The 91,713-nt window shown below is 60.1% G+C and carries 74 protein-coding genes (1 of these 74 cut by a window edge); 32 read left to right on the top strand and 42 right to left on the bottom strand.

The genetic code is table 11. The features are described 5' to 3' along the window. Nucleotides 1–118 precede the first annotated feature (118 nt). The 5 genes from GIV26_RS13945 to GIV26_RS13925 form a co-directional block, all read right to left on the bottom strand. The gene (locus GIV26_RS13945; protein ID WP_236281136.1) at nucleotides 119–1,543 is read right to left on the bottom strand and encodes a pyridoxal phosphate-dependent decarboxylase family protein; all 1,425 of its coding nucleotides are present in this window, start codon (nucleotides 1,541–1,543) and stop codon (nucleotides 119–121) included. 34 nt (nucleotides 1,544–1,577) lie between these two features. Further along, nucleotides 1,578–2,423, bottom strand: coding sequence for a 2OG-Fe(II) oxygenase (locus tag GIV26_RS13940; protein ID WP_236281134.1), 846 nt, complete (start codon nucleotides 2,421–2,423; stop codon nucleotides 1,578–1,580). A gap of 166 nt (nucleotides 2,424–2,589) precedes the next feature. Further along, entirely contained in the window at nucleotides 2,590–5,007 is a 2,418-nt protein-coding gene (locus GIV26_RS13935) for a glucose/quinate/shikimate family membrane-bound PQQ-dependent dehydrogenase (protein ID WP_034127999.1), read from the bottom strand. 224 nt (nucleotides 5,008–5,231) lie between these two features. Continuing rightward, nucleotides 5,232–5,447, bottom strand: coding sequence for a hypothetical protein (locus tag GIV26_RS13930; RefSeq protein ID WP_236281131.1), 216 nt, complete (start codon nucleotides 5,445–5,447; stop codon nucleotides 5,232–5,234). A gap of 31 nt (nucleotides 5,448–5,478) precedes the next feature. Continuing rightward, nucleotides 5,479–7,497: a TonB-dependent receptor gene (locus GIV26_RS13925; RefSeq protein WP_236281128.1), complete on the bottom strand. Its 2,019-nt coding sequence runs from the start codon at nucleotides 7,495–7,497 to the stop codon at nucleotides 5,479–5,481. Between the two features lie 169 nt (nucleotides 7,498–7,666). On the opposite strand from GIV26_RS13925, the gene GIV26_RS13920 reads away from it, so the two are divergent. Together GIV26_RS13920 and GIV26_RS13915 are read left to right on the top strand one after the other, a co-directional pair. Beyond that, the gene (locus GIV26_RS13920) at nucleotides 7,667–7,900 is read left to right on the top strand and encodes a VF530 family DNA-binding protein (protein WP_003188882.1); all 234 of its coding nucleotides are present in this window, start codon (nucleotides 7,667–7,669) and stop codon (nucleotides 7,898–7,900) included. A gap of 4 nt (nucleotides 7,901–7,904) precedes the next feature. Further along, complete coding sequence (locus GIV26_RS13915) at nucleotides 7,905–8,531, top strand: Pr6Pr family membrane protein (protein WP_054897682.1); 627 nt, start codon at nucleotides 7,905–7,907, stop codon at nucleotides 8,529–8,531. A gap of 47 nt (nucleotides 8,532–8,578) precedes the next feature. Here the strand turns inward: GIV26_RS13915 and GIV26_RS13910 are convergent, their stop codons facing one another. Together GIV26_RS13910 and GIV26_RS13905 are read right to left on the bottom strand one after the other, a co-directional pair. Continuing rightward, on the bottom strand, nucleotides 8,579–9,346 hold the full coding sequence (locus tag GIV26_RS13910) for a siderophore-interacting protein (protein ID WP_236281126.1): 768 nt from the start codon (nucleotides 9,344–9,346) through the stop codon (nucleotides 8,579–8,581). Further along, a complete protein-coding gene (locus tag GIV26_RS13905; RefSeq protein ID WP_034127994.1) occupies nucleotides 9,343–9,852 on the bottom strand; it encodes a PadR family transcriptional regulator in 510 nt (169 codons plus the stop codon). The genes GIV26_RS13910 and GIV26_RS13905 overlap by 4 nt, the downstream gene beginning before the upstream one ends. A gap of 462 nt (nucleotides 9,853–10,314) precedes the next feature. On the opposite strand from GIV26_RS13905, the gene GIV26_RS13900 reads away from it, so the two are divergent. From GIV26_RS13900 to GIV26_RS13880, 5 genes are all read left to right on the top strand, one after another. Further along, nucleotides 10,315–10,815, top strand: a complete 501-nt coding sequence (locus tag GIV26_RS13900) for a CS1 type fimbrial major subunit (RefSeq protein WP_054897684.1) — start codon at nucleotides 10,315–10,317, stop codon at nucleotides 10,813–10,815. A 112-nt stretch (nucleotides 10,816–10,927) separates the two neighbouring features. Next, complete coding sequence (locus tag GIV26_RS13895; protein ID WP_236281123.1) at nucleotides 10,928–13,450, top strand: CS1-pili formation C-terminal domain-containing protein; 2,523 nt, start codon at nucleotides 10,928–10,930, stop codon at nucleotides 13,448–13,450. A 21-nt stretch (nucleotides 13,451–13,471) separates the two neighbouring features. Further along, nucleotides 13,472–14,719, top strand: coding sequence for a hypothetical protein (locus GIV26_RS13890; protein ID WP_054922508.1), 1,248 nt, complete (start codon nucleotides 13,472–13,474; stop codon nucleotides 14,717–14,719). A gap of 66 nt (nucleotides 14,720–14,785) precedes the next feature. Further along, a complete protein-coding gene (locus tag GIV26_RS13885; RefSeq protein WP_054922506.1) occupies nucleotides 14,786–15,544 on the top strand; it encodes a hypothetical protein in 759 nt (252 codons plus the stop codon). 5 nt (nucleotides 15,545–15,549) lie between these two features. Further along, entirely contained in the window at nucleotides 15,550–16,032 is a 483-nt protein-coding gene (locus GIV26_RS13880; protein WP_034127990.1) for a CS1 type fimbrial major subunit, read from the top strand. An 814-nt stretch (nucleotides 16,033–16,846) separates the two neighbouring features. Here the strand turns inward: GIV26_RS13880 and GIV26_RS13875 are convergent. Then, on the bottom strand, nucleotides 16,847–19,945 hold the full coding sequence (locus tag GIV26_RS13875; RefSeq protein ID WP_236281121.1) for a transglycosylase domain-containing protein: 3,099 nt from the start codon (nucleotides 19,943–19,945) through the stop codon (nucleotides 16,847–16,849). Nucleotides 19,946–20,128: 183 nt separating this feature from the next. On the opposite strand from GIV26_RS13875, the gene GIV26_RS13870 reads away from it, so the two are divergent. Continuing rightward, a complete protein-coding gene (locus GIV26_RS13870; RefSeq protein WP_236281118.1) occupies nucleotides 20,129–24,709 on the top strand; it encodes a hypothetical protein in 4,581 nt (1,526 codons plus the stop codon). Between the two features lie 376 nt (nucleotides 24,710–25,085). Continuing rightward, complete coding sequence (locus GIV26_RS13865) at nucleotides 25,086–26,504, top strand: amino acid permease (protein WP_054897689.1); 1,419 nt, start codon at nucleotides 25,086–25,088, stop codon at nucleotides 26,502–26,504. A gap of 200 nt (nucleotides 26,505–26,704) precedes the next feature. On the opposite strand, the gene GIV26_RS13860 is transcribed toward GIV26_RS13865, so the two are convergent. The 4 genes from GIV26_RS13860 to GIV26_RS13845 form a co-directional block, all read right to left on the bottom strand. Next, nucleotides 26,705–27,835 (bottom strand): OpgC family protein, encoded by a 1,131-nt coding sequence (locus tag GIV26_RS13860; RefSeq protein ID WP_034126436.1) that lies wholly within the window; start codon nucleotides 27,833–27,835, stop codon nucleotides 26,705–26,707. 125 nt (nucleotides 27,836–27,960) lie between these two features. Next, nucleotides 27,961–28,257, bottom strand: coding sequence for a cupin domain-containing protein (locus GIV26_RS13855; RefSeq protein WP_057976091.1), 297 nt, complete (start codon nucleotides 28,255–28,257; stop codon nucleotides 27,961–27,963). A 61-nt stretch (nucleotides 28,258–28,318) separates the two neighbouring features. Then, nucleotides 28,319–28,603, bottom strand: coding sequence for a putative quinol monooxygenase (locus GIV26_RS13850; protein WP_236281116.1), 285 nt, complete (start codon nucleotides 28,601–28,603; stop codon nucleotides 28,319–28,321). 12 nt (nucleotides 28,604–28,615) lie between these two features. Then, nucleotides 28,616–30,235, bottom strand: a complete 1,620-nt coding sequence (locus tag GIV26_RS13845; RefSeq protein ID WP_034126439.1) for an FMN-binding glutamate synthase family protein — start codon at nucleotides 30,233–30,235, stop codon at nucleotides 28,616–28,618. Between the two features lie 302 nt (nucleotides 30,236–30,537). Between GIV26_RS13845 and GIV26_RS13840 the strand changes: the two genes are divergently transcribed. Continuing rightward, the gene (locus GIV26_RS13840) at nucleotides 30,538–30,810 is read left to right on the top strand and encodes a type B 50S ribosomal protein L31 (RefSeq protein ID WP_034126440.1); all 273 of its coding nucleotides are present in this window, start codon (nucleotides 30,538–30,540) and stop codon (nucleotides 30,808–30,810) included. Between the two features lie 19 nt (nucleotides 30,811–30,829). Here the strand turns inward: GIV26_RS13840 and GIV26_RS13835 are convergent, their stop codons facing one another. From GIV26_RS13835 to GIV26_RS13820, 4 genes are all read right to left on the bottom strand, one after another. Further along, nucleotides 30,830–32,209 (bottom strand): ATP-binding protein, encoded by a 1,380-nt coding sequence (locus tag GIV26_RS13835; protein WP_057976086.1) that lies wholly within the window; start codon nucleotides 32,207–32,209, stop codon nucleotides 30,830–30,832. Next, on the bottom strand, nucleotides 32,206–34,023 hold the full coding sequence (locus GIV26_RS13830; protein WP_236281111.1) for a DAHL domain-containing protein: 1,818 nt from the start codon (nucleotides 34,021–34,023) through the stop codon (nucleotides 32,206–32,208). Before GIV26_RS13830 ends, GIV26_RS13835 begins: the two co-directional genes overlap by 4 nt. Further along, complete coding sequence (locus tag GIV26_RS13825; RefSeq protein WP_419177651.1) at nucleotides 34,020–34,952, bottom strand: cytochrome-c peroxidase; 933 nt, start codon at nucleotides 34,950–34,952, stop codon at nucleotides 34,020–34,022. Before GIV26_RS13825 ends, GIV26_RS13830 begins: the two co-directional genes overlap by 4 nt. A 67-nt stretch (nucleotides 34,953–35,019) precedes the next feature. Continuing rightward, nucleotides 35,020–36,894 (bottom strand): putative bifunctional diguanylate cyclase/phosphodiesterase, encoded by a 1,875-nt coding sequence (locus GIV26_RS13820; RefSeq protein ID WP_236281108.1) that lies wholly within the window; start codon nucleotides 36,892–36,894, stop codon nucleotides 35,020–35,022. A 199-nt stretch (nucleotides 36,895–37,093) separates the two neighbouring features. Between GIV26_RS13820 and GIV26_RS13815 the strand changes: the two genes are divergently transcribed. Beyond that, on the top strand, nucleotides 37,094–38,407 hold the full coding sequence (locus tag GIV26_RS13815; protein WP_054897699.1) for an HD domain-containing phosphohydrolase: 1,314 nt from the start codon (nucleotides 37,094–37,096) through the stop codon (nucleotides 38,405–38,407). Here GIV26_RS13815 and GIV26_RS13810 read toward each other — a convergent pair whose 3' ends face one another. Then, nucleotides 38,408–42,589 (bottom strand): hypothetical protein, encoded by a 4,182-nt coding sequence (locus GIV26_RS13810; protein ID WP_236281105.1) that lies wholly within the window; start codon nucleotides 42,587–42,589, stop codon nucleotides 38,408–38,410. Between the two features lie 197 nt (nucleotides 42,590–42,786). Between GIV26_RS13810 and GIV26_RS13805 the strand changes: the two genes are divergently transcribed. Together GIV26_RS13805 and GIV26_RS13800 are read left to right on the top strand one after the other, a co-directional pair. Further along, entirely contained in the window at nucleotides 42,787–43,197 is a 411-nt protein-coding gene (locus GIV26_RS13805) for an NUDIX hydrolase (RefSeq protein WP_034126447.1), read from the top strand. Then, nucleotides 43,194–43,694: a GNAT family N-acetyltransferase gene (locus GIV26_RS13800; RefSeq protein ID WP_054897702.1), complete on the top strand. Its 501-nt coding sequence runs from the start codon at nucleotides 43,194–43,196 to the stop codon at nucleotides 43,692–43,694. Before GIV26_RS13805 ends, GIV26_RS13800 begins: the two co-directional genes overlap by 4 nt. 132 nt (nucleotides 43,695–43,826) lie before the next feature. Here GIV26_RS13800 and metR read toward each other — a convergent pair whose 3' ends face one another. After that, the gene (metR, locus tag GIV26_RS13795; protein ID WP_003188924.1) at nucleotides 43,827–44,744 is read right to left on the bottom strand and encodes a transcriptional regulator MetR; all 918 of its coding nucleotides are present in this window, start codon (nucleotides 44,742–44,744) and stop codon (nucleotides 43,827–43,829) included. A 182-nt stretch (nucleotides 44,745–44,926) separates the two neighbouring features. On the opposite strand from metR, the gene GIV26_RS13790 reads away from it, so the two are divergent. The 5 genes from GIV26_RS13790 to GIV26_RS13770 all read left to right on the top strand — a co-directional run bounded on the left by GIV26_RS13790 (nucleotide 44,927) and on the right by GIV26_RS13770 (nucleotide 49,158). Continuing rightward, nucleotides 44,927–45,946 carry an alpha/beta fold hydrolase gene (locus tag GIV26_RS13790; protein ID WP_034126527.1) on the top strand — a complete coding sequence of 340 codons (1,020 nt, stop codon included), beginning with the start codon at nucleotides 44,927–44,929 and terminating at the stop codon, nucleotides 45,944–45,946. A gap of 58 nt (nucleotides 45,947–46,004) precedes the next feature. Then, nucleotides 46,005–46,658, top strand: coding sequence for a DsbA family oxidoreductase (locus GIV26_RS13785; protein ID WP_236281103.1), 654 nt, complete (start codon nucleotides 46,005–46,007; stop codon nucleotides 46,656–46,658). A gap of 801 nt (nucleotides 46,659–47,459) precedes the next feature. After that, nucleotides 47,460–48,380 carry an arginase gene (locus GIV26_RS13780; RefSeq protein WP_096144226.1) on the top strand — a complete coding sequence of 307 codons (921 nt, stop codon included), beginning with the start codon at nucleotides 47,460–47,462 and terminating at the stop codon, nucleotides 48,378–48,380. Then, nucleotides 48,377–48,757: an EamA family transporter gene (locus tag GIV26_RS13775; protein ID WP_003188930.1), complete on the top strand. Its 381-nt coding sequence runs from the start codon at nucleotides 48,377–48,379 to the stop codon at nucleotides 48,755–48,757. Before GIV26_RS13780 ends, GIV26_RS13775 begins: the two co-directional genes overlap by 4 nt. Next, nucleotides 48,754–49,158, top strand: coding sequence for an EamA family transporter (locus tag GIV26_RS13770; RefSeq protein ID WP_034126452.1), 405 nt, complete (start codon nucleotides 48,754–48,756; stop codon nucleotides 49,156–49,158). Before GIV26_RS13775 ends, GIV26_RS13770 begins: the two co-directional genes overlap by 4 nt. 133 nt (nucleotides 49,159–49,291) lie before the next feature. Here GIV26_RS13770 and GIV26_RS13765 read toward each other — a convergent pair whose 3' ends face one another. Further along, complete coding sequence (locus GIV26_RS13765) at nucleotides 49,292–50,062, bottom strand: MipA/OmpV family protein (protein ID WP_034126453.1); 771 nt, start codon at nucleotides 50,060–50,062, stop codon at nucleotides 49,292–49,294. A gap of 241 nt (nucleotides 50,063–50,303) precedes the next feature. Between GIV26_RS13765 and GIV26_RS13760 the strand changes: the two genes are divergently transcribed. From GIV26_RS13760 to GIV26_RS13735, 6 genes are all read left to right on the top strand, one after another. Further along, nucleotides 50,304–51,008 carry an MtnX-like HAD-IB family phosphatase gene (locus tag GIV26_RS13760; RefSeq protein WP_054897708.1) on the top strand — a complete coding sequence of 235 codons (705 nt, stop codon included), beginning with the start codon at nucleotides 50,304–50,306 and terminating at the stop codon, nucleotides 51,006–51,008. Beyond that, a complete protein-coding gene (locus GIV26_RS13755; protein ID WP_236281100.1) occupies nucleotides 51,001–52,395 on the top strand; it encodes an aspartate aminotransferase family protein in 1,395 nt (464 codons plus the stop codon). Before GIV26_RS13760 ends, GIV26_RS13755 begins: the two co-directional genes overlap by 8 nt. After that, nucleotides 52,392–53,240, top strand: coding sequence for an alpha/beta hydrolase (locus GIV26_RS13750; RefSeq protein WP_236281097.1), 849 nt, complete (start codon nucleotides 52,392–52,394; stop codon nucleotides 53,238–53,240). Before GIV26_RS13755 ends, GIV26_RS13750 begins: the two co-directional genes overlap by 4 nt. 165 nt (nucleotides 53,241–53,405) lie before the next feature. Continuing rightward, a complete protein-coding gene (locus GIV26_RS13745) occupies nucleotides 53,406–54,530 on the top strand; it encodes a GNAT family N-acetyltransferase (RefSeq protein WP_054897710.1) in 1,125 nt (374 codons plus the stop codon). Next, nucleotides 54,530–56,308 carry a sensor histidine kinase gene (locus GIV26_RS13740; RefSeq protein WP_032893334.1) on the top strand — a complete coding sequence of 593 codons (1,779 nt, stop codon included), beginning with the start codon at nucleotides 54,530–54,532 and terminating at the stop codon, nucleotides 56,306–56,308. The genes GIV26_RS13745 and GIV26_RS13740 overlap by 1 nt, the downstream gene beginning before the upstream one ends. Further along, nucleotides 56,298–57,695 (top strand): sigma-54-dependent transcriptional regulator, encoded by a 1,398-nt coding sequence (locus GIV26_RS13735; RefSeq protein WP_034126458.1) that lies wholly within the window; start codon nucleotides 56,298–56,300, stop codon nucleotides 57,693–57,695. The genes GIV26_RS13740 and GIV26_RS13735 overlap by 11 nt, the downstream gene beginning before the upstream one ends. A gap of 139 nt (nucleotides 57,696–57,834) precedes the next feature. Here GIV26_RS13735 and GIV26_RS13730 read toward each other — a convergent pair whose 3' ends face one another. From GIV26_RS13730 to GIV26_RS13680, 11 genes are all read right to left on the bottom strand, one after another. Further along, the gene (locus tag GIV26_RS13730) at nucleotides 57,835–58,173 is read right to left on the bottom strand and encodes a GlpM family protein (RefSeq protein ID WP_014717129.1); all 339 of its coding nucleotides are present in this window, start codon (nucleotides 58,171–58,173) and stop codon (nucleotides 57,835–57,837) included. Then, nucleotides 58,173–59,510 carry a sigma-54-dependent transcriptional regulator gene (locus GIV26_RS13725; protein WP_034126459.1) on the bottom strand — a complete coding sequence of 446 codons (1,338 nt, stop codon included), beginning with the start codon at nucleotides 59,508–59,510 and terminating at the stop codon, nucleotides 58,173–58,175. Before GIV26_RS13725 ends, GIV26_RS13730 begins: the two co-directional genes overlap by 1 nt. Beyond that, on the bottom strand, nucleotides 59,507–61,408 hold the full coding sequence (locus GIV26_RS13720) for a sensor histidine kinase (protein WP_014717131.1): 1,902 nt from the start codon (nucleotides 61,406–61,408) through the stop codon (nucleotides 59,507–59,509). The genes GIV26_RS13725 and GIV26_RS13720 overlap by 4 nt, the downstream gene beginning before the upstream one ends. 172 nt (nucleotides 61,409–61,580) lie before the next feature. After that, entirely contained in the window at nucleotides 61,581–62,315 is a 735-nt protein-coding gene (locus tag GIV26_RS13715) for an amino acid ABC transporter ATP-binding protein (RefSeq protein ID WP_003188952.1), read from the bottom strand. Continuing rightward, on the bottom strand, nucleotides 62,312–62,983 hold the full coding sequence (locus GIV26_RS13710; protein ID WP_003188954.1) for an amino acid ABC transporter permease: 672 nt from the start codon (nucleotides 62,981–62,983) through the stop codon (nucleotides 62,312–62,314). Before GIV26_RS13710 ends, GIV26_RS13715 begins: the two co-directional genes overlap by 4 nt. Then, the gene (locus tag GIV26_RS13705; protein WP_014717132.1) at nucleotides 62,983–63,729 is read right to left on the bottom strand and encodes an amino acid ABC transporter permease; all 747 of its coding nucleotides are present in this window, start codon (nucleotides 63,727–63,729) and stop codon (nucleotides 62,983–62,985) included. The genes GIV26_RS13710 and GIV26_RS13705 overlap by 1 nt, the downstream gene beginning before the upstream one ends. A 194-nt stretch (nucleotides 63,730–63,923) precedes the next feature. After that, entirely contained in the window at nucleotides 63,924–64,850 is a 927-nt protein-coding gene (locus GIV26_RS13700) for a glutamate/aspartate ABC transporter substrate-binding protein (protein ID WP_003188957.1), read from the bottom strand. Nucleotides 64,851–65,212: 362 nt separating this feature from the next. Then, nucleotides 65,213–66,751 (bottom strand): glycerol-3-phosphate dehydrogenase, encoded by a 1,539-nt coding sequence (gene glpD, locus GIV26_RS13695; RefSeq protein ID WP_034126461.1) that lies wholly within the window; start codon nucleotides 66,749–66,751, stop codon nucleotides 65,213–65,215. A 259-nt stretch (nucleotides 66,752–67,010) separates the two neighbouring features. Further along, complete coding sequence (locus GIV26_RS13690; RefSeq protein ID WP_003188962.1) at nucleotides 67,011–67,766, bottom strand: DeoR/GlpR family transcriptional regulator; 756 nt, start codon at nucleotides 67,764–67,766, stop codon at nucleotides 67,011–67,013. Nucleotides 67,767–67,859: 93 nt separating this feature from the next. Further along, nucleotides 67,860–69,365 (bottom strand): glycerol kinase GlpK, encoded by a 1,506-nt coding sequence (glpK, locus tag GIV26_RS13685; protein WP_032893327.1) that lies wholly within the window; start codon nucleotides 69,363–69,365, stop codon nucleotides 67,860–67,862. A gap of 76 nt (nucleotides 69,366–69,441) precedes the next feature. Then, nucleotides 69,442–70,299 (bottom strand): MIP/aquaporin family protein, encoded by an 858-nt coding sequence (locus GIV26_RS13680; protein ID WP_014717136.1) that lies wholly within the window; start codon nucleotides 70,297–70,299, stop codon nucleotides 69,442–69,444. 325 nt (nucleotides 70,300–70,624) lie between these two features. Here GIV26_RS13680 and ybaK point away from each other — a divergent pair, with 325 nt between their 5' ends. Continuing rightward, nucleotides 70,625–71,095 carry a Cys-tRNA(Pro) deacylase gene (ybaK, locus tag GIV26_RS13675; protein WP_014717137.1) on the top strand — a complete coding sequence of 157 codons (471 nt, stop codon included), beginning with the start codon at nucleotides 70,625–70,627 and terminating at the stop codon, nucleotides 71,093–71,095. 134 nt (nucleotides 71,096–71,229) lie between these two features. Here the strand turns inward: ybaK and GIV26_RS13670 are convergent, their stop codons facing one another. Both GIV26_RS13670 and argF read right to left on the bottom strand, forming a co-directional pair. Continuing rightward, nucleotides 71,230–72,339: an ABC transporter ATP-binding protein gene (locus tag GIV26_RS13670; protein WP_034126462.1), complete on the bottom strand. Its 1,110-nt coding sequence runs from the start codon at nucleotides 72,337–72,339 to the stop codon at nucleotides 71,230–71,232. Next, complete coding sequence (gene argF, locus GIV26_RS13665) at nucleotides 72,336–73,256, bottom strand: ornithine carbamoyltransferase (RefSeq protein WP_034126463.1); 921 nt, start codon at nucleotides 73,254–73,256, stop codon at nucleotides 72,336–72,338. The genes GIV26_RS13670 and argF overlap by 4 nt, the downstream gene beginning before the upstream one ends. 433 nt (nucleotides 73,257–73,689) lie before the next feature. Between argF and GIV26_RS13660 the strand changes: the two genes are divergently transcribed. Beyond that, on the top strand, nucleotides 73,690–75,798 hold the full coding sequence (locus GIV26_RS13660; protein WP_236281094.1) for a molybdopterin oxidoreductase family protein: 2,109 nt from the start codon (nucleotides 73,690–73,692) through the stop codon (nucleotides 75,796–75,798). 77 nt (nucleotides 75,799–75,875) lie between these two features. Continuing rightward, complete coding sequence (gene grxD / locus GIV26_RS13655; protein WP_054898038.1) at nucleotides 75,876–76,214, top strand: Grx4 family monothiol glutaredoxin; 339 nt, start codon at nucleotides 75,876–75,878, stop codon at nucleotides 76,212–76,214. Between the two features lie 176 nt (nucleotides 76,215–76,390). On the opposite strand, the gene bfr is transcribed toward grxD, so the two are convergent. After that, nucleotides 76,391–76,861 (bottom strand): bacterioferritin, encoded by a 471-nt coding sequence (gene bfr / locus GIV26_RS13650; protein ID WP_054898039.1) that lies wholly within the window; start codon nucleotides 76,859–76,861, stop codon nucleotides 76,391–76,393. Between the two features lie 200 nt (nucleotides 76,862–77,061). Then, nucleotides 77,062–77,280 carry a bacterioferritin-associated ferredoxin gene (locus GIV26_RS13645; protein WP_017526354.1) on the bottom strand — a complete coding sequence of 73 codons (219 nt, stop codon included), beginning with the start codon at nucleotides 77,278–77,280 and terminating at the stop codon, nucleotides 77,062–77,064. A gap of 243 nt (nucleotides 77,281–77,523) precedes the next feature. Here GIV26_RS13645 and GIV26_RS13640 point away from each other — a divergent pair, with 243 nt between their 5' ends. Then, the gene (locus tag GIV26_RS13640) at nucleotides 77,524–78,126 is read left to right on the top strand and encodes a peroxiredoxin (protein WP_003172097.1); all 603 of its coding nucleotides are present in this window, start codon (nucleotides 77,524–77,526) and stop codon (nucleotides 78,124–78,126) included. A gap of 65 nt (nucleotides 78,127–78,191) precedes the next feature. Here GIV26_RS13640 and rnt read toward each other — a convergent pair whose 3' ends face one another. Both rnt and pyrC read right to left on the bottom strand, forming a co-directional pair. After that, the gene (rnt, locus tag GIV26_RS13635) at nucleotides 78,192–78,863 is read right to left on the bottom strand and encodes a ribonuclease T (RefSeq protein WP_003188980.1); all 672 of its coding nucleotides are present in this window, start codon (nucleotides 78,861–78,863) and stop codon (nucleotides 78,192–78,194) included. Then, on the bottom strand, nucleotides 78,860–79,906 hold the full coding sequence (pyrC, locus tag GIV26_RS13630; protein WP_032893318.1) for a dihydroorotase: 1,047 nt from the start codon (nucleotides 79,904–79,906) through the stop codon (nucleotides 78,860–78,862). The genes rnt and pyrC overlap by 4 nt, the downstream gene beginning before the upstream one ends. A 156-nt stretch (nucleotides 79,907–80,062) precedes the next feature. Between pyrC and GIV26_RS13625 the strand changes: the two genes are divergently transcribed. The 3 genes from GIV26_RS13625 (at nucleotide 80,063) to GIV26_RS13615 (ending at nucleotide 83,565) form a co-directional block, all read left to right on the top strand. Then, a complete protein-coding gene (locus GIV26_RS13625; RefSeq protein WP_236281091.1) occupies nucleotides 80,063–80,971 on the top strand; it encodes a flagellar protein MotY in 909 nt (302 codons plus the stop codon). A gap of 129 nt (nucleotides 80,972–81,100) precedes the next feature. Beyond that, nucleotides 81,101–82,318, top strand: coding sequence for an argininosuccinate synthase (locus GIV26_RS13620; protein ID WP_003188984.1), 1,218 nt, complete (start codon nucleotides 81,101–81,103; stop codon nucleotides 82,316–82,318). Between the two features lie 614 nt (nucleotides 82,319–82,932). Next, complete coding sequence (locus tag GIV26_RS13615) at nucleotides 82,933–83,565, top strand: response regulator transcription factor (protein WP_003188986.1); 633 nt, start codon at nucleotides 82,933–82,935, stop codon at nucleotides 83,563–83,565. Between the two features lie 83 nt (nucleotides 83,566–83,648). Here GIV26_RS13615 and GIV26_RS13610 read toward each other — a convergent pair whose 3' ends face one another. The 4 genes from GIV26_RS13610 to metG all read right to left on the bottom strand — a co-directional run bounded on the left by GIV26_RS13610 (nucleotide 83,649) and on the right by metG (nucleotide 87,746). Further along, nucleotides 83,649–83,831, bottom strand: coding sequence for a PA3496 family putative envelope integrity protein (locus GIV26_RS13610; RefSeq protein WP_014717144.1), 183 nt, complete (start codon nucleotides 83,829–83,831; stop codon nucleotides 83,649–83,651). 107 nt (nucleotides 83,832–83,938) lie between these two features. Then, nucleotides 83,939–84,577, bottom strand: a complete 639-nt coding sequence (gene nth, locus GIV26_RS13605) for an endonuclease III (RefSeq protein ID WP_003188989.1) — start codon at nucleotides 84,575–84,577, stop codon at nucleotides 83,939–83,941. A gap of 60 nt (nucleotides 84,578–84,637) precedes the next feature. After that, nucleotides 84,638–85,606, bottom strand: coding sequence for an electron transport complex subunit RsxB (gene rsxB / locus GIV26_RS13600; protein ID WP_197880427.1), 969 nt, complete (start codon nucleotides 85,604–85,606; stop codon nucleotides 84,638–84,640). An 88-nt stretch (nucleotides 85,607–85,694) separates the two neighbouring features. Continuing rightward, nucleotides 85,695–87,746 (bottom strand): methionine--tRNA ligase, encoded by a 2,052-nt coding sequence (gene metG, locus GIV26_RS13595; RefSeq protein ID WP_236281089.1) that lies wholly within the window; start codon nucleotides 87,744–87,746, stop codon nucleotides 85,695–85,697. A 172-nt stretch (nucleotides 87,747–87,918) separates the two neighbouring features. On the opposite strand from metG, the gene apbC reads away from it, so the two are divergent. Then, nucleotides 87,919–89,013, top strand: a complete 1,095-nt coding sequence (gene apbC, locus GIV26_RS13590) for an iron-sulfur cluster carrier protein ApbC (protein WP_236281086.1) — start codon at nucleotides 87,919–87,921, stop codon at nucleotides 89,011–89,013. Nucleotides 89,014–89,537: 524 nt separating this feature from the next. On the opposite strand, the gene fdxA is transcribed toward apbC, so the two are convergent. After that, on the bottom strand, nucleotides 89,538–89,861 hold the full coding sequence (gene fdxA / locus GIV26_RS13585; protein ID WP_003172109.1) for a ferredoxin FdxA: 324 nt from the start codon (nucleotides 89,859–89,861) through the stop codon (nucleotides 89,538–89,540). 142 nt (nucleotides 89,862–90,003) lie between these two features. Continuing rightward, nucleotides 90,004–91,713, bottom strand: the 3' portion of a protein-coding gene (gene mutS / locus GIV26_RS13580) for a DNA mismatch repair protein MutS (RefSeq protein ID WP_236281138.1). 870 nt of this gene lie beyond the right edge of the window; 1,710 of the gene's 2,580 nt are visible here — the last part of the coding sequence; its start codon lies off the right edge, out of view; the stop codon is at nucleotides 90,004–90,006.

Here is a 91,713-nt window from a genome sequence, read left to right as displayed (position 1 = left end):
CGCGAGCGAGGTGGACTTGGGCAGCGGGGCCGTGCACCCCCGGGGGCGCGGCGCCGTCCGCGGTTTGGCGGGTCGCTTCGCGCCCCAACGGGAGCAAGCTCCCTCGCCACAGGGGGGGCTACTTCGGCCGCGTTTCAGCGACCAGGGTTTGCAATCGCACCCACAACCTTTGGACATGCTGATGCTCGGTGCCCAGCGCGCCGATGGACACCCTCACCATCCAGCGCTCATCGAGGATGGCGGGGGTGACGTAGGCATCGCCTGACTGGTTGAGTTTTTCTGCCCAGGCTCGCGTGTGATGGTCCAGTGCCTGGCCTTCCAAACCCGGCGGTTCATGGCGAATGCACAGGGTTTGCAAGGCGGGCGTGGCCACCAGTGTCCAGTGCTCAGTGGCTTCGATCTGCTCTGCCAGCCAGCGCGCATTGGCCAGGTCTCGCCGCAACCGCGCTTGCAGGCCGCTGACGCCTTGCTCGCGTATCAGGAACCACAACTTCAAGGCGCGGAAACGGCTGCCCAGGGAGATCCGCCAGTCACGGTAGTTTCGCACTTGGCCGTCTGCGCTGGACTGCAGGTAACTCGGGTTGGTGGTCATGATGCGAATCAAATGCTCGGGGTCGCGCACGAAGTACACCGAGCAGTCGAAGGCCGCGCCCAGCCATTTGTGCGGGTTGAGCACTAGGGAGTCAGCCTTTTCGATGCCATCCCACAAGGCCCGGCATTCTGGCAGGATCATTGCGGCGCCGGCCATGGCCGAGTCCACATGCAGCCACAGGCCGTGACGTTGGGTCAGTTCGCCAATTGCATCCAGGGGGTCGATCGCCATGGCGGCCGTGGTGCCGGTGGTGGCAATCACCACGCAGGGCGTGTTACCGGCGGCCAGGTCCTGTTCGATGGCGTGCGCCAGTGCCTGGGGCGACATTGCATGGTGTGCGTCGGTGGCGATGGTGCGGATATGGTTCTGGCCGAACCCGGCCAGGATCGCCGCCTTGTTGACCGAGCTGTGGGCATGGGCTGAGGTGTAGACGATCAGGGGCGCGCTGCTGTTTTGCAGGCCGTTGTGCATCAGCGCGTAATCGGAGCTGCGTTCCCGGGCGCTGATAAGCGCCACCAGCGTGGAGGTGGACGCAGAGTCCTGGATCACACCGCTCCACGTGTTGCCCAAGCCGAGCATGTCGCGCAGCCAGTCGGTGGTGACTTCCTCTATTTCGGTGAGAGCCGGACTGGATTGCCAGGACAACCCAATCACACCCAGGCCGGTGCTCAGGCAATCGCCCAGCACTGAGGACAGTTCCACATTGGAAGGGAAGAACCCGAAGAAACTGGGATGCTGCCAATGCAGCAAGCCGGGCATGATCAGTTTTTCGACGTCGCCCATGATCTGTTCGAACGGTTCGGCGGTGTCAGGCGGGCTGGTCGGCAGGGCAGCTTTGATCTCGCCAGGTCGGGTGGTGGGCTGCACGCCGCGTTGTTCGATGTTCTGTCGGTAGTCTGCAATCAGGTCGATCATGGCATAGCCATGTTGGCGGAATTCTTCGGGGGTCATAGATAAACGTCCATGTGCACGAGCAATAAAAGTATTAGCACCAGAAGTAAAACGGTTCGCCGGGGGTATAGCCGATAAACGACTGCATGCTGACGCGTTTTCCCGAATCGAACCCGCAGATGGCGTGGGGGCGGCGGGTATTGATGAGCACCAGTTCGTTCTTGCGTGGGCGGATGCGCAGCGGTTTTTGTAAACACTGTTCGGGCAGTTGGGCACCTTCGAAGCGCTTGACCTCATCATAGCTAAAGGCTTGGGTATCCCAGATGATCAACTCGCCCCCCGAAGGCGGTGTTTGCAGGTAGATATTGGCGCTGAATTGATGCTGCAGTTCAGCGATTGTGCGGGGCAGGCAATCCACATGGGGCACCGTTTCCGAGAGGTGCGCCGTCTCCGGGAACATGACGCGGATGATCCCGCAAAACATCGGTCGGCCCTGGAACGAAGCGGCTGTTGCACCTTGCGGCCAGAGCGCCTGGAACTGTTCCATCAGCTGTTGAATGGGCGGTTTTTGCGGCGCACAGAGGCTGTCGATAAGGCCGCGCATACGGGCCGCGTCTGCATAATATTTTTCTTGTGCGTCACCGCCGGCGGCCTTGCCGTACGTGGAGTTGAACGGGGTGCCCCAGCGATGCACACCATAGAAGTGCTGAACGACGCGCCCCTCTTCATAGGTTTCATGACCATAGTGTTCCAGGGTGGCGGTATCGTCGATGGCCTGAATCAACCGTGCGCTGGTGGTTGCGTTGGCAAATTCAGGTACTCGAATGGCAAGCACTTGGCCACTGATGAGTTTTTTCAAACTTGCAGTATTGAGGTGTTCAAGTTCCAGGATTTTTGTGGGGGTGGAAAGAATCGGTTTTGTAGCGACATGGTCCGTCATGCAGTGAAGCTCCCTTTAAAGTTTTATCCGTACGCCTTTTGTATTACGCAGGGCGTGCGCACTAAATTAGTTTTAAAGGGTTGAGGGGAAACGCTGGGGCATTATCAGCAGGCAAAAAAAAAGCGGCTGCCCGTTCGGGCCGCCGCTTTTTTACCGCCAGCGCTACTTAATCCGGCAGTTTGAACGCCATTACATAATCACCCTGCTTGGTCCCCAGGGAACCGTGACCGCCCGCCATGACCAGCACGTATTGCTTGCCGTCCTTGCCGGTATAGGTCATCGGGGTGGTTTGCGCGCCTGCAGGCAGGCGGCCTTCCCACAGTTGCTTGCCGTTTTTCACGTCATAGGCACGCAGGTACTGGTCCAGGGTGCCGCTGAGGAACGCGACGCCACCGGCGGTGGTGAACGTACCACCCAGGCTAGGCACGCCCATGGTCAGTGGGATTGGAACCGGCGAGCTGTCACGCACGGTGCCGTTCTTGTGCATCCAGATGGTCTGGTGGGTGGTCAGGTCAACCGCCGCCACGTAGCCCCAGGCCGGTGCCTGGCACGGCAGGCCCATCGGCGACAGCAGTGCTTCAAGGATCACACCATACGGGGCGCCTTTGTTCGGCTGCACGCCTTCGGTTTCGCTGACGCGTGGGCCTTGCTTGGCAATGTCGGCAGCCGGGATCAGCTTCGATTTGAACGCCATGTAGCTTGGGTTCACGAAGGCGATCTGGCGCACCGGGTCAACCGAGATACCGCCCCAGTCGAACACGCCGAAGTTGCCTGGGTACACGATCGAACCTTGCAGGGACGGCGGGGTGAACGGGCCGTCGTAGCGCATGGATTTGAAATCGATCCGGCACAGCATCTGGTCGAACGGTGTCACGCCCCACATGTCGCGTTCTTTCAACGGCGGCGGCATGAAGTTCAGGTCGGACTTGGGTTGGGTAGGGGAGGTGCGGTCGCCCGCCACTGCGCCCTGTGGCACCGGGATTTCATTGACGGGCACCACTGGCTGGCCAGTGGCGCGGTCCAGCACGTAGATGCTGCCTTGCTTGGTCGACGCCATCACCGCTTGCTTCACGCCCGCAGCGGTCTTGATGTCGATCAGCGAAGGCTGGCCGCCCACGTCCATGTCCCACAGGTCGTGGTGGGTGAACTGGAAGGTCCACTTCACGTGGCCGGTGTCGATGTCCAGGGCGGTCAGGCCCGCGGCGTACTTCTCGGACTCATCGGTACGGTCGCCGCCGTACTGGTCGGGCATCTGGTTGCCCATCGGCAGGTAGAGCATGCCGAGTTTTTCATCCACGGCGAACATGGACCACATGTTCGGCGAGTTGCGGGTGTAGGTCTTGCCCTCGGCCAACGGGGTGGTGTCGTCCGGGTTGCCGCTGTCCCAGTTCCACACCAGCTTGCCGGTGTGCACGTCGAACGCGCGGATCACGCCGCTTGGCTCGTCGATGGAAACGTTGTCGGTCACGTGACCGCCGATCACGACCAGGTTCTTGGTCACGGCCGGTGGCGACGTGGAGTAGTAACCGCCTGGGGCGAAGCTACCGATGTTGGCACGCAGGTCGACCTGGCCTTTGTCACCGAAGTCTTCGCACATCTTGCCGGTGTCGGCGTTCAGGGCGATCAGACGGGTGTCGGCGGTCGGCACGAAGATGCGTTTCGGGCAGGCATTCGGAGCGGCGGCCGGGCTGGCAGTGCCAGTCGGGCTCTGCTCGGAAGCGTAGGCGGCGTCATCGTGGTACGACACGCCACGGCAGGTCATGTGCGCCCAACCTTTGAAGCTCTCAGCACCCTGGGTGGTGATTTTCGGGTCGAAACGCCAGATTTCCTTGCCGGTATCCGGGTCCAGGGCAATCACTTGGCTGTGCGGTGTGCACACGTAGAGCATGCCATTGACTTTCAGCGGGGTATTTTCGGCGGTGGTTTCACCGGGATCGCCTGGGCCAGGGATGTCGCCAGTGCGATAAGTCCACGCCGGCACCAGCTTATGGGCATTCTCCGGGGTGATCTGTGCCAGTGGCGAGTAACGGTCACCGAAGGCCGAGCGGCCATAGGAGTTCCAGTCGCCATCGGCCTGGGTTGGCGCAGCGCTGGCCATACCCGGCACCGCGTCGCGGTCCAGTTGGCCGGTCTTGACCATTTCACCTGGGTTGGTGAATTGGCTGGCCAGGGCGGTCGCGCCCGCCAGCACCACGGCAACGCTCAGCGCGCCAGTGCCCAGCGGTGCGGCTTGGCCACGCAGCAATGGCCGACGAAACCACGGCAGCAGCATGACGATGCCGAGGGCGAACAGCAGGGCCAGACGCGGCACCAGTTGCCACCAGTCCAGGCCCACTTCCCACAGGGCCCACACGGTGCTGGCAAACAACACCAGTGCATACAGGCCCAGCGCGGCGCGGCGAGTGGCCAGCAGCAATACGCCGGTCACGGCAATGCCGATACCGGCCAGCAGGTAGTACAGCGACCCGCCGAGCATACTCAGCTTGACGCCACCGGCCAGCAAGGCCAGCCCCATGATCAGCAGCAAGACCCCCAGCAGCCTGGGCAACAGGCGGCTTGGGCTTGAGGCACCATCAGTGCTCATAGTGTGTTTCTCCGTTACGTTGGAATTATGTAACCCCGTGCTTCACTCACTGTAGATGACGATTCGGCTCGGGCTTGGTTCATCGTTATTTTTGGTTTTTTCTGTGGATAACCGGGTTATCCACAGGCGGGCAATCAATCCCCTGGCGCAGGTCGATTCAAGACAGCGCTGTCTTTGTGCAGGAAGAAATTCGGCAAAGGGAGTCGACCGGGAGGTGAAGCGTTTCAGATTATTGCGAAGGATAATGCGGCGGGGCGTTTTGAGAAAGGGTGAATCGCAAGATGCATCATTTCAGTTTTGGTAACAGTGACAGATAGTCGCTGCAAAAATAGCCTGATGGCAGGCTCTATCTCTGTAGGAGCGAGCTTGCTCGCGAAAAACTCACAGGCGCCGCGTTTATTCAGGAAGCGCGCGTTATCGTTGGCGTTTTTCGCGAGCAAGCTCGCTCCTACAGGGGGGGTGAGGTGACGGTTAGAAAGTGGTGCGGATGCCGAACTGCACACTGCGCCCCGGCGCCGGTGCGATGTCGCGCAGGATCGAGCTGGCATAGCGCACGGTCTGGTTGGTCAGGTTCTCGCCATTGACGAACGCCAGCCACTGGCTGCCGCCCACATTGAAGCGATACCCCGCGCTGGCGCCGAGGGTGGTGTAGCCATCGGTGCCGCTTTCGTTATCCGGCACACGCCCTTGGCCTGCGGCATGTTCCACGTCGATACGCGCTTGCCAGCGATCCAGTTCCCACAGCAAGCCGCTGTTCAAACGCAATGGCGCAATGCGCGGCAAGGCTTCGCCGGTGTCCAGGTTGGTGGCGCGGGTGTAGTCGCCCGACAGTTCCAGCGCAAACTTACCGTAGGCGCCTTCGCCGAGCTTCCAGTGATCCTGGGCTTCAAAGCCGGCGAAACGTGCGCGCACACCAGAATATTCGTACTCGGGAATACCTCCCGCGTCCTCTTCGCCTTCATCGTTCAGGGTACGACCCGTGCCCAACAAGCCGATGTAATTGGAGAAGTGGCTATAGAACACGCCGAAGCTGCCCTTGTGGGTGCCGTTGTCAAAGCGCAGGGCCAGGTCGCTGGACACGGCCTTTTCCTTCTTCAGGTTGGCATCGCCCAACTCATAGGTGCCGGTGGCGACGTGGGCGCCGTTGGCATACAGCTCGTAAAAGGTCGGCGCGCGTTCGGTGTAGCCGAGGGTGGCGGCCAGGGACCAGATCGGCGTGAGGGTGTACACCGCACCTGACGACAGGCTACCGGCGGTGAAGTCACTGCTCTTGTCGGCATTGGCAAAACGCTCGTTGCCTTTGGCGTTCGGGTCGACGCTGGTGTGTTCCAGGCGTGCGCCGAGGCTGAGTTTCAGGCGTTCGGTGGCTTGCATTTCTTCGAGGATAAACAGCGCGCCGGCGTTGGTGTCGGTCTGCGGCACGAAGGCTTCTTCGCCCAGGGCCGAGAACTCGTTGCGGGTCACTTGGGCGCCGACCACGCCATCGAATGGGCCAATCGGCTGGTGACGAGCTTCCACCCGCGCTTCATAGCCTTTGTTCTTGAAGGTGGTGCCGGTTTCACCGCCTTCGATTTCGCGGTGTTCGTAGTCGGTGTACCCGGCGTCGATTTTCACCGAGGTAAACGGCCCTTGCAGGTTGCGGATCTCGGAGGCAAAGGCGTAGTGGTCCTGTTTCATGCGGATGCGCACATCCTGCTCGGCGGGTGAGCCGTAGTTACTGTCGTAATTACTGTAGGACAGCCCGGCATAACCATCGTCCCAGGTGTAGGAACCGCCCACCGCGCCGCCGTCCTGGCGCCCATTGCTGTTACCCAGGCGCCCGTTTTTGCCGGGTCCGTTTTCGCTTTCCGGCGCGTGGCGGCTGCGGGCATAGCCTGGGATTTTAAGGTCGTTGAACTCGCGCGCATTGGCATCCAGGTGCAAGGCGAAGGTGCCGTTGCCGGCTTCCAGCTTGCCGGCGCTGCTGCGGGTGGTGTCGGCGCCGCCGTAGCGCAACTCGCCAGCGCCATGGATGCCTTCGATGGCTTCGGTGGGGATGCGATTGTCGAAGGTGTTGACCACCCCACCGATGGCGCTGCCGCCGTACAGCAGGGCTGCCGGGCCCCGCACGATTTCGATGCGGTCAACGTTGATCGGGTCCAGTGGCACCGCGTGGTCGTAGGACAGCGACGAGGCATCCAGCGCCCCCACGCCGTTACGCAGGATGCGAATGCGGTCGCCATCCTGGCCGCGAATGATTGGGCGGCTGGCCCCCGGGCCAAAGTACGAAGACGACACGCCCGGCTGCTTGTTCAGGGTTTCACCGAGGCTGCCTTTTTGTTGCAGGGTCAGGTAATCGCCTTCCAGCACGGTAGTGGGCGAGGCGAGTTGTGTGCTGCCCAGCGGGTTGCCGGTGACTACTTGGGGTGGCAGTTCCAGGGCATGTGCCTGGGAGCCAATCAACAGGGCGGCGGCTAGGGGCGACAAGCGCCAGAGAGAAGGCAGCGACATCGGATATTCCTGGGCAAAATGACTGATAATTTAAGTTACAATATAACATCTCTTTTCTGTGAAAAAGGGGAACTTTTCCTGGCGGGCTATATTCAATGCGATGCTTCCACCTGCTCGCCCCGTCGGCTAAGGTGCGCGGCTGTGTTCCTCTTTTTGCAAAAGGCCCGGCATGACCGCGACAAGCAACGACCCGCTCCACGGTGTGACCCTGCAACACGTGCTCACCACCTTGGTGGAGCATTACGAGTGGAGCGGCTTGGCCGAGCGCATTGATATCCGCTGCTTCAAGAGTGACCCGAGCATCAAGTCGAGCCTGACTTTCCTGCGCAAAACCCCGTGGGCGCGGGAAAAGGTCGAAGGTTTGTACGTCAAGCTGATGCGTACCAAGCGCCCCCTGGATTGAAAGCATGAAGCGCTTTGTCGCGACGGCAGCCTTGGCCGGTTGGGTGGGGTTGGCTATCCAGCAATACCTGATTCTCTATTCGCGCTGGGCCAGTGGCGCGAGCTTGCTGGGCGGCCTGATCAGTTTCTTCAGCTTCTTCACCGTTCTGACCAATACCCTGGTGGTCGTGGTGCTCAGCTACTCACTGGTCAAGCGCGACTCAGCCGCCAAGCGGTTCTTCCTCGCGCCTCGCATCAGTAGCGCGATTGCCGCGAGCATCGTGGTGGTGAGCCTGGCCTACAACCTGCTGCTGCGGCATCTGTGGAGCCCGCAAGGCTTTCAATTTATCGCCGATGAATTGCTGCACGACGTCATGCCGTTGTTGTTTGTGGTGTATTGGTGGCGGTGCGTGCCCAAGGGTACGTTGCGGCTCAAACACATTGCCGGCTGGGTGATCTACCCATTGGTGTACTTCGGTTATGTGCTGCTGCGGGGGCATATGCTCGGGCAGTATCAGTACCCGTTCATGGATGTGGACAGCCTCGGTTATCCACAAGTGTTTGTGAATGCCGGAGGGATTTTGGCAGGGTTTATCGTCATTGGGCTGGTGATCGTTGGCCTGGACAAGCGCCTCAAATCACCCTCGATTTAAAGTGAGCACCATTAAGGTGGGAGCAGGCAAGCCAGCTCCCACCTTATTCATTCTTCTCCGCTGCCCTCAGCACGCCAGTAACCCACGGCCTTGAGGTATTCCTCGTTGACCTTGTGCGCATCCAGCAGCACCCGCCGTACCTGGCGTGACAACTTGGTTTCGGTGGCGACAAAGCTGTACAGCGTGCCGCTGGGCAGCGTCAGGTTGCGCACCACGTCGAGCAGGTCATCCTGGCCGCGCATCACCCAAATAATCTCGACGTCCGCCGCGCTTTGCAGCGCTTGTTGCTCCGTCGCATCCGCGATTTCAATCACCGCCAGCACCTTGCGCCCGGCCGGCAGTTCTTCCAGGCGTCGACCGATGGCGGGCAGGGCGGTTTCGTCGCCGATCAGCAGGTAGCTGTCGAAAATGTCCGGCACGATCATCGAGCCTCGTGGCCCGCCGATATACAGGTGCTGACCGACCTGCGCCTGCTCGGCCCAGGTAGACGCAGGGCCATCGCCATGTAGCACGAAGTCGATATCCAGCTCGCCGATTTTCAGGTCGTAGCGTCGTGGCGTGTAGTCGCGCATGGCCGGTTGCGGGCCGTCGCCCTTGATGGCGAACGTCGGGCTTTCCAGCGCCGCTTGCTCGGCGGCGTTCTGCGGGAACAGCAGCTTGATGTGATCGTCGCTGCCCAGGCTGACAAAGCCCGCCAGCTCAGGCCCGCCCAGTGTGATGCGGCGCATGCGCGGGGTGATGTCCACCACCCGCAGCACTTCCAGGCGGCGGCGTTTTATTTCATGGGTTACGCGGTGAATAGCTTGTGTGTTCATTGGTCTGTCCCGTCGGCAATGGCTTGGGCGGTGCGATTGAGTAGCGCCGCAACACGAACGATTTCCTGCGGGCTCCAGTGCCCGTTGTGCGAATGCAAGGCGTGGCGCAGGTTATGCACCGCTTCGTGGATTTCAGGTGGGCGGTCGTGGCCGCGCAGTGAGCGTTTGCTGACGTCGATGCGCATGCGCACGCCGTCCAGAGCAACGGCCTGCTCACTTAGAAAGAGACGACCGGCGTCGGTGATTGTGTAGTGCTTTTTCCCGCCTTCGGCATTGCCGCTGATCAGCTCGCTCTCTTCGAGGAAGGTCAAGGTCGGGTAGATCACGCCGGGGCTGGGACTGTAGGCGCCGTCGAACAGGCTTTCGATGCGGCGGATCAGGTCGTAGCCGTGGCATGGTTGTTCGGCGATCAGCGCCAGCAGCAGTAATTTCAGATCACCCGGTGCGAAGACGCGAGGACCGCGACCGCCACGTTTTTCGAATTCACCGCGAGGTTCGTTTCTCATGCAGTCTCTCCAGACAGGTTTAGATATAACTTAAGATGTATCTTAATGTGACGATAGGGCTTGGCGACCAACGGTCATCGGCGCCTTTTCCGGCAGAGGACCTTGGAATACGTGGAATACGATTAATTTTAGAGTCATAACTTTAATTAGAGTTTAAACTCAGTTAAGTTTATGTCCGGCAGCTTGTTTGTGGTATTTTTCTGAGCGAAAGTTCTTTTGGTTGGCCCTGTTTTTTGTGTTGTAGTCTTGTTCTTACAGCTACTTTGAAAGTTTTGGCAAAGTGCCATGTTTTTCTCTCAATCCCTGATTAATAGGGCTACGCAGGCGTGAGAGGTTGCCTGCATACCTACTGTTGTTTTGAGTTGATCATTGTTTGGCGTTGCAACTAACGGCGGCGCGTTCGTTGTTAAGGCGGTTACTTGGCGACGAATCACTCAATGTTGATAACTACAGGTATTGACCATGTTCAAGAAGTTCGCGATTGCTGTTCCCCTGGCTGTTATGGCGCTGTCCTCCTCGGTAACAGCTTTTGCTGCCGGTGAAGCCAGCCACACCGTCAACATGAAGGCCACCATCCCGACTACCGTGTTCCACGCCCAGCCGCGTGACCCGAACTGGGGTCGCGATGAAACCATGACCTATAACCTGGTCAGCGGTGAGCTGGCGCCGTTGAGCGCCATCTACGACATCAAGAACACCAATGGTTCGGTTCACGCCTACATCGAAGGCGGCCCGGCCGTGCTGTTCAACGGTGACCCAAGCCAGAACATCCCGCTCACCACCACCCTCAATGGTGTGACCCTGACCGGCACCCCACAGGAAGTGGTCAACGAAGCCGACTCCACCCCAGGCGTAGGTGCGGAGATGCGCATCGTCGCAGCCAAGCCTTCGGCGACTCAGCGCGGTTCGTACACCTCCGTGATGCCAGTGGTCTTCGACGCGGTACTGCCAGTAGCGCCTTGATGCCACTTAATGCCCGCTTGGCGCGGGCATGACTTTTCAGGTCGGCGAATGCCTCCTCCGTTCGCCGGCCTGGTTTTTGATTCTGGTCTCCTGGCATTCAGAGTATCCGTTCATGTTCCCGATGACGCCTATCGCGGCTGCGCTTGCGCTGCTGATATGTACGAGTGCGCTGGCGGCACCTGCTGCTTCCGGTGCAGCCACGCCCGGCAGCCTGATCACTCAGGCCCAAGGCTTGCCCGCAGGCTTTGCCGATCACTTTTTCGATGTACCCCTCGCGGTGCGCGTAGACCTGGACCACCAACTGCTTGGCGAAGCGCTGATCGTGCTGTCCCGGGACGACCGCGTCACCCTGCTCGAATTCACCGACACCGGCGACAGCAAGGTGCCGGCTGCCACCCGCGACACCTGGCAAGGCCTGCTGGAAAAAGGCGTGGCGTTGGGCGCCTGTACCCAGTCTTGCCCGCAAAAGATGATCTCTGCTTACTACAATCTGGAAAGCTCGCAGTTGTCGATCCTTACGCAGGACGTTGAACTGAGTAGCGAAGCCCCGCGCTTTTACGACCAGCCCGACGGCGGCAGCCTGGGGTTGATCATCAACAACCAGCTCAACCTCAATGGCGGTCAGCAAGACAGCCTCGGCGGCCGTTATGGTTTGCAAGCCAGTTCCAGCGTGGGCAACTGGAGCCAGGTGTTCAACCTGCAACTGGCGCGCCAGAGCGGTAATGACCAACCCATGCGCCACGCGATTCATGAGCTGTATACCCAGCGTGAACTAGAGGGGCAGTTTTTTCGCCTTGGCCACTTCACCCCCAATTCCGATGGCCTGACCCGTCAACTTCGCAGCTTCGGCGCCAGCCCCGACACTGCCTTGGGCGTCATGTACGGCAGCTCCGACAGCCTGGCGATCAACAACCCCAAGCCCAGCGTGTACCCGATCTACGTCACCGCCAACCGTCAGGCAGCGGTAGAGATCTATCGCAACGGCTTGCTGATCAACACCCAGGCCGTGGCCGCCGGCCTGCAAACCCTGGACACCCGGCCACTGCCCGGCGGTATCTATGAAGTGGAAGTACGCCTGGTGGAAGACGGCCTCACCACCAGCACTACGCAGGAGCTGGTGTACAAGCCCGGTAACTGGCGCAACGCCGAAGACCGCTGGCGCTACAACCTGTTCGCCGGGCGCGAAACCAAGCTGTTCAGCAACTGGGACGAGCAAGCCTCGGGTGCGGTGACGGCCGGCGCGTCGCTCAATTACCTGCTCCACCCACGGGTGATTCTTGGCCTGTCGGCCCGCCAGGTGCGCGAGCAACTGCAATATGGCAGCTCGGTGGACTGGACCGTTGCCGACAACACCAGCCTCTATGCCAATGTTTATCAAACCCGTGAACATGGCACGGGCCTTGACCTGCAAGGGCTCTACAGCTTCGGCGCGACCAACCTGGTGTTCAGTCACAACCGCAGCTGGCTCGACACCCGCGACACCTACGAAACCCTGCCCGACGGCACGCGCCTGCGGCGCAACACCTTTGTCGGCCAGGCCAGCAATTCGGCGTTGTCGGTCAACCATCGCCTTGATGCGAAAAACACTTTGAACATGCGAGTGTCCCACAGCCAAGGCAACGTCGAAGGTGCGGGGCTGGACCTGGGCTGGAGCCGTCACGACAGCTTTTTCGGCAGTGATGCCAACTGGCGTTTCTCGGTGTTCGACCGCCCCGGCAGCGCCGGCACCAATGACCAGCGCAACCGTGGCGTGGATGTGAGCCTGAGCGTGAACCTGGGCAGCGATGGCCGGCAGATTTCCGGCAGCATCGGCACCCGCACCGCCCGTGATGGCGGCCGCGATAACAACGCGTCGATCACGTATCGCCAGAACCTCACCGACCATGTGCTGCAAAGTGTCTCGGCCACGGCGATCACTGATACCTACGGCGTCGGCCTGTCAGGCATGGCCAACTTCAGCACCGACGTGGTCAGCGGCGACGGCTTTGTGCAGCGCAGCTCCTTCAATGGCGATTTCAGTGGTGGCTTGAACCTCAACAGCACCTTCGTCGCGGGCGCCGGGAAAATGCTGCTCAGCAGCCAGTACCAGGGCAACGGCGCGGGGATGATCATCGATGTGGAAACCGACCTTGACGAGATCGCCCTGCGCGCCGACGACCTGGGCGGCGGCAGCGCGGTACTGCGTCCGGGGCGCAACTACGTTCCGGTCTCGGCCTACAAGAGCAGCAGCGTGAGCTTCGACTTCGAAGGCAACCACCCGCCGGCGGCGAACATCCAGCCCGCACGCTCCAGTTACCACCTGAACAAGGGCGGCGTGGACTACCGCAAGATCACCGTGATGAAAACCGTCACCGTACTCGGCCGCCTGCTGGATGAACGCGGCGCGCCGCTTAAAGGCCATCACGTAATCAATCACGCCAGCCGTGGGGTCAGCGAAGTGGACGGGTTCTTCTCCATGGAGATGAGCGCCAGCGCGCCGACCCTGCAGGTGCGCTACCAGAACCAGTTGCTCTGCCAGTTCCGCCTGGACCCGAGCACTGCGCCGGATGAAAACGACGTGCTGATGATTGGTGATCTGCGCTGCACGCCGGACACGCTGGCCGAAGCTAACCACAAGGGCGAAACCGCCGGTTGACGGCGGTTGAAACGGGAGTTCATGACCTTGATTACCGCAATGAAAAAACGCTTGGGGCTCTGTGCATTCGCGCTGGTTTTGGGCGCTACCTACAGCTTGCCGGCACTGGCTATCGTCGAGCAGATCACGGCGGTGTTTCGCCCCGATCCGGCCAACCCAACGAGCAATAAATTCGTCAATACCACGCCGCAAAGTGGCTTGTGTCCCTGGCACGTTCCAGCCAGGTGCGAGGCGGTCAATACCTTCAGTATTCGTAACAGTTCGTTCCGGGCCTATTCCAATGGGCCGATACCGGCGTTTCCGGAGGATCCGCGCCAGAGCGCCTATTTCAAGGTGCCCTCGGCATTTCGCGATCTGCAAGTGACTCACACCGTCACCGGTCGTGCGGAGACGGTACAGATGCGCATTGCCGGTATTGGGGGACGGTGGAATGTCTCTTATCCACCGGGTGTGTCCGGCTGGGCCACGCCAGGCGTGGGCTGGAACGCTTATTGGCGAGGGGCGCCGGCACCGTGCTTGCCGATCAATTACATGGCGGCGGGACAAGCGTATGCGCTTTTTTTCTGGATCGTTCCAGAGAACGCCGGAGCCTGCAGCGTTACAAATGGTATGGAAATCGGGAGGATGAGCTACAGCACGCTTGAGTACGGCTACGAACTCAAGACACCAAACCCTCTGGGTATGGACGCTGGTACTTATGAGGGTTCCATCACTTACACCATGGGCCCGGGCGGCGATATGGATTTCGGCACCACCATGATCCCCGACGAAAACACCCTGACCTTCAACTTCATCTTGTCGGTGGAGCACGTGCTCAAGATTGACCTGCCGGCGGGCGGCAATCGCATCGAGCTGTTACCCGAGGGCGGTTGGCAGGCCTGGCTCAACCAGGGGCGGCGCCCCTCGCGGCTATGGCGTGACCAGACCTTCGCAATCTCCGCCAGCTCACGTTTCAAGATGACCCTGGAGTGCGGGCTGGTGATCGGCAACACCTGTGGCCTGCGTAACAACGACGGTGACGAAGTGCCGCTTCAAGTCGCCGTGAGCCTGCCCTATGGCTTGCGTGATCAGCACGACCAGGGCGTGAACAAACTGCCCCTGCGCCTCGACGGCGTCGGCACCGAACTGTTCCAGCCGTTGCAGTACGTGAACAACCGCGAGGGCAAGTTGCATTTCGAGGTGGGCAAGGATGACGTGGCCGACATGCTCAAGAAACCCGGCAGCACCTATTCCGGCGTGGCCACGGTGATCTGGGATTCGGAAGTCTAGGCGAGCCCGGCTCGCATATCGGCTCCCTGTGGTGGGCCGCGTTCAATCAATAAGGCGTAATCAAACATGAAACATGCAGTGTTAGGGGCTGGGCTGTTGCTGATGTCATTGGCGGCGCAGGCCGGGCCGGCGATCAATGTCGGCGTGGTGTATGACTACCTGGAGGGCGACCGCAGTTCTTACCTCAAGCGGGTGTTCAACGGCGGCACCAGCACCGCCTTTATCAAGGTCAATGTGCTGGAAATTGTCTATAACGCCGACGGCACGTCCAGGGAAATCCCGGTGGCCTCCCTGACGGATGACAAGGGCGCCGCCACCAGCCGCGACGGCCTGATGGCCAGCCCGGCGCGGTTGATCGTTCCGGCGGGCGGGCGCCAGGGGACGCGCTTGCTGTACATGGGCGAGCGCGACAAGGAGCGTTACTTCCGGGTGCGTTTCATCCCGGTGGTGCCGGAGAAGGAAGACGACTTCGCCGTGACCGACGCCGAGCGCGACGAGTACAAAAAAGATCTCGCCGCCGGCGTCAACGTCATGGCCGGTTACGGCACGGTGTTTTTCGTGCGGCCCAAGGACACCCGCTTCGATACGAAGGTCGTCGAGACCGCCGACCAGTACACACTGCGCAACGCCGGCAACAGCGTGGTGGTGCTCGATGAGTTCCGGGACTGTTCAGCGGCGAAAAAAACCGACTGCGAAGCCACCACCAAGCACCACATCCTGCCGGGACGCCAATGGCAGCTCGAGAAGAAGCCCGGGCGTGAATACCGCTTCCAGATGATCGAAGGCCGCGACAAAACACCGATGACGGTCAACAGCAACGGGTGATGACAATGTTCAAGCAACTGACGGTATGGGCGGGGCTGGTCGCAACGTTATTCATCGGCGCGCCGGTACAGGCGTTTCAGGAACGCCAGAGTTTTGATGTGTCGGTCACTATTCCGATCCACGAAGCCTATGTGCTGCCCTCCGAACCCGACTGGATGGCGCAGGACCAACTGCTGGCATGGGACCTGGCGACCTCCAGGCTCGGGCGCCTGCGCAAGAACTTCGACGTGAAAAACCTCAATGGCGGCGTAGCCGCGCGGCTGGGGGACGTGCCCTATCTGTTGAGCGGCCGCGACCGTATTGATTTGCGCGTGCTGTTCAACCGGGTGCCCCTGACCCTGGACTCGACCCAGATACTCAGCGCTGACGAGGCGGGCATGGGCCGGCGCGTCGAGCTGGAGATTGCTCCGATCGAGCCGCAGGGTGGATACCAGGGCGGGTCCTACTACGGCACGGTGCACCTGATGTTTGATTTTCTGGCGCCTTGACCGCTCGGGCCCATTTCATCGAGCTGCTGGTACTTCAGGTCGAAGGTGTTGCCGTTGTTTCATTTGGCGGTGGGGTTCTGCTGCTCAAGGTAACGCTTCCAACCTTCTCAACCGGGCTACCAGCGTACTGCGATAGGCCAGATGAATACCGGCCTCGTCGTCCGATGTGAGCCGGTGCTGGTCCAGCTGCGTGCGGGTAGGGGGGCTCGAATAACAGGGTTGGGTAGTCTGTAAGTCTGATGACCTATCCTAATCACGTCCATGAAAGCATGGGTATCTACACAACTTTTTGGTGCGACGCCGGGCCTGTGGGAGGGGGCTTGCCCCCGATGGCGGCCTGGCAGCCGGTCAGGAGGTTGGATCAGATCGAGTACATATCCATTCCTGCGGTAACGGCCACTTAGGGTTCCGCTTTTACAGCGGGTCACTTTTGGAAAAGAGCCCCAAAAGTAACCAAAAGGGCTCTTGCCCCACCACTCGGCACCTCGCTTAGGCTCGGTGTGCCCGTAATCCGCCAGGGATTTGGGGGGCCGCCGCCACGCGCCATCCATGGCGCGGGGCGGCTAAACCGGCATCCCTGCCGGTTTACCCCCCAAATCCCTGTCGAATTCCGGCCAGCGTGGTTTGACGGGGCGCCTAAGATCAAGATCAAAAGCAGAGCAAGAGCAAGAGCAAGAGCAAGAGCAAGAGCAAGAGCAAGAGCGGCTCGCTTCGCATCGTGGTTAGCGTCGGCAGTGGCTACAAAAGTTGTGTAGATACCTATGCCCATGAAAGGCCAATACATAACCACTGCATCGCACTTTGCGCTGTATGTTCATTTACCGGTGCTGCTCACGCAGGCGTTCTGCTCGTCGCCTTGCAGGTATGGCATCAATAGGGGCGCCATGCCTTTGAGCACCTGCACAGGCAGCGCCGAGGTGAAGGTGAAACCCTGCGCCGAACTGCCGGGCACGAAGGCGGTGAGCGTGCCGAAGTGGCGCTCGCCGATATAAAACACAAAGGTGGCGGTGCGGTTGATTGCTTTGGAGCTGAGAATGCGCCCGCCGGCACCGATGGCTTCGATACGGTTATCGCCGGTGCCGGTCTTGCCGCCCATGGCCAACGGTGTGCCGTCGGCGTGTTTGAAACTGCCGGCGACGCGTTTGGCGGTGCCGGCATCGACCACCTGGGAGAGCGCGCCGCGCAGGGCCGTCGCCACCTCGGAAGGCATCACTCGGCGGGCGCGGTCGGGGGCATTGATCAGGCGGGTGTCATAGGGCGTGCCGGCAGCAAAGTGCAGGCTGTCAATGCGCAGCACCGGAATGCGTACGCCGTCATTGAGGATGATGCCCATCAACTCGGCCAACGCTGCCGGGCGGTCGCCGGAGCTGCCGATGGCGGTCGCCAACGATGGCACCAGATGGTCAAACGGATAACCCACGGCTTTCCAGCGCTGATGAATCTCCAGAAACGCTTCGATCTCCAGCATGGTGCGGATACGCCCGTCGCGGGCGCTCTGATGGCGGCTTTTGAATAACCAGCTGTAAACCTCCTGGCGTTCGAACTGACTGGCTTTGACGATCTCGCTGAACGTCGCGTCCGGATGGTTGAGCAGGTAGCCCATCAGCCACAGGTCCAGCGGGTGCACCTTGGCGATATAGCCTTGGTCAGGCAAGTCATAGGCGCCTGGGCCGTAGCTGTCGTACAGCGTGTCGAGGCGTTTGTCGTTCAGCGTCTGGTGGCCTTTGGTTCCCGCCAGGCGCGCACGCAGGAAGCTGTTGAAACTCTCGCGGCTGGCGTCGGGCAGCAGGTATCGGTGCACGGCCGCCAGGCGGATCGGCGTGGGATGCAGACTGTCGAGGAAGGTTTCCAGGCGCGCCTGGGTGTCTTTTTTCTGGTACTTCTTCCAGAACTTGAGCAAAAAAGCGGTGCCTTCGCGGTCGGCGAATTGCGCCAGGTATTCCTGGCGGCGTGGCTCGCTGTCGTCCTTGAGCAACTGCGCGCTGTTGTTGGCGCTGGTATAGGTGACGTAGCGCACCAAGTCGCGCATCAGGCGGATGAACGGCAGGTTGATCGACTCGCGCAGGGCATCGCGCAGGCTCGGGTTGCGGCCGTTGTCCTGGTTGCGAAAGTTATGGAAGCGGTGCAGGCCGCCACCGGTGAAAAAGCTTTCGCCGGGGCTGGCCGAATAGGTGCGGTCCAAGGCCGCTTCGAGCATGTCTGCCAAGGATTTACCGGGATTTTGCAGCAGGTAGTCCACGGCCCAACGGCTGAGGCGGTCCTGCTCGGCGACCTCGACTTTTTTCAACGCTGCTGGCGTCAATGCGCCGTAGCGCTCATGTAGCTCGGCGATGATTTGCAGGTAGGTGGTCAGCACGCGCAACTTGGCGGTAGAACCCAATTCAAGCTTGCTGCCCTCGTTGATGTCGAACGGCTGGTCGGTGTTGTCGGTCTGCACCCGCACGCGCGCGCTGTCGGCGGTGCGCTCGAACAAGGTAAAGCTGTAGCGCACCTGCGGCGTGCTGGCGGGGGTGAGCAAGCGCTCGCCCAGCAGCCCGATCTCTTTGGCATAGACCGGGTCGGCCAGTTGCTTGAGGTACGCGGTGATCTGCTCCTGCAGTCGGCCTTGCAAGGTGCTGGTGGCGGACAGGTCCAGGCGGTCGAGGTCGTACAGCGGGCGATCGAGCAGCGCGGCCAGGCGGCTGCGGGCCACGCTGATGCCTTTGTTGGCCTCGATCTTCTGGGTGGTCGGTTGTTGCTGCCAGTCGCGGTAGGTGACCTGGCTGGCCAGCGCTGCCTTCAATAATCCCGGCTCGATCACGCCCTGTTGCGCCAGCAGTCGCAAGTGACTGTCGGTCAACTGCGCCAGCTCATCGCGGCCCTTGGTCAGGTAGTGGGACGGGCGGCGCTGGGCGATCATCAGCGACAGCACTTGGCGCAACGCCAGGCCACGGGCCGCCAGGCTGGGCGCGGTGTTCGTGGTGTCGGCCAGGGCCCGGTTGACCTGGTTGAAGTCGGCGCCATACCACACCCGCAGGCCTTCGGCCATGCCGTGCACTTCGCCGTGGCCGGGCACTGCCGAAAGCGGCACGCTGTTGAGGTAGTCGCGCACCACGTTCTGCCGAGCGAGGAGGGTGTCGGGGCCGTGCTGATAGGCGCGCACACTGGCCGAGAGCATCTGGCGCAGTTTTTCGCTGCCCGACAGGGTCAGGCCGTCCGGCGAATGGCGGTACTTTTCCAACTGCGTGGCCAGGGTGCTGCCGCCCGCCGTTTGCCCCGGCAGGTGCAACTGGCGCGCAACCTGTGACCACGCGGCCTTGGCAAAGCGCGGCCAGTCCACCGCCGGGTTGGCCTGGGCCGGCTGCGGGTCGAGCAACTCGCGGTTTTCGATAAACAGCAGGCTGCGCACCATCAACGGTGGCACGTCGCTGAACTGCGCATACAACTGCGTCGGGTAATTGAATTGATACAGCGGCGCGGCGCGGCAATCGGTGATGCTCAGCCCGGCCTGGATTTTTTCTGCGTAAGGAATAAACAGGCCGTGACGGCTGTAGTTCATCAGCGCCGCGGAGAAGCGTGCCTGGGACTCGATCACGTAATTACGCTTGAGCAGGCGCGGCAGGAAGTCGCCCAGGGCGCTGTAGCCCAGGCGCTGATCGAAGGGCCCGGCGCCGGGGTACAGAATCGCATCGCTGGCTCCGGGTTCGACGCGGTAGGTCAACTGCGCGGCCCATTGGCTGAGGGTGCGAGCCTGCCAGCGAGCGCTGTGCATCTCGCGCAACACGGCAAAACCCAGGGCGAGCAGCACCAGCAGCAGGATCAGCCAGAACAGCCGGCGCCATGGCCGGGGCGGTCTGAATTTTTTCGGCAATGGGGCGGGTGACGGGCTGTCGGCTTCAGCCTTGTGCGAGTCGGTTTGCCACAGTGCGCCCATAGTCGACTGATCCATTCCTACAGATTGATCGGACTTGTCTGAAGCGTAGACGCGAATTGCCTTGCCCATGAAGTTTGTCGACGGGGCAGCACACAGCGCGTCATGGCAGGCGTTAATTGTCTAGGCCAGCGGGTCGCTCGGCGGCGGTTAGCGTTTGATTTTAACTGCCCTCAGAGTATCAACATGACCGCTTCCACCCCTCCAGCCGACTCACAGCACCTCATCACGAGCGAGCAAATCGAAACGTTGTTTCGCGAGCCGCCGTCATTGCTGGCGGTAGCGCAAGAAAGCGCCCAGGCCTACCTTGACCAGCATTTTGCTGAACACAAATGGCAGGCCGGTCTGATTTATATCGCTGCGCCCGCCGACACTGACGGTAGCCTCGTTTACCAGGTCTTGTCCGAGTGGCTGCTGCAACGCCTGGCCCTCGCCGGCCCGGTGTTGCTGGTGGCGGACTATCACGTGGTCGCCCAACGGGTGCGCGAGGTGTTTGTGGAAGGTGGCCCGAGCCTGGTTGAACTGGAACGGCTGATCAACCGTTGCGGCGCACTGCTGTGGAGGACCTATGTGAAACGCCTGCAAGCCTGGTGGTCTGAAGAGCTGCCGGTGAACATGACGCGCTGGGGCTACCTGTCGGATGACCTGCTGACACTGCTATATGACTCACCCAAGCCGCCGGGATACAGCGAGGAGCAATTCGCCACACTGTTCCCCAAAACCCTGCTGCATCCGATTCGTCCGGATAACGAGTGGAGCGCCCACGGCGATGCATTGCGGGTGCAGGCGGTTTACCTGGCGGGGCCGCCCGTCGAGATGCTGCCGGTGCTGGTCCTTATTCACGGGCAACAGCGCTTGCTGTTCAGCCCGGCCAGTGGCCTGCACCCGCTGCGCGACGAGGACGAAATCGCTGCATGGTTGCCGGCTTTTGCTGAGGGCGCGTGCGTAGAGCAATGGTTTGCCGAGGACGTTGACAGCGATCCGTTCGACGCCCTGGCCGCGAGCTACCTGGCACGTCAACTGCGCGACATCGACCGGATCGACCGCAACCTGGCACTTGCACCGAGGCAGCATCAGGCGTTGCTCGACTACATCACCGATCCGCGACGCTGGTTCGTCGCCAGCCTGGGCGCGCGTCAGCAAGCGCTGCGCAGCGCCATGCCGCTGTGGCTGGCCCACGCCGAGGAGCAAGACAGCATCGCCTATGCGCGCCTGCTCCAGGCGCTGGTGGTGGCCCGCGAGCAAAATGGCGGAAAACAGTATCTCGACGGTATCGACTCGATCCGTCAGTTTGCCGATGACGCGCTCAAAACTTGCCTGCACGCTCAACCAGCGGCGCGCAAAGTGCTGCCTGCCGATGTTCAGCTGACCTTTAAACGGGTGATTGCCGCCGCAGTGCCGGTGCCGGGAGGTTTCATAGCGGGTGAAGTCGACCTGATCACCGTAAGCCTGACCGAACTGGCGCTGGAAAACCTGGCCGGGTTCCCTCACACCGTCACCAGCATCACGTTGAACGACGCCCCGGCGCCCGGTTGGTTGACTTACGACCTGCTGAGCGGGTGTGTGCAAACGGCTGACGTCGGCCAGGCTTACCCGGCTTTGTTGAAAAGAAAGCTGTTGGATGATCCAACCGAAAACGCTCGGCGCTTGCAGTTGTTCAAGCGCCAATTACGCGTGCAGTTGCCGATGCTGGCGTTGGAACTGAAGATCAAGGACGAGCACGGCCTGACGCTGGATGGCTTCAGGCGCGTGCAGGCTGCGCTGCAATCGCGCCTGGCCGATCGTACGGTACAGGACCAGGCAATGGCGCTGTGGCCGCTGGCGTTCAAGGCTTCGGCGGCTGCTGACGCCGATGAGGTGACCGCGCACTTCATCATTGGCCCAAGGGCCGGGCAGGCGGGCGTGCATCTGCTGTACCGGCCATTGCTCGAACCGATGTTGCAGGAGTACGCGTCGATCCACGCGTTGTTCGAGGCCATCAAGGCGCCAGGCCCATTACAGGACAGCGTGTTGACCTGGATCGCTCCGGCACGCCAGGCGGTCTACGCCAACGGCGGTTTCAATGAACCGCATATCCGTCGCTTTTTGCCTGGCGATGAGTTCGGCGTGTATGACAAACCGCCGGCGGCGCAACTGCACAAGCAGTTGGGCACGCAAGGCCCCTGCACCCTGGTGTTCAACGGCACGGCAAAGGCTCTGGTTGCCCTGGCTGACCGGCAATCGGTATCGAACGCCGAACAACGCTGGGCCCATATGAAAGAGGTAGGTTGGCTGTTGTTTGCCAGTGTCCTGCCGTTGACCAGCGGGCCGTTGCAATTGGGCGGATGGTTGGTGCAATTGGTCGACAGCCTGCAGCAGGATATTCAGGACCTGGCCAGCGACGATGAACAGGCCAGGAACAAAGCCGTTACGGATGTACTGAGCAACCTGATGGCAATTCTTGCGCACCAGGCCACGCCCCACGCCCCCCATCAGGCGCTGCAACTGGAGCACCCCGTCTTTGCGCCGTTGGCACACGCCGAGCCCGCCGCGTCGGTGCCCGTTCGTGTCCCCGTGCCTGCAATGTTCCACACCCCGATCCGTTGGAGTAATGCGCGTAAAGACCTGACCACCGCGCAGAATGCTCGGGCACGCCGCCTGAGCCTCAGGGTTTTCTCCGGAGAATGGAGCAACGCCGAGCAAAGCGGCCCGCGCCAGGGTTTGGTCTATGACACTTCCTTTTCACCACCGCAATGGCATGCCTTGGTACGCGGGCACGTGTATCGGGTGGTGGACGAGGCCAATGCGGTGCGGGTCGTCAGCGCCGATGGCCGCGAGAAAGGTCCCTGGTTGAAATCCTTGGGTGACGGGTATTGGGATTTTGATGCGCGATTGCACTTGCCAGGGGGCAATGCAGATTCCGCGCTCGAAGCCGAACTGCAGGCACTTGAAGTGTCCGAACCGAGCCTTGAACAGCAATATCGTGATGCTGGGCGCGCACGTGACAGGGCCGGTGCAGCCATGATCGTGGCGCGTAAGCTGGCGCGCGAATCAAAGGGCAAGGTTACCGAGGCACAGTTGGCGCAACTTGAGGAACGCTACCGCAAGGAAATGCAGAATAAGGTGACGTCCTCGCAACAAGAGCTGCAATTGCTGATGCGTTTGCGTGCGATCAAGCCACGGCCTCGGTATGAAGAAGAACTTTGTGAAGTGCTGGAATCACTGATTCTGGGCCTGCAATTACTGGATGCCGACACGCGTGAGCAGATGCTGCAGATCAATGCGCGCATCCGCCCTCTGCTCGATGTCCTGCAAGATGAGAGTGAGGACGAAGCCGGCTCCGATCTTAATCGCCAGGCCCATGCTGACCTGGACCGCAACATGCGTGAGCAAGTGGCAGCCGAGGAGGCGGCGATTCGCTGGCGCACGCTGGAAAAAACCTATATTGACCAACTCAGGGCAGTGCCGCGGCTTGGGCGCAACAAGGCCCGCGAGCTGCAAAATGACTTGGCTGCAAGGCCTTCGGTCCTGGATTTGCAAGCGTTGCAAGTGACCACACTGTGGGGCATCACCATTGATATCGAAGGCCCACCGCTGGAGGCGGAGTTTTTTGACAGCTTGAACCAGGTGATCAATCGTGCCCGCTGGGCCAGCCGCTCCCTGGCGGACCTGGAGCATCTTTCCATCGCGCGGGAAGAACGTGTAGAAGTGCTCAAAAGCCTGGGGCGCATCTATGCGCTCACCGACGACCACATTCAGTTCTGGCGCGCCATGGCGCCGGACACCTTTGACTTGGCCAATCTGCAAAAACTCCAGACGTTGCTGTCTGGCCTGCACCGTCAGGTTGAGGAGCAACTGGCTGACCTGCTGGACACCGCCCCCGGCGTGGTGTCGGTCAAGGCAGAGGCAGCAGGCTCGCGGCAAAAAAAGATCATCCGCACGCGCAACCGCGATGTGTATGTGGCCCGGGTCAAAGGCCCGACCGGCACCGCAGAGCTGGTGGACGACAAGGGCAGTGTGATCGCCACCTTCACCGAGGCCGACGACGGCGTATGGGAAGCGGTGGAACCGCCGGCCAAACCCCGTACGGCCAACCCGCAACTGGGAGCGCTGGTGAACAAGGGCCTGCGGCTGTTGGCAGGCGTCGACAACGCGATTGCGAAGGTGCAAGGCATGTCGGACAGGTGTGAGCCCGAATCCCTGCAAGCCCTGTTGGTGGCGCAAGCCAACAGTCGGCGTATGGTGGCGGCGGATATCGACAGAAAATTACGCAGCCTGGACGTGTCACGGCTGGCCGCCACCCAGCAGGCCAACGCCAGGGTGCGGGCCAGCGACTTGCGGGCCGCGGCGACGCGCCTGGAGGCGGCGGGTGTCGAGGCGCGTGTCCGGGCCAGCAAACTCAAGCTGACGCGGGCCGAAGATGTCGATTTCCTGCACGCGCTCAATGAGGTGCGCATCCAGCGACAAGGTGCCCGCGTACGCCTCAAGGGTAAAACCGTGGATTTTCTGCAAGTCTATGTTGTGCAGGATGCGCAAACGGCGCAGCCGCTGTGTTACGCGCACTTTCACTATGGAACCCGCCTGGGCCCGGACGATCACTACACCGCCGCCCACATCAAAAGCCCCGAGCAGCAGCGACTGGGGCGCCAGGCCCAGGCCGAAGCTGAAGCCCAGGCGTTCGCCCGAATGCGCAGCGGCCAGACCGGGCGCGTGCAGCAAACCCTGGACATCGACCGTGCGAGCATTTCCCGGCTGCTGGCCAGACGTTTGTTTTTCAGTGTGGACTGAACGGCACGCCGGCTCCCACATTTGAACGGCCTCGGGGTGCAGAACCGCGCCATCATGTGCTTGCCCTCAGGTGTCCCGATCCTGACCGGTTATGCAATACTCTGCGCCGTTTCGCGCCGGGAAGGCCGATCTAGACGCTTGGTGCTTGCACCGTCCAAGCGGTTTTTCTCGGGGCTTATCGCCAAATTTCCCTGTTTATTGAGTGAAAAGACCTGACGTTAGCTTTTTATACTGCACGCCCGCTGACCTGTGCGCGTGAGTCGCACCAGGCGGATCTGCCCATGAGGCGAGTCCGGTCCAGCCGGTGTATCAGCCCATCCGCGGATACGCCCAGGCTCGGTGGCTAAATCCAATAACAAAATGAGGTTGTATTCCTATGCCTGTCGGCAAACCACTGCCCCCTGGCGAGACCGCTCAAGGCGGCCCGCTCAAACGCGAACTCGGCGAACGGCATATCCGCCTGATGGCGCTCGGCGCGTGTATCGGTGTGGGGCTGTTCCTGGGATCGGCCAAGGCCATCGAAATGGCCGGCCCGGCGATCATGCTCTCCTACATCATTGGCGGCCTGGCGATCCTGGTAATCATGCGCGCCCTCGGAGAGATGGCCGTGCACAACCCGGTGGCCGGTTCGTTCAGCCGCTATGCGCAGGATTACCTCGGTCCATTGGCAGGCTTTCTCACCGGGTGGAACTACTGGTTCCTGTGGCTGGTGACCTGCGTCGCAGAAATTACCGCGGTGGCGGTGTACATGGGGGTCTGGTTCCCCGATACGCCACGCTGGATCTGGGCACTGGCGGCGCTGATCAGCATGGGCACCATCAACCTGATCGCGGTCAAGGCGTTCGGTGAGTTCGAGTTCTGGTTCGCGCTGATCAAGATCGTCACCATCATTGCAATGGTGATCGGCGGCGTCGGTATCATCGCCTTCGGTTTCGGCAATGACGGCGTGGCGTTGGGCATTTCCAACCTGTGGACCCATGGCGGCTTCATGCCCAATGGTGTGCAGGGCGTGTTGATGTCCCTGCAAATGGTGATGTTCGCCTACCTGGGCGTCGAGATGATCGGCCTTACCGCCGGTGAAGCGCGTAACCCGCAGAAGACCATTCCCAGCGCCATCGGCTCGGTGTTCTGGCGCATCCTGCTGTTCTACGTGGGCGCGCTGTTCGTGATCCTGTCGATCTACCCGTGGAATGAAATCGGCACCCAGGGCAGCCCGTTCGTGATGACCTTCGAGCGTCTGGGCATCAAGACTGCCGCGGGTATCATCAACTTCGTGGTGATCACCGCCGCGCTGTCGTCCTGCAACGGCGGCATCTTCAGCACCGGGCGTATGCTCTACAGCCTGGCGCAGAACGGCCAGGCGCCGGCGACGTTCGGCACCACCTCCAGTAACGGCGTGCCACGCAAGGCCTTGCTGTTGTCGATCTTTGCCTTGTTATTGGGCGTACTGCTCAACTACCTGGTGCCGGACCAGGTGTTCGTATGGGTGACCTCCATCGCCACCTTCGGCGCGATCTGGACCTGGCTGATGATCCTGCTGGCCCAGCTCAAATTCCGCAAAGGCCTGAGCCCGGCGGAGCAGGCGGGCCTCAAGTACCGCATGTGGCTGTACCCGGTCAGCTCCTACCTGGCGCTGGCGTTCCTGGTGCTGGTGGTGGGCCTGATGGCGTACTTCCCGGAGACCCGTGTGGCGCTGTATGTCGGGCCTGCGTTCCTGGTGCTGTTGACCGTGTTGTACTACGTATTCAAGTTGCAGCCCGCCGTCGCCAATAGCAGCGCGACCCGCTCCGTTTAAATGTGCGGGCTTGCCTGCGATAGCGGTGGTTCAGTTGCAGATTAATTGACTGGCCCGCAGCCTTCGCGAGCAAGCCCGCTCCCACAGGGGGATCTGTGCCGGGCGTTGATCCTGTGGGCAATACACGACGAATGTGGGAGCTGGCTTGCCTGCGAAAGCGGTGGTTCAGTTGCCATCCTGGTGTCCGGCGGCGTCGCTAACTATGTAGTCGTGACGACGGCGCGGCTGGCGTAGCGTTGGTCCAGGCGCTTGTTCAGGTCCAGCCATGCCGCCAATAAGCCCATCAACACAGCGCCCGCCAAGGCCGTGGATAACTTGATCGCCAGGCTGTCGCCGGCCATGGCATTGAGCATGTCGGCCAGTGGCGCCAGCACCACGCCCAGGCAAAACACTTCCAGGGAGTAACGCCCCATCCTCGCCAATTGCAGGGCCAGCCACTGCTGCGTCCAGCCGACGTCGGGGAGCAATTTGGCGGTGACGTAGGCCAGGGCCAGGAAGTGCAGCAGGCGCACCGGCGACAGGTCGGTCTTGCTGATGGGGTACAGCCATTCGCCAATCACGCGTGGCATCCAGGCGTCATGCACCTCGGGCCAGCGCCAAGACAAGGTGATCACACAGGTCACCAACACGTAGAGCGCAGCGGCCACGAACAAGGGTTGGCGCAGCAACGGCCGCGCTTCGGCGCGGCTGGGTGAGCGCAACGCGGCTGCGCCGCCGAGGATGAACAAGCATTGCCAGGTGATGGGGTTGAAGTACCACACTCCGCCGTTGCTCGCGGGCAAATTCCAGCCCTGCCAGGGCGCCAGCAGGTACACCGCCACCGAGATCGCCACCATCACGTTGGGCACATACACCAGCAGTGGCAGGGTGAGCGGCAGGCTCAGAATCAGCACGATGTACAACGGCAACGGGTCGGTGAGGTTGGGCTTGAAGCGCAGCAGCAACTCATCCATCAAGGCCTGTTGGGTATCGCTGAGAAAATACCCCAGGCCCATTTCCTGCACCAGGTCGCGAGTCTCGATATGGCTGTTGGCGAAAATCACGATGCCCATCAACAGCGCCAACAGGAAAATATGCGCCACGTAGAGTGTCCACACCCGACGCAGGATTTTCAGGCAGGCGAAGAGATAGCCCTCGCGCTGCAGAATCTTGCCGTAGGCCAGCACGGCTGCGTAGCCGGCCAGGAACACGAAGATTTCCGCGGCGTCACTGAACCCGAAGTTCTGCACGGTGATGTTGGCGAGGGGGTTGTGAGGCACGTGATCCCAGAAAATGAAGATCAACGCCAGGCCCCGAAAAAAGTCGATGCGCGGGTCGCGTCCGTTCAGCATGGCAGCGGGCTCTTGAACAAGTTGTTTAATGACGATAGGTGAGCGCGGGCGTCGCCGCACGTCGGGCGGGCGGAGGTTGGCGGTATTTGTAAGCAATTGCAAAGGCTGGGTATTACTGAATGTCTCTAGAGATCAATGATCACCAGGGTGCCCTGGCTGCCGGCGAGCACACCGTGGGCAGTGCCGGCTTCCACCAGGTACATCTGGCCGGCGTCCACCCTGATGGCTTGATCACCGATGCGCAGGTGCAAGTACCCACTGATCACCAACAACCCTTCGTTGTAGTCGTGGGTTTCTTCCTCGTACGTCTGTTCATCCATGCGCAGTACTTTGATCCGCGCCGGGCCAACCTGGCCCAGGCGTGTGGATGTCCAACTGTCGGGCAGTTGCGCGGCGATTGCGGCGAAGTCCAGTAACGGCATGTGAATCTCCTTGTTTTCAACGATGCCGTCGGTGGTCCGGTTCAGCAGGCGGTGGGTCTTGTCAGAAAGTGTCCATCAACAAGATCCGGCACGGCTTGGCTTGATGCTCATTGATCTGGGGCACCAACCGGGTGAAGTGCTCGGTCTGGCAGTGCGCATCCAGCGCCGCTTGATCTGGCCATTGCTCGATAAAAATGAAGTGCCCAGGGTCTTTTTGATCGATGAACAAATCGTAGGCGATGCACAGCGGTTCCTGGCGGGTTTTTTCCACCAGCTCAGCGTACCAGGGGCGCACGGTTTCCAGGTGTTCGGGCTTGATGAAGTCCTCAGCGATGACTTTCAGCATGGCAGGCGTCCTTCAAGCTGCTGCGGTTTCATGAGGCTCGAAACTGTCCGCCCGCGCCATCTGCCACATGCGCGAATAGAACTCGCCATTCACTTCACCGGTGAGCAACTCCCCAGGCTTGAGGAACACATGCAACTGAGAGAACAGCTTGATCTCCGTCGCCGACATCCGACGTACCAAATGCTTGGCCGACAACTGCGACGGATGCTCCAGCCCGGCGGCGGCGAGCATTTCTGCCAGGGCGTGCAGCGTGTTGCGGTGGAAGTTGAACACGCGCTGGGCCTTGTCCGGCACCACCAGCGCGCGTTGGCGCAGCGGGTCTTGGGTGGCGACGCCAGTCGGGCATTTGTTGGTGTGGCATGACTGCGACTGAATGCAGCCAATGGCGAACATGAAACCACGCGCCGAGTTGGCCCAGTCGGCGCCGATGGCCAGGACGCTGGCGATGTCGAACGCGCTGACAATCTTGCCGCTGGCGCCGAGCTTGATCTTGTCGCGCAGGTTCAGGCCCACCAGGGTGTTATGCACGAACAGCAGGCCTTCGCGCAGCGGCACGCCGATATGGTCGGTGAATTCCACTGGCGCGGCACCGGTACCGCCTTCCTTGCCGTCCACCACGATAAAGTCCGGAAGGATGCCGGTTTCGAGCATGGCCTTGGCGATGCCCATGAATTCCCACGGATGGCCCAGGCAGAACTTGAAGCCCACAGGTTTGCCGCCGGACAGTTCGCGCAACTGAGCGATGAACTGCATCAGCTCGATCGGCGTGGAAAACGCGCTGTGACGCGACGGCGAGATGCAGTCTTCACCCATCATGATGCCGCGGGTGTCGGCGATTTCCTGGGTGACCTTGTGCTTGGGCAAAATCCCGCCATGGCCGGGCTTGGCGCCTTGGCTCATCTTGATTTCGATCATGCGCACTTGCGGGTTCTGGGCCTGTACGGCGAAGCGTTCGGGGTCGAAACGGCCGTCGCTGGTGCGGCAGCCGAAGTAACCGCTGCCCAGTTCCCAGGTGAGGTCGCCGCCGTTTTCGCGATGGTAGGGGCTGATGCTGCCTTCGCCGGTATCGTGGGCAAAGTTGCCGAGCTTGGCGCCGTGGTTGAGCGCACGGATCGCGTTGGCGCTCAATGAGCCGAAGCTCATGGCCGAAATATTGAACACCGACGCCGAGTACGGCTGTGTGCACTGCGGGCCGCCGACCATCACGCGAAAACTGCTGGGGTCGCTCAGTGGCGCAGGGCGCATGGAGTGGCCGATAAATTCGAAGCCTGACTGGTACACGTCAATCAGGGTGCCGAAGGGTTTGTCTGCCGTTTCGTTCTTGGCGCGCGAATACACCAGCGAGCGCTGGGCGCGGGAGAAGGGCAGGGCGTCGCTGTCGGACTCCAGCAGGTACTGGCGGATTTCCGGGCGGATGGTTTCTACCAGGTAACGGATATTGCCCAGGATCGGATAGTTGCGACGCACCGCATGGGGGCTTTGCAGCAGGTCGACAATGCCGATCAGGCTGAGTACGCCGGTTACCAGCGTGATCGGCCACAGCCATTCATGTTCGATAAAGGGGAGGCTGGCGAGGGTGAAAATGACGCACACAGCAAAGAAGGCGTAGCGGCTTAACAAGGACAGGCTCATACGGTTTCCTTGGGTTCGGACTCTATAGGTCGATCCACCATTCTGCGCCTGTCAGGAAACCATAGACAACCTGTGGGAATATTCAGTTTGGCAACGCGGGTGAGACAGACTGGCCTGGGATAGACACCTGTCGGTGCTTGATTCGGTTCAGCCCTTGTCAGAATTGATAGTTTCGGGCCGCTCTCAGCACCGACTTGCTAGACGCAACAAGCCTAACCTTATTGCAAAAGGTTCTCGTTTAGATGCTGGGTGTTGTGTTACTGTATAACAAGTCAACCGCACCCAGACGCCCCGGAGGCCTCATGAAAGCTGGTATCCACCCCGACTACCGCACCGTGCTGTTCCACGACACCGCCGCCGATGTGTTCTTCCTCATCGGTTCCACCGCCGACAGTGATCGCACCCAGAAACACAGCGACGGCAACACCTATCCCTACATCCCCCTGGACGTCTCCAGCGCCTCGCACCCGGTCTACACCGGCCAGCAGCGCAAGACCCAGGCCGAAGGCCGGATTGCCGGGTTCAACAAGCGTTTTGCATCGTTTGGGTCGAGCCCGAAAAAAGCTGACGCATGAGCATGATTCGGCGGCGTGCCTACGCCGCCGTCTGCCGAATCGGCAGTACTACCCGAAACTTCGTACCCTTGCCCACCTCACTGCTGACGCTGATATCGCCACGGTGTTTCTTGACGATCCCGTAAGACAACGACAAACCCAGCCCGGTACCTTCGCCCACAGGCTTGGTGGTGAAGAACGGGTCGAAAATCTTCTGCACGGTGTCGGGGGCAATCCCACAGCCGTTGTCTGCGACTTCCAGCCACACGTTCTCGCCGTCCACCCCGTTGCTGATGGTGATGGTGCCGCGCTCAGGGCCCATGGCTTGTGCGGCGTTGATCACCAGATTCATCACCACCTGGTTGAGTTGCGAAGCCAGGCACTCGATTTCTGGCAGCGGCGTGTAGTGCTTGACCACATCGGCCTTGTACTTGAGTTCGCTGGCGACGATGTTCAGCGTCGAATCGATGCCTTGCTGCAGGTTCGCGAATTGCCAGGTCTGGTCGTTATCCACCCGTGAAAAGTTCTTCAGGTCCTTGACGATCTGCACCACACGGCCGATGCCGTCCTTGGATTCGCGGATCAGGATCGGAATGTCGTCCTTGAGAAAATCCAGGTCCAGCTCGTTGCGCAATGCCGTGAGCGGTTCGCGATGTTCTGGCGCCCCGATGTGCGCTTCGCTGCGCTGGTAGGCATCGAGCATCTGTTGCAGCTGCTTGAAGTAACTGTCGAGGGTGCTGAGGTTGGAGGAAATAAAGCCCACGGGGTTGTTGATCTCATGGGCGACGCCGGCCGCGAGTTGCCCCAGCGAGGCGAGTTTTTCCGACTGCACCAGTTGGCTTTCCAGGTGCTTGCGCTCTTCAATTTCCAGTTGCAGCGCTTGGGTGCGCTCTTCCACCAACCGCTCCAGCTGCGAGGTTTGCAGGGAAGCGCGGCGCGCCATGTCCCATTTGTTGGCCAGAGTGTTGGCCATTTGCTGGACTTCAATGTTGTCGAACGGCTTTTTCAGGATCAGCAGGCGGTCGTGGGCGTGCAGGCGAAACAACAGGTCATCCCAGGAATAGTCCGAGTAGGCGGTGCACACCACCACTTGCAGGTCGGGGGCGACTTTCCACAGTTCTTCAATGGTCTTGGCGCCGTCCCAGCCCTGGGGCATGCGCATGTCAACGAAGGCCAAGGCATAGGGGCGCTGTTGCGCCATGGCGCTGGTCAGCAAGCCCAGGCCTTCCTCGCCGCCATACGCGCCGTGCAGTTCGAATGCCTGGGCTTGAGGTTTGGCGGTGTCGCCGAACAACGCCGACTCCATTTCATCCAGCGCTTCGGTTGAGGCTTCGTCGGGCATCAGGATCTTGCGAAAATCCTCATGAATGGACGGTGTGTCATCGATCAGCAGGATGCGCCGGTTGGGAGGTTGGTTCATGAGCTGCTTCCGGCAAGGGTCAGGGGGATGGTCAAGGTGAAGACGGCGCCAAGGCCCGGCCCGTCGCTGTGGGCGCTGAGCTGGCCGTTCATTTCCACGGCGGCCAGGGCGCAGCTGTGCAGGCCGAAGCCGTGACCTTCCTTGCGGGTGGTAAAACCGTGGGTGAAGATACGTGCCATGTTCTCGGGCGGTATGCCTTCGCCATCGTCCTTCACACTGATCTTCAGGGTCTGGTCGCCTACCGATTCCACCGCCAGGGTGATTTGCCGTGGCCGCTCAGACAGTTTGTCCATGGCGTATTTGGCGTTGCTGATCAGGTTGACCATGATCAGCAATAACCTGTGCTTGTCCGCCAAGATCTCCGGCACCGGGGCGTACGCCTTCACAACAGTGACATGGTGACGGCTCAGCGCGCCGGCGTTCATGCGCAGGGCGTCGTCCATCAAGGCGCTGATATTGACCGGCTCCAGCAAGGTAGACGCACCCGCATAGGATTGCTGGGTCGAGACGATGTCCTTGATGTGGTCCACGCTTTTGCTCAACTGCGCCAGCTCATCGCTCATGCCTTGCTGTTCGATGGCAATCGCTTCGACCAACTGGTTCAGATAGCCCGGCAGCAACTTGCCCTTTTCATCCTCGGTAAGGAAGGTGCCCAGGTCGCCTTGGTGAGCGTTGATCAGTTGCATGGCCTTGCCCAGGCCGAGTGCCTTGCTGCTGCGCAGCTTGCGGCTGACCAGGTCGGCAGAGATGTTCACACTGTTGAGCACGTTACCGACGTTGTGCAGCACGTTGGTGGCGATCTCCGCCATGCCGGCCTGGCGGGCGCTGTTCATCAGCTCGCTCTGGGCATCCTTGAGCTGTTGCGTGCGCCGCTCCACCCGTTGTTCCAGGGTTTCGTTGGCGGCCTGCAACGCGCGGTTGACGCGGTTGATCTCGGCGAAGCTACGCAACAGGCGCACCGCCAGGTAGAGCAGCATTACCACCAGCAAGGTCGAGAAGATCAGCAGGTAGCGATGGTACTGATGATCGATGAGGTCAGTGGCCTGCTGGTCCTGATTGAGGTGAGTGGTCAGGTCATCGAGGTGTTCGGCCACCGGCACGGCGGCAATCCGCTCGAGCAGGCTGTTGACCAGTGGCTGTTCGCGCAGGATCAGCGAAATATGATTGCTGAGGATCTCCACCGGTGCCTGGAACTCGCTGGGCAGGCTCTGTTGGTTGATGGCCAGCTTGCCCAGGCCCACCAGGATATCGGCGGCACGTTCGTCGCTGGTGACCTGGGCGAACTCCAGGCTGCTGAGCAGCAGGTCGTAAGTGTCAGTGGCCACGCTTTGCAGTTGCAGCCGGCCTTCGTCGGTCATGCTGTTGAATTGGGCCTGGATGTCGTCTTCGGCCGTCGGTAAAAAAGCCAATGAGTTACGCAGCACTGCGTTGTGGGATTTGAACTGGTCGACGAGCCGGGCTTTTTCCTCGATGGCCGTCAGGTACGCCGCATGGCTGGCTTGCCAACCGGGCAGGTCGGCAGCGCTGTGGTAGGTGTCGCGGCTTTCCAGTTCAGCGCCGATACGGGTCATTTCGGTCAGCGGCGTGACCAGTGGGTCGTAGTTGTGGGTGATCGCGATGCGGGCCTTGAGCACTTCGCTGTCCCACTGAGCATTGAGCTGCTGGAGTTGGCGGATCAAGTCGCGCGACTGGGTATAAGTGGCTGTCTGGTCGCGTGAAGACTTGAGGTACAAAAACACCAGGGTGGAGGCCAGGAACAGGGTGATGAGGCCTAGCAGGATTTGGCTGGTGCGTCGGCGTGACAAGGGTCTCATAACGGCTTGCCCGCCCATTCGCCGGTTAGGGTCTTGAGAAACTGGATAATCAGGTCCTTGTCTTCCTGGGACGGGTTGCGCCCCAACTGGTACTTGAACATCACGTCAACCGCCTCTTCAAGGGTCTTGGCCGAGGCGTCGTGGAAGTACGGCGCCGTGACGGCCACATTGCGCAGGCTGGGCACCTTGAACACGTGGCGGTCTTCTTCATCCTGGGTCAGCAGGTAGCGCCCCAGGTCCGATTCCAGCGGGTTGCCACGGGCCTTGAAGTAATCGCCCATCACGCCGAATTTCTGGAACATATTGCCGCCAATGTTCACGCCCTGGTGACAGGCAATGCAGCCGTAATCCTTGAAGCGTTGGTAGCCGTATTTTTCCTGGCGGGTCAGGATATCGGTGTTGCCCAGCAAGTATTGGTCAAACCGCGAATTGGGTGTCAGCAGCGTACGCTCGTAGGTGGCCAGGGCGTTTTGCACATTGGAAGCGGTGACGCCATCGGGATAGGCCTGTTTGAACGCGTTCTGGTAGGCGGGCAGGGCGGACAGGTTGCGCACCACCGTATTCCAGTCGCTGCCCATTTCCACCGGGCTGATCACCACCTGCTCGACCTGGGCCTGCAACGTGTCCACCCGACCGTTCCAGAACTGTTTGAAGTTCAGGCTGGCATTGAATACGGAAGGGGTATTGATCTGCACCGGTTTGCCGTCAAAGCCAATGGAGAATGGCTTGTTGTCGGCGCCGCCGCTGGTCAGTTGGTGACAGCTCGCGCAGGACAAGGTGTTGTTGACCGACAAGCGCGGCTCGTTGAACAGTTGGCGACCCAACTCAACCTTGGCCGGGTCCAGTACTGGAACCGCCGGCAAGGGCTTGAGCGCTTCGTCCAGCGGTGCGGCTGACAGCGATGCGGTGCTCAGGCATAACGCGAACATCAGGCCGGAACGGTGGTTTACGACATTGCTCAAGCGAGCACTCCTTGCAGGCCCAGGGCTATTTATTTTATTGATCCGGCATCAGTGTCGCGCTATCCGTTTGCAGCAGATGCACAAAATCTTTCGAAGGCAGCGCCTTGCTGAACAGAAAGCCCTGGCCCTCCTCACACCGCTGGGCTTTGAGGAAATTCAATTGGTCGACGGTTTCCACACCTTCGGCAATGATGTTCAGCTCCAGGCTCTTGCCCATGCCGATGATAGCGCTGATCAGTTGTTCGTCCTGGCTATTGATGCGCAGGCCGCGCACGAAGGATTGGTCGATCTTCAGCACGTCGATGGGAAAGCGCCGCAGGTAGCTGAGGCTGGAGTAGCCGGTGCCGAAATCGTCCAGGGCCAGGCGGATGCCCATGGCCTTGATCTTTTGCAGGGTTTCCACGGTTTCGTCGACGTTCTGCATCAGCACGCTTTCGGTGATTTCCAGTTCCAGTTGGGTGGGCGGCAGGCCTGTTTCTTTCAGGATGGCGGCCAGGTTGTCGACGAAGTCCCGTTGGCGAAAGTCGATCGCCGAGATGTTCACCGACATGCGCAGGGGCGCCAGGCCCATCTCACGCCAGGCTTGGGCTTGTGCGCAGGCTTGGCGCAGTACCCACTGAGTCAGGCGCACGATCAGGCCGCTGTCTTCGGCGACCGGAATGAACTCCGCCGGGCTGACCCAACCCGACTGCGGTCGAAACCAGCGGGTCAGCGCTTCCGCACCGACGATGCGCCCGGACTCCAGCGCCAGCTTGGGTTGGTAATGCAGCACAAATTCATCGCGGTCCAGCGCCTGGCGGATCGCGCTTTCCAGGTTTTGCTGATGCTGGGCGCGCAGGTTCATGTCTTCGGTGTAAAAGCTGAAATCCCCCGGGCCGCGTTCTTTGCTGGTGCGCATCGCGGTTTCAGCGTGCTTGAGCAAACCCACGGCATTGTCGCTGTCATCGGGGTAAATACTGATGCCCAGGCTGGCGCTCACACTCAGGTCATGCCCCGCAACATGGCGAGTCGCGCTGACGGCATTGAGTACCTTTTGCGCAATGTGCTGGGTTTGCTGGGGATGCTGGATATCGTTAAGCAGCACCACGAACTCGTCGGAGCCATAACGAAACACCGAGTCCGACGCCCGCACCGCCGCCACCAGGCTCAGGCTCACCTGCGCAAGCACCTCGTCGCCGGCCGGATAGCCCAGGGCGTTGTTGATGCGCTTGAAGCGGTCAAGCCCCAGAAACATCACCGCCAGTTGCGTGTCGTGCCTGCGGCCCAAGGCGATCGCCTGGGTCAGGCGGTCGCCCAGCAACGTGCTGTTGGGTAACTCCGTCAGGGCGTCGTATTGCAATAAGTGCGAGACCTTGAGCAGCTCCTGCACGCGTTCCTCGATGGTGCGCTCCAGGCTGATCACTTTGAGGGCCGCGTCCTGGGCCAGTTGCCATTTCCAGGTCAGGGCGCTGGCCATCTGGCGGATTTCCAGGTGGTCGAAGGGCTTTTTCAGGATCAGCAGTTGGTCGTTGTATTTCAGGCGCGCTTCGATTGCCTCGAAGGAGTAGTCGGAATAGGCCGTGCAGAGCGCGATTTGCAGGTTGGGGTCCGCCTCCCACAACTGTTCGATGGTGTGCAGGCCGTCCCAGCCAGGGGGCATGCGCATGTCGATAAACACCATTGCGTAGGGCGAGTGGGCGTCGAGGGCTTTTTTGACCAGCGCAAAGGCTTCCTGGCCCTGATAGGCCGAATCCAGGTCAAACGCCTGGCGCGCCGGCGCGGTGGTGCCGAAGAGGGTGGACTCCAGGGTGTCGAGGGAGGGCTCGCCATGCTCGTCGGCACAGAGGATCTTGCGAAAATCCTGGTGGATCGAAGCCGTGTCATCCACGATCAGGATGCGCCGGTTGGCCCGGCCCGATTCCGTCCTCATGGCGCACTCGGCACGTGCAAAAGGCTTGATGGCATGACAATTCCTTCCCTGGTTCTACAACTGAACGGGGCGCGAGCATGCAGTGCAGCATAGTTGAGTTCCCTTGATATCGACGGCCAGTTGGCGTCAAATCAATCGCGCTTTGTATTGCGCGGATTCAATTTAGCCCAACTTCGTTTAATTTGAAGGCAGAGTCGCCATGGATGAACAACTCGCTACGAAGTCCGCTGTTTTGCTGGTCGACGATGAAGAGTCGATCCTTAACAGCCTGCGCCGCCTGTTGCGCGGCCAGCCCTATGAGGTGGTATTGGCCACCAGCGGCGCCCAGGCGCTGGAGATCATGGCGACCCGGCCTATCGATCTGGTGATGAGCGATGCGCGCATGCCCGGCATGGACGGCGCCACGCTGCTGGCCGAGGTCCACCGCCTGTACCCCGCCACCAGCCGCATCCTGCTCACCGGCTACGCCGACCTCACCACCATCATCAAGGCGATCAACGACGGGCAGATCCACCGCTACATCAGCAAACCCTGGAACGACGAAGAGTTGCAACTGGTGTTGCAGCAAACCCTCGAGCACCAACGCCTTGAACGCCTGGCCCGAGACCAGACCGAACAGCTCAAGCTGCTCAACGCCACCCTGGAAAAACGCGTGGCGGCGCGTACCGCCGAGTTGCAACAAACCGCCGACATGCTCGACCTGGCCTACGATGAGCTCAAGCGCAGCTACGTGACCGGGACCGAAGTGTTTTCGCTGCTGGCCAACCTGCGCTTGCCCAAGGACAAACAGACCAACCGTGCGTTGATCGAGTTGATCCGGGTGTATTGCGCCGCCCAGTCCATGGACGAATCCAGCACTCGTGACCTGACCATGGCCGCCGCGTTGTACAACATCGGCAAGTTGAGCTGGACGGACAGCATGATGGTTGCACCGTCGGACAAACTGCACAGCACCGACCGCGGCTTGTACCGTGAGTATCCGGGGCAGAGCGAGTCGCTGCTGATGACCCTTGAGCCGATGAAGGACGCGGCGCGGATCATTCGTCATCACCAGGAACGTTGGGACGGCACGGGGTTTCCCGACCACCTCAAGGGCGATGCGATCCCGCCCGGTTCACGGCTGCTGAAGCTGGCGGTGGACTTTATCGAATTGCAGAAAGGCCTGATCCTGGAGCGGCACCTCAACAGCGACGAGGCGCTGTTGTATATCCGCAAGTACGCCGGGCGCCTGTATGACCCGGCGTTGGTGGAAGATTTCGTGCAAGCCTGCGCGACCTTCCTCAGCGATGTGACCCTGGGTGATCCGACGGTAAAAGTCCTCTCCACCCGTGAGCTGGAAGCCGGCATGGTGCTGGCGCGCAACCTCAATGCCGACAACGGCATGTTATTGCTCAATGCCGGCAAGGTGCTGAACCTGCCACTGGTGGACAAGCTGATCGCGTTCGAGGCGATGGAGGGCGCCAAGTACAGTGTGTTTATCAGGGCGCCGGACGAGGTGCCGCCCCTCCTGTAGTTATACGCCCCAGGCTACGTGCTTGCTGGCGTGGTAATCAAAGATACCCCTGATGATGTAGACATCTTTGCCACCTTCTTTGCCGTTTTGTTCAATTGCCACGCGCCAAAGACCACGGCCTGTGCCGGGCTGCACCTGGGGGAGATCGACGTAGGTGAAGTTGCCTATTCGCTTGCGGCTGAGGCGACCGGCTTGGATATCCTGGGTGATCTCCTCAAGTTTGGCGGTGGCGGGGGTGGGCAGGAGTTTTTTCTGGGTTTGCGCCAGTTCATCCAGCTTCACGATGTTGATGTGCGGATCGCGAGTGGGCACGACTTCCGGCCCGACAGGCAGCGCCGGCGCTGGCCTTTCAACTCTATGGGTTTGAACGCGGGGGACTTCAAACTCCAGAGGCGTTGCAAACTTGGGCAGGGCTTTTTCGAATGCTGTGACATCTCTACTGTCTACCATCGCTACGCCAGTATCTGCCCCATGCTGGCCTCGGGATAGGGCGATATAGGGAATACCGGATTTTTTGAAATCCTCTGAAAAGGAGGTGACTTGAAGCTTGGCGAGTTTGGCCTTGAAGGTCTCCGTCATGAAGGCATCCAGGGTGCTTTTTGTCTCAGGCAGCAATAAGAATCGACGTATCGCTTCCTGGCGTGTAATTCCGAGATCTGAGGCGAGTTGATTAATATGTACGAGGTGTTCGGGCTTGTATGCAAACACTTTCAGTGCAGCATCCCGCCAAGTATAAAGTTCATATTTTGCTGCGAATTTATCCATCGCATGCTGGTGTTTGTGGGTGATGGCGTACCCGACAAATTGTGCGCCAGTATCGGGGTCGGCAACGGCAATCGATGTTCTGATTTGTTTGTCGAGGTTCTCGTTTTTGCCAATGAGCCTTTTGACTTTTTTAAACAGTTCTTCCTTGTCCCGCGCAGACAGGGGTTGCGCAAAATGTTGTGTCGACAGGTGTATATGTTCAACCGTGGCCAGTTCGAGCCGCAGGTTTAACAGGGAACTACGTAACCTCTCTTGATTGGCTCGGCTCAAGCTTTTCGAGTTCGACATCCAGCGGCGAAATTCAGCTTCATCCAGGGTGCCAAGCTGTTGTCGGGCGCGAGTGATCAAATCGAGCTTCAGGGAAGCGTCGGTTTGTTCTATGACGCGCACGAAATCCCGCATTTCCCCTTCTGTTGCAAAAAGCCGCATCGCCGCGATCAGGTCCGCACCCACTTGCTGTTCAGGGGTGAGAGGACGCAGGGCGCCCATAACGGAACCTCCGCCCACAGCGTCTCGTTCGAAACGGGGCTTCCAGCTCTTTGCGTCTCCCGGTACGACCATAAAGTCCACGTGGTGACCTGCCGGGTCTTTTACATAGCGTGCGCCGTCTTCTACATAGGACTGATACAGGTGATAGCGGCCTGTTGGGTCGCGCATCGCGATGAACTGGTTATTGTGTTTATCAAAAAAACACGGTGCGCGGCCCGACTGGCGCGACAGTCTGTATCGGTGGGTGTCGGCAAACTCCACTACGTCAAAGAACGGCTCTATTTGTTCAGGCAACCGATATGGCATCACATTGACCCAGGCGGGTTCCAACGGGCGGAGGGAGGCACCCGTCAGTACAATGGCGGTGCTCCTGTCCGTACCGACTTTACTGGCCAGCCCCGGAATGCGCCGCCCCAGCTGCTTGGCCACGCCTAATCCGCGGTTGATAGCTCGGCGCAAAAACGACAGGGCGGTTTTGCCGGGTATCAACCCGAGCAGAAAATCGGCAGTTTCCACCCCGAACATAAAGGCGTTTACCGCCGATTCGCGGAAAATTTGCGCATTGCTCCGTGAACGGTAGTCGGCGTGCGCGAGTTGAAAACCCAGTTGCGCCGAATACAGGTATGCGTGGAAATTGCCGGTTATCGGCGTCAAGGTATAGCGGTACACACTGCGCGTATCGTTGAAGATCCGTGTGATCTCTTTCGTATCCTTAGTGGCCATCTGGGAAGTGAAATAGGTCTGCCATTCCGGTTTTGCTTTCAGCGTGTCCAGCTCCACCAGCCCCTTGGTCAGCTCCCGGAAGGCAACGCCATCTGGTGCATCCGGGGTATACAGCACACTGACCCCGTCAGGCTTGGTGCCTTTTCGATGAATGACCAGGACACGATGCATGACCTGCCCGCCTTGGCCCCTCTCTTGCGCGGCGCCCAATACCAGCAGGTTGACCTCTATCTCGAATTCGCTGACTCGGGGGCGGGTGGTTGAATCAGGGTGTTCAGTGACGGCTTTTATCCAGTCAAACCCACTGCCTGGCGTCTGGAATGTAAACAGTTTGGCTGCGTCAGGGTTGAGACGGTTCTCAAGCGCGTCCTTATTCATTTTTGCTGCGTTGGCGCGCTGCCAGACTGTAGCGAAGCTGCTTGTCCCGCTGCTCAGCGAGAAGGTTGACCGCAGATACGTATCGTATTTTTGGCCAATGTCAGCTTCTGTTGCGAGTGCGCGCAAATCATCGTTGCCAAGTTTTCCGTGAGGGTTGCCGGCTGTGTCAATAATGTTGGCGGTGGCACTGATCGTTCTATGTATGCCATGCACCGACCATGGGTCGACATTACGTTGGGTATAACTTCCCAGTGTGCGCAGATCCACCACGGTTTGGGTACGCCAGGTGCCCCACGTCAGTTTTTTGCCTGGCAGGCACTGCGGGATATTGATCTTGCGGTCTTCGCTGATGTAGACAATGGTGGCTTCCTCGTTACGATACCCCGTCATTTCGGCCGACCGGGAGGACGTTGTGACGCGCAGATGAACCAGGCTTCTATAAGGGTCAATATCAACGTTGGCATACACAGGTTTCTGTTTTTTCAGCACCTTGTCGGTCTCCTGTTGGGAGAACGCTTCCAGTGTCAAGATTCTCTCAAGATGAGGTGTGAGTTCCTCATTGCTGTCGATCAGTTCTTGTTCCAGTTGCCTGTACCGAGCCTGGTCTTGCTCGCCGGAGGTTTTCAACCATGCGGGTTCGGCCGTCAACAGGCGTAGATTGCGCACCATAAAAGCATTAGCGACATCCCACTGTGGCGTCAGGTCTGCGGCCAGGTCGAGCTCGCCTGTGGAGGGCAACGTCTCCCTGCGCAAGGCTTCGCGAACGGAGAAATGTTGCCTGACTCGCAATGCGCGGACACTGTCAGCAATCACGTCAGCGTCTATCTGGGACGGGGCCGTCGTCAGTACGGGCAAGCCGCTCAGCGCGGTACGAGCGGCTGTCGGCAGGCTTGCGATCAACAGCTTGCCTGGCGCTGCGCCGTCTTGTATGCGGGCTGCGACGGTGTCATTCAAACGCGCCAGGTTTTCAAACTCCTCAAACTCCTCGCTTGGGCTATAGAGCATCACTTTGCCCGTCAGAGGCGTCGTGCCCGTGGGGGTCAGAATGAATGCGCCGGCGAATTCACTGCCATTCTCCAGGGCCAGTCGGTACACCGTGGGCCTGTTGTCGACGGTAAACACCTGTTCACGTGCCGCAGCACTTGGGTACTTGAGCACGTTCTGCGCCAGCGTCCGTGCATGCGCCGACAACGTGCCGTCCACCGAGCGCAATGCCAGTTGATGGGCTAGCACTTGTCGGCGCAATGCGACCAATTGCTCCTCCGTGTTGGGTTGGGAGGGCTCGCCAGCCCCCCAGAATGTATTCAGGCTCAACGTGATGGCTATTTCCAGCCTGGCGGCCAGGGTTGTCGTCGAGGCACTGGCAGAGAGGATTTTATCGGTGTCCAGGGTGTTGCATTCGCGGTAGAAGGCGCCGCTCTCCTGGGTCAGATAAGACTCTGCGCCAGGCGCGCGTAAGGTGGCCAGCAGCGAGCCCAGTGGTTCGCAGGACAGCAGGTGCTTTTGTCCTTCCTGGTCTTCGCGATAGCGGCTATAAAAAATCTGGTTGGGATTGATGGGCAGATGTGCATCGGGAAACATCTCGGCCAATTGCTGCTGGTACACGCGGCCGACACTCGGCTGTCGCCTTACCAGCTCAGAGGTCTGTGCATTGAGTTTGTCGAGTTCACGGGTGAGGTAAGCCAGTTGTTCTTCGGCAGAAAGTGAAGCCGGCGGCACGACCGCAAGCGTCATCGGTTGCACGGTAGGGGTTGACGTGCTGTCGGCCGGCAGCGGTTGTGGTTCGTCAGTGGATGATTCTTTGAGGGTGGGCAATGAATTGTGCATGAGTAAACTCTTATAAAAGAGCGCGGCGCACCGAGGTGCAGCGAGCCCTGCTGAATATGAGTTTGCGAGTTTAGGGTGGCCGAAACTGGACCCTGTGGTGTATGTATGTCGGAAAAAATCGCCCTGCACTCGCGAGTTGCGTGTGCAGAATGCGCGTGGGATCCTTGGCCGCTTTTCAATCCCAGAGAGGGCCTTCCATGTCCAAGACTATCCGCATTGCAGCCGCGCTGTTGGTCCGTGGCGACGGTCAAACCCTGCTTGTGCGCAAGCGCGATACCCTGGCTTTCATGCAACCGGGCGGCAAAATCGACGCCGGCGAGCAACCTGCCGAGGCGCTCGTCCGTGAGTTGCACGAGGAGCTGAACCTGCGCGTTGATCCGAGCCAAGCCGTCTATCTTGGCCAGTTCTCGGCACCCGCGGCCAACGAACCGGGTTTTACCGTAGAGGCGGAGTTGTTCAAGGTGCAGGTCGACGTCGCCGTCACCCCTGCAGCAGAGATTGAAGAGGTGTGCTGGATCGATCCCATGGGCGAAGGCGACTTGCATCTGGCGCCATTGACGCGCGATTTGATCCTGCCGTTCTATCGTGATTCGCTGGCTACCGCATGATGATTCGCCCGCTGGACGCCGACGATGCGCAAGCCTATCGGGCATTGATGCTCGAGGCCTATGGCGCGTATCCGCAAGCGTTCACGTCCAGTGTCGCGGAGCGCGCCTCGATGCCATTGAGCTGGTGGGAAAAGCGTCTCGACAGCCCGCTGGATTGCCTGTTGGGCGGCTTTGATGGGGCGCGACTGGCCGGCATCGTTGGCCTGGCCTACGAGCCTCGCGAAAAGGCGCGGCACAAGGTGACCTTGTTCGGCATGTACGTGACCGAGGCTTATCAACAGCAAGGGCTGGGGCGGCAGCTGGTGCAAGCCGCACTGGAAGAAGCCCGCCGCCACCCGCGCCTCAAACTGATCCAGCTGACCGTCACCGCCGGCAATGACGCGGCCTTTGCGCTCTACCAGCGCTGCGGTTTCATTCAGTACGGCCTGGAGCCACTGGCCGTGCGGGTAGGCGTCGAATACTTCGACAAGATCCACATGTGGCGCGAGCTACATTGATCGTTCCAACGCTCTGCGTGGGCACGCATCCCGTGACGCTCCGCGTCACCACGTGGACGCAGAGCGTCCTTGGCGGCATTCCCACGCAGAGCGTGGGAACGATCGGCACTCGCCCGCACACTCAGAGCCCGCTCAACGCACCGCGCTTACGCCATCCAAGGTGGAAAACGAGGTGTCCTTGGCCGTCAGCAAGAAGTCGCGCATATAAGGTGCATCCAGCATGTCGGCACGAATGCCCGCATACAAGGTGGCGAACAAACCCTTCTCACCCAACCGCTTGGCCTTCACATACCCGCGTGAGCTGTATTCATGCAGCGCCCAGTGGGGCATACCGCACACCCCACGGCCGCTGGCCACCAGTTGCATCATCATCACGGTCAGCTCCGAAGTTCGCACTTGGGCCGGTTCCACGTCAGCCGGTTCCAGGAAGCGGGTGAAGATGTCCAGGCGGTCACGTTCCACCGGGTAGGTGATCAGGGTTTCTGTCAGCAGGTCTTCCGGCACGATATAGGACTTGTTCGCCAACGCGTGCTGGTTGGCCACCGCCAGCATGGCCTCGTAGGTAAACAGCGGTACGTAGGTGATACCCGGCAGTTCCAGCGGGTCGGAGGTCACCACCAGGTCCAGGTCGCCACGGGCCAGGGCCGGCAGCGGCGCGAAGGCAAAGCCCGAGGCCAGGTCCAGCTCGACTTCCGGCCAGGCATCGCGGAACTGGTCGATGGTCGGCATCAGCCACTGGAAACAACTGTGGCATTCGATCGCCATGTGCAAGCGCCCAGCGGTACCCCCGGCCAGCCGTGCAATATCGCGCTCGGCACCGCGCAACAACGGCAGGGTGGCGTCGGCCAATTGCAGCAGGCGCAGGCCAGCGCTGGTGAAGCGCACCGGTTTGGTCTTGCGCACGAACAGCGGCATGCCCAGGCGCTCTTCCAGTTCTTTGAACTGATGGGAGAGGGCGGACTGGGTCAGGTGCAGGCGTTCGGCGGCTTCCACCAGGCTGTCGGCCTCGCGCAAGGCGTGCAGGGTTTTCAAGTGACGGATTTCGAGCACAGGCGCTCCATGAATAAAATTTGCGACGAAAACGGAATGCTTGATTTTGTCTCATGTTGTAGGGCGTGTCGACCATGACCACTGGGCGCTCTTCATCAAACTGTCATCGAACTGTGGCAGCGCGCTTGAACAAACTTCATCAGACTCGCGCTCTACTGGGGTTCTGCGTTTTGGTGTTTTTCATGCGTGCGTTGTTTTTAGTGGCCGCTCTACTGTTCGGCCTGCCGTCTTTTGCGGCGTCTCGATGTGATGTCAATGTCCCGACCCAAACGGTCGACCTGGCTCAGGTGAGCATCGCCTATCAAAGTATCGGCCGTGCGTCCGACCCTGCGTTGCTGCTGGTGATGGGCCTGGGCGGGCAGTTGATTCACTGGCCGGACGAAGTGGTGGTGGCCCTGTGCGAACAAGGCTTTCGGGTGATTCGCTACGACAACCGCGACGTCGGCCTGTCCACCTGGCGGCAGGCGCCGGCGAGCGCCAACCTGACCTTCGAAGTGCTGCGCTACAAGCTCGGCTTGCCGGTGGCTGCGCCTTATACGTTGACCGACATGGCCGACGACGCCCTGGGCTTGATGGACGCGCTGCAGGTGCAGCAATTTCACGTACTCGGCGCGAGCATGGGCGGCATGATCGCTCAACACCTGGCGGCCATGGCGCCACAGCGGGTGGAAAGCCTGACCCTGATCATGACCAGCTCCGGCGCCGAGGGCTTGCCCGCGCCGAACGCGGCGCTGGTGCAATTGCTCTCGCGGCGCAGCGCGCCCAATCGTGAGGTGGCGCTGGAGCAACAGGCGGATTTGCTCGCGGCGTTGGGCAGCCCGGATATCAAGGACGATCGCCAGGCGTTGCTGCACCAGGCGGCGCTGTCCTATGACCGCGCCTTCAACCCCGAAGGCGTGAAGCGCCAGATCATGGCAATCCTGGCCGAGCCAAGCCGTGTGCCCTTGCTCAACCAACTGCGCGTGCCTGCGTTGGTCGTCCACGGCACCGCCGACCCTTTGCTGCCGGTGATGCACGGCGTGCACCTGGCCGCGCATATCCAGGGCAGCCAGTTGAAATTGATTCCCGGCCTGGCCCACCGTTTTCAGGAAGCGTTCAAGGCGCCCTTGCTGGCGGCGGTGTTGCCCTACCTGCAAGCCCATCGCCAGGATGCCGCGCACTGGGCGCAGATCGATTTGAGCGAGCCTTCGAAGGTGCTGTGAAGGTGGTGTATCGTGCAACCTTTATGTATGCGCATGACTGCACGCGAGGTTGCCCACCATGAGTACTCCCCTGAAAATCGATTTCGTCAGCGACGTATCCTGCCCCTGGTGCATCATCGGCCTGCGCGGCCTGACCGAAGCCCTCGACCAGATCGGCAGCGAAGTGCAGGCCGAGATTCATTTCCAGCCGTTCGAACTGAACCCGAACATGCCCGCCATCGGTCAGAACATCGTCGAGCACATCACTGAAAAATACGGCTCCACGGCTGAAGAGTCCCAGGCTAATCGTGCGCGTATCCGCGACATGGGCGCCGCACTGGGCTTTGCGTTCCGCACCGACGGCCAGAGCCGTATCTACAACACCTTCGACGCGCACCGCCTGTTGCATTGGGCCGGGCTGGAAGGTTTGCAATACAACCTCAAGGAAGCGCTGTTCAAGGCGTATTTCAGCGATGGCCAGGACCCTTCCGACCACGCGACGCTGGCGATCATCGCCGAGAGCGTAGGGCTGGACATTGCGCGCGCCGCCGAGATTCTTGCCAGCGATGAATACGCCGCCGAAGTCCGCGAGCAGGAACAGCTGTGGGTTTCTCGTGGGGTGAGTTCGGTGCCGACCATTGTCTTCAATGACCAATATGCGGTGAGCGGTGGGCAACCGGCGGAAGCCTTCGTCGGCGCGATTCGCCAGATCATCAACGAATCGAAATCCTGAGGCCGAGCACGCAGCAAAATGTGGGAGCTGGCTGTCAGTTGCAAATGAGTTGGCTGAAACACTGCCATCGCAGCATAGGTATCTACACAGCTTTGGTGTGACGCTGGACCTGTGGCGAGGGAGCTTGCTCCCGTGACGGACTGACAGCCGGCGCCTATCTACCTGACACCCCGCGATTCAAATGTGGGAGCTGGCTTGCCTGCGATGGCGGCCTACCAGCCAACGCCTGTCTACCTGACACCCCGCGATCAAACTGCGGGCTTGCTCGCGAAGGCGGCCTGACAGGCGACACAGTTGGACCGTGTACATATCCATTGCTGCGGTAACGGCCACTTAGGGTTCCGCCCTGACGGCGGGTCACTTTGGAAAAGAGCCGGAATGCCGGCCCAGCCCAAAGTAACCAAAGGGCTCTTGCCCCACCACTCGGCACCTCGCTTGGGCTCGGTGTGCCCGAACACAGGCTTGAATCCGTGGGCCGCCGCCACGCGCCATCCATGGCGCGGGGCGGCTAACCCGGCGTCCTGCCGGGTTACCCACGAATTCAAGCCTGCGTTCGGCCAGCGTGGTTTAACGGGGCGCTTAAGATCAAAAGCAGAGCAAGATCAAGAGCGACTCGCTTCGCATCGTGGTTAGCGTCTGCTGTTACAACCCACAAAGTTGTGTAGAGGCCATCGCAGGCAAGCCAGCTCCCACATTTGATCTGTGTCGGCATTAAGAGAAGCGCTGGCCCATCCCTTGCATTACCCCCCTAAAGCCCAACCGGCCTGCGGTTGGGCACTGCTATTAGGGGTGAAACTTACCTTGAATATTCTTGACCTTGACCACAGCCTCACCGGCCAGGCACCGATTGCCCGGCGGTTGGCCAGCGGTCGGGCCACGCGCCTGGACCTGCTGGACCTGGGCCCGAAATTGCGTTTGTGGTCCACCGAAAAAACCTGGAAACGTTTCGTCGAGCGCCTGGCCCAACGGCCACGGCCCCGTGACGCGCGCCCGGAAATCCTGTTTGTCGGCTCCGGCGATTATCACCACCTTACGCCGGCGTTTTTGGCCGACCTCAAAGAGCCCGTCAGCCTGATTCACTTTGACAACCACCCCGACTGGGTGCGCTTTGCGCCCAAGCGGCACTGTGGTTCGTGGGTCAACCGGGCGCTGAAGATGCCAGCGATCCAACGCATCGTCACCCTCGGCCCGTGCAGCGATGACCTGCATAACCCGCAACTGCGCGGCGGCAACCTTGGCGCCCTCAAGCGCGGGCGTTTGCAGCTGTTTCCCTGGCAGCATCCGCCGTCCAAGGTCTGGGGCCGGGTGGGGGACGGCGCCGGCCACCAGCAACAGGAAAACCACCTGCACTGGCGCAACCTGGCGGACCTGGATTGGGGCGCCTTCCTCGACCAGATGATTGCCAGCCTGCCCACCGAGGCGATCTGGATCACCATCGACAAAGATGTGCTCGCCAGTGAAGACGCCGCCACCAACTGGGACCAGGGCGGCATGCGCCTGACCCATTTGCTCCAGGCCCTGCGGGCGTTGGCGGCGGGTAAACGCATCATTGGCATTGACGTCTGCGGTGAGTTCGCTACGCCGGCATTCAGCAACGCGTTCAAGCGCTGGGAAGCCAAGTCCGACCAGCCGCCACCGGAGCGCTGGAGCCCGCAAGACTTGCAGCGCAATGCCGCAACCAATGAAGCCTTGATCGACCTGTTTGAGGAGCTGTTCCCGTGACCCTGACCGTGGTGTTGTTACTGGCGTTTTCCATCGTCCTCGATGTGATTGGCCAGCTGTGTTTCAAATTGGGCGTGGACCGTTTGCCGCAACTCGATGGCGGTTTTCGCCTGCGTGCGTTCTGGGGCCAGGTGTTCAATGCGCCGCTGTTGTGGGCCGGCGTCGGCGCCTACGTGATTGAGTTTTTTGTGTGGCTCGAAGCGCTGTCCCGTGCGCCCTTGAGTCTGCTGTTTCCGCTGGCGGCGTTGGCCTATTGCCTGGTGGTACTGGCAGGCAGGGTGGTGCTCAAGGAGACCGTCAGTCGGCGTCGTTGGCTGGGCACGCTGGTGATTACTTTAGGTGTGATGTTGGTAGCGATCGCGGGGAATCAGGCATGACAACGCAAACAATCAATACCGGCTGGCTGCATGGGCGTGTTGGCACCCTGGTGCTATGGGCACTGCTGATCGCCACCGAAAGCGCCGGGCAGTTGTTCACCAAGGTGGCCGGCGATCAGTTGGGGCCGATGGACTTCAGTTGGCAATGGCTGGCGGACGTGGCGCGCAACCCGGGGATTCTGGCGGCGATTGCCAGCTATCTGGGTGCGTTTTTTGTGTGGATGCTGATCCTGCGGCGTAGCAGTTTGTCCCTGGCGTTTCCGCTGAGTTCGCTGGTGTTTGTGGCGGTGCTGCTGGGCTCTTGGCTGGGGTTGGGGGAGCACATCAGCGTGTTGCATTGGGTGGGCGTGGTGGTAATTATCGGTGGTATCGCACTGTTGGCTGAGGGCGAAGAACACTGAAGATAGAGCTATGAAACACAGGCCCATTGTGGGAACGGGCGTGCTCGCGAATGCGGTGAATCACTGAAGTATCGGGTAACTGACACACTGCTTTCGCGAGCAAGCCCGCTCCCACATTTTGCTCCCAGGTGATTCAGTCAAAGGTGTAGCTGATCGCCGTCTGCACCTGGCCCTGATTCACATGGCCAGCCTCCTTGACGATGCTGCTCTTGGCCGCCGACCCCACCAGGTGTACCCAGCTGGCGCTGGTCAGCAGCGACCAATGGGGCGCCAGGGGGAAGGCGAAGCTTTGGCTCAGCGTCACGTTCTGGAAGCCCCCGCTCGCTTTATAGGGCCGCAAGCCTGAAGCGACGGCTTCGTTGTTGTCCACGCCGAAGAAGGTATTGGTCTGCCGCGCATCGGCAAAATGCGCAACCAGGCTATTGCTGCCGATAATCCCGCCACCCACGGGGTAACCCAGTTCGCCGCCGATTTTACCCAGGGCGCCGCTCTGGGAATGCCCGCCGCCCACGGCCTGGCCCAATTGCGCATAGACCCGCCAGAAATCGGCCGGGGCGTATTGGACGAAACCGCCCACCTCGGCCATGTCCGACACGTTGCGCAGGCCCTGCAACTCGCCGTTGGAAGTACGCCCCGGCAGGTAGTTGATATAGGGGCCAGCGGTAAGGCCGTGGGTATCCAGGGCGCTCCAGGTGAGGCCGTCATCGGTACTCAGGCTGACGTCACCCCAATCCAGGTCCAGGTAAGGCACAGGCCGGGTTTCGTAGCGGCTGCCGCTGGGGTCGTGGGGCTGATAGCTGAGGCCCGCGCCCACGTCGCCCGTGATGCCTTCTGCCCACGCGGCACTGCAAAGGCCCCACCCTCCAAGTAAACCGGTGAATACAGCAGCAGCGAGCTTGGACATGGGGACGTTTCCTGAAGGTGGGCAGGCGCGCATGAACGCGCAAACCGACGCGCCTGCGCAAGCACTCATGTTGTTTGTAGCAAGCTACAAAAATTGTAGCTCCCGCGACACCTATCGCCGCGCATTTCGCCCTAACCCCCAGCCCTGCGGGGTTTTCGCCAGTTGGCACAGTCCCTGCTCTATCCCTTGGCAAGCGCATACAGCGCGCTCCTCCAAGGCCCTTTACCTAAAGGAAAGGCAGATGATCAACTGGCATATCGTGTGTGACTTCGACGGGACCATTACGCCCACGGATGTCATCGACAACGTCCTCCAACGCTTCGCCGGCCCCGAGTGGGAAACCATTGAGCAGGAATGGCTGGATGGGCATATCGGTTCACGCGAATGCCTGAGCCGCCAACTGGCGCTGATCAAGGCCACCCCGGCTGAACTGCTGGCGTACTTTGACAGTGTCGAGATCGACCCGGACTTCCCGGATTTCGTCGATCACGTCATGGGCCTGGGTGCTTCCATCGAAGTGGTCAGCGACGGCATCGAGCAGGGCATTGCCCGCATCCTTTCGCGCAACTACGTGACCCTGCTGCCGATCCTCGCCAACCGCCTGCGCCAGGTTGACCAGGACAGCTGGCGCATCGACTTCCCGTATGCCAGCGATGCCTGTCGCGCTGCTGCCGGCAACTGCAAGTGCAAATCCACGCCGCGCAACAAGCGCGTGCTGGTGATCGGCGACGGCAAGTCCGACATGTGCGTGGCCTCCACCGCCGACTTCGTGTTCGCCAAGGGCAGCCTCGCCGACTACTGCGTCGCCCACCAGATCCCTCATGCGCGCTTCGACACCTTTGCGCAAGTGCCGGCGTTGCTGGCCAAGCTGCCACAAGGCCTCGCCGCCAACGCCACCACCTTCAACACCTCTTCTGACAATCAGGAACTCTTCCATCATGTCTGACATCCGTATCGCTACCGCCGAAGACCAGGTTCTCCTGGATAAAGAAGCCAAGTACTGCTCCTACGGCGACACCGTTCACTACATCGAGCCGCCGCGTATTTTCAGCCGCTGCGAAGGCTCTTATGTGTGGGACACCGAAGACCAGGCCTACCTCGACCTGCAAATGTGGTACTCGGCCGTCAACTTCGGCTATGCCAACCCGCGCCTGAACAACGCGCTGAAAAAGCAGATCGACACGCTGCCGCAAATCGCCAGCCAGTACCTGCACAAAGGCAAGATCGAGCTGTCGGAAATGATCGCGGTCGATGCCAAGAACAAGTTCGGCCTCGACGGCCGTGTGCACTTCAACGTCGGCGGCTCGCAGTCGATCGAAGACTCCCTGAAGGTGGTGCGTAACGCTACCAACGGCAAGAGCCTGATGTTCGCCTTCGAAGGCGGTTACCACGGGCGTACCCTTGGCGCCTCGTCGATCACCTCCAGCTACCGCTACCGTCGTCGTTACGGCCACTTCGGCGAACGTGCGCAGTTCATCCCGTTCCCGTACCACTTCCGTGGCCCTAAAGGCATGACCAAGGAAGAGTACGGCAGCCACTGCGTGCAGCAATTCGCCCGACTGTTCGAGACCGAATACAACGGCGTGTGGGACCCGAAAGTCGGCAGCAGCGAATACGCCGCGTTTTACGTAGAGCCGATCCAGGGCACTGGCGGCTATGTGATCCCGCCAATGAACTTCTACCGCGAGCTCAAGCACGTATTGGATCAGCACGGCATTTTGATGGTGTCGGATGAAATCCAGATGGGCTTCTACCGCACCGGCAAACTCTGGTCGATCGAACACTTCGACGTACAGCCGGACGTGATCGTGTTCGGCAAGGCGCTGACCAACGGCCTCAACCCACTGGGCGGCATCTGGGCCCGTGAAGAGTTGATCAACCCGACGGTGTTTCCGCCAGGTTCGACTCACTCCACCTTCGCCTCCAACCCGCTGGGCACCGCCGTCGGCCTGGAAATGTTCAAGATGACCAGCGAAGTCGACTACGGCGCCATGGTCATGGCCAAGGGCAAATACTTCCTGGAAGGCCTGCAAGACTTGCAAAAACGCTTCCCGATCATCGGCGATGTGGACGGCCTGGGCCTGGCGCTGCGCTGCGAAATCTGCGGCCCGGATGGCTTCACCCCGGACAAGGCGACCCTGGACTACATGGTCGAAGAAGGCATGAAAGGCGACATGCTGGTAGACGGCCAGAAACTCGGGCTGATCCTCGACGTAGGCGGTTACTACAAGAACGTGATCACCCTGGCGCCGTCGCTGGAAATCAGCTACCCGGAAATCGACCTGGGCCTGAAGTTGCTCGAGCAGCTGCTGGTGCGAGCGACCACGCGGTGAATGCTCAAGGGATCGACCTCGGTGAAGGCACTGCCGGTTTCGTTCTCGGTGAAGGTCCGGTCGGGATCCTGTTGATCCACGGCCTGACCGGCACGCCGACCGAGTTGCGCCAGGTCGCGAAGGGCCTGGCCAAGGTGGGTAACTGCACGGTGTATGTGCCCACACTGGCGGGGCACTGCGGCGACAACAGCGACCTGCAGGCCACCGGCTGGAGGGACTGGTACGAAGGCGTGCGCAAGACCTTCGTACAGGTCAAGCAACGCCACGGGCAGGTGTTTGTCGGTGGCTTGTCCATGGGCGCGGTGATGTCGATGTATGTGGCGTCCGAACATCCTGGGCAAGTCGCCGGGTTGCTGATGTATTCCACCACCTTGAAGTACGACGGTTGGAGCATCAACAAGCTGGCGTTCCTCACGCCGTTGCTGATGAAGATTCCATTCGGCGTACACATTTGCAGCTTCGAAGAGAAGCCGCCCTACGGCATCAAGAACGAGCGCCTGCGGGCCATCGTCGAGCGGCAGATGAAGGAAGGCGAGAGCAGCGAGGCGGGGTTGCTGACCATGGAAGGCATCACCGTGCGCGAGCTGCACCGCATGAACGCCGTGGTCAAGAAGCGCATGCCCCAGATCAAGGTGCCGGCGCTGGTGCTGCACTCCATCGAGGACGACATCACCAGCCGCTGGAACGCCGATTACGTGGAGCGCCACCTCGGCGGGCCGGTGACCAAGATCCTGTTGGACAACTGCTACCACATGATCACCGTCGATTTGCAGTACCGGCGGGTGATCGAGTTGAGTGCCAGGTTTGTCGAGCAGCACGCAGTGCAACTCAATCGTGTGGCGTGATTAGTTTACTTGTAGGAGCGAGCTTGCTGTGGCGAGCAAGCTTGCTTGCGCTGGGGTGCGAAGCACCCCCAAAAGCCTGCGACTGCTGCGCAGTCGAGCGGGAGCAAGCTCCCTCGCCACAGCAAGCTCGCTCCTACAGTAGAGCGGTGTTGATAAGGAAAAACTGTGATAACCACCCAAGCCTTCCCGACCATCCGGGCTATCCAGCGCGATGCCTGGAACGACTGTTTTCCCGGTGCCCTGGAGGATTGGGACTATTACCTGGCCGTGGAAAACGCCGCGATCGATGACTTTCAGTGGCGTTACCTCGCGGTCTTCGAGGATCAAACGCTGGTGGCCGTGGCTGCCGCGTTCGTCACCCATTATCGCCTCGACACCACGGTGTCGGGGGCCGGCAAGCGCTTGACCGAGCGCCTGGAGCAGCTGTGGCCTGGCGTTTTGCAATTGGCGTTGTACGCCATCGGTTCGCCGGTGGCTGAACGCTGTGATGCCGGTGTCGCCAGCCATGTGCCCGAATCCCGGCGCCCGTTGCTGTTGCAGCAGTTACTGGAGGCTGCGCGCAGCGATGCCGACGCGCTCGGTATCGGCTTGCTGGCGGTCAAGGATGCGCCCACCAACGACCCGCATTGGACCCAGAGCTGCCTTGCCGCAGGTTTTCAAAGCATGCCCAGCTTGCCCACGGGGGTGTTGCCGCTGCCTTATGGCTCGGTGGATGCCTACCTGGGTTCGCTGGGCAAATCCACGCGCAAGGACCTGCGCCGCAAACTGCGCGCACCAGGGCCGCGGGTCGAGTGGCGGCGTAATATCGATGATGTGCTGCCTGAGGTCATGCGCCTGTATGAAGCCACGCTCGCGCGCGCAGACTTGCAGTTCGAACGCCTGCCCGCCGGTTACTTCACGGGCGTGCTCGAACACCTGCACGAGCGGGCGGTCTGTGTTCTGTACTGGGTGGACGAGCGCCTGGTGGCGTTCAACCTTATCCTGCTGGATGAGCATCGGCTGGTGGACAAGTTCTTTGGCCATGACCTTGAGTTCAGCCGCGAGTACAACCTGTACTTCCGCAGTTGGTTGACCAATGTCGACTATTGTATTGAACACCGTATTCCGGTGTACGAGTGCGGCCAGGCCGGGTATGCCAGTAAACTGCGCCTGGGGTGCGAGTTCGAGGGCAACAGCCTGTTCTTCCGCCACCGTAACCGGCTGGTCAACGGCCTGCTCAAGCTTGTAAAACTGTTTATTCGACCGGATCGTTCCGACCCTGCCATGGCTGCTGCGATAAGCGAAACCTGATGATTACCAAGACCCGCCAGAAAGCCCGCCCCTTTGCCATCTCGCGTTGGAGCGTCCAGCGCAAGCTGGTGCTGGCGTTCTGGCTGGTCAGCGTGATTCCCACCATGATCGCGGCTGAGCTGGCTGCCACCACGCTGTCGCAGATTTTCGACAGCAACGTGCGTATCTGGCTGCAAGAGTCGACCAAGATCGTCAAGGACGAAATCGGCGACATCCTTCACGACAACGCGCGCATGGCCAAGCTGTTCCTGCGCTATACCAGCCCGCCGTCGTCCAAAAATGCCGAGAAGCATGACCGGCTCACCGCCGACATTGCCGATGCCACCGATATCGACGTGGTCGCGCTGATCCGCACCAGCGACCGTAAAGTGATGTTCAGCACGGCCGCCGATGACATCGTCAGGCAGATCAACCTCACCAGCAACGCGGTGCTGCAAACCGTGCAAGTCGCCGGCGTGAGCACGGGCCTGGTGGTGTCCACCTTCGAAACCAGCCGTGACGGCGTTGATTACCTGTTGCTGGTCGCCACTTACCTGGACAGCAGTTTCCTCACCAGCGTGGCCGATGTGCATTCCCTCGACCTGCGTCTGTATTTGGCCAACCCTGCCGGTTTTTCCGAAATATTTTCCACCCAGCGCTTCGCCAATCACCCCTCGCGCATCCCCAAGAATGTCGAGGCCTACCTGCGCAGCACCAAGCAGCCCAGCGAGCAGTTCACTAACCAGTACAGCGGTTTGTATTGGCCGATTTTCAATGATGCCGGCGAGTTGCAAGGCGTGATCTTCAGCGGCCTGCTACGCCATACCAGCCTGGTGGGGTTGGTGAACCAGAGCAACTTGTTCGTGCTGATCTTCCTGGTCAGCTCGGCGCTGTCACTGGCGGCCGGGTTGTTGGTGTCGCGGCGCCTGACCAAGCCCCTGCGCGATTTGTCCCAAGGCGTGGATGCGGTGATCTCGGGCAGTTATGCGCACCGTGTGGTGGTCAGTGGCGGTGACGAACTGGCGCAATTGAGCAGCACCTTCAACCACATGACCGAACGCCTGGGCGAGTTGCATCACCTGGAAGCCCAACTGCGTCGGCGTGACCGCTTGCATGCCCTGGGTGAAGTCGCCATGGGCCTGGCTCACGAAATTCGCAACCCACTGGGCATCATCAAGACCGCCACCCAACTGTTGCATCGGCGCGCTGACCTGGCGGAAACCGACAAGCGTCACCTGGAATATGTCATCAGCGAAGTCAGCCGCATCAACGAGCTGATTACCGAGTTCCTCGATTTCGCCAAGCCCAACCCGCCGATACGCGTGCAGCAACCGGCACGCGCGCTGGTGGAAGAAATCCTCGGTTTCTGCGGCCCGGAGCTGAGTAGTCATCGCATTGACGCGCAGATCGACGACCAGGCGCCTGGCGCGACGATCTACGCCGATGCCAAGCAGCTCAAACAGGCCTGTCTCAACCTAATTCTCAACGCCATCGACGCGATGCCCGACGGCGGGCGCCTGACCCTGGGCATTCGCAGCGTGGGCGACAACACTGTGATCAGCATCGCCGATACCGGCGAAGGCATCCCGGCGGACATGGTGGAGCGCATCTTCACGCCATTCGTCACCACCAAGGCCTCGGGCACAGGCCTGGGCCTGGCCAAAGTCTATTCGATCATGGAAAGTCACGACGGCAGCATCGAATGCGCCAGTGAGAAAGATGCCGGCGCGACCTTCAGCCTGTACATTCCGGCTGACGGTGAAGACGACGGTGAAGATGAGGACGGGCATGACGCATAACGTATTGGTGGTCGACGACGAGCCCAAGCTCTGTGATCTGCTGACCCAGGCCTTGAGCCAGAACGGCATCCAGGTGTTCAGCGCGGGCAATGGCCTGCATGCGCTCAAGGTGCTGGGGGAGGAGGACATCGACCTGGTCATCAGCGACTGGCGCATGCCGGGCATGGACGGGCCGGCGTTGCTGGCCGAGATCAAGGTGCGTTATCCGACCTTGCCGGTAATCGTGATGACGGCCTACAGCACGGTGAAAAACGCCGTGCAGTCGATGCGTAACGGTGCCTATGACTACATTGCCAAGCCGTTCGACATCGACGAGCTGGACATCACCGTGGCCAAGGCCCTGCAATTTCGCGACATCATGCGCGACAACGCGCGCATGCGCGCCGAGCTGGACGAGCATGCTCAGTTCGACAGCCTGGTGGGCGACAGTCCGGCGTTTCGCCAAGTGCTCCAGGCGGTGGATTCGGTGCGTGACAGCAACGCTACTATCCTGCTGACCGGCGAAAGCGGCACTGGCAAGGAAATGGTCGCCCGCGCCATCCACAAGCATGGCAGCCGTGCCGACCAACCCTTCGTGGCGGTCAATTGCGCAGCCATTCCTGAAGGCTTGTTGGAAAGCGAAATGTTCGGCCATCGCAAAGGCGCGTTCACCGGCGCCGTGGCTGACCGGGTAGGGCGCTTCATGCAGGCCGACAAGGGCACGCTGTTTCTGGATGAGGTGGGTGATATGCCCTTGGCGTTGCAGGCCAAGATTCTGCGCGCCTTGCAGGAGCGGGTTATCGAGCCGGTAGGCGACCCCCGCGAGCGCAAGGTAGATGTACGGGTAATTGCCGCCACCAACAAGAACCTGCTGGATGCGGTGGCGGCCAAGGAGTTTCGCGAAGACCTGTATTACCGCCTGAATGTCTTCCCGATTCCGTTGCCGTCGTTGCGCGAACGCGTGGAAGACATCGCGCCCCTGGCGCGCCACTTCGCTCACACTTTGAGCGCCACCACTGGCAAACGTATCACCGGTTTCAGCCCCGAGGCGTTGCAGGCCATGGCGGCGTATCACTGGCCGGGCAATATCCGCGAGCTGCAAAACTGCGTGGAGCGCGCAACCATCGTGGCGGCTTCATCGGTGATCGAGGATATTGATTTGCCGGGGTATCTGTTTGCTTCCACACCGAGCGAGGGTGATGTGACCGCGATCCTCAGCGACGGCCCAGGCGTGCCGCGGGATCTGGATGCGGCGCTGGCCGAAGTGGAGAAAGCCTATATTCTTGCGGCGCTGCAGGAGAGCAATGGGGTGCAGGCCGCGGCGGCGCAGCGGATCGGGATTTCCGAAAGGAGCTTCTGGTATCGCCTGAAGAAGCTGGGGATTCAGGTCGACAAGATCGTGCGCTGATCTGAGAGTGGTAACTCATGATCGCTCCCACGCTCCACGTGGGAGTGCCTCTGGTGACGCTCTGCGTCACGCGTGTGGACGCGGAGCGTCCTTGGCTGCATTCCCACGCGGGAGCGTGGGAACGATCTGCCGTGTTGCGTCAGGTGTGCAGGCGTACCCACACGCTGACCAACACCGTCGCGGCCATCAACCAGGCCACGGCGGCGACTGCCAGCGATGCCTCCAACCGCAGCCGATCGACCATCACATACAGCGTCGCCAAATACACAAAGTACGGAATGATCGACCACATCCCGAACAGGATCGTGGTCTTCAAGTCCGCAACCGTTCGGCCTTTGCCGACGATGTAATGGGCGATCAGCGCAAAAGTGGGAAACAGCGGCACCAAGCCTGCGATGTAATAGTTTCTGGTCTTGGCCAGCGCCGCCAGGATCAGCACCACTGCGGCGCCAAGTGCAGCCTTCAGGAACAGATCCATCAGTGACTCAACCCGTATTTCTTGACCTTGTCGAACAGGGTGGTCTTGGCCATCCCCAGTTCCTGGCTGGCCTGGGTCAGGTTCCCGCCGCTGCGTTGCAGGGCATCGTTGAGCAGGTTGCGCTCAAAGGCTTCCACCGCCTCGGTAAAGGCAACCCCTTGGTTGCCGCTGCCGGCGCCGCTTTTCTTGAAGGCGGGCAGGCCGAGGGCGAAACGTTCGGCGACGTTGCGCAGCTCACGCACGTTGCCTGGCCAGTCGTGGCTCATCAGGCTGGACAGGGTCTGGTTGTCCAGCTCCGGCACCGCCCGGTCGAAGCGTAGCGACGATTGCTGCAGGAAGTGTTCGAACAGTTGCAGGATGTCTTCGCGCCGCTCGCGCAAAGGCGGCAGTTCCAGGGTGACGACGTTGAGGCGGTAGTACAGGTCGCTGCGGAACTGGCTGGCGCGGCTCAACTCGTCGAGGTCGGACTTGGTGGCAGCGATTACCCGGCAATCCACCGCCACGCTCTGGTTCGAACCCAGGCGTTCCAACGTACGTTCTTGCAGCACCCGCAGCAATTTGATCTGCAGGTTGATCGGCATGCTCTCTACTTCATCGAGGAACAGCGTGCCTTGATGGGCATGCTCGATCTTGCCGATGCGACGTTTGCCGGCGCCGGTGAAGGCGTTGGCCTCGTGGCCGAAAATCTCGCTTTCAAACAGGTTTTCCGGCAGGCCACCGCAGTTGAGGGCGACGAACTGGTGGGTATGGCGCCGGCTGAAATCATGCAGGCAGCGCGCGACCAGTTCCTTGCCGGTGCCGGTCTCGCCTTCGATCAGCACGTTGGCCGAGGTATCGGCGACATTGGCAATCAGTTCGCGCAGGTTTTGCATGGCCGGCGAGCGGCCGATGATGCGGCCTTCCAGTGAGTCGCGTTCGGCCAGTTGCCGGCGTAGCGACCAGACTTCCCGCGCCAGCCCGCGTTGTTCCAGGGCGCGGCGTGCCACGTCCACCAGGCGTTCGGGCGAGAAGGGTTTCTCCATGAAGTCGTAGGCGCCGTTACGCATGGCGCCCACCGCCATGGAGATATCGCCATGCCCGGTGATCAACACCACCGGCAGGCTTTTATCCAGGGCCTTGAGGCGGGTCAGCAGTTCCAGGCCATCGATGCCCGGCAGGCGGATATCGCTGATGACGATGCCGGCAAAGTTTTCGCCGATGCGCTTGAGCGCTTCTTCGGCGCTGCCCACGCCGACGCTAGTGATGTCTTCGAGCGCCAATGCTTGCTGGCAACCGAGCAGTACATGGGGGTCGTCTTCGACGATCAGGACGGTAAGGTCTTGGGCTTGTGTATTCATGTCGACTCAGCTCGTTGAGCGCCCACCAATGGCAGGTTCAGGACAAAGGCGGTACCACCATTGGCCGGATGTTCCACGGCAAGGCTACCGCCTGTGGCGGCCGCGAGGCTTGCGGAAAGGGTCAGGCCCAAGCCCAGGCCTTGTTCGCCGGGCTTGGTGGTAAAAAAGGGTTCGAACAAATGCTTGCGCGCCTCGGGGTCGATGCCGTGGCCATTATCACGCACCAACAGGCGGTATTTGCCATCGCCGCTCTGGCCTTCCAGCCACAGTTGCGGCACTGCTTGGGCCTGCATCGCATCGAGCGCGTTACCGATCAGGTTGACCAGGATCTGCTCCAGGCGGGTCTGGTCGATCTGCAATTGGGCGTTGGCAAAGTCACGGTGCACGGTCAACGGCAGGCTGTCCAGGCGCGCGCCGAGCACCTGGAACGCGGCGTCCACGGCCTTGCCGAGGCTGGCTTCGCCCTGGTCGTCACCGCGCCGGGCAAAGGAGCGCAGGCTGGCGGTGATGCGGCCCATGCGGTCGATCAGTTCGTTGATGGTCTTGAGGTTGGTGCTGGCAGTGTCCAGGGCGCCGCGCTCAAGGAAGCGTACGGTGTTGCCCGACAGCGTGCGCAAGGCCGCCAGCGGCTGGTTCAGTTCGTGGGCGATGCTGGTGGACATCTGGCCGATGGCCGCGAGTTTGCCGGCCTGTACCAGTTCGTCCTGGGCGCGGCGCAAGGTTTCTTCGGCCTGGCGTCGTTCGCGAATCTGGCCCTTGAGCCGTTCGTTGCTGGCGCGCAGGTCGGCGGTGCGTTCGGCAATCCGACGCTCAAGCTGGCTGTTGGCTTCCTGCAAGGCTTCGCGTGCGGCGAGGCGGGTGGCGATGACCTTGCGTCGCTCGTTCCAGGCAATCAGCAGGAAGGCGACCAGGCCGAAGGCGACGGCCACCAGGATGCCCTGGTTGATCGCGGCGCGGCGCAGGTCGTTGAGTGGGGTGAGCAGGGTGAAGTTCCACGGCGTGTCGTTCAGCGGGCGGGTCTGCGCCAGGTAGCTGACCGCGTGCTGGTCGTTGACCACTTCGGTGTTGGCCGGAAAGGTCAGTTTCTCGGTGCCTTCGTTCAGGCGCTCACGGGCCAGGGGTTGCAGTTCATTGAGCGTCGCCCAGTAATATTGCAGGCTGTGGGCCAGGCGGTCCTTGGTGTCATCGCTCAGCGGGCGTACGGCCTTGAGGCGACGCGCCGGGTCGCTGGAAAGAATAATGATGCCGTTCTCATCGCTCACGAAAGCTTCGAGGCGCGCACGTTGCCAGCGCTCTTCAAGGGCTTCGAGGCGCACCTTGACCACGGCGACGCCGATGATCTTGCCGTGCTCTTCCAGGCCGTGGGCCAGGTAATAGCCGGGTTCGCCGTTGGTGCTGCCGATGCCGTAGAAACGACCGGGCTGGCCGCGTACGGCGTTCTGGAAATAGGCGCGAAAGGACAGGTCCTCACCTTGGTAGCTGTCGGCATCGCGCCAGTTACTGGTGGCCAGCACGCGGCCGGTAGTGTCCATCACATAGATGGCGCGGCTGCGACTGCGGCGGTTCAGGCCTTCGAGGTAGTCGTTGACCGTCTTGCGGGTTTCCTGGTTCGGGTCGGCGAGCAGTTGGGAAACACTGGACTCCAGTTCCAGCAGGCTGGGCAGGTAGGTGTACTTGCTCAGTTCGCTTTCGACGGTGCGGGCGTGCAGCTCCAACTGGCGTTCGCCATTGTCGCTGAGGGTGCGGATGCCGTAGTAGTCACTGACCCAGAAGCCGATATAACCCAGGCCGACCATGAGGGCGATGATCAACGGCGGCAGGAACAGTTGGCGTATCAGACGAGGCTTCACGGCAAGTGATGGCGGCGCGGCGCGATATTGATTGGGGTCGCATTTCATCACAGATGCCTTGGGTCAGCTACTTCTCGCCAGTGTAAGAGCGGGCTTGTGTGGGAGCCGGGCTTGCCCGCGATGCAGGCGCCTCGGTGTAACAGTTGCACCGAGGCGATGCCATCGCAGGCAAGCCAGCTCCCACACAAGCCCGGCTCCTACAGGACGAACGGTGTTGCTTTTAGTGCTGCAGGATTTTCTCGAGGAAGTGCTGCGCACGCTCGGAGCGGGCGCTGATGTCGCCGAAGAACTCTTCTTTCGGGCAGTCTTCGATGATCTTGCCGGCGTCCATGAAGATCACGCGGTCGGCCACTTTGCGCGCAAAGCCCATTTCGTGGGTCACGCACATCATGGTCATGCCTTCGTGGGCCAGTTGCACCATCACGTCGAGCACTTCGTTGACCATTTCCGGGTCCAGCGCCGAGGTCGGTTCGTCGAACAGCATGACGATCGGGTCCATGGCCAGGGCGCGGGCAATCGCCACACGTTGTTGCTGGCCGCCGGAGAGTTGGCCAGGGTGCTTGTGGGCGTGTGCCGACAAGCCCACGCGGTCGAGCAGTTGCAGGCCCTTCTTGGTGGCCTCTTCCTTGCTGCGGCCCAGCACCTTGATCTGCGCGATGGTCAGGTTTTCGGTGATGGTCAGGTGCGGGAACAGCTCGAAGTGCTGGAACACCATGCCTACGCGCGAACGCAGTTTTGGCAGGTTGGTCTTCGGGTCGGCGATGGAGGTGCCGTCGACGACGATGTCGCCTTTCTGGAACGGTTCCAGTGCGTTGACGCACTTGATCAGGGTGGATTTGCCCGAGCCGGATGGCCCGCACACCACGATCACTTCGCCTTTTTTAACCTCGGTGCTGCAATCGGTCAGCACCTGGAAGTCGCCATACCACTTGTTGATGTTCTTGATAGAGATCATACGGCAAACCTTTTTTGCAGACGCTTGACCAGCAGCGAGGCGGAAAAGCTGATGATGAAGTAGACGACACCGGCGAAGATCAGGAACTCATTGGAGCGGCCGATGATGTCGCCGTTGGAGCGGGCGGAGTTGAGGAAGTCCACCAGGCCCACGGTGTAGACCAGGGAGGTGTCCTGGAACAGGATGATCGACTGTTGCAGCAGCAACGGCGTCATCTTGCGGAACGCCTGGGGCAGGATGATCAGGCGCATGGTCTGGCCGTAGGTCATGCCCATGGCTTGTGCCGCCGCCATCTGGCCCTTGGGAATCGACTGCACACCGGCTCGTACGATTTCGCAGAAGTACGCGGCCTCGAACATCATGAACGCCACGACGCAGGAGGTGAACGCGCCGATAGGGGTGTCTTCGCCGGTGATCCAGCGCAGCACGAATGGCACCGCCAGGTAGAACCAGGTGATCACCAGCAGCAAGGGGATCGAGCGGAAGTAGTTCACGTAGGCGCCGGCCACGCGGGACAGCAGTTTGTTGGACGACAAGCGCATCAGGGCCAGGATGGTCCCGATGATGATGCCGCCGACCACGCCCATGACCATCAGCTTCAAGGTCATGACCATGCCGTTCCACAGGCCTGGAATGGCGGGGATGATGCCGCTGAAATCGAAGTCCATTATTTGCCCCCCACGGAGATCAGGCCGGGCACTGCGACTTTCTTCTCGACCACGCGCATCAGCAGCATCAGGCTCATGTTCAGGGTGAAGTAGATCAGCGTGGCCAGGGTGAAGGCTTCAAACAGGTTGGCCGAGAACTCGGCGGTCTGTTTGGTTTGCGCCAGCAGTTCCATCAAGCCGATCAAGGACGCCACGGAGGAGTTCTTGAACACGTTGAGGAATTCCGAGGTAAGCGGCGGAATGATGATGCGGTAAGCCTGGGGCAGCAGCACGTTCCAGTAGATTTGCGGCAGCTTGAAGCCCATGGCGCGCGCCGCGGATTCCTGGCCGCGTGGCAGCGCCTGGATACCGGTACGCACTTGCTCGCACACACGGGCGGCGGTGAACAGGCCCAGGCACACCACGACGCTCAGGTAGGCCGAGGTGGTCGGGTTCAGGTCTTGTTTGTACCAGTCCTGCAGGTTCTGCGGCAGCATGTCCGGTACCAGGAAGTACCAGATGAACAGCTGAACCAGCAGCGGCACGTTACGAAACAGTTCCACGTAGCAGGTCGCGATGCCCGATACGAGGCGGTTTGGCACAGTGCGCATGACCCCCAGAATGGAGCCCAGCAGCAAGGCGATAATCCATGCCACGACAGCGATGGCGATGGTCCAGCCCAGCCCGGAGAGGTACCAGTCGAGATAAGTCTCGCTGCCCACGCCGGTGGACTTGAAGAACACGCCCCAGTCCCAGTTGTAATTCATTAGGGTCTCCCCTCGAGATCGATCGATGTACAAGCACCCGCTTGGGGAAGATCCGTTCCCGCCTGACGTTGAACGCCAGGCACACACGATCGGCTCGAAAACCGCCAGGTCGAGTGTTCCAAGTTAAAACCAGCAGGTAATTACAGACGCCTGAGGGAGGGTTGGCTCCCTCAGGACATAAGCTTAGTCAGGTATCAGATTTTTACTTCTGGCGCTGGTTTGTCGCTAGGGTTAGCGATCAGCTCCTTGACCTTGTCGCTCATCGGGAAGTTCAGGTTCAGGCCTTTCGGTGGGATCGGGCTTTCGAACCATTTGGCGTAGATCTTGTTGATCTCGCCGGACTTGTACAGGGCGACAATGGCGTCATCCACGGCTTTCTTGAAGTCCGGGTCGCCTTTGCGAACCATGCAAGCGTAGGCTTCGAAGGACTGCGGAGTACCGGTAATGACCCAGTCGTCCGGCTTCTTGGCCTTGGCTTCTTCACCGGCCAGCAGGGCGTCGTCCATCATGAATGCAACGGCGCGGCCGCTTTCGAGCATCTGGAAGGATTCGCCGTGGTCTTTGGCGGAGATAACGTTCATGCCCATCTGCTTGTCGGCGTTCATCGCCTTGATGATGCGCTCGGACGTGGTGCCGGCGGTGGTCACGACGTTTTTGCCTTTCAGGTCGGCAAAGTCAGCGTAGGACGGCTTGCCTTCCTTGTCTTTCTTGACCAGCAGGCGGGTGCCGATTTCGAAGATGTTGACGGTGAAATCAACTTGCTGGGCGCGTTCGGTGTTGTTGGTGGTGGAGCCGCACTCCAGATCCGCGGTGCCGTTCTGGATCAACGGGATACGGGTTTGCGAGGTCACCAGGTTGTACTTGGCTTTGAGGTCGGGTTTGTTCAGGTCTTTTTTCAGTTGCTCGACAACGGCCAACTGGATGTCGTGGGAGTAGCCCACGGGTTTGCCCGAGCCATCCGCGATGTAGGAAAACGGAATGGAGCTGTCGCGGTGAGCGAGAGTGATGGTGCCGGAGTCGTTGATTTTCTTCAGTGTGCCGGTGAGTTCGGCGGCAAAAACTGGAGTGCTGATCAGAGCAGCAGCGATAGCTGCGCCCAGGATATGGGGAACGATGCGCATCAATACTTCCTCGACATTTGTTTTTTTTATGAAGCCAGCTGAACGGCTCTCTTGTAAAGCGACTGCCCCTGACGGCTCCTAAGGCGCCTCAGGCAATCGTTGAAGAGTGTAGAGCATGAGTCGTGCCATACCGAAAACAAAAGGATAACTTCATGATTTATATGGAAATTAACTTTTTGTGTCGGCAGTATTTTCGGTCGGTAGTCCGGCAAACCGAATAGGGCAGAGGTGCGCGTTCGGAAAACCGAATAGTCCGTAGGAGCGAGCTTGCTCGCGAAAAACGCAAAAACGCCGCGTTTATGCTGAATAAACGCGGCGCTCTCGGGTTTTTCGCGAGCACGCTCGCTCCTACACTGGGGCGGTCAGGCGGCTTCGATCTTGCTGCGGTTCTGCTCGACCTTGGACAAGTAGCGCTGCAGGTTTTCCTGCTCTTGCGGCGTGGTGAACAGGCCAAGCTTGGTACGGCGCCACAGCACGTCCTGCGGTTGTGTTACCCACTCTTCGGCGCACAGGTAGTCGACTTCGCGGGTATAGAGGCCGCCACCCAAGTGGTCACCCAGATCGGCGAGCGATTGCACGCCTTCCAGCAAGCGCCAGGTGCGGCTGCCGTAGGTGGTGGACCAGCGACGGGCGATCTCGCTCGGTACCCAGTCGAACTTGGCGCGGATGGCATCGGCCAGGGCTTCTGGGGTAGTCATGTGTTCGCCACCGGGCAGGCTGGCTGTGGCAGTCCAGCTTGGGCGCATCTGGGTGAAGTACGGCGCCAGTTGGGCCATGGCCGACTCAGCCAGTTTGCGATAGGTGGTCAGCTTGCCACCGAACACCGACAGGATCGGCGCTTCGCCGGTGCCGCCGGACAGCGACAGGGTGTAGTCACGCGTAATGGCCGACGGGTTGTCCGACTCGTCATTGCACAGTGGGCGCACGCCGGAGTAGGTGTGGACGATATCGTCGCGGCTCAGCTGTTTCTTGAAGTGCGCGTTGACCACTTTAAGCATGTAGTCGGTTTCACCTTCGGTGATCGCCACTGCAGCCGGGTCGCCGGTGTATTCGCGGTCGGTGGTGCCGATGATGGTCAAGTGGTTCAGGTACGGAATGGTGAAGACGATGCGTTGGTCTTCGTTTTGCAGAATATGCGCGTGAGCACCCTCGTACAGTCTCGGCACGATCAGGTGGCTGCCCTGGATCAGACGAATGCCGTACGGTGAATCCAGCTTCAGGTCGTCCCGGATGAATTTGGCCACCCATGGGCCGGCGGCATTCACCAGGGCGCGGGCGCGGATCGAGAACAGGCTGCCGTCGGCACGTTCCATGTTCATTTCCCACATGCCGTTGCTGCGCTTGGCGCTGACGCAACGGGTCTGGGTGTGGATGTGCGCGCCTTTCTCGCGGGCAGCCATGGCGTTGAGTACCACCAGGCGGGCGTCGTCGACCCAGCAGTCGGAGTATTCAAAGCCTTTGGTGATTTCGCTTTTCAGCGGGCTGTCGGCACCGAACTTGAGGCTTTTGGAACCCGCGAGCTTTTCGCGCTTGCCCAAGTGGTCATAAAGGAACAGGCCAGCACGAATCATCCAGGCCGGGCGCAGGTGCGGGCGGTGCGGCAGTACGAAGCGCATTTGCTTGACGATGTGCGGTGCCTTGGCCAGCAGTACTTCGCGTTCGGCCAATGCTTCACGCACCAGACGGAATTCGTAATGCTCCAGGTAACGCAGTCCACCGTGGATCAGCTTGCTGCTGGCCGATGAGGTGTGGCTGGCCAAGTCATCCTTTTCGCAAAGGAATACCGACAAACCGCGACCGGCTGCGTCTGCTGCAATCCCGACGCCATTGATCCCGCCACCAATTACGGCAACGTCATAGACTTCGGCAAGCGGTGGAGCAGGCAAGGTGGAAGGGTTCATCGGCTGGCCTCGCGATCTTTTCGTCTTGGAATTCGAACATGAATGTTCATTTGCGAAAATGGTAGCTGATAATTGCGGGCACAGCCACCCGAATTCGATTGAAAAAACTCATCGAAGGGCGGAGAAAGGAAGAATTATGAACAAAGGTGAATGTATGGGTGTGAGTGAGGCCGTCATCGCGGGCAAGCCCGGCTCCCACATTTGATCGCATTTCAAACTGTGGGAGTCGGGCTTGCCCGCGATGACGCCTGAACAGGCGCTAAACGACTTCCAGCCGCACCTTGTGCTCATTCAGCACTTGCACCAAGGCCGGCACCGGCTGCTGGTCAGTCACCAGGCAGTCCACCAGGCTGATCGGCCCCAGGCGAATCATGGCATTGCGCCCGAATTTGCTGGAGTCCGCCGCCAGGATCACCTGCCGCGCATTGGCGATGATTGCCTGGGAAACCCGCACCTCCTGGTAATCGAAGTCCAGCAGGCTGCCGTCCTCGTCGATCCCGCTGATGCCCACCAGGGCAAAGTCGACCTTGAACTGGTTGATGAAGTCGACACTGGCCTGGCCCACCACGCCGCCGTCACGGCGTACATTGCCGCCGGTGAGCAACACATCGAAGTCGTCCTTGGCGCTGAGCATGGTGGCAACGTTGAGGTTGTTGGTGATGATTTTCAGGTGGCTGTGATTGAGCAGCGCACGGGCGATGGATTCGGTGGTGGTGCCGATGTTGATGAACAGCGAGGCATGATCGGGAATCTGCGCGGCGATGGCTTCGCCGATGCGTTGCTTCTCGTCGCGCATCTGGTCGGCACGCATGGCGTACGCGGTGTTCTCGACACTGGAGTCATAGGCTGCGCCGCCGTGGTAGCGGCGCAACAGGTTGGCGTCCGCCAGCTGGTTGATATCGCGGCGGATGGTTTGCGGGGTGACAACGAATAGCTGCGCCATTTCCTCGATACTGACGTACCCGCGTTCGCGGACCAGTTCGAGGATTTGTTGTTGGCGGGGAGGCAGATTCATGGGGCGTCCTTTGGGCTGCCATACAAAAGTGGCCCATGATGACGCAGGAATCCGCTCCCTGCCAGTTACACCTGCCGTAAGCCAGCGCTTGGCTTATTCGGCGCCTTCGTGCGGCTCCCAGTCACGGGTGCGGCTCACAGCTTTTTGCCAGCCGGCGTAGAGTTTCTCTTTGGCCGCCTCATCCAGCTGTGGCTCGAACTCGCGCTCGATTACCGCCTTGCCGCGCAACTCGTCCAGGCTGCCCCAGAAGCCACACGCCAGGCCCGCCAGGTAGGCCGCGCCGAGGGCGGTGGTCTCGCGCATTTGCGGGCGTTCTACCTGGGTGCCGAGGATGTCGGCCTGGAATTGCATCAGGAAGTTGTTGGCAACCGCGCCGCCGTCCACGCGCAGGGCCTTGAGGCGTTCGCCCGAGTCCTGTTGCATGGCGTCGAGGACGTCGCGGGTCTGGTAGGCAATCGACTCCAGGGCTGCGCGAATAATGTGGTCTACGCGTACGCCACGGGTCAGGCCGAACAGTGCGCCACGGGCATACGGGTCCCAGTAGGGCGCGCCGAGACCGGTGAAAGCGGGTACCAGGTACACGCCGTTGCTGTCCTTGACCTTGCCGGCAAAGTATTCGGTGTCGTGGGCATCGTTGATGATCTTCAGCTCGTCACGCAGCCATTGCACGGTGGAGCCGCCGTTGAAGACCGCGCCTTCCAGGGCGTAGGCCACCTCACCGCGTGGGCCGCAGGCGATGGTGGTGAGCATGCCGTGCTTGGATTTCACCGCCTTGTCGCCGGTGTTCATCAGCAGGAAGCAGCCGGTGCCGTAGGTGTTCTTGGCCTGGCCCGCTTCCACGCACATCTGGCCAAACAGGGCCGCTTGCTGGTCGCCGGCAATGCCACCGATAGCGATGCCGCTCTTGGTACGGCCATAGATTTCCGACGACGACTTCACTTCAGGGAGCATTTCCCGTGGGATGTCGAGAATCTCCAGCATCTTCGCATCCCACTCCAGGGTGTGGATGTTGAAGAGCATGGTGCGCGACGCGTTGGTGTAGTCGGTGACGTGGGTCTTGCCGCCGGTAAATTTCCAGATCAGCCAGCTGTCGACGGTGCCGAACAGCAGTTCGCCATTGCGCGCACGTTCGCGACTGCCTTCGACGTTGTCGAGGATCCACTTGAGCTTGGTGCCGGAGAAGTACGGGTCGGTCACAAGGCCCGTGGTGTCGCTGATGTATTGCTCATGGCCGTCGCGCTTGAGCTGCTGGCAGATCTCGGTACTGCGGCGGCACTGCCAGACAATAGCGTTATAGATCGGGCGGCCGGTGATCTTGTCCCAGACCACCGTGGTTTCACGCTGGTTGGTGATACCGATGGCGGCCACCTGGTCATGGTGCAGGCCGGCCTGCGCCAGCGCTTCGACCATCACCGCGCTCTGGGTGGCGAAGATTTCCATCGGGTCATGTTCAACCCAGCCAGCCTGCGGGTAGTGCTGGACGAATTCACGCTGGGCGGTACACACCACGTTGGCGTCACGATCGAAGATGATCGCCCGGGAACTGGTGGTGCCCTGATCAAGGGCAATGATGTAGTTCTTATTCTGAAGGTCGGTCATGTCAATTGCCTTGGACGAAATAAGGAAGTCAGAAATCAGCTTGGGCCGCGAAGGGCAGGGGACCAGGCTGGCGCTTTCAGGAAATACGAGTCTTGCCGTTGACAGCCGTGTCAGGTGTTTCTTCAGCGATAGCCGGTGCGGCGCTCGGCAGGTGGCGAGCAATCAGCCCGCGATAGGCCGCAGCGCCCAGGCATGCGCCGACAATCGGAGCGAAAATCGGCACCAGGAAATAAGGAATATCGCGACCGCCAGTAAAGGCCATTTCACCCCAACCGGCGAAAAAGGTCATCAGCTTGGGACCGAAATCCCGTGCCGGGTTCATCGCAAAGCCAGTCAACGGACCCATGGCGCTGCCGATTACGGCGATCAGCAAACCGATCAGCAGGGGGGCCAGGGGGCCGCGTGGCAGGCCGTTGTTATCATCGGTCAGAGCCATGATCACGCCCATCAGGATGGCGGTGATGACCATCTCCACCAGGAATGCCTGGGCCGTGCTCAGCAGCGCATGGGGATAGGTGGAGAACACCGACGCCAATTCCAGGCTGGCTTGGGAGCCGCGGACCATGTGGTGAGTTTGTTCGTAATCGAAAAACAGATTGCTGTAGAGCGTGTACACCAGGGCGGCGGAGCAAAAGGCGCCGGCGACCTGGGCAAGAATATAGAAGGGCAGTTTGCGCTTTTCAAAATCGGCAAAGATGCACAGGGCGATACTGACCGCCGGGTTGAGGTGAGCCCCGGAAATACCGGCACTCAGGTAGATCGCCATGCTCACGCCGACCCCCCAGATGATACTGATTTCCCATAAGCCAAAGCTCGCACCCGCGACCTTGAGCGCGGCGACGCATCCTGTACCGAAGAAGATCAGCAGCGCGGTGCCCAGGAATTCGGCCATGCATTGGCTCGAAAGTGAAGGCTGTTGAAGAGCAGTTGTCATGGAAAACCTCAATTGTTGTTCTTGTCTTGCGCACGGCCTCAACGGGCAGTTGCGCGATATTCACCACGAGAAGGATCCCCATCCTGGATCGTGGCTCACTGCGGAGTACCAGAGAATTATTCCTACGGTATTCGGAAACGAAAAAATATAGACAAGAATGACCGCTGTCAAAGGTCGAAAGTGAACCATTGGTCATTTCCGAACTATTGGTGTGGTGAATGATCATGGCCAAGGCACGTTGCTTTTGCGGTGATAGGTCTGTGCTAGAGCGTTTTAGGTAGGCTTGGCCTAGAATTGGCCATCAGTTTGCCCGCCCGGAGCCGTTATGACCCCTGCATTGGACCTGTTGAAAAAAGTTCGCGCCGAACATCGTGTGCATAGTTATGAACATGATCCCAAGGCAGCCTCGTATGGGCTGGAGGCCGCGGAAAAATTGAGCCTGGACCCGGCCCAAGTGTTCAAGACGCTGCTGGCGAGCAGTGAGAAGGGTGAATTGTTGGTGGCGGTTGTGCCGGTCGTCGGAAGTCTGGACTTGAAAGCCCTGGCTCATGCTGCGGGTGTGAAGAAAGTCGAAATGGCTGACCCGGCAGCGGCGCAGCGTTCCACGGGTTATCTGTTGGGCGGCATCAGCCCGCTGGGTCAGAAGAAGCGGCTGCGCACGTTTATCGATGAAACGGCGCAACCCTTTGCAACGATTTTTGTCAGCGCGGGCAGAAGAGGATTGGAAGTTGAATTGCCAGCGGCGGTGTTGGCTGAACACACCCAGGCCAAATTCGCACCGATCGGGCGGGCCTGATATTCATTCTTTGAAGTCTATGAGGATCAAATGTGGGAGCTGGCTTGCCTGCGATAGCATCAACGCGGTGTAACAGATAACCCGAGTTGTCTGCATCGCAGGCAAGCCAGCTCCTACATTCCGACCCGGTTTTATCAGTGAGCGACGCTGTGGCGGCGCACGCCTGACTCAACAGCAGGAATTTGCGCCGCTGTGCTGCCGGATGCCTGGAACACCACCAAATGCTCAGCCGCCACACGAATCCCCACCTCCGCGCCCACTTGGTGATCGGCATGGCTGGGGAAAATCGACTCCAGCTGAGCGCCGGTCGGCAGCTGTAACCGGTACAGCGTTGAGGCGCCGAGGAAGGTCTTGCCGACGATCCGGGCTTTCAACGCGCTGTCCGGCGCATACACGATATCGTCCGGTCGCAGCAGCACGTCCACCGCAGCGCCGGTCGGCAAGGTGTAGGCACGGTTGCCGCGCAGGTCGCCCAGTTCAGTGCTGACCGATTCGGGCGAGTTCAGCCGACCACGGATGAAATACCCTTGGCCGATGAAACTGGCGACGTAAGGCGTCTGCGGTTCGTGATAGAGGTTGTAGGGCGTGTCCCACTGCTCAAGGCGGCCTTCCTTGAAGACCCCGACGTGATCGCTGACGGCGAAGGCCTCTTCCTGATCATGGGTTACCAGGATCGCGCTGGTGCCGCGAGCCTTGAGGATGTCGCGCACTTCATGGCTGAGCTTGCGGCGCAGTTCGCCATCGAGGTTGGAAAAGGGTTCATCCAGCAACAGCAGTTGCGGCTCCGGCGCCAGGGCCCGGGCGAGAGCGACGCGTTGTTGCTGACCACCGGAAAGCTCATGGGGGAAGCGCTTGCCCAGGTTTTTCAAGTTAACCAGTTCCAGCAACTCGGCGACCACGCGCTCTTTTTGCGGGTGTTTGCGAATGCCAAAGGCGATGTTGTCAGCCACGCTCAGGTGCGGGAACAACGCGTAGTCCTGAAACACCATGCCGATACGACGTTTTTCCGGGGCGAGGGTGAAACCGGCACGGGAGATGACTTCGCCCGCCAGGCTGATTTCGCCTTCATGCACCGGCTCAAAGCCAGCAATCGCGCGCAGGGTAGTGGTTTTGCCACACCCTGAAGAGCCGAGCAGGCAACCGATATCGCCGGCGTTGAGGTGCAGGTTGAGGTTCTGCACGACGCGCTGGTCTTGATAGCCGCATGCCAGATTGCGCAGGTTCAGCAGTAATGACTGGCTCATGCGTGGTGGTACGACGGTGGTACGAGGAATTCGAGCAAGGCTTTTTGCGCATGCAGGCGGTTCTCGGCCTGATCCCACGCGACTGAGCGCGAATCGTCGAGCAGGTCCTGGCTGATTTCTTCGCCCCGGTGGGCGGGCAGGCAGTGCATGAACAGCACGTCTGGCGCGGCCAGGTCGAGCAACGCACGGGTCACCTGGAACGGCGCGAACTGGGCCAGGCGCTTGGCGGTTTCGTCTTCCTGGCCCATGGAGGTCCAGACGTCGGTGCTGACCAGGTGCGCGCCGACCACTGCGTCTTTCGGATCGCGCAGCAGTTGCACACGGCCATCGGCCTTGGCCATGAACTCGGCGCTGGGCTCGTAGCCTTCAGGGCAGGCGATGCGCAGGTGGAAGTCGAACTGGATCGCCGCTTCTATATAGCTGTTGCACATGTTGTTGCCATCGCCGATCCAGGCCACGGTTTTGCCTTGGATCGAGCCACGGTGCTCGAGGAAGGTTTGCATGTCGGCCAGCAACTGGCAGGGGTGCAGGTCATCGGACAGGCCGTTGATCACGGGCACACGGGAGTTGGCGGCAAATTCGGTCAAGGTGCTGTGGGCGAAGGTACGGATCATCACGGCATCGAGCATGCGCGACATCACGATGGCGCAATCGCTGATCGGCTCACCACGGCCCAATTGGGTGTCGCGCGGTGACAGGAAGATGGCCTGGCCACCCAACTGGATCATGCCGGCTTCGAACGACAGGCGTGTGCGGGTCGAGGACTTTTCGAAAATCATCCCGAGTACCCGGTTTTTCAACGGCTCAAACAGTACACCGCGGTTACGCAGGTCTTTAAGCTCAATGCCTCGACGGATCACGCTGACCAGCTCTTCGGGCGTGCAATCCATCAGGGAGAGAAAGTGCCTTGCGCTCATCATTAACTACCTTTTGCAACAGACCGCAGATACTCAAAGCCTTGTTTATTGCGACAACGGGCGAGACCTGCGGCGAAAGCCGCACGGGGCGACGAAATAGGGGAAGACGCGATATTGACATTAAATGTCGCGTTTTACCAATAGGGCTACGGCTTTAGGGGTGTTCAAGCAGGGCGCTGGCGCGCGTTTGAAGACGAATTCCTGACAGCAGCGAGCCATTTGTACACTGGCGTCCAGGCCTTTTGCAATGCGCGGGGGCGGGCTTGGGCCAGGTCGCGTCGGTTTCAGCGCCTGCTGACAAGGTTTCTGAAACATTTGCTCATGCTTAGCCATGCCCTGGCCTATGCCCGTCGATTCACAACGCGAAGGTTGCTGGCGCGCCAAGTGGTCGCGGCCCATAGTTGAGTCAAAGCCCCTATAAAAGAGACTGGCCATGACCAAGACTCTCCACCACCGTGCCTGCCACCTGTGCGAAGCCATCTGCGGCCTCACCCTGGAAACCACCCAAGCCGAAGACGGTAGCCTGGCGATCACCTCGATCAAGGGCGACCCTCTGGACAGTTTCAGTCGCGGCCACATCTGCCCCAAGGCGGTGGCCCTGCAGGACATCCAGAATGACCCGGACCGCCTGCACCAACCCATGCGGCGGGTGGGCAGCGAATGGCAGCCGATTGGCTGGGATGAAGCCTTTGCCCTGGTGGCCGAGCGGCTTGCGGGTATCCAGGCGCGGCATGGGCAGAACGCGGTGGCGGTGTATCAGGGCAACCCAAGCGTGCATAACTATGGGTTGATGACCCACAGCAACTACTTTCTAGGGCTGTTGAAGACGCGCAATCGTTTTTCCGCGACCTCGGTAGACCAACTGCCTCATCACCTCACCAGTCACCTGATGTACGGCCACGGCCTGTTGTTGCCCATACCCGATATCGACCAGACCGACTTCATGTTGATTCTCGGCGGCAACCCGCTGGCTTCCAATGGCAGCATCATGACCGTGCCCGATGTGGAGAAACGCCTCAAGGCCATCCAGGCGCGGGGCGGAAAAGTGGTGGTGGTCGACCCTCGGCGCAGCGAGACGGCAGCCATCGCGGACCAGCATGTGTTCGTACGCCCCGGCGGCGATGCGGCATTGTTGTTTGGGGTGCTCAACACTTTGTTCTCCGAAGGGCTGACACGCGATAGCCATTTGCCGGTGCAAGGCCTGGATGATGTACGCAAGGCGATTACCGGCTTCGATGCCGAGGCCATGAGCCGCCAGTGTGCGGTGCCTGCCGAGCAGATTCGCCAGTTGGCCAGGGACTTCGCCGGCGCTGACAAGGCCGTTTGTTATGGCCGCATGGGGGTCTCGACCCAAGCGTTTGGCACGCTGTGCCATTGGCTGGTGCAACTGATCAACCTGGTGACCGGCAACCTGGACCGTGTCGGCGGCGCGCTCTGCACCAGCCCCGCGGTGGACTTGGTGGCCTCCACCAGCGGCGGCCATTTCAACCGCTGGCAGAGCCGCGTGTCCGGGCGGCCGGAGTACGGCGGAGAACTGCCGGTGTCAGCCCTGGCCGAAGAAATGCTGACCGAGGGTGAAGGGCAGATCCGCGCCCTGGTGACGGTGGCCGGCAACCCGGTACTGTCCACGCCTAACGGCCGCCAATTGGAACAAGCCCTGGACGGGTTGGAGTTCATGGTCAGCATCGACCTGTATATCAACGAGACCACGCGTTATGCCGACCTGATCTTGCCGTCCACCTCGGCGCTGGAAAACGATCACTACGACACTACCTTCAATTTGTTCGCGGTACGCAATGTCACACGCTTCAATCGCGCCATCCTGCCCAAGCCTGAGGGTGCATTGCATGACTGGGAGATCTTTGTCGGCTTGGCCAAGGCGTTCGCGGCGCACACTGGCGCGGTGCTCAAGCCCACCCTGCCACCGGCACAGATGATCGACTTTGGCCTGCGTGGGGGTGCCTATGGTGACGCATCCAGTCATAAACTGTCGGTGGCGATGCTGGCGGATCATCCCCATGGGGTCGACCTGGGGCCGCTCAAGCCCAACCTCGCGGCACGTTTGAAAACCGCGGATGGCAAGGTGCAAGCGGCACCGGCCGTGATCCTGGCAGACCTGGCGCGTTTCGCCGCGCAGCCGGTGCCGGTGGCCGACGAACTGCTATTGATTGGCAGGCGGCATGTGCGCAGCAATAATTCCTGGATGCATAACTATCACCGGCTGGTGAAGGGTAAGCCACGCCATCAACTGCTGATGCACCCCGATGATCTGGCTAGCCGTCAGTTGAGCGATGGCCAGCGGGTGCGGGTGAGTTCGCGTATCGGTATGGTCGAGGTGGAAGTAGCGGCCAGCACGGACATGATGCCGGGTGTGGTCAGCCTGCCTCACGGCTGGGGCCACGGTCGTCCGGGCGTGCAGATGAGCATCGCGAGCGGCCAGCCGGGGGCGAGTGCCAATGACTTGACCGACGAGCGGCAATTGGACGAGTTGTCGGGTAATGCGGCGCTCAACGGCGTACCGGTGAAGGTGGCGGCGGCCTGAGCATCCTGCTGGATTTTTGCGTTACAATGCGCCACCGTGCCGACCCGTGAGTCGCAAAGTTCCTGCAGAGGTGTTCCATGGATATCATCGAAACGATCAAAGAGCAGATTGCCAACAACACCATTCTGCTTTACATGAAGGGCGCACCTAACGCGCCTCAGTGCGGTTTCTCCGCAAAAGCGTCCCAGGCTGTGATGGCATGTGGCGAGAAGTTCGCTTACGTGGATATCCTGCAAAACCCTGAAATCCGCGCCAACCTGCCAAAGTACGCCAACTGGCCGACTTTCCCGCAGTTGTGGGTAGCCGGTGAGCTGGTTGGCGGTAGCGACATCATCACTGAAATGGCAGCTGATGGTTCGCTGCAAGCGCTGATCAAAGACGCAGCGCAAAAAGCAGCAGTCAAGACTGACGCCTAATTGGCGAGCAATAAAAAGCCCCGCTTCTCACAAGAGAGCGGGGCTTTTTTTGAGCTTTTCTGTAGGAGCGAGCTTGCTCGCGAAGGTCGCCCAGGCAACGCGTTAAATCAGATGCGCTGCGTGATCGTTGACGTTCTTCGCGAGCAAGCTCGCTCCTACAGTGATAACAAACGCAGTTATTCGCCCATCTGCGATTGCAGGTAATTCTCCAGGCTGACCTTGTCGATCAGGCCCAACTGGGTTTCAAGCCAGTCGATATGCTCTTCCTGATCTTCCAGGATATCTTCCAACAGTTCACGGCTGCCGAAATCGCCCTTGGTTTCGCAGTGAGCGATACCAGCCTTCAGGTCGCTGTGGCTCTTGCGCTCAAAGCCCAGGTCGCTGCTGATCATTTCCTGGGTGTGCTCGCCGATGTTCAGCTTGCCCAGGTCCTGCACGTTCGGCAGGCCTTCCAGGAACAGGATGCGCTTGATCAGCGCGTCGGCGTCCTTCATGGCCTTGATCGATTCTTTGTATTCACGCTTGCCGAGCTTTTCCAGGCCCCAGTCATCGTACATGCGCGCATGCAGGAAGTACTGATTGATCGCGACCAGTTCATTGGCAAGGATTTTGTTGAGTTGCTGGATGACTGAGATGTCGCCTTTCATGACTGGGGTCCTGCCCTGTAATAGCTGTGTATAGGGCAGAGTCTGAGCGGTGAAAATCCTAGTGTCAAACCTAAGTTATTGAATAATAAATGAAAATTAATCGGAATAAGAATGTTTGTGTTCCGCGTCTTGGCGCTAACTAATTGAATTACAGGCATAAAAAAACCGGACACAAGGTCCGGTTCTTTAAAACATGCCTATCAGGCGTGTGTAAATTCTGTCGAGTAGGGGAGTGCGGCCTGGGCTGTTTGCAGCTGCGTCAGGGTTTCCCGTACCACTTGCTTGGCCAGGCAAGCACATTTGCCGCACTGGCTGGCAACGCCGGTGGTTTCACGCACTTCTTTGTAGCTGCAGCAACCTTCATAGATTGCTTCGCGGATTTGTCCGTCGGTGACGCCAGTGCAGAGGCAGACATACATAAGTGAGAACCGTCGCGGGTTTATGGCTTAAGTGCGATGGATCTTAATGTTAACGAGAATGATTGTCAAAATAGTTTCAGCAGCAATCCGGGGGGAATTGCCCGTGCGCTGACGAACGGTTTTTTCGGTGTATGATGGTCGGTCTTCACGAAGCGTGATTGCGTCATATTTCTGTCTGTTTCCACAGGCAGACTCGACCGGTCCTTTTACTTCAATCGTCACCCCTATATCAGGAGATATCCAATGAGCGTACTCGTCGGTAAACAAGCCCCGGATTTCGACGTACCAGCCGTCCTCGGCAATGGCGAAATCGTAGACAGCTTCAAGCTGTCTGAAGCCATCAAAGGCAAATACGGCCTGGTGTTCTTCTACCCGCTGGACTTCACCTTCGTCTGCCCTTCAGAGCTGATCGCCCTGGACCACCGCATGGACGATTTCAAAGCGCGCAATGTTGAAGTGGTCGCGGTTTCCATCGACTCCCATTTCACCCACAACGCCTGGCGCAACACCGCCATCAACGACGGCGGCATCGGCAAAGTCAAATACACCATGGCTGCCGACATGAAGCACGACATCGCCAAGGCCTACGACGTTGAGTCCGAAGGCGGCGTGGCGTTCCGTGGCGCGTTCCTGATCGACGACAAGGGCGTTGTGCGTTCGCAGATCATCAACGACCTGCCGCTGGGCCGTAACATGGAAGAGCTGATCCGCCTGGTCGACGCGCTGCAATTCCACGAAGAGCACGGCGAAGTCTGCCCTGCCAACTGGAAAAAAGGCGACAAAGGCATGAACGCTTCGCCAGAAGGCGTTGCGGCTTACCTGACCGAGAACGCTGGCAAGCTGTAAGCCAACGTCACGGTACAAAAAAACCGGCCTGAAAAGGCCGGTTTTTTTATGCGTGGGATTTGCCTTCAGTCGTTGAAGTCTTCCCAGCCGCCCATCTGTTTCCACCGATTGACGATGCCGCAGAACAGCTCGGCGGTCTTTTCGGTGTCGTAGCGGGCCGAGTGGGCTTCACGCCCGTCAAAGTCGATACCGGCCGCCTGGCAGGCTTTGGCCAGAACGGTCTGACCGTAGGCCAGGCCGGCAAGCGTTGCGGTGTCGAAACTGGAGAACGGATGAAACGGGTTGCGCTTCATGTCCAGCCGCGCCACGGCGGCGTTCAGGAAGCCCAGGTCGAAACTGCTGTTGTGGCCGACCAGGATCGCACGTTTGCAGCCATTGGCCTTCAACGCCTTGCGCACGCCACGGAAGATATCGGTCAGCGCCGCTTCTTCACTTACCGCCATACGCAGTGGGTGGTCGAGCTTGATCCCGGTGAATTCCAGGGCAGCGGCTTCGATATTGGCGCCTTCAAACGGCTCGACGCGAAAGAAATGGGTGTGCTCCGGGTACACAAAGCCCTGTTCGTCCATGCCGATGGTGGTTGCGGCAATTTCCAGCAAGGCATCGGTGGCGCAGTTGAAACCACCGGTTTCTACGTCGATGACGACCGGCAGATAGCCGCGAAAACGCTCGGCCATCGGATGGCGCGAGCCGCCACCGCCGTGCTCTTGTTCGTCGTCGTAATGGTCTTCACTCACTTGCTTTCCTCCAGCAGGCGCCAGCGCAGTGTTTCACCGGCGCGCAGCGGGATAACGGTCAGCTCGCCAAACGGCAGGCTGGCAGGGGCGGTCCAGTCTTCACGGACCAGGGTAATGCGGTCGGTATTCGCCGGCAGGCCGTAGAAACGCGGGCCGTTGAGGCTGGCGAAACCTTCGAGTTTGTCCAGCGCGTTACGCTGTTCGAAAGCTTCGGCGTACAACTCGATGGCGGCAAACGCGGTGTAGCAGCCGGCGCAGCCGCATGCGGCTTCCTTGGCGTGCTGGGCGTGTGGCGCAGAGTCGGTGCCGAGGAAGAACTTCGGGCTGCCGCTGGTGGCGGCATCCAGCAGTGCCACCTGGTGGGTATTGCGCTTGAGGATAGGCAGGCAATAGAAATGCGGCCGAATCCCGCCCACCAGCATGTGGTTGCGGTTGTAGAGCAGGTGATGAGCGGTGATGGTCGCGCCAACGTTGGCCGACGCTTCGCTGACGAACTGCACCGCATCGGCGGTGGTGATGTGTTCAAACACCACTTTGAGCGTAGGGAACAACTCGACCACACGACGCATGTGTTCATCGATGAAGATTTTTTCGCGATCGAACACATCCACGTCGCCACGGGTGACTTCCCCGTGGATCAGCAATGGCATGCCGACCTCCGCCATGGCTTCGATCGCCGGCAGGATCTTGTCGATACTGGTTACACCGGAATCGGAGTTGGTGGTCGCACCTGCCGGGTACAGCTTGGCGGCGTGCACATAACCGCTGGCCTTGGCTTCACGAATTTCTTCAGGCTGGGTGCGGTCGGTCAGGTAGAGCACCATCAACGGTTCGAAGCGGCTGCCGGCCGGTCGTGCAGCGAGGATGCGCTGGCGATAGGCGTCGGCTTCTGCGGCATTGCGCACCGGAGGTACCAGGTTAGGCATGATGATGGCACGGCCAAACGTGCGGGCCACATCGGCCACGGTTTGGGGTAACGCAGCACCATCGCGAAGATGAATATGCCAGTCGTCGGGACGCAGCAGGGTCAGGCGGTCGGACATTGGGGATTCCAGGCGGGTCAATCTGGTGGGAATGCTACCGGAAAAGACTCTTGCAGGCACTCGCTATCAAGTTTTGCCGGATGCTACCGATATCTCCGGGTATGCCTTAACGATGTATGACGCTTTGAAGTGTTGTAGAAACCAGTGGAGCCTCCCGTGCGCCAGTATTATCTAGCCCTGCTCAGTGTGTTCGCCAGCCTGCCTGCGGCGGCCCTCACGTTCCAGACACGTCTGGAGAATATTGAGTGGAAGGTAGAGGGCGATCAGTTCGAGTGCCGCCTGACCCAGCCGATCACCGATTTCGGTTCCGGTGAGTTCGTGCGCCGGGCCGGCGAGCAGGCAACGTTTCGTCTGAAAACCTATGGCGGCACCCTCGGCGCCGGCTCGGCAACCTTATTGGCCGCGGCCGCGCCGTGGCAGCCGGGCCGAGGTGATATCAACCTTGGGGCCGTGCGTGTCGGCAGCGGCGACGTCCTGTTCAATAGCTCCCAGGCCCAGGCCGGCCGCCTGTTCACGGGTTTGCTTGAAGGGCGCAGCCCGACCGTGCGGCATTACGGGCGTCAAGGCGGCTACTCGGAAATTCGCCTGCTGCCTGTGAAGTTCAACAAGGCGTACAACGATTATCAGGTGTGCACCACCAAGCTGCTGCCCATGAATTACGACCAGGTCAAACAGACTGAAGTGGGCTTCCCCGGTGGTGGTATTGAGCTGGACGCGGCGGCCAAGAAGAAGTTGTCGGTGATCCTGGCATTCATGAAAGCCGATCCCACGGTCAATCATGTCGAGTTGAACGGTCATTCCGACAACAGTGGCAATCGCCTGACCAACCGTGACGTCTCACGGCGCCGCGCCCTGGCGGTGATGGACTACTTCAAGGCCAACGGCATTCAGGAATCGCAAATCACGATGCGCTTCCATGGCGAAAGCTACCCCTTGGCGCCCAACACTAATGCCACCAACCGTGCGCGTAACCGCCGTGTAAATATTCAGCTTGAGCGGGTGGCTGCCCCAGAGAAACCGGCGCCTCAGGCCACTGCGCCGAGCAACCCGGTGGCTACCTCATAAGAGGCGACCATCGGTCGCCCACTCGACATAATCTGTCGCTTTATCTTCATTTGCTGTCGCGCCCCTGTAATTTCACGGTTTTGATCGGTAGAATCGTCGCCTTTCCGTACAACCCCGTGGAGTGATGGCATGGCCGACGTAAACAAGGTCGTTCTCGCGTATTCCGGCGGCCTGGACACTTCGGTGATCCTCAAGTGGCTGCAGGATACTTATAACTGTGAAGTGGTGACCTTCACCGCTGACCTGGGTCAGGGTGAAGAGGTCGAACCTGCACGTGCCAAGGCGCAAGCCATGGGCGTGAAAGAGATCTACATTGACGACCTGCGCGAAGAGTTCGTCCGCGATTTCGTTTTTCCGATGTTTCGCGCCAACACTGTCTACGAAGGTGAGTACCTGCTGGGTACCTCCATCGCACGTCCGCTGATCGCCAAGCGCCTGATCGAGATCGCCAACGAAACGGGCGCCGACGCCATTTCTCACGGCGCCACCGGCAAGGGCAACGACCAGGTACGGTTCGAACTGGGTGCCTACGCACTCAAGCCAGGCGTTAAAGTCATTGCGCCGTGGCGTGAATGGGACCTGCTGTCCCGTGAAAAGCTGATGGATTACGCTGAAAAGCACGCTATTCCGATCGAGCGCCATGGCAAGAAGAAGTCGCCGTACTCAATGGACGCCAACCTGCTGCACATTTCCTATGAAGGCGGCGTGCTGGAAGACACCTGGACCGAGCACGAAGAAGATATGTGGAAATGGACGGTCTCCCCGGAGAACGCTCCAGACAAGGCGCAGTACCTGGAACTGACTTACCGCAACGGTGACATCGTTGCGCTGGACGGCGTTGAAATGACCCCGGCCACCGTACTGGCGACCCTGAACCGTATCGGCGGTCAGCATGGTATCGGCCGTCTCGACATCGTCGAGAACCGTTATGTGGGCATGAAGTCTCGCGGTTGCTACGAAACCCCGGGCGGCACCATCATGCTGCGTGCCCACCGCGCCATCGAGTCCATCACCCTGGACCGTGAAGTCGCCCACCTTAAAGACGAGCTGATGCCCAAGTATGCCAGCCTGATCTACACCGGTTACTGGTGGAGCCCTGAGCGTCTGATGCTGCAACAGATGATCGACGCTTCCCAGGCCCACGTGAACGGTGTCGTGCGCCTGAAGCTGTACAAGGGCAACGTGATCGTCACCGGCCGCAAGTCCGATGAGTCGCTGTTCGACTCCAACATCGCCACCTTCGAAGAAGACGGCGGCGCCTACAATCAGGCGGACGCGGCAGGCTTCATCAAGTTGAACGCACTGCGCATGCGCATTGCTGCCAACAAGGGCCGCTCGTTGTTCTGAACCGTGCGCCCGTCGTGAAAAATGGCCCCTTTTGCAAGGGGTCATTTTTTTTTGCCTGGATTTTAGATGCGGCGCTGTTTATTAGCGTTTAGCGTGTGTTTAAGGATTTTTCCGTAACTTGCGCAATTATTATCCAGTTTATCTTTATGTTTTTAAGGTTGAATGATTTTTTACATCTGAGGAGGAACTATGTCTGACAGAAAATTCACTCATGTAGCTGCAATGGATATGTGAGTTGTTGAATTTTCTGTAGGAATTATGGAAGTGTCGAAATATGTTAAATGGAACTAATGCGGATAGTTTTTTCGGGGCGGTTTGCTGGCGCCATTGCGACAAACAAGGGGTATTTCCTGAAAGACTTGTGCGGCACGTTTACTTTCACGGGCTGATGGTCATGATCTTTCACTCAAAATATGTACGCGTCGAGAAAGGTCTGAAAGCAACCATAAAGCTCTATGCATCTAAGTTGGCGAATTTTTGTAGGCTAATTCCTATCTTCTTGTGGGTTGGGTCTCTGCCTGCTCTTGCTCGGGGGGGAATGCTATGCCAACTAGTAATCGACTAGGCTATTGTGTTTGCTCTAAATAATTCGAACAGCGAAATTGGACTTTCTCATGAATAAAGTGCTGATCGTGGATGATCATCCCGTCATTCGTCTTGCTGTGCGCATGCTAATGGAGCGTCATGGTTATGAGGTCGTTGCCGAGACTGATAACGGTGTCGATGCGTTGCAACTTGCACGGGAACATATGCCGGATATTGTGATACTGGATATCGGAATCCCCAAGCTCGACGGTCTGGAAGTTATTTGTCGGCTGGCTTCGACCAAGCAAGCCGTCTCGTTCAAGGTGCTGGTGCTGACGTCCCAGGCGCCTGGCCATTTTTCCATGCGCTGCATGCAGGCGGGTGCCGCCGGCTATGTGTGCAAGCAGCAGGATCTGACAGAGTTGCTCAGTGCCATCAAGGCGGTGCTTTCCGGCTATAGCTATTTCCCGAACCAGGCGCTCAACTCAGTGCGGTCAACCATGGGCAATGCCAGTGAAGCCGACATGGTCGAACGCTTATCGGGACGGGAGATGATGGTGCTGCAGCAACTGGCCCGTGGCAAAACCAACAAGGAAATTGCCGATGGCATGTTCCTCAGCAACAAAACCGTCAGTACCTACAAGACGCGCTTGCTGCTCAAGCTCAATGCCAGGTCCCTCGTGGACCTGATCGAACTGGCCCAGCGCAACGGCTTGGTCTAGGAGGATATTGCCCCCCTTGAATACCCGTGTAACCGGCAGAAAAAAGCCTCCGTCAGGGAGGCTTCCGGCCGTCAACGGCTCGATCAGAGATCGAAGTCGTAATCGGCCAGCTGTTTTTGCAAGCGTCGCTCTTCCAGAAGATTGTCGATAGTGCGGCGTTTGCTTAAATTGGTCTTGGCCACCTCTGCCACAGGTGCCTCTACCACATCGTCATCCGACTCAACGAGGTCGTCTTCCACTTCCAGTTGTTCGTTGCCAGCGCTCATAAGGTCAACTCCAGGCTAAGACTGCCGTTGGGGCTCCTTATAGCGATAATCCGCGAACGGGTAAAAAAGATTTTTTCAATCGTCTGATCACAAAAACCAATGATCGCTCAATCGTCGGAGGTCTTGTCCTTGTATTCGCACAAGTCTTCGATACGGCAGCTGCCGCAGCGCGGCTTGCGGGCCTGGCAAACGTAGCGTCCGTGCAGGATCAGCCAATGGTGGGAGTCGAGCAGATAGGGCTTGGGCACGAACTTCATCAATTGCTTTTCCACCTCAACCACATTCTTGCCCCGTGCAATGCCGGTTCGGTTGCTGACGCGGAAAATGTGCGTGTCCACCGCCATGGTCAACTGCCGAAACGCCGTATTGAGCACCACGTTTGCCGTTTTGCGGCCCACGCCAGGCAAGGCTTCGAGGGCTTCGCGGGTTTGTGGTACCTCGCCTCCATGCAGCTCCAACAGCAGGCGGCACGTTTCGATCACATTCTTGGCCTTGCTGTTATACAGGCCGATGGTCTTGATGTATTCGGACAGGCCTTCCACACCCAGAGCGTAAATCGCGGCGGGTGTATTGGCCACAGGGTACAACTTCGCCGTGGCCTTGTTAACGCCAACGTCCGTGGATTGAGCCGAAAGGATCACCGCAATCAGTAATTCGAACGGTGAGGAGTAGGCCAGTTCGGTTTTCGGTTCCGGATTGTCTTCGTGAAACCTGCGGAAGATTTCCAGGCGTTTTGCGGCATTCATAGGGACAGACGTTTCCTTGCAGGCGGTCGGCGTGATGTTAGTAATACACAGCGCAGTGGGTCAGCCGTTGGCCTCGGCATCTTGCAGCGTTTGCTCGGCGTCATTCAATGCAGCTTTCAAGGTTGCCAATTGATGCTCTTCAGCATGGTGATCCTGAGCCTTTTTCAACGCTGCACGGCGCATGGCCAGCTGGATTTTTGCGCGCTTGAACTCGGCGCTTTTTGTGGCCGTCTTCGGTGGCTGCGGTGAGGTGTTGGCCTCCAGTGCGGCAAGCGCCTGCTCGGATGCCTCGAACTGTCGCTGCAGCATAATCAATTGCGACTGTTGCTCAAAGGTCGGCGGATGCCCAAACGCTTTCAAGGATTTGTGCAACTGAGCGCGACTCATGGCGACGCTGCTTTTGGCCTGCTTGATCGCAGCGTCCTGAGCGGCCTGAGTGTTATCGGCCGGTGCAACCTCCATCGGCGCTGCGCGCTTGGCTCGTGCCAGGCGTTCGGCGAGCTTGCAGGCTTCTTCACGTTGCAGGCGGGCGCTACGTTGTTCGAAGCGTCGCCGCGCCCGGTTGCGTTTGAGGTCGCGTGCACGCCGTTCATCATCGTTGCTGGCCAAGTCACCGACGATAGGCACAACGTCAGCAAGCGGGCGCATCTCGATACAGTCGACAGGGCAGGGCGCAACACACAGGTCGCAACCGGTGCACTCGTCGACAATCACGGTGTGCATCAACTTGGCGGCACCCACAATGGCGTCCACCGGGCAGGCCTGGATGCATTTGGTACAGCCGATGCATTCGCCCTCGCGGATATAGGCGACTTGCGCAGGCGCATCTCCACGGCTGGTGTCCAGCTCCAGTACCGGCAGGCGCAGCAGTTGCGCGAGCCCCTCAATGGTTTCCTGCCCACCGGGCGGGCACTTGTTGATGGCTTCGCCTTTAGCGATGCTTTCTGCGTAAGGCTTGCAACCCGGGTGCCCGCACTTGCCGCATTGAGTCTGCGGCAGCAGCGCGTCGATACGTTGAATGAGGTTCATGCTGTGATCATAGCGTTGACGCCCGGCCCAGGGAGGAGGGCAAGCTGAGAAGCCCCGCCGTTAGCAACAGCGGGGCATTTTGCAGAGGTTACTTGATGCGTTGACCCGGCTTGGCACCGCTGTCCGGGCTTAGCAGGTAGATTTCTTCGCCGCCAGGGCCCGCCGCCATCACCATGCCTTCGGAAATGCCGAACTTCATTTTCCGTGGCTTGAGGTTGGCGATCATCATTGTCAGGCGACCGTCGAGCTTGGACGGGTCCGGGTAAGCGCTCTTGATGCCGGAGAACACGTTGCGCTGTTCGTCACCGATATCCAGCGTCAGGCGCAGCAGCTTGTCGGCACCTTCCACGGCTTCGGCCTTGATGATCAGCGCCACGCGCAGATCCACGGCGGCAAAGGCGTCGAAATCGATTTCCGGGGAAATCGGGTCCTTGGCCAGTTCGCCATTGCCCGCCGGCGCGGATTGGCCGGTATCGGTCTGGCTGGCGACGAGGTCTTCTTTCGAAGCGTCGGTCATGGCCTGGACTTTCACCGGGTCAATTCGGGTCATCAAGGGCTTGAACGCGTTCAACTGATGATTGCCGAGCAAGGTGGTGTGATCGTTCCAGCTCAACGGCGGTACGTTGAGGAACGCCTCTGCATCGGCGGCCAGCAATGGCAGCACCGGCTTGAGGAAGATCACCAACTGACGGAACAGGTTGACTCCGGTGGCGCAGATCGCCTGGACTTCAGCTTCCTTGCCTTCCTGCTTGTTCAGTGACCACGGCGCCTTGTCGGCGATCCAGGCGTTGGCGCGGTCGGCCAGGCCCATGATCTCGCGCATGGCGCGGGCAAAGTCGCGGGCTTCATAAGCGTCGGCAATGCTCGGCGCGGCGGCCAGGAAGGCGTCGGTCAGTTCCGGTGCGGCGTTCTCGGCGACCAGTACACCGGCGTTGCCCTTGTGGATAAACCCGGCGCAACGGCTGGCGATGTTGACGACTTTACCCACCAGGTCCGAGTTGACCTTCTGTACGAAGTCTTCCAGGTTCAGGTCCAGGTCGTCGACGCCACGGCCCAGCTTGGACGCGTAGTAATAGCGTAGGTATTCCGGCGACAGGTGGTCCAGGTAGGTGCGCGCCTTGATAAAGGTGCCACGGGACTTGGACATTTTCTGGCCGTTGACCGTCAGGTAGCCGTGCACGGCAATACCGGTCGGCTTGCGGTAGCCCGAGCCTTCAAGCATCGCTGGCCAGAACAGCGCGTGGAAGTTGACGATGTCCTTGCCGATGAAGTGGTACAGCTCGGCGGTGGAGTCCTTGCCCCAGAACGCGTCGAAGTCCAACTCCGGGGTGCGGTCGCACAGGTTCTTGAAGCTGGCCATGTAGCCGATCGGCGCGTCCAGCCATACATAGAAGTACTTGCCCGGCTCGCCCGGAATCTCGAAGCCGAAGTACGGCGCGTCGCGGGAGATGTCCCACTGCTGCAGGCCACTGTCGAGCCATTCGGAGAGTTTGTTGGCCACGGCGTCCTGCAAGGTGCCGCTGCGCGTCCAGGTTTGCAGCATTTGCTGGAAATCCGGGAGCTTGAAGAAGAAGTGCTGCGAGTCTTTAAGCACCGGAGTGGCACCGGAGATCGCTGACTTGGGATCCTTCAAGTCGGTCGGTGCGTAGGTCGCGCCGCATTTTTCGCAGTTGTCGCCGTACTGGTCTTCGGTGCCGCATTTCGGGCAGGTACCCTTGATGAAACGGTCGGCCAGGAACATCTTCTTTTCCGGGTCGAAATACTGGGTCACCGAACGTTGGTCGATGTGCCCGGCTTCTTTCAGCCGCAGGTAGATCTGGCTCGACAGCTCGCGGTTTTCGTCCGAGTGGGTCGAATGGAAGTTATCGAAGTCCACCAGAAACTCGGCAAAGTCGGCGCTGTGTTCAGCCTGCACATTGGCGATCAGTTGTTCCGGGGTGATGCCTTCCTTTTCGGCGCGCAACATGATGGCCGAACCGTGGGCGTCGTCCGCGCAGACATAAATGCATTGATTGCCGCGATGCTTCTGGAAGCGCACCCACATATCGGTCTGGATGTACTCAAGCATATGGCCAAGATGGATCGAACCATTGGCATAGGGCAGGGCGCTGGTAACGAGGATCTTGCGTGGCTCGGACATGGGGCTCGGCTACTTGATGAAACGGAGGTCGGCCACTATAAAGCGCCGGGAAATTTATTTCACCCCGTGACGCTGTTTCAGTATCTTGCGCACCTTCGAAAGCATGCCGCTCGGCGGCTGGAACGGTTAGGATAGCCGCCTGTTTCAGTCAGTCTTTTTTCGGGAGTAGCCCATGAGCGCCGTCAATCGCGCAGCGGTGGAAGCCGTTCTTCGCCAGTACACCGACCCTTATTTGAACCAGGACCCGGTCAGTGCCGGTTGTGTGCGTGCCATCGAGGTCCAGGGCGACCAAGTGTCGGTGCAGTTGCAACTGGGTTATGCCGCGGGTTTGTTCAAAAGCGGTTGGGCGCAGATGTTGCAAATGGCCATCGAGGGCTTGCACGGCGTGGGTTCGGCCAAGGTCGATATCCAATGTGTGATCGCGCCGCACAAGGCCCAGGCGCAGATCCCGGCCCTGGCCAACGTCAAGAACGTGGTGGCGGTGGCGTCCGGCAAGGGCGGCGTGGGTAAATCCACCACGGCGGCCAACCTGGCCCTGGCCCTGGCGCGGGAAGGTGCGCGCGTGGGCATTCTCGATGCCGACATCTACGGGCCGAGCCAGGGCGTGATGTTCGGCATCGCCGAAGGCACGCGGCCGAAGGTGAAGGATCAAAAATGGTTTGTGCCCATCGAGTCGCTGGGTGTGGAAGTGATGTCCATGGCGTTTCTCACCGATGACAACACGCCGATGGTCTGGCGCGGGCCGATGGTCTCCGGTGCGTTGCTGCAACTGGTCACACAAACGGCTTGGGGCGACCTCGACTACCTGGTGATCGACATGCCGCCAGGCACCGGCGACATTCAGTTGACCCTTGCGCAGAAAGTTCCGGTGGCCGGTGCAGTGATTGTCACCACGCCTCAGGACCTGGCGCTGCTCGACGCCAGGAAAGGTGTGGAGATGTTCCGCAAGGTCAACATCCCGGTGCTGGGTGTTGTGGAAAACATGGCGGTGCACATCTGTTCCAACTGCGGGCATGCCGAGCATCTGTTCGGTGAAGGTGGGGGCGAGAAGCTCGCTACCCAGTATGGCGTTGAACTGTTGGCATCGTTGCCATTGGCGATGGAGATTCGCGAGCAGGCCGATGGTGGCAAACCTACCGTAGCGGCAGAGGCTGATGGGCAGATCGCGATGATCTATCAGGAATTGGCCCGTCACGTCGGTGCGCGGATTGTTTTGCAGGAAGCGACGACGCCGGCGATGCCGACCATTACCGTGAGCGACGATTGATTAGGCTTTAACGGTTACGCGAAAAGCCTGACGATCCGTGGTGCTCTCAGGTTTTTCGCGAGCGAGCTCGCTCCTACAGGTGGGGCGCCAATAGGGCTTGCTGCTACTTTGCGTAATGCGCGTGTAAGCATTCGCTTACTTTTCCGTAAGTGTTTGGTTTTTTTAGCGGTTACGTACGTCTTGAATCGACGAAGCTATTATCTAAGCTTTTGAAAAATAAAGATTATTTTAATTCTGGCGAGCGGAAAAGTTTGTCAGCCCGCCGTGGGGATCGCGTTGAACTTCTCTGGGAACGCTCTAACATCAGCCCTGTGTCCACGGATTGGCACAGCCATCAAGGAACGATGGTTTGAAGGACCGTCGCAGGATGCGATTCATCAGGATGATGAAAAGGAATACAGGGACTAGGGAAAAAATGTGGGCGGGTCATACCGCCCCTTTTTTTTGCCTGTAGAAAAGTGAATGCAGGCACCCGAACGCAAAAAAGGCCCTCAAGGGGCCTTTTTTTGTTGGGCAGCGGCGCTTTAGCGCTCTAGTTGCTCAATTTTGTTGGGCTTGCCATCCCATTCAGCGGCATCCGGCATCGGATCTTTGCGCTCGGTGATGTTTGGCCACACTTCGGCCAGCTCGACGTTCAATTGAATGAATTGCTCCATGCCCGCAGGCACTTCGTCCTCGGAGAAAATCGCGACGGCCGGGCATTCTGGTTCACACAGGGCGCAGTCGATGCACTCATCCGGGTGGATAACCAGGAAATTCGGGCCTTCGTAGAAGCAGTCCACCGGACAGACTTCTACGCAGTCGGTGTACTTGCACTTGATGCAGTTGTCGGTGACGACGAAGGTCATTTCTAATTTTCTCCTCAGGCGGCGGCAGCGAAACCCCTTGTGGTGGGGTTCGCGAGGTTTGAGAGCGATAGTCTGCGGACCAGGCTAAAAGCCCGCAGCATCCCAAACCGCGCGAGATTCTATCAGCTTGCAAGCGTCTGCGTTATATCCGAGTCTTCAGTGCATATAACATTTCGAGCGCTTTACGTGGCGTCAAGTCATCCAGGTCAAGTTTTGCCAACTCATCCAGCACTGGATGGGGCAAGCTGGCGAACATATCGCTCTGGTGCGGCGCGGCAGGTTTCTTGCTGGCCTTGGCAGGGCTGGCGACCACCGTTTCATGGGGCAGCGCCGTTGTTTCCAGCCGGCTGAGGTGTTCGCGGGCACGAGTGATCACCTCGTTCGGCACACCGGCCAACTGCGCCACGGCCAGACCATAACTCTGGCTCGCCGGCCCTGGCAGCACATGGTGCAGGAACACGATGCGCTCGTTGTGCTCGGTGGCATTGAGATGCACGTTGGCCACCAGCGGCTCGCTTTCCGGCAACACCGTCAGCTCGAAGTAGTGCGTGGCGAACAGCGTGTACGCACGCAGATGCGCCAAGCATTCGGCCGCGGCCCAGGCCAGGGACAGGCCGTCGAAGGTGCTGGTGCCGCGGCCCACTTCGTCCATCAGCACCAGGCTGCGTTCGGTGGCGTTGTGCAGAATGTTGGCGGTTTCGCTCATTTCCACCATAAAGGTCGAACGGCCGCCGGCCAGGTCATCGCTGGAGCCGATCCGCGTGAAAATGCGGTCTACCAGGGACAATTCGCAACTGGCTGCCGGTACGAAGCTGCCGATATGCGCCAACAACACGATAAGCGCGGTCTGGCGCATGTAAGTGGATTTACCACCCATGTTCGGACCGGTGATCACCAACATGCGGGTATCGTCGTCCAGCGACAGGTCATTGGCGACGAACGGCGTGGTCAGCACCTGCTCTACCACCGGGTGACGACCTTGCACGATACGCATGCACGGTTCGCTGACAAACCGTGGGCAATTGAGGTCCAGGTTCAGCGCACGTTCGGCGAGGTTGCTCAATACATCCAGCTCCGCCAGGGCGGCGGCGGTGTCTTGCAACGGCGCCAGGCGGCTGATCAAGTCCTCGAGCAAGGCTTCGTAGAGCATTTTTTCCCGCGCCAGGGCGCGGCTTTTGGCTGACAGCGCCTTGTCTTCGAACTCTTTGAGCTCAGGGGTGATAAAACGCTCGGCGCCTTTGAGGGTCTGGCGACGTTGATAGTCGATAGGCGCCGACTCGGCCTGCTTGCTCGGCAGCTCGATAAAGTAGCCATGCACGCGGTTGTAGCCGACCTTCAGGTTGGCCAGGCCCGTACGGGCTTTTTCGCGGGCTTCCAGGTCGATCAGGAACTGCCCGGCGTTTTCGCTCAGGGATTGCAGCTCATCCAGCTCGCTGTCGTAGCCGGTTTTCAACACGCCGCCGTCACGAATGATCGCCGGCGGGTTGTCGATAATGGCCTTTTCCAGCAGCGCCGCGAGGTCCGGGTAAGTGCCAGCGGTGACGGCAAGCTGTTGCAGGTGCGGCGTGTCCAGTTCGGTCATCGCGACTTGCAGCTGCGGCAGGGCGCTCAAGGCATCGCGCAGGCGCGCCAAGTCGCGGGGCCGCGCATTGCGCAGGCCGATCCGCGCCAGGATGCGCTCGATATCGCCAATCTCTTTCAGTTGCGGCTGCAGTTTTTCAAAGCGATAGCCGTCGAGCAGGCAGGTAATGGAAGACTGGCGCGCTTGCAGCACCGTCAAATCCCGCAGCGGACGGTTCAACCAACGGGTCAGCAAACGGCTGCCCATCGCGGTCTGGCAACGGTCCACCAC

This window comes from Pseudomonas sp. PA-1-3F, from assembly GCF_021609665.1.
GTDB lineage: Bacteria > Pseudomonadota > Gammaproteobacteria > Pseudomonadales > Pseudomonadaceae > Aquipseudomonas > Aquipseudomonas paracarnis.
The sequence above is the reverse complement of the archived record's forward strand: the minus strand, read 5'-3'. Positions and strand labels throughout refer to the sequence as shown.

Excerpts from the sequence above, each read along its gene's own strand:
- GIV26_RS13610 (WP_014717144.1), bottom strand. The coding sequence starts at position 83,831 with ATGAGCGCTGGCAACGAACAACTGGAAGTGGAAGACGACCTCGTTGAG.
- GIV26_RS13645 (WP_017526354.1), bottom strand. The coding sequence starts at position 77,280 with ATGTATGTCTGCCTCTGCACTGGCGTCACCGACGGACAAATCCGCGAA.
- GIV26_RS13725 (WP_034126459.1), bottom strand. The coding sequence starts at position 59,510 with ATGAATACACAAGCCCAAGACCTTACCGTCCTGATCGTCGAAGACGAC.
- GIV26_RS13920 (WP_003188882.1), top strand. The coding sequence starts at position 7,667 with ATGACCGCGACAAGCAACGACCCGCTCCACGGTGTGACCCTGCAACAC.
- GIV26_RS13850 (WP_236281116.1), bottom strand. The coding sequence starts at position 28,603 with ATGCTGAAAGTCATCGCTGAGGACTTCATCAAGCCCGAACACCTGGAA.
- ybaK (WP_014717137.1), top strand. The coding sequence starts at position 70,625 with ATGACCCCTGCATTGGACCTGTTGAAAAAAGTTCGCGCCGAACATCGT.
- fdxA (WP_003172109.1), bottom strand. The coding sequence starts at position 89,861 with ATGACCTTCGTCGTCACCGACAACTGCATCAAGTGCAAGTACACCGAC.
- GIV26_RS13855 (WP_057976091.1), bottom strand. The coding sequence starts at position 28,257 with ATGCCGTTACTGGACTTCGCCGCAATCGCCGCGCAACTGCCCGACAGT.
- GIV26_RS13945 (WP_236281136.1), bottom strand. The coding sequence starts at position 1,543 with ATGACCCCCGAAGAATTCCGCCAACATGGCTATGCCATGATCGACCTG.
- GIV26_RS13805 (WP_034126447.1), top strand. The coding sequence starts at position 42,787 with ATGTCCAAGACTATCCGCATTGCAGCCGCGCTGTTGGTCCGTGGCGAC.
- glpD (WP_034126461.1), bottom strand. The coding sequence starts at position 66,751 with ATGAACCCTTCCACCTTGCCTGCTCCACCGCTTGCCGAAGTCTATGAC.
- GIV26_RS13860 (WP_034126436.1), bottom strand. The coding sequence starts at position 27,835 with ATGCTGAACGGACGCGACCCGCGCATCGACTTTTTTCGGGGCCTGGCG.
- GIV26_RS13680 (WP_014717136.1), bottom strand. The coding sequence starts at position 70,299 with ATGACAACTGCTCTTCAACAGCCTTCACTTTCGAGCCAATGCATGGCC.
- GIV26_RS13935 (WP_034127999.1), bottom strand. The coding sequence starts at position 5,007 with ATGAGCACTGATGGTGCCTCAAGCCCAAGCCGCCTGTTGCCCAGGCTG.
- GIV26_RS13880 (WP_034127990.1), top strand. The coding sequence starts at position 15,550 with ATGTTCAAGCAACTGACGGTATGGGCGGGGCTGGTCGCAACGTTATTC.
- GIV26_RS13760 (WP_054897708.1), top strand. The coding sequence starts at position 50,304 with ATGATCAACTGGCATATCGTGTGTGACTTCGACGGGACCATTACGCCC.
- GIV26_RS13875 (WP_236281121.1), bottom strand. The coding sequence starts at position 19,945 with ATGGGCGCACTGTGGCAAACCGACTCGCACAAGGCTGAAGCCGACAGC.
- GIV26_RS13915 (WP_054897682.1), top strand. The coding sequence starts at position 7,905 with ATGAAGCGCTTTGTCGCGACGGCAGCCTTGGCCGGTTGGGTGGGGTTG.
- GIV26_RS13615 (WP_003188986.1), top strand. The coding sequence starts at position 82,933 with ATGAATAAAGTGCTGATCGTGGATGATCATCCCGTCATTCGTCTTGCT.
- GIV26_RS13660 (WP_236281094.1), top strand. The coding sequence starts at position 73,690 with ATGACCAAGACTCTCCACCACCGTGCCTGCCACCTGTGCGAAGCCATC.
- GIV26_RS13690 (WP_003188962.1), bottom strand. The coding sequence starts at position 67,766 with ATGAATCTGCCTCCCCGCCAACAACAAATCCTCGAACTGGTCCGCGAA.
- GIV26_RS13765 (WP_034126453.1), bottom strand. The coding sequence starts at position 50,062 with ATGTCCAAGCTCGCTGCTGCTGTATTCACCGGTTTACTTGGAGGGTGG.
- GIV26_RS13620 (WP_003188984.1), top strand. The coding sequence starts at position 81,101 with ATGGCCGACGTAAACAAGGTCGTTCTCGCGTATTCCGGCGGCCTGGAC.
- GIV26_RS13825 (WP_419177651.1), bottom strand. The coding sequence starts at position 34,952 with ATGTTCGCGTTATGCCTGAGCACCGCATCGCTGTCAGCCGCACCGCTG.
- GIV26_RS13925 (WP_236281128.1), bottom strand. The coding sequence starts at position 7,497 with ATGTCGCTGCCTTCTCTCTGGCGCTTGTCGCCCCTAGCCGCCGCCCTG.
- GIV26_RS13740 (WP_032893334.1), top strand. The coding sequence starts at position 54,530 with ATGATTACCAAGACCCGCCAGAAAGCCCGCCCCTTTGCCATCTCGCGT.
- GIV26_RS13770 (WP_034126452.1), top strand. The coding sequence starts at position 48,754 with ATGACAACGCAAACAATCAATACCGGCTGGCTGCATGGGCGTGTTGGC.
- GIV26_RS13790 (WP_034126527.1), top strand. The coding sequence starts at position 44,927 with ATGCGTGCGTTGTTTTTAGTGGCCGCTCTACTGTTCGGCCTGCCGTCT.
- GIV26_RS13810 (WP_236281105.1), bottom strand. The coding sequence starts at position 42,589 with ATGCACAATTCATTGCCCACCCTCAAAGAATCATCCACTGACGAACCA.
- GIV26_RS13800 (WP_054897702.1), top strand. The coding sequence starts at position 43,194 with ATGATGATTCGCCCGCTGGACGCCGACGATGCGCAAGCCTATCGGGCA.
- GIV26_RS13785 (WP_236281103.1), top strand. The coding sequence starts at position 46,005 with ATGAGTACTCCCCTGAAAATCGATTTCGTCAGCGACGTATCCTGCCCC.
- GIV26_RS13885 (WP_054922506.1), top strand. The coding sequence starts at position 14,786 with ATGAAACATGCAGTGTTAGGGGCTGGGCTGTTGCTGATGTCATTGGCG.
- metG (WP_236281089.1), bottom strand. The coding sequence starts at position 87,746 with ATGTCCGAGCCACGCAAGATCCTCGTTACCAGCGCCCTGCCCTATGCC.
- GIV26_RS13900 (WP_054897684.1), top strand. The coding sequence starts at position 10,315 with ATGTTCAAGAAGTTCGCGATTGCTGTTCCCCTGGCTGTTATGGCGCTG.
- glpK (WP_032893327.1), bottom strand. The coding sequence starts at position 69,365 with ATGACCGACCTTCAGAATAAGAACTACATCATTGCCCTTGATCAGGGC.
- GIV26_RS13820 (WP_236281108.1), bottom strand. The coding sequence starts at position 36,894 with ATGAGGACGGAATCGGGCCGGGCCAACCGGCGCATCCTGATCGTGGAT.
- rsxB (WP_197880427.1), bottom strand. The coding sequence starts at position 85,606 with ATGAACCTCATTCAACGTATCGACGCGCTGCTGCCGCAGACTCAATGC.
- GIV26_RS13845 (WP_034126439.1), bottom strand. The coding sequence starts at position 30,235 with ATGAGCCTGTCCTTGTTAAGCCGCTACGCCTTCTTTGCTGTGTGCGTC.
- GIV26_RS13670 (WP_034126462.1), bottom strand. The coding sequence starts at position 72,339 with ATGAGCCAGTCATTACTGCTGAACCTGCGCAATCTGGCATGCGGCTAT.
- GIV26_RS13735 (WP_034126458.1), top strand. The coding sequence starts at position 56,298 with ATGACGCATAACGTATTGGTGGTCGACGACGAGCCCAAGCTCTGTGAT.
- GIV26_RS13755 (WP_236281100.1), top strand. The coding sequence starts at position 51,001 with ATGTCTGACATCCGTATCGCTACCGCCGAAGACCAGGTTCTCCTGGAT.
- GIV26_RS13865 (WP_054897689.1), top strand. The coding sequence starts at position 25,086 with ATGCCTGTCGGCAAACCACTGCCCCCTGGCGAGACCGCTCAAGGCGGC.
- GIV26_RS13895 (WP_236281123.1), top strand. The coding sequence starts at position 10,928 with ATGTTCCCGATGACGCCTATCGCGGCTGCGCTTGCGCTGCTGATATGT.
- grxD (WP_054898038.1), top strand. The coding sequence starts at position 75,876 with ATGGATATCATCGAAACGATCAAAGAGCAGATTGCCAACAACACCATT.
- GIV26_RS13910 (WP_236281126.1), bottom strand. The coding sequence starts at position 9,346 with ATGAACACACAAGCTATTCACCGCGTAACCCATGAAATAAAACGCCGC.
- GIV26_RS13870 (WP_236281118.1), top strand. The coding sequence starts at position 20,129 with ATGACCGCTTCCACCCCTCCAGCCGACTCACAGCACCTCATCACGAGC.
- GIV26_RS13905 (WP_034127994.1), bottom strand. The coding sequence starts at position 9,852 with ATGAGAAACGAACCTCGCGGTGAATTCGAAAAACGTGGCGGTCGCGGT.
- GIV26_RS13700 (WP_003188957.1), bottom strand. The coding sequence starts at position 64,850 with ATGCGCATCGTTCCCCATATCCTGGGCGCAGCTATCGCTGCTGCTCTG.
- GIV26_RS13710 (WP_003188954.1), bottom strand. The coding sequence starts at position 62,983 with ATGGACTTCGATTTCAGCGGCATCATCCCCGCCATTCCAGGCCTGTGG.
- GIV26_RS13715 (WP_003188952.1), bottom strand. The coding sequence starts at position 62,315 with ATGATCTCTATCAAGAACATCAACAAGTGGTATGGCGACTTCCAGGTG.
- GIV26_RS13705 (WP_014717132.1), bottom strand. The coding sequence starts at position 63,729 with ATGAATTACAACTGGGACTGGGGCGTGTTCTTCAAGTCCACCGGCGTG.
- nth (WP_003188989.1), bottom strand. The coding sequence starts at position 84,577 with ATGAATGCCGCAAAACGCCTGGAAATCTTCCGCAGGTTTCACGAAGAC.
- GIV26_RS13815 (WP_054897699.1), top strand. The coding sequence starts at position 37,094 with ATGGATGAACAACTCGCTACGAAGTCCGCTGTTTTGCTGGTCGACGAT.
- apbC (WP_236281086.1), top strand. The coding sequence starts at position 87,919 with ATGAGCGCCGTCAATCGCGCAGCGGTGGAAGCCGTTCTTCGCCAGTAC.
- GIV26_RS13835 (WP_057976086.1), bottom strand. The coding sequence starts at position 32,209 with ATGAACCAACCTCCCAACCGGCGCATCCTGCTGATCGATGACACACCG.
- GIV26_RS13890 (WP_054922508.1), top strand. The coding sequence starts at position 13,472 with ATGACCTTGATTACCGCAATGAAAAAACGCTTGGGGCTCTGTGCATTC.
- GIV26_RS13830 (WP_236281111.1), bottom strand. The coding sequence starts at position 34,023 with ATGAGACCCTTGTCACGCCGACGCACCAGCCAAATCCTGCTAGGCCTC.
- GIV26_RS13840 (WP_034126440.1), top strand. The coding sequence starts at position 30,538 with ATGAAAGCTGGTATCCACCCCGACTACCGCACCGTGCTGTTCCACGAC.
- argF (WP_034126463.1), bottom strand. The coding sequence starts at position 73,256 with ATGAGCGCAAGGCACTTTCTCTCCCTGATGGATTGCACGCCCGAAGAG.
- GIV26_RS13730 (WP_014717129.1), bottom strand. The coding sequence starts at position 58,173 with ATGGATCTGTTCCTGAAGGCTGCACTTGGCGCCGCAGTGGTGCTGATC.
- bfr (WP_054898039.1), bottom strand. The coding sequence starts at position 76,861 with ATGAAAGGCGACATCTCAGTCATCCAGCAACTCAACAAAATCCTTGCC.
- GIV26_RS13720 (WP_014717131.1), bottom strand. The coding sequence starts at position 61,408 with ATGAAATGCGACCCCAATCAATATCGCGCCGCGCCGCCATCACTTGCC.
- GIV26_RS13640 (WP_003172097.1), top strand. The coding sequence starts at position 77,524 with ATGAGCGTACTCGTCGGTAAACAAGCCCCGGATTTCGACGTACCAGCC.
- GIV26_RS13940 (WP_236281134.1), bottom strand. The coding sequence starts at position 2,423 with ATGACGGACCATGTCGCTACAAAACCGATTCTTTCCACCCCCACAAAA.
- pyrC (WP_032893318.1), bottom strand. The coding sequence starts at position 79,906 with ATGTCCGACCGCCTGACCCTGCTGCGTCCCGACGACTGGCATATTCAT.